The sequence below is a fragment of the Gordonia sp. Swx-4 genome (assembly GCF_030316175.1).
Taxonomy (GTDB): Bacteria; Actinomycetota; Actinomycetes; order Mycobacteriales; family Mycobacteriaceae; genus Gordonia; species Gordonia alkanivorans.
Genome location: NZ_CP128197.1, coordinates 1435524 through 1550866, shown reverse-complemented (window position 1 = coordinate 1550866; position 115343 = coordinate 1435524). Strand labels below are relative to the sequence as shown.

The window sequence follows — 115343 nt, the reverse complement described above, 5'->3', positions numbered from 1 at the left end:
CATGATCGCGGCGGCCTTGCGGGTGCCGTTCCAGGTGCCCTTGAGGTGGACCGAGATGACGAGGTCGAAGTCCTCTTCGGTCATGGTGCGCATGGTGGCGTCGCGGGTGATGCCGGCGTTGTTCACCAGCACATCCAGCGAACCGAAACCGTCGACGGCCTCGGCGAGCAGCGCGTCGACCTCGTCGCCGTCGACCACGTTGCACTTCACGGCGCGGGCGACGTCGCGGCCACCGAGCTTGTCGGCGGCGGCCTGCGCGGCGTCGAGGTTGAGATCACCCAGGACCACCTTGGCGCCCGCGTCCACAAAGGACCGGGCGATCTCGAAGCCGATGCCCTGGGCGCCACCGGTCACGACGGCGGTTCGTCCCTCGAGCAGCGGCTGGGCGGTGGTGGATGACATCTTCGGTCCTTCCGATGGGGTTCTGGTGCAGACACCAGCGGCGGCGTGAGGCGCCGGGTGATGCCAGTAATCTAACCCGCGAATCCGGCGTCGAACGCGTTCGTTTCATACGCAACGGCTATCGGAGCGATCCCGGTTTCGTATTGGACCCCTCACCGTGGACGCGCAAGAGTGGCACCATGACCGGAGTGACGCAACAACCGACCGCCACCTCTCAGGTGAGCGCGGAAGACTTCGCCGACATCCTGGCGGCGACTCGAGAATTCGTGCGTGAGGTCGTCGTGCCACGCGAACAGGAGATCCTCGACACCGACGCGATTCCCGAGGATATCCGCCAAACCGCCAAGGACATGGGCCTTTTCGGTTACGCGATCCCGCAGGAATGGGGCGGGCTCGGACTCGACCTGACCCAGGACGCCGAACTCGCCATGGAACTCGGCTACACCTCGCTCGCACTGCGCTCGATGTTCGGCACCAACAACGGCATCGCCGGCCAGGTGCTGGTGAACTTCGGCACCGACGAGCAGAAGGCCGCCTGGCTGGAGAGGATCGCCTCCGGTGAGGTCGTCGCCTCCTTCGCACTGACCGAACCGGGCGCCGGTTCGGACCCCGCGGGCCTCCGCACCAAGGCCGTTCGCGACGGCGACGACTGGGTCATCTCCGGCGAGAAGCGCTTCATCACCAACGCCCCGCTGGCCGATCTGTTCGTCGTGTTCGCCCGCACCCGCCCGGCAGACGAGAACGGCACCGGCATCGCGGTGTTCCTCGTCCCGGCCGACTCAGCCGGACTCACGGTCGGTGCCAAGGACCGCAAGATGGGACAGGAGGGCGCCTGGACCGCCGACGTCCACTTCGATGGCGTGCGTGTCCCGAACGCCGCGCTCATCGGCGGCAGCGAGGACGTCGGTTACAAGGCCGCGATGATGTCCCTCGCCCGCGGTCGCGTGCACATCGCCGCACTGTCGGTCGGCACCGCCCAGCGTGCGCTCGACGAATCGATCGCCTGGGCCGCGACCGCCACCCAGGGCGGCCGCCCGATCGGCGAGTTCCAGCTGGTCCAGGCCATGCTGGCCGACCAGCAGACCGGCGTGATGGCCGGCCGCGCCCTGGTGCGCGAGGCCGCCCGGGCCTGGGTCGACAACACCGACCGGCGCGTCGCCCCGTCGGCCGCGAAGCTGTACTGCACCGAGATGGTGGGCAAGGTCGCCGACCTTGCCGTCCAGATCCACGGCGGCAGCGGCTACATGCGCGACGTCCCAGTGGAGCGCATCTACCGCGAGGTCCGCCTGCTGCGTCTCTACGAGGGCACCAGCGAGATCCAGCGCCTCATCATCGGCCGCAACCTCTACAAGCAGGGCACCAAGAACGCCCAGCGCTGAGCTACGGAGAGATATAGCCCGAAACCGCGGTGAGCGCGGTTTCGGGCTATAAAACGGTCCGGGTCAGGCGTGCGTCAGACGCTCGCGCAGGGCGACCTTCTGGATCTTCCCGGCTGCCGAGGTCGGCAGTTCCTCCACGACGACGACGTCGCGGATCTTCTTGTAGGGCAACACCTGTTCGGCGACGAACGCGGTCACCGCGTCCTCGTCGATGACGTGGCCGCCCTTGGGGACCAGGAACGCGACCGGTTCCTGACCGATCGGTCCGGCCTCGCGTCCGACCACCGCGGCGGCCGCGACGTCGGGGTGGGTCACCAGGATCTCTTCCAGCTCACGCGGATACACGTTGTAGCCCTTGTAGATCAGCATGTCCTTGGCGCGGTCGCAGATGTAGATGTAGCCGTCGGCGTCGCGGAAGGCGATGTCGCCGGTGTCGAGCCAGCCGTCGACGAACTGTTCCGCGGTCTTCTCGGGATGTCCGAGATAACCGTCGGTGACCTGCGGCCCGCGGACCCAGAGCTGTCCCCGCTCCCCGGCCGGCAGGACGACGGCCGGGTCGTGGGCGGCACGGATCTCCACCTCGGTGTCGAAAGTCGGGAGTCCGACGCTGCCGAGCCGGTACTGGCCTTTCGCGGTGAGCGGCGCCGAGGAGACCAGGCACGTCGCCTCGGTGAGGCCGTAACCCTCGACGATCGCCGCCGCGGGAAACGCCTTCTCGAGCTGCTCGAGCGTCACCAGGTCGATCGGGGCGGCGCCCGAGGAGACCACCCGCACCGAGGTCAGATCGCGCGACTCGACGTCGGGGTGGACGGCCAGTGCATGCCACATCGCCGGGCTGCCGGTCACATACGACGCCCGGTGCTGCTCGATCAGCGCGAGCATCCGCCCGGGTTCGAATCGTCCGGCGAACACATGCGTTGCGCCGCACAGCAACAGGAACGTCATGTTGATCAGCGCGTGGGCGTGGAACAGCGGTGACACGACGACGGTCGCGGCATCACCCGGGACCACTCCGCGATCGGAGCCCGCACGCGGTGTCAATCGCAGCAGACCGTGGTCGCCGACCTCGATCGCGTGCCCGGCACGCCACCCGATCATCTGGGTGGCGTTGCCCAGAACGTTGCGATGAAGAACCCGAACGCCTTTCGAGACGCCGGTGGTCCCACCGGTGAACGCCAGATGCGCGACGTCCTCGGAGGTCACGGTGACGGCGGGAGCTTCAGCGTGCCCGGCGACGAACTCGTCGAGCGAGGTTACCCGCACGCCCTCGGCCCCCAGGCCCTCGACCGCCGCGGCCGAACCGTCGACGACCACCACGGTGGACAGCGGCGAGTCGGCGGCGGCCGACAGGAGCCGACCGGACTGTTCGAACTGCGTGAAGCCGGCCACCGCACCCGTTTCGACGATCTGACGATGCAAGCCGGGTACCGGCTGCAACGGGTTGACGAGGGTGACCGTGGCACCGGCGCGCAACGAACCGTAGTAGGAGACAACGAATTCGATGCTGTTGGTGAGGTAGATCAGCACCACGTCTCGTTCGGCGACACCCGCCGACCGGAGCGCCGACGCCACCGCCGCCGACCGCGCGTCGAGATCGGTGTAGGTCAGCGTCGTCTCGCCGTCGACCACCGCCGCACGGTCGCCGTACAGCGCGGCCATGCTGGCGGGGACGACCGCCATGCTCGTGTCCGGGTAGTTGAGCGTCGTCGGCGTGCCGCCGCTCATCGCGGTGCCATGCGGATCGCGCCGTCGAGTCGGATGGTCTCGCCGTTGAGGTACGCGTTCTCCAGGATGTTGGCCGCGAGCTGGCCGAACTCCTCGGGGCGGCCGAGACGCGACGGGTTGGGGATGCTCGCCGCGAGGGATTCGCGCACGTCGTCACGTAAGCGGGCCAGCAGCGGGGTGTCCATGGTGCCGGGCGCGATGGTGTTGACGCGGATCAGCTTGCTGGCCAGGTCGCGGGCGGCCACGAGGGTCATGCCGACGATGCCGGCCTTCGAGGCCGAGTAGTTGATCTGGCCGATCTGGCCCTCGAACGCGGCGACCGAGGCGGTCATGACGATGGCGCCACGCTCGCCGTCGATGGGTTCGAGGCGCGCGATGCGCTCGGCACCCAGCGACAGAGCGTGGAACGAGCCGACGAGGTTGAGCTTGATGACGAACTCGAAGTCCTCCGCCGATCCGGCCTTGCCCTCCTTGTCGAGGATGCGCATACGACGCCCCGCGCCTGCGCAGTGCACGAGTCCACGCAGTCCACCGCGCTCGTCGGCGACATCGAGTGCGGCCGCGAACTGTTCGGCGTCGGTGATGTCGGCGGCGGCGAAGGACGCCGCCGAACCCAGACCGTCGGCGACGGACTGGCCGTCGGAGGACGGGAGGTCGATCAGGGTGACCAGGCCGCCGGCGTCGACGACGCGCTTGGCGGTGGCGAGGCCCAGACCGGAGGCGCCACCGGTGATCGCGACCGAGAGTCCCTTGAGTTCCATTGTGCTGTTGTGCCTTTCGAAGTGGGGTGACCCGGATCAGGGGTGTAGGTCAGAGGAGTTCGAGGATGGTGGTGTTGGCCATGCCGCCGGCCTCACACATCGACTGGAGGCCGTAGCGGATCCCGTTGTCGCGCATGTGGTGCACGAGGCGGGTCATCAGGATGGCACCCGAACCGCCGAGCGGGTGGCCGACGGCGATCGCGCCGCCGAGCGGGTTGAGTCGCTCGATGTCGGCGCCGGTCTCGGCCTGCCAGGCCAGCGGCACCGGCGCGAAGGCCTCATTGATCTCGAAGGCCCCGATGTCGTCGATCGACAGACCGGAACGCTTGAGCGCCTTGGCCGTCGACGGGATGGGGCCGGTCAGCATGATGACCGGGTCGTCGGCGGCGACGACCGCGGTGTGGATTCGGGCGATCGGCGTCAGGCCATGCGATTTCGCCGTCTCCGACGACATGATCAGCAGTGCACCCGAGCCGTCGGAGATCTGCGAGGAGTTGCCGGCGTGGATGACGCCGTCCTCGGCGAACGCGGGCTTGAGCTTGCCGAGCGACTCCAGGGTGCCGCCGCGGCGGATGCCCTCGTCACCTTCGAGCACACCGGGGATCGGGGCGAGCTGACCGTCGAATGCACCGCGGTCGACGGCGGCGGCCGCGAGTTCGTGTGAGCGCAGGGAGTACTCGTCGAGGCGGGTGCGGTCGAAACCCCACTTCGAGGCGATGGTCTCCGCGCCCAGGCCCTGGCTGAACTTGTCGATGCCGTAGCGGTCGAGGACGGTGGCCGGCTGGTGCTCGCCGTTGGGGGCCGAGCTGCCCATCGCGACCCGGCTCATCGACTCCACGCCACCGGCGATGACGACGTCCTGCTGGCCCGAGATCACCGCGGCGGCGGCCTGGCTGACGGCCTGCTGACTCGATCCGCACGCACGAGTGACGGTGGTGCCGGGGACCGATTCCGGCCATCCGGCCGCGAGGATCGCGGTACGCGCGATGTTGCCGGCCTGCTCCGACGACTGGCTGACGCAACCCCACACGACGTCGTCGACGATCGCGGGTTCGACCCCGGTCCGCTCGACGAGAGCCTCGAGGACATGGGCGGACAGGTCGGCCGGGTGGATTCCGGACAGGGCTCCGCGGCGGCGTCCGATCGGGGCGCGGACGGCGTCGACGATCACTGCATCGCGCATGAGGTCTCCTAAGAATGTCGGGCAGTGGATGTGCGTTGTGGGTGGAACCGAGGACGTCCGTGAGCGGAAGTCACCCGTCCTATCGAGCCGACCACGAACGGGTCTGGCGGACAAGTCGATTCCCGCTCACGGACGATGAGGCGCTGCCTATGGGCGAGGTGCTTCCTCAGGCGGTCAGGACCGCATGCGGGCGCAGACGCTTGCGGTCGCGCACCGGGTTGGCGAAGACCAGCGTCAGCACGGCACAGACCGAGGCGACCAGTCCGAGCACCTGGAACGCGGTGGCATAGCCCTCGGCCGGGGTGGCCGCGGCGTCGACGATGACACCCGTGGCGTACGGCGCAACGAGGCCGCCGATGGCCATGATCGCCAGGAAGACACCGAGGGTGCCGGCGGTCTGGCGCGGCGGACAGATCTCCGCAACAGCTGCGTTGAACAGCGGGAACACCATGGCGGCGAACCCGTAGCCGACCGACAGGATCAGGACACAGATGATCGGGGTGCTGATCGACGGCAGCAGGAAAAGCATCACACCGGAGATCAGGACGCCCACCGACGGGACGACGATGCGGAGCACCCGCGGTGACGCGCCCTTGGTGATCATGCGGTCGCTGGTGACCGAGCTCAGCAGCATCAGGGCGAGGCCGACGATCGACGGGAACGCGAACATCGAACCGGACTGCAGCTGGCTGTATCCGAGGCCGTCCTCGAAGTACGACGGCAGCCAGGTCAGCACGACGGACACCAGTGCATAGACACTCATGACGAGCAGGGCTCCGGTGATGAAGGTCGGCGCGAGGAAGATCTTGATCTACGGGGTGGCCGGCTCGGCGTCGGCCGGGGAATCCTCACCCTTCTCACTGTCGTCGACCTTCTTGGTCTTGCCGCTCGCGATGTAGGGTCCAGGGCGCCAGACCGAGAGCCACACGACGGCCCAGACGACACCGGCGGCGGCCAGCGCGAACAGTGCCCAACGCCAGCCGAAGCTGACGGTGATCACGGTGAGCAGCGGCGCGATGGCGATCTTGGAGATCGACGCGGAACCGGCCAGGAGTGCACCGGGCAGCGCGCGGCGGGCGGGCGGGTGCCAGGCATAGGCGGCCGTGTGCAGCAACGCCGACGACGGCCCCTCGGCGAGGCCGAGGAACAGCCGGCTGATGAGGAGGACCGCAAAGCCCGCGACCGCGATCATCGGGAGCATCGCGGCGGCCCAGCACAGTCCGAGGAGGACCAGCGACCAGCGCAGCGTCATCCAGCGGTTGAGCAGGCCGGCGAAGAACCCGCCGATGGTGAAGGTGAGGAAGAACAGGCTGCCGACGAGGCCGATCTGCGAGGCGCTGAGGCCCAGTTCCTCACGCAGCGGCTTGGCGATGATGCCGAGCACGGCCTTGTCGGCATAGTTGATGACGTACAGGCTGACCAGCAAGGAGGTCAGGCTCCAGGCGGTGAGCCGGGATTCGCCGAGCGGGCCGACGCCGCCGCGCTGGGCGGCGAGCGTCTCGAAGTCGGAGGTGGTGGGAGCGTCGGCAGCGGCGGAGGCCGAGGGCTTCCTGCCGGGGCCGGATCCGGAGGCGGTCGTGACCGTCATAGGGGTGTACCTCTTCCAGGGGGAATGGAATCGGGGGTCTGGGGGACGATGCGAATCAAGTGTGGTGGATCACATCTGCACCCGATTGAACGGGGCGTGTTCCCATCGCCGCAACAGGCGCTCGATGAAGGCTCCGACTGTCGCAGCCTATGTGTCAGGGGTCACAACGCCGTGAACAGGCCGCATTGGTCAGCCCTATCGGAGGGTTAGGCGCGAACACTGTCCGATCCGCTTCCGGAGACGGTCGTGGGTCATTGGCCCGCGCTATCGCACCCTTAGCGCATCGCGTCTACTTCCGCCGGACGCCGGACGGCATGCTTGGGTATGTTGCGTCCCACATCCGCCCGTCGGTGCGACCCGCACCGCCCACTCACGGGAGAGAACTCACCACCATGACCCGTCTCGCGCAGACCCTGGGCCTCACCGAGATCCAGACGGAGATCGTCGCCAACGTGCGATCTTTCGTCGACAAACAGATCATCCCGAATGCGCAGGAACTCGAGCATGCGGACGAGTACCCGCAGGCCATCGTCGACGGCATGAGCGAGATGGGCCTGTTCGGCCTGATGATCCCCGAGGAGTACGGCGGCCTCGGCGAATCGCTGCTCACCTACGCACTGTGCGTCGAGGAACTGGCCCGCGGCTGGATGAGCGTCTCGGGCGTCATCAACACCCATTTCATCGTCGCGTACATGCTGCGCCAGCACGGAACCGACGAGCAGAAGCAGCGGTTCCTGCCGCGGATGGCCACCGGCGAGGTGCGCGGCGCGTTCTCCATGTCGGAACCCGAACTCGGCTCCGACGTCGCGGCGATCAAGACGACCGCCAAGCGCGACGGTGACGACAATTACGTGATCAACGGTCAGAAGATGTGGCTGACCAACGGCGGGTCGTCGACTCTGGTTGCGGCCCTTGTCCGTACCGAGGAGGGCGAGGAGCGCCCGCACAAGAACCTGACCACGTTCCTGGTGGAGAAGCCCGCCGGTTTCGGCGAGGTGGTCCCGGGCGTGACCATCCCCCGCAAGCTGGACAAGATGGGCTACAAGGGAATCGACACCACCGAACTCGTCTTCGACGGCTACCGCGCGCCGGCCACCGACATCCTCGGCGGCGTGCCCGGCAAGGGTTTCGCGCACATGATGGACGGGGTCGAGGTCGGCCGCGTGAACGTGTCCGCGCGGGCGTGCGGAATCGCCCAGCGCGCCTTTGAACTCGGCGTGAAGTACGCCCAGCAGCGCTCCACCTTCGGCAAGCCCATCGCCGAGCATCAGGCCATCGCCTTCTCGCTCGCCGAGATGGCGACCAAGGTCGAGGCCGCGCACCTGATGATGGTCAACGCTGCGCGGCTCAAAGACTCCGGCGAACGCAACGACGTCGCCGCCGGGATGGCCAAGTACCTGTGCAGCGAGTACTGCGCCGAGGTCACCCAGGCGTCGTTCCGCATCCACGGCGGCTACGGCTACTCCAAGGAGTTCGAGATCGAACGCCTGATGCGCGACGCCCCGTTCCTGCTCATCGGCGAGGGCACCAGCGAGATCCAGAAGCAGATCATCTCCAAGGGACTCCTGCGCGAGTACCGCGAGCAGTAATCAATCCCCCTCTTCCCCAACACCTTTAGGAACTGACCATGCAGCGTCGCATCTTCACCGAGGACCACGAGGCCTTCCGCAAGACGATCCGCGATTTCATCGCCAAGGAAGTCACGCCCGTCTACCACGACTGGGAGAAGCAGGGGCACCCCCCGCGCGAGTTCTACAACCGGCTCGGCGATCTCGGCGTCCTGGGCATCGAGGCCCCCGAGGAGTTCGGCGGCGGTGGCGTCAGCGACTTCACCTACTCACTGGTGATCGCCGAGGAGACCTCCGCGGCCGGCGTCACCTTCGGCAGCTATTCGGTGCACTCGAACCTGATCCTGCCCTACCTGATGGAGTACGGGACCCAGGAGCAGAAGGAGCGCTGGATCCCCGGATTCTGTTCCGGCGAACTCATGTTCGCGATCGCGATGACCGAGCCCGGCACCGGTTCGGACCTCGCGAACATCGCGACCACCGCGAAGCTGTCCGAGGACGGCTCGCACTACGTACTCGACGGCGCGAAGACCTTCATCACCGGCGGCGCCCTCGCCGACCGCATCCTCGTCGTCGCCCGCACCACGCCGTTCGATCCCGAGAACCGTCGTGCGGGACTGTCGATCCTGGTGGTGGACACCAAATCCGAGGGCTTCGCGGTGGGCCGCAAGATCGAGAAGATCGGGCTCAAGGCGTCCGACACCGCCGAGCTGTCCTTCGACTCGGTGAAGGTGCCGGTGGAGGATCTGCTCGGCGAGGAGGGCGCCGGCTTCACGTACCTGAGCCACAACCTCGCGCAGGAGCGTCTGACCATCGCGATCGGGGCGTCGGCCACCGCCGCCGCGGCCGTCCAGCACGCCATCGCCTACACCAAGGAACGCGAGGTCTTCGGCAGGCCGGTCGCGGCGTTCCAGAACACCAAGTTCGTGCTCGCCGAGTGCTCGGCCGAGGTCGAGGCCATCCGCGCCATCGTCGACCGTGCACTCGAGCTGCACAACGAGGGCGAACTGACCGTCCCCGATGCCGCGCGCGCCAAGCTGTTCGCGACCGAGACCGCGGGCAAGGTCATCGACAAGTGCCTGCAGCTGCACGGTGGTTACGGCTACGTCCTCGAGTACCCGATCGCCCGCCTGTACGCCGACACCCGCGTCACGCGCATCTACGGTGGCACCAGCGAGGTCATGAAGACGATCATCGCGAAGGATCTGGGGCTCTAGGTTCCCGCTCTCGCCCAGAGTGCGGGATGAGTGCTGGATTCCAGCACTCATCCCGCACTCTGTGTTTGGCGTAGAGCGTATTCGACCTGCGCCGCAACGTACCCCGGCTTCTCCAGCAGGTCCGCCCAGGTGAAGTTGAGAACCGTCCACCCGGCGGTGATCAGGACGTTGCGTCGGGTGCGGTCGGATTGGAAGACCTCAGTGTCGCGGTGGTAGGCCATCCCGTCGATCTCGACGGCCACCTTCTCGGCAAGGAAGGCAAAGTCGATGACGTAGCCTGCGGCGGGATGATTGGCGACCCACCCGGTGATGCGGTGCTCCTCGAACACGTCGACGGCGAGTCGCTCCGCAGCAGATCGGGCACCCGACCCGACCAGGACGAGCATCTTTCCCATCTCGGCAGCGCCCTGGCACTTGCGTCGACGTTGATACACCGCGACCAACGCCTCGACCGTCACCTTCTCGCGCTGGAGTGCCCGATCGATCACGTCCATGCTGTCTTCGACAGCGCCCTCGAGGACGGACAGTGGAAGCGCCGTCACGCGAAGGCCCTTGTGAACGACGACGTCCGCGCCGCTCAGGGTTCGCCGGATGACCTTTCTGCCCTTCACTGCCGTGCCCTTCCAACTCTTGGGACCGGTGACCGTGACGACGGCGGGCCGCTTGGTCGCCACACCGTGCCACCAGGCCGCTGCCAGCCCGCTGAGTACCGCGTCCTGAGACACCGACAACGTCGCGACCCGGGTTCGGGAGCGGTTGGTGACCGGATGATCAGCCAGGCGGTAGAGCCCGTGCGCCTCACGAACCCACTCCCCGGACTTCACCCGACGCGCGATCGCGCCGTTGCTCAGGCCGTGCTCGTGAGCCTCGTCGACGGTGACCAAGCCGTCATGGGCGAGGGCGAGGGTGCGGAGCGCCGTCGGTATCACCATGCTTCGTTGGACGCATATGGGCCGTTGCTGGTTCCGAAGTAACGCCGTCCCCACATAATGCGAAATCAGTGCCGAGAGGCAGCACCAATGACGCACTCTGCGTACGGGCGTGATCTGCTTGCCTTAATATTCGCTGAGCGAAGCAGTGGGTCGGGACGTGGGAAAGTGCGGGAAACAGTTGGTGCGGGAGTCTAAGCGCGGGGTACGTCTGCTGGCGGCGGTCTTGATCACCGCATTCGTGACAGCACTGGTGGCCGCAACGGCATCCCCCGCGCAGGCGGCGCCCGCCCGCTACACCGGCGGCCCGTACATCGCCATGGGCGACTCGCGCGCGTCGGGCGGGTTCTTCACACCGACTCCGGGCTACTTCGACGGCTGCAAACGGTCGGCGCTCAACTATCCGAAGTACGTGGCGGCGATGACGCTGCCGCGGCGCTTCGTCGACATCTCGTGTGCCGGGGCGCAGTCCGCGCATCTCTATCGCGCCGCGCAGCACACCCCGCGCGGGGCGAAGACGGCCCAGCTGAACCTGGTTCCCCGCGATGCGCAGCTCATCACCGTCAGCATCGGCGGCAACGACATGCAGTGGGCCGCGATCCTCTCGCAGTGCAAGATCCGCCAGCCGCTCACCGACCGACGCTGCCGGAACAATCCGCGCCTCGAGAACGAGGTCCGGTGGCGCGTGCAGCGCATGGAGGACCGCGTCACCCCGGCGCTGCGGGCGATCCGCAAGAAGGCACCCCGCGCACAGATCATCGTCGTCGGCCTCGGCGGGTTCATCGGCAACAGCGGTTGCTGGCCGCTGATCCCGCTCAGCGATCCCGACGCCCGGTGGATGCGGCAGGTGTTCCACCGCGCCAACGACGCCCTGCTGCGCGCGACGACCAAGGTCGAGGGCCGTTTCGTCGACGCCAATCGCGGGTCGCTCGGGCACGATCCGTGCAATCTGATCACGCCCTGGTACGAGAGCGCGCTGTCGAACCGGATCGCGATGCCCTATCACGTCAACCAGGCGGGAGCATTCGCGATCGCCATGATGATCAACGGCGCGATCCGCCGGTAGCTCGCACATGACCGGTCACTAACCTGGTCGGCGTGGCTCATCTTCTCGGCGCGGAAACCCTAGGTCTGGAATACCCGACGACCAAGGTCTTCGACTCGGTGTCCCTCGGCGTCAACGAGGGCGACCGGATCGGCATCGTCGGGCGCAACGGCGACGGCAAGTCGAGCCTGCTGGCGATGCTCGCGGGCCGCAAGCAACCCGACTCCGGCCGCGTCACGGTGCGCGGCGGGGTGCGCGTCGGCGTCCTGGACCAGGTCGACCGCTTCGACGACGACGAGACCGTCGGACACGCCGTCGTCGGCGACCGTCCCGAACACGAATGGGCAGGCGACGCGAAGGTCCGCGACGTGATCGGTGGACTGCTCGGCGACGTCGACTGGAATGCCACGACGGGTTCCCTGTCCGGCGGTCAGCGCCGCCGCGTGTCACTCGCCCGGCTCCTGGCCGGCGAACACGACGTCCTCGCGCTCGACGAGCCGACCAACCACCTCGACGTCGAGGCCATCACGTGGCTCGCCGACCACCTCAAGCGCCGCTGGCCCGCCAACGCCGGCGGACTGCTGGTCGTCACCCACGACCGCTGGTTCCTCGACGAGGTCTGCACGGTCACCTGGGAGGTGCACGACCGGATCGTCGAACCGTTCGAAGGCGGATACGCCGCCTACATCCTCCAGCGTGTGGAACGTGACCGGCAGGCCGCGACCATCGAGGCGCGGCGGCAGAACCTGGCACGGAAAGAACTCGCGTGGCTGCGCCGCGGCGCACCGGCCCGCACCTCCAAGCCGAAGTTCCGCATCGACGCGGCCAACGCCCTCATCGCCGACGTCCCGCCCGTCCGCGACAAGGTCGCCCTCCAGTCGCTGGCCACCGCACGCCTCGGCAAGGATGTCGTCGACCTCCTCGACGTGTCGGTCTCCTACGGCGACCGCGACGTCCTCGACGGAGTCGAATGGCGCCTCGCCCCGGGTGAACGGACCGGCATCCTCGGGGTGAACGGTGCAGGAAAGTCGACGCTGCTCGGGCTCATCGCGGGCACGGTCGAAGCGACCGGCGGAAAGGTCAAGCGCGGCAAGACCGTCAAGGTCGCCACCCTCACCCAGCGCCTCGACGACCTCGACCGCTTCCTCGACGACCCGGTCCGGAAGGTGATCGCCGACCTCCAGACCACCTACACCTTCGGCTCCGGCTCGAAGGCGCAGGAGCTCTCCCCCTCGCAGCTGCTCGAACGCCTCGGCTTCGACAGTGCCCAGCTGTCCACCCCGGTCAAGGACCTGTCCGGTGGTCAGAAGCGTCGTCTGCAGTTGCTGCTCATCCTGCTCGATGCCCCGAACGTGCTGATCCTCGACGAGCCGACCAACGACCTCGACACCGACATGTTGGCCGCCCTCGAGGATCTCCTGGACTCCTGGCCCGGCACCCTCATCGTCGTGTCGCACGACCGGTACTTCCTCGAGCGTGTCACCGATCAGCAGTTCGCCGTGATGCACGGCAAGCTGCGCCATCTCCCCGGCGGTGTCGACGAGTTCCTGAAACTCCGTGCAGCACAGCAGAAGGAATCTGCGTCCGCGACGCCGTCGGGCTCAAGCGGCTCGTCGAGCGAATCCACCTCTGCACTCAGCGGCGCGGAACTGCGGGCAGCGAACAAGGAGCTGGCGGCACTGGAGCGCCGGATCGACAAGCTGCACAGCAAGATCGACGAGGCCCGCACCGCTCTCGCCGACCACGACCAGTCCGACTATCAGGGTCTGGCCGCCGAGACCGAACGCATCCGGGAGATGGAGTCCGAACTCGCCGAGATCGAGGAACGCTGGATGGAGCTCGGCGAAGCCCTCGAGTGATCAGCCGAACCCGCCTAACGACCGAAGGCCTCTCGGACGGCCGCCATGACATCGGGCAGTGACCCGTCGACGACGCTGCTGTGGTCGGCGCGGGCATAGGTCTTCAGGTCGACGCTCGTGCCGTTGCGCTCCATCGCCGACCGCAGCGAACGGCTCAGCGGATACGGCAGGACCGGGTCGAGGATGCCGTGGGCGATGGTGACCTTGGCCGGGTAGCCGGCGGTCGGGACCTCGGCATAGGCACGCAGCGCGTCACGGAACCTCTGATCCTCGGTGAACGACGACGCGACAAGCGATCCCGGCGACACCGACCGCAGCGCGGCGACGACGTCACCGTTGCAGCGGGCGCGGGACCGGTCCAGGAACCGTTTGCCGCTGTCGGTGAGAAAGTCTTCGATCTTCAATTCCGGCTGCGAATGGTCGAGGCCCGCAAGGGTGTAGAGGAACGGCGCGCTCAGGACGTTGAGGGCACCGAGTCCTGGAATCCGGGGTCCGAAGAGACCGAACAGGTTCTCCAGAGACGACACCGGGGCGATCGCGACCGCACCCTTGACCGGGAGCTCCGGGGCATACGCCGGTTGACGGTGCGCCGCATGCAGAGCCGCGTGGCCACCCTGGGAATGTCCGACCGACACCCAGGAATCGCCGAGCGCGGCGTCGACCGACCGTGCAGCGCGGATCATGTCGATGACCGAGTACGCCGCGGCGGCACCGCCGAGATAGTCGGTCTCCCCGGCCGATCCGAGTCCGGCATAGTCGGTGGCGGTCACCGCGTAACCGGCGTCGAGCGCGGCCCGCACGGGTGCTTCGACCCCGTCCCCCAGCCGGTGCTTCGTGGGCGCACAATCGTCGGCGATACCGACGGTGCCGTGTGCCCAGGAGACCACCGGCCATCCCCCGGCCGGCGGTGTGCCGCGCGGGACCCAGAAGACACCGGTCGCCATCGCCGGACGTCCACGCTGATCCCGCGTCGCATAGGTCAGACGGGTGCCGGCAGCCGCTGCCGACGGGAGCTGATCGTCGGAGACGTCGGTGGTGGCGAAGACGAATCCGTTGTCGGGGGCCGCGGCCGACGACAGCGGCGTCGATACGAACGACCCGAGGCCGACGAGCACGGCGACGAAAAACGTCAACACGGCGGTCAGGAGTCTGCGGAGCACCCGCACTACTGTAGTGACTCGCCCGAGAAGACGAGGTCAGGGAGTTGTGCCGGTCTCAGTCCGTGCCGAGGACGCGGGTTCCCGGTGCGGGACCACTCGCGGTGCGGACCGCGCGCGCGACGCCCGCTCCCGACAGCTCGGCGGCGACGTTCACCGCGGATTGCTCGTCCGCACACAGGAACGCACACGTCGGGCCCGATCCCGACACGATCCCGTTGAGGGCACCCGCGTCCACCCCGGCACGCAGCGTGCGACGCAGCGTCGGCTGCAGACTCAGCGCGGCCGGTTGGAGGTCGTTGTGCAGCAACGGTGCCACCGCGCGGGGATCACCGGAGGCGAGCGCCTGCATCAGGTCGTCGGGGGAACGCAGGAAGTCGCCCTCCTCGTCGACGTCACCAGACCTGGTGTCGCGCAACCGGTCCAGCTCCTTGTACACCGCGGGCGTCGACAAACCCTCGCGCGCGAGGGCGAGCACCCAGTGGAACTCGCCGCGGGAGAGCACCTGCATCAGCTGCTCACCGCGGCCGGTGCCCAGCGCCGTGTTGCCGTGGAGGGCGAACGGGACGTCGCTCCCGAGACCGGCTGCGATCTCGGCGAGTTCGTCACGCGAGATGTCGAGCTTCCACAGATGCGCGAGCGCCACGAGAGCCCCGGCCGCATCCGCGCTGCCGCCCGCCATGCCCCCGGCGACCGGGATCGTCTTCTCGATCCCGATCGCGACGTACCCCGCACGGTCCGCCCACCCGGCCAGGGCCTGAGCCGCACGGGCCGCGAGGTTGGAGGCGTCGGCGGGCACCGAACCGGCGCCCTCACCACGAACTGTCACGGACAGCTCGTTGGCACGCGCGACCCGGATGTCGTCGTGCAACGAGAGCGCTTGGAACACGGTGACCAGATCGTGGTACCCGTCATCCCGGCGCGGGCCCACACCCAGGTGGAGGTTCACCTTCGACGGGGCGCGCGCGGTGACCGAGTCGGTAACCACCGACAGCGACGTTCGCGACACAGTGAGTCAGACTAGTCGGGCCGATACGGATACGCGCTCAGGGCTGCTCCGCGGCGATCTCAGGGCCGCCATCCGCGGCGCGCGAGTTCACCGACGTGGTCGACGACCAGGACGGCCCCGGCATCGCGGAGCTCGGCCTCGGCGAATCCCCCGGACCGGACCGCGACACACTCGGCGGGGAGCCGATGTGCGGAGGCGACATCCCACACCGTGTCCCCGACCACGATCGCCCGGCCGCCGCCGGCCTCCGTCAGCGCCACTTCGAGAATGTCGGGTGCGGGTTTCGAATCGTCCGCATCGTCCGACGAGGTGACCGCCGCCAGGTCGTCCCGCTCGAAGCCCATCACTTCCAGTGCGGCATCGGTGAATTCGGCCTTCCCCGACGATGCCAGCGCCACCCGATAACCGGCATCGAGCAGGCCCCGGACGAAGTCGACGGCACCGGGCAACGGTCGGACGTCGGGTACCAGCTTCCGATAGTGGCGCTCCCAGTCGTCGCGCAGCGTGTCGCCCAGCGACTCCTCGACCTCGTCGCCGCAGATCTCGCCGACGAGGCGGTCGCCACCCATTCCGATGGCGCGGTGGACCTCCCACCACTGCGGGGTGAGATCGTGCGCGGTGAAGGCCTGCATCCAGGCGAGCGCGTGGAGATACGTCGAGTCGATCAGTGTCCCGTCGACGTCGAGCAACACGGTGTCAACAGATCCGCTCTCGTTGGCCTGGGTCATCTGCACCTGCTTTCCGGGTCGGAGCACTGCGAGCCGTCCGTTTACCCGAACGGCTCGCTGGCTACACCGGAGCGACCGATCTCGACGAGAGACCCGCAGAGGAGATCTGATGACAACCCGATTCGGGTACACCCTGATGACCGAGCAGGCCGGCCCCAAGGACCTCGTCCGCTTTGCCATCGGCGCCGAGGGCGCCGGCTTCGATTTCGAGGTGTCCAGCGACCACTACTTCCCATGGCTGTCCTCGCAGGGGCACGCCCCGTACGCGTGGTCGGTCCTGGGCGCGGTGGCCCACGCGACCGAACGCGTCGAGCTGATGACCTACGTGACCTGCCCGACGATCCGCTACCACCCGGCCATCATCGCGCAGAAGGCCGCGACCCTGCAGATCCTCGCCGACGGCCGCTTCACCCTCGGCCTGGGTTCGGGCGAGAACCTCAACGAGCACGTCGTCGGTGCGGGCTGGCCCGCGGTCACCGACCGCCAGGACATGCTCGCCGAGGCCATCGAGATCATCCGCAAACTGCACACGGGCGACCTCGTCGACTTCCGTGGCGAGTTCTTCCAGGTCGATGCCGCGCGCATCTGGGATCTCCCCGAGCAGCCCGTGCCGATCGGCGTCGCGGTGGCCGGCGACGCCGGGATCGAGACCTTCGGTCCGCTGGCCGACCATCTGATCGCGGTCGAACCGAACGCCGACCTGGTCTCCTCCTGGAACGCGCAGGCGGCCACGGGGACGATCGACGGCAAGAGCACGCGTGCCATCGGGCAGATCCCGATCAGCTGGGACCCGGACCGCGATGCCGCCGTCGAACGGGCCCACGACCAGTTCCGGTGGTTCGCCGGCGGCTGGGATGTCAACGCCGACCTCCGCACCACCGCGGGCTTCGCGGCCGCGACCCAGTACGTCACCCCCGACGACGTGGCCGCCAACATCCCGTGCGGTCCCGACCTCGATCAGATCGTCGACGCCGTGAAGCCCTTCTGGGAGGCCGGGTTCACCGACGTCGCGCTCGTGCAGATCGGTGGCGAGACGCAGGACGATTTCCTGCGGGACGCCGCCCCGGAACTGCTGGAGAAGCTGCGCGCGGCGCCGAGCTGATAACTGCGCGCCGAGAGCTCAAGCGCTCCTCGCACCTCAGGCGGCTGGAGTGGGACCGGATTCCCTACTGCCGAACCTCATCTCGACCGACAGACGTCGATCGAAGTCTGGCGGTCGGGGTCGAAGTCGACCGGAGCGATCCGTCAGACGGTGCGGGCCAACCGCACGAAGTCGTCGACGTCGAGTTTCTCACCGCGGATGCCGGGATCGATGTCGGCGGCGCGCAACCGGCGCTCTGCCTCGGCCGGGGAGCCCGCCCAGCCGGCCAGTGCCGACCGCATCGTCTTGCGGCGCTGCGCGAATGCCGCGTCGATCACGGCGAACACCGTCTGCCGGAACACCGGGTCGATCGGATAGTCGTCGGTGCGCTCGATGCGCACGAGTCCGGACTCGACCTTGGGTTCGGGCCAGAACACGTTGCGCCCCACCGCGCCCGCGCGAGTCACACGGCCGTGGTAGCGGGCCTTCACACTCGGTACGCCGTAGGTGCGGCTGCCGGGCGGTGCGGCGAGCCGGTCGGCCACTTCCGCCTGGACCATCACCAGGGCGGTCGCGATCTCGGGGAACAGTCCGAGCAGGTGCAGCAGGACTGGGACCGAGACGTTGTAGGGGAGGTTGGCGACGAGAGCCGTCGGCACGACGGGCAGGTCGTCGCGGGTCACCTGCAGGGCGTCGGCGAGCACGACGTCGAAGTCGGCGCTCTGCGCCGGTGCGTACTCAGCGACGGTCTGCGGAATCCGTTGCGCCAGAATCGGATCGATTTCGATCGCGACGACCCGGCCGGCCGTGCCGAGAAGGGCGAGGGTCAGCGACCCGAGTCCGGGGCCGACCTCGAGGACGACGTCCTGGGAACCGACGCCGGAGGCCGTGACGATCCGGCGCACGGTGTTCGCGTCATGGACGAAGTTCTGGCCCAGTGTCTTGGTCGGCCGGACACCGACCTCGGCGGCGAGCTCGCGGATCTGCGCGGGTCCGAGCAGTCGCGGTGCGTCGCCTGGCGTGTCGTCGTTCAGCGCAGGCCCAACTTGGACGTGCACGACGGCCATGCGCCCCAGCCCTGCGCGGCCTGGGTCTTCTTGGCGATCGCGATCTGCTCTTCGCGGGTGGCGAGGTCGGCGCGCGGTGCGTACTCGAGACCGCCCCAGCGCTCCCAGGTGTTCTGGTCGAACTGGACGCCGCCGTAGAACCCGTTGCCGGTGTTGATGGCCCAGTTCCCGGTGGCCTCGCACTGCGCGAGGGCGTCCCAGACGGAGCCCGGCGGGACGAACGGCGCTCCCGGCTTGGTGCCGATGCGGACGGTGGCGGCGACGGGCTCGCTGAGCACCTCGCTCGTCAACTTGTCGCGCTTCACGACTCGTCCGTTCACCTTGGTGACCTTATACGTCACCCGCGCCTCACCGGGGGTGCCCTTCTTCTCGACGACCTTGCGGTCGCGGACGAGGGTGGGATCTTCCTTCTTGACCTCCGGCGGGGCGACCGGCTCGGTGACGGTGACGTCCTCGGTCTTGATGCGCGTGACGATGATCTTCAGGTCCGGGGTGACCTCGGTGTCGGCGGCCGGGACGACCTTGTCCTCGGCGCCGAGCGGCGTACCGAGTGCCTCCAGGAGGTCCTTGACGGTGTGGGCGGCGACCACCGGGCGCTTCTTGGCCGGACCGTCGACCAGTTGCACCGGCTTGGGGAGCGCGACGTCGATCTTGCCGCCGTCGACGGGCAGTTCCTCGGTGCCGAAGTCGGCTTCCTCGGCGGCGTGCTCCAGGCCCCGCTCCTCGAGCAGCTGGTCCACGGTGGAGGCGTTGGTGATGATGGTCTCGCGCTGGCCCTCGATGTCGAGGGTGAGCTTCTTCAGACGGTTGACCTTGATGGTCTGTCCCTCGCCGAAACCGGAGTCGAGCGACGGGCTCACCTTGTCACCGTCGGCCGGGGCGAGACCCTCGGATTCGAGCAGGCTTTCCACCGACATCGCCATCGTGGACACCTGGCGGGTCTGGCCGTCGACGTCGATGGTGACGGTCTTGTGCATCGCGACGCCCATGACGCCACCGGCGGCGACGGTGGCGCAGACGGCTCCCACCGCCAGGCGGGCACGCAGGGAATCGGTCCCGTTGATCTTGGAGAAGACCGACTTGGGCGACACTGAGGGAGGCAGAGAAGGCAAGGCACAACAATCTGGTCGGGAACAAGGCGCCGCGGCGACCGGAGGACCCATCCGAGCTGTCGGGATGCATGTGCATCACAAGCGGGAACCGCTGATAGCCGGATGTATCGCTCTGGCCGAGCGGATCACAGTACGATAACGAACCGGCCAGATTATGGCAAAGGGATGTTGTAGGCGCGCCGCGCATTGGCGCCTGACAGACGCGCGATCTCCTCCTCGGACACCCCTCTGACCTCGGCGATCGCCCGCGCCGTGTACGGCAGGCAGTACGACTGATTCGGCTGGCCACGGTAGGGATGCGGGGTGAGGAACGGCGCATCGGTCTCGACCAGGATCTGTTCGTCGGGCACGAGTTCGGCCGCGACGCGCAGCTCGTCGGCATTGGCGAAGCTCACAGTTCCGGCGAAGCTCAGGATGTACCCGCGGTCGACGCATTCGCGGGCAACGTTCCGGTCACCGGAGAAGCAATGCATGATCACGGTCTCGGGTGCGCCCTCGGCGGCCAGGATGTCGAGCAGAACCCGGTCGGCCTCGCGATTGTGGATCATCAACGGCTTGCCGACCCGCTTGGCGAGGTCGATGTGCCAGCGGAACGTCTCGTGCTGGACCTCCGGCGACGCGCAGTCGTCGGACTTACCGGGCCAGTAGTAGTCCAAACCCGTCTCACCCACCGCGACGACCCGTGGATGACGGACCATCTGCTCGAGTTCGGCGGCGGTCTCGTCGTCCAGATCACCCGCATGCATCGGATGCAGCGCGACGGCCGCATAGACCCGGTGGTCCCACTCCGCCGCCGCGACTGCCCAGCGGGCGTCGACCATGTCGTCGGCGACAGTCACCACCTGATCGACGCCGACCGCCTGCGCATGGTCGAGGATGGCGCGGACCGACTCGGCGTCCCGCCCACCACACGCCGCGAGGTGGGTGTGGGCGTCGACGAGGCCCGGCAACGGCGTCGGGTCCGGCGGCGGCTCGCGCCGGCGACGCTTCTTGGCCGCCTTGTTGCTCAGGGTCTCGGCAGGCGCGTCGGCTGAGGCGTCGCTGGCGTCGCTCATGGCAAACACCTTGGCACAGCCCGGCGACGCCGCGTGCCCGGCTACAGCGCGACTGTGCCCTCGATCACGGTGGCGGTGTCACCACCCACCCAGATGTCCTGGCCGTCGTCGTGGATGTGGACGCGTCCGGCGCGACCGATGGCCCCACCCTGCGCGGCGACATAACTCTCCGGTGCCTGTCCGGTGGACCGCAACCAGGTCGCGATCCCCGCGTTGAGGCTGCCGGTGACCGGGTCCTCGGGGACTCCGATCCCCGGGACGAAGGCCCGGACCTCGGCAAAGACGTCGCCCGCATCGTAGAGGCCGAGCAATCCGACCTTGTGGTCGCCGAGCGCGGCGATGTCGGGACGGACCTCGAGCACCCGCTCCCCCGAACCCAGCTGGATCACCATCCACTCGGGACCGTTGTCGACCCATTCGGCCGCGACCACCGCATCCCGATCGACGGCGAGTGCCGCGACGACCTCGTCGACGACATCGGGATCGACCGGACCCGACCGGCGCAACGGCGGCGCGGCGAAGGCCAGTCGAGGACCCGATCGGCGGATGTGGACGAGCCCGACGCCGCACTCCTGCACGACGTCCTCACCCTTCGGCCGTCCACCCGAGGTCAGCCACGCATGCGCGGACCCCAGCGTCGGGTGGCCGGCGAACGGCAGCTCCCCGCCCGGCGTGAAGATCCGCAGTTTGTAGTCGGCGGCCGGATCGGTCGGCGGCAGCACGAAGGTGGTCTCCGAGAGGTTGGTCCAACGCGCGAAGGCCGCCATCCGGTCCTCCGCGATGGGAGCACCGGGACCACCGCCATCGACGACCACCGCCACGGGATTGCCCTCGGTGCCGGTGGACGAGAACACATCGACCTGAGCGAAACGACGAGTCATGTCGCCATCGTCTCATCGGGGTTCACGCACCGGCCACGGGATTTCCGGCGAAGTGGACCGGCCAGTAGGGTCCCGCGCCGGTTAAGGTCGATTGAGCGACGCGAACGGACGGAACGATCGATGCCCCCCGGGACCACTACACAGGACACAGCTGGCCGTCGAGGTGGCCGACTACCTGCGCACGCGCATCATGACCGGTGTCCTGCGGCCGGGCGACTTCGTCCGGCTCGACGAGACCGCATCGGTACTCGGGTGCAGCGTCACCCCGGTCCGCGAGGCGCTCGCGACCCTCCGCGGCGAGGGACTCGTCAAGCAGTCCCTGCACCGCGGCTTCATCGTCGAGACGCTCACCCGTGGCGACATCGTCGACACCTTCTGGATGCAGGCCGAACTCTCCGCACGCCTCGCGAGTCATGCCGCCCAGAACCCGCATCTGGACGAACATCTTGGCGAACTGGCTGCGCTCGTCGACGACCTCGAGACTGCCGTCGACTCCGGGCGAGCCGACCAGGTGCTGTCCGCGGAGTTCGCCTTCCACCGCAAGGTGCACCTGATGGCCGAGAGCAAGAAACTCGCCTGGTTCCAGTACTCGGCCAGCAAATACAATCCGCTGCAGCTGTATTCGAGCGACACGGAGTGGGGCCTGTCCGCCGCGGCCAGCCACCGGCGACTCATCGAACTGCTGCGCGAGGGCGACACCGCCGGCATCAAGGCCGAGATCGTCTCCGCCTTCGAGGACGCACGCGACCGCCTGATCGCACAGCTGGAATCCATCGGTTTCTGGGACGACGGTCGTTCGCCGGCAACAGGAGCCCAGTCGGTCAGCTCCGCCTGACGCGCGCTATCGCGCTTCATCGCGCCTTACCCGACTCAGGCGGGTAGCGTTGCGGATCGTGTTGGGATTGCCAGAAGTGATCACTGTCGCGCTCTTCGATCTCGACGGGGTCCTCACCGAAACCGCGGTACTCCACCGCAAGGCTTGGAAGAAGACGTTCGACGCCTTCCTCGCCGATCGCGCGGGCGGCGTGGACGCGCCCGGCTTCGTGGAGTTCACCGACCAGGACTACCTCGACTATGTCGACGGGCGTCCCCGCGAGGACGGGGTACGGGCCTTCCTGGCGTCGCGCGGGATCACCGACGTCGACCCCGCGACCGTGGCCGCGATCGGGAACGGCAAGAACGACATGTTCCTCGTCAGCCTCGCCGAAGACGGAGGTCATGCCTACCCCGGTTCGGTGCGGTACCTCAACGCGGCACGCGATGCCGGTCTGCGCATCGCGGTCGTGACGTCGTCGAAGAATGGAGGACCAGTGCTCGAAGCTGCCGACCTGTCGGGATTCGTCGAGGTCCGCGTCGACGGTCTCGAGATCGCCGCGCGTGGCCTCAACGGCAAACCCGCTCCCGACTCCTATCTCCTGGGAGCCGAACTGATGGGCGTCGAACCCGCTGCGGCCGCGGTCTTCGAGGACGCCATCTCCGGCGTACGGGCCGGTAGCGCAGGCAAATTCGGCTACGTCGTGGGCATAGATCGTGTCGGCGGGGGTCAGGCCGAGGCGATGCGCGCCGCCGGCGCCGACATCGTCGTCAACGATCTCGACGAATTGCTGCCCGCATGAGCGCGGACAAGGCACACGGGTTCGAGATCCACCCGTGGCAGCTGAAGTGGAGCGGCGGAGTCGACCTCGACATGCTCGGCCGCACCGAAACGTTGTTCGCGTTGTCCAACGGGCACATCGGTTTACGCGGCACCTTCGAGGAGGGTGAACCGGTCGATCATCCGGGTACCTACCTCAACGGCTTCTACGAGTTGCGCGGTCTCCCCTACGCGGAGAGCGGTTACGGCTACCCGGAATCGGGCCAAACGGTCGTGAACGTGACCGACGGCAAAATCATCCGCCTGCTCGTCGAGGACGAGCCGATGGACCTCCGGTACGGCCGTACCGAAGAACACGAACGGACACTCGACTTCCGCACCGGCACACTGCGTCGCCACACCCTCTGGACGTCCCCGACCGGGCGCACCGTGCGCATCAAGTCCGAACGTCTCGTCTCGTTCACCAAGCGCACCATCGCGGCCATCCGCTACGAGGTGGAACCCGTCGACGAGGACATGAAACTCGTCCTGCAGTCCGACCTCCTGGCCAACGAGCCGGTCCCGGCCCCCGGGAACGACCCGCGTCTCGCCGCCGCACTCGACGCCCCGCTGGTGTCGGACCTCGCGACCTGCCGCAACTACTGGGGCATGCTGGTCCACCACACCAAGCAGTCCGGTCTGCACATCGCCGCCGGCATGGATCACGAGATCTACTTCCCGGACAAGGCCGACACCTTCATCCGCGCCGACGGCGACCTCGCCCGCCTCACCATCGCGGCGAACGTGCCGAAGGGCAAGAGCCTGACCCTCACCAAGTACATGGGTTACGGCTGGTCGGCCCGACGCTCGGTCCCGGCGCTGCGCGCACAGGTCGACGCGGCGCTGGCGATGGCGATGGAGACCGGCTGGGACTCGCTCAAGGCCGATCAGGTCCGCTACCTCGAGGACTTCTGGCGCGACGCCGACATCGAGCTCGACGGCGATCCCGAACTCCAGCAGGCGGTTCGGTTCGCCCTGTTCCACGTCCTGCAGGCCGGCGCCCGCGGGCAGTCCCGCGCGATCCCGGCCAAGGGACTCACCGGTCCCGGTTACGACGGCCACACCTTCTGGGACACCGAGAGTTTCATCCTGCCGATGCTCACCTACACGGTGCCCGCCGCGGCCGGCGAGGAGCTCCGCTGGCGTCACGCCACCATGGACAAGGCGAAGGCCCGCGCCGCCGAACTCGGCCAGCGCGGTGCGATGTTCCCGTGGCGGTCGATCAACGGCGACGAGTGTTCGGGTTACTGGCCCGCGGGCACGGCCGGTGTGCACGTGTCCGCCGACATCGCCAACGCCACCGCCCGCTACCTGCGCGCCACCGACGACGAACAGTTCGAAACCGAGTGCGGCGTCGAACTTCTCGTGGAGACCGCCCGGTTGTTCGCCGGCCTCGGACACCACGACGTCAACGGCAAGTTCCGGATCGACGGCGTGACCGGGCCGGACGAATACACGGCGGTGGTCAACAACAACGTCTTCACCAACCTCGCAGCGCAGCAGAACCTACGCGACGCGGTGGCGGCGGTCCACCGCCGCCCCGACCTCGCCGAACAGTTCGGGGTGACGACAGCCGAAGCAGCACACTGGGAATCGTGCGCGGACGACATGTCGATCCCCTATGACGAGGCACTCGGGGTGCATCAGCAGTGCGAGTCCTTCACGCTCCTCGGCGCTTGGGATTTCGAGTCCTCAGTCGGTCGCTACCCGTTGCTCTTGAACTATCCGTATTACGACCTCTACCGCAAACAGGTCGTCAAGCAGGCCGACCTGGTCTATGCGACCTACTTGTTCGGCGATTCGTTCACCGCCGAACAGAAGCTCCGCAACTTCGACTACTACTACCCGATCACCGTGCGCGACTCGTCGCTGTCGGCGTGCTGTGAGGCGGTCACCGCGGCCGAGGTCGGCTACCTCGACCTCGCCTACGACCTGTTGGCCGAGTCGGTGTTCACCGATCTTCACGACCTGCACAACAACGTCAACAGCGGCCTGCACATCGCCGCGCTCGCCGGCGCGTGGACCGACTGTGTCGCCGGTTTCGGCGGCATGCGTGACTTCGGCGGGCAGATCACCTTCGCACCGCGGTTGCCGAGCCGGTTGACGTACATGTCGTTCCGCATGATCGTGCGGGAGTCGAAGTTCGTGGTCGCGGTGGACAAGGAACACGCCACCTACCGTTTGCTGTCCGGACCGCCGATCGACCTCTCGCACCACGGCGAGAAGTTCACCCTCACGTCGGCACCGGTGAGCATGAAGATCCCCGACCTCGAGTATCGGGAACCGCCCAAAGCGCCTCCCGGTTGCGAGCCCTACCGCCGCGAGATCTGAGCAGACCTCGACACCTCGTCGTCACCCTTCTTGACCTTCACACTGTGACAGGGTCTGTAGTGGGTGCGAGGAGGTGTTGACGATGACCCAGACGATCACGGCCGCACTGTACGCACCCGACCCGTCGACGCGTCTGCGTGCGGCGCTGGCGGCGGGCACCCAGCCGGACCCGCTTCTGACCGGCGATCTGATCGCGCGCTGCGGCGTCGAAGAAGACTTCTTCGTCCGGGACATGCTGACATGGGCGCTGACCAGGCTTCCTGCGGAGGTGACGGTGCCGCGGCTCGTCGGCGAGCTGGTCTCGGACCTGCCGCAGGCCCGCAGCCAGGCGCTGCACACGCTGTCGAAGGTCGGCGACCGGTCCGCGTGGCCGGCCGTCACCACAGATCTGCTGCACGACGCCGATCCCGAGGTCGCCCGGACCGCATGGCGCGCCGCAGTGGCCCTCGTCCCGTCGGGCGAGGAGCCGGCACTCGCGGGCGAACTGGCCCGGGAACTCGGGCGAGGCCCGATCGAAATGCAGCGCAGCCTGAGTCGGGCGCTGGCCGCCCTGGGTGAGGCGTCCCTCGAGGCACTCACCACGGCTCGTCGCCATCGAGAGCCCAGGGTCCGTGCGCATGCCGAGGCCACCGCGCGACTCCTCGACGACCCGGACAGCGACTTCGCCGCTGCGCTCGAGCATGCCACGCGGATGACGAAAATCGGCGCGTCCGTGGAGGATTCGAGTCCGCCGTGCTGATCGGCGAGGTGGCGCGGCGTTCGGGTGTCAGCACCCGGATGCTGCGTCACTACGACGCGCTCGGCCTCGTCCGGCCGACCGGCCGCACGACGGGCGGTTACCGCGAGTACTCCGACGCCGACATCGAACGTCTGCTGCACGTGGAAAGCCTGCGGTCGCTGGGGTTGTCGCTGCGCGACGTCGGCCGCGCCCTCGACGATCCGTCCTTTGCGCCGGACGCGTTGATGGAGAAGCTGATCCAGGACACCAGGGATCGGATGGCCGCCGACGCCCGGTTGCTGAATCGACTGCAACAGATCCGGGTGACCGGCGCCGACGACTGGCCGGCCGTGCTCGACGTGGTCGGCCTGCTCCGTGCGGTGCACTCCGAACACCCCGCCCACCGCCAGCGCGCGGCGCTGCGAGCAGGCGAGGCCGGACTGTCCGCCGAGGCGCTGACCGACGCCCTGCTCGCCGAATCCGACGAGAACGTCGCCGGCGCGCTCCGCTGGGCGCTGGCGCAGACTCCGGGAGCGCTCGACCAGCTCGCCGCCCGGCTGACCGATGGCGACGCGACGGTGCGGCGACGCGTGACCACCGCACTCACCGCGATCGACGACGCTCGGGCCACCGCGGTGCTCGAGGCGTCGTTGACCGACCCCGACCCCGGGGTCCGGCGAACGGTCGCCCTCACCCTCGGCCGTCGCGGCGTCGACACCGCGGTGGACGTCCTCGTCGAACTCGTCGCCGCCGGGGACCGCGATGTCGAGGCCGCCGAGATCCTGGCGACGCAGGACGACAACGGCGGGATCGTCGCCCGGCTCGTGGACCGCCTCGGCACCGATCCGGACCCGTCGGTACGGCTGCGCCTGGTCCAGGCACTGGCGGAGATCACCGGCGATGCGGCGTCGAGGACCCTGACCGAGCTGGCCGACGATGCCGACGAGACGGTCGCCCGTACCGCGCGGGCGATCGGGCCGTTCCGATCCCGGTGAGCGGGGCCGACCCGCGATTGGCTGTCGGCGGCTGCCGGTCGGTACTCTGTGGAGCACTATGGCACCCGATCTGACCAGCCCTGATCTGTCCGGCCCGGCCGAGGACGGCACCTCGTACGGCGCGGGGCGGCCGTACTACCTCACCACCGCGATCGCGTATCCCAACGGCGCACCGCACATCGGGCACGCCTACGAGTACATCTCCGCCGATGCTCTCGCACGGTTCAAGCGACTCGACGGATTCGACGTCCGGTTCCTGACCGGCACGGACGTCCACGGGCAGAAGATGCAGCAGACCGCGCAGGCCGAGGGCATCCCCACCGCCGAGCTCGCCAACCGGAACTCCGACCGCTTCCAGTCGTTGCAGGAACGCCTGGGCTCGAGCTTCGACCGTTTCATCCGTACCTCCGACGAGGACCACAAGAGGGCGTCGGAGGAACTGTGGAAGCGGATGAGCGACCGCGGTGACATCTACCTCGACAAGTACTCCGGCTGGTACGACGTGCGCGACGAGACCTTCTACGCCGAGGCCGACACCGAGATCAACGACGCCGGCGAGCGCGTCGCCTCCGACACCGGACACGTGGTGACCTGGACCGAGGAGGAGACCTACTTCTTCCGGCTCTCGGCCTACCAGGACAAGCTCCTCGAGCTGTACGAGGCGCAGCCCGACTTCATCGGTCCCGACGTCCGCCGCAACGAGGTCATCAGCTTCGTCAAGGGCGGGCTGACCGACCTGTCGGTGTCGCGCACGACGTTCGACTGGGGTGTCCCGGTCCCCGACCATCCCGAGCACGTCATGTACGTGTGGGTGGACGCGCTGACCAACTACCTCACCGGTGTCGGCTTCCCCGACGACGCGGTGACCTTCGAGCGTTTCTGGCCCGCCGACCTGCACATCATCGGCAAGGACATCATCCGGTTCCACTGCGTGTACTGGCCGGCGTTCCTGATGAGCGCGGGCGTCGAACTGCCCAAGCGGGTGTTCGCGCACGGCTTCCTGTTCAACAAGGGTGAGAAGATGTCCAAGTCGGTCGGCAACGTCGTCGACCCGGAGAACCTCATCGACGAGTTCGGCCTCGACCCGGTGCGCTACTTCTTCCTGCGCGAGGTGTCCTACGGCCAGGACGGCTCGTACTCCGCCGAGGCGATCGTGTCGCGCATCAACGCCGACCTGTCCAACGAGTTCGGCAACCTCGCCCAGCGCACCCTGTCGATGATCGGCAAGTACTTCGACGGCGTGGTCCCAGCGGTCGCCGATCTGACCGACACCGACAAGGCCCTGCTGGACCGGGCCGACTCGCTGCTCGGCACCGTCCGCGAGCACTTCGACAACCAGGCCATCCACCTCGGGCTCGAGGCACTGTGGTCGACGCTGGCAGAGACCAACCGGTACATCTCCGCGCAGGAGCCGTGGAAGCTCGCGAAGACCGACCTCGACCGCACCGGCACCGTGCTCTACGTGTGCGCCGAGGTCGTGCGCATCGTCGCGGTGCTGAGTCAGCCGGTGATGCCGGAGTCGTCCAACAAGATCCTCGACCTGCTCGCGGTCGGCGACGACCGTCAGTTCAGCGCCGTCGCCACCCGCCTGGCGGCGGGAACCGCGCTGCCGAAGCCGTCACCCGTGTTCCCGCGTTACGAGAACTGACCGACCTCGCCACACATGGCCGCGTCCGCGCTCGATGCACTCCGGGCCCTCCACGCCGAGACCGTCAACCGGGGACTCCCGCCGCCCGCGGCGCTGATCGGCGACTGGCTCGGCGCCGACGCGGTGATCGCGCCGAGCGTCGAGATCGTCGCGGGCTGCACCCCGCCCGACGACCCGGACCGCTTCTGGTTCGGGCACATCGGCTTCCCGGTGCGCGCCGACGAGTCGGCGCTGCCGACGAATGCCGGCGGCCTCACCGACGGTGTTCTCGTCCTCCGCGACGGCGAGTGGTCCACACTCGGCACCGGCATACCCGACTGGGCGCACGCGGTGCTCGACGCCCCGCACCCGCAGGTCGAGCGCCCCACGACGACCGCCTGGAACCCGCCGGCACGCGAACCGCATCTGGCCGCGATCGGACACTGTCTCGACGCCATCCGCGCCGGCGAGGTGTATCAGGCGTGCGTGTGCACCCGGTTCACCGGCACGTTGTCTTCAGACCCGGTGGACTTCTTCGCCGACCTCGCCGGAGCCACGGCCCCTCCGAAAGCGGCTTTCCTGCAGGGTGTTTGGGGTGCGGTGGCAAGCCTGTCGCCGGAGACCTTCCTGCGTCGTACCGGCAACATCATCAGTTCCTCACCGATCAAGGGGACACTGCCCGCACACGCCGACCCCGACGCACTGTCCGCCTCCGCGAAAGACATCGCGGAGAACATCATGATCGTCGACCTCGTCCGCAACGACCTGGGGCGGATCGCGGTCACCGGCAGCGTCCGGGTGCCCGAACTCCTGTCGGTGGTGCCCGCGCCCGGCGTCTGGCACCTGGTCTCGCGAGTCGAGGCGATCGTGCGGCCCGGCACCGGCAACGACGCCGTGCTCGACGCGACCTTCCCGCCCGCGTCGGTCACCGGCACCCCCAAGCTGCGCGCGATGGAACTGCTCGCCGATTGGGAGCATGCCGCCCGCGGCGTCTACTGCGGGGCGATCGGCATCGCCGGACCCGACCGGGCCCTCGATCTGAACGTGGCCATCCGTACGGTCGAGATCGCGCCGGACGGCAGTCTCGGACTCGGCGTCGGCGGCGGCATCACGATCGACTCCGTCCCGGAGAGCGAGTGGCAGGAATGTCTCGACAAGGCTTCCAGCATCGTCGCTAACATTTGACCGCATACGCTGCAGCATCCTAAATTCCGGACTTGATCGTTGATTTCGGTAACATTCCGTCCATGACTCTGTCCATCCAGGCGACAACCGACCTCACGGAGCTCGTCCGGGAGATCAATCGCGACCGCGAGGCCATCATGTCCGGCGCGACACCGCCTCCCGGATTCGCGGGTGAGGTGGTCGAGTCCTGGAGCCGCGTGCAGGCCGCGGACCATCCCTCGACGGTCGACGATCACCATCGCGGACGCATCAGCCGCGACGAGCTCGAAGCCCGCCGGGCCGCCCATCCGCTCCGCCACGCGGTGGACTCCCTCAAGCGGGTGTTCGCCCAGTCGACCGACGACCCGCTGATGGCCCTGGGCATCTTCGACGCCGACGGCGTGATGCTGTGGCGCGGCGGCTCGCCCGCGGTGTTCCCCGAGGCGAACCGCCTCGGTCTCGTGGAGGGCAGCCGGTGGGACGAGGATTCCGCCGCGACCACCGCCGTGGGTTTGGCGATCCGCAACCGCCGACCCAGCCGTCTCTTCGGCCCGGAGCACTACAGCCGATCGCTGCACGGGTTGTACTGCACCGCGACACCGGTTCACGACCCGCGCACCGGCGAGATGATCGCGGTCGCCGGGCTCGCCGGCCCGGCGATGCAGATGCAGCCGGCGGTCTCGGCGTTCACGGCCGCCCTGGCCACGCTGGGCGAGCACGAGGTGACGCTCGCCCATCAGCGCGCACTCGCCGACCTCCGCTACCACGGCGCGGCCCAGCTGGCCGGCCTGCACGGGCCCGGACTCCTCATCGACGACGACGGCTGGGTCGCCGAAGGTCGTGGGTGCACGCCACCGGTCCGGGTGGCCGCGCCGACCGAGGACATGCGTCAGTTCGTACCCGGACTCGGGATGTGCGTCGTCGAACGACTCGGGACGGGCTGGCTGGTGCGTCCGGCGGGCCCCTCGGGCCCGGTCATCGCCGAACTCGACCTCGACGGAGAGCCGACGATCACGGTCTCCGGCGACGACGACCCGTGGCGCACGGTCCTCACCCGTCGCCACGCGCAGATCCTGCTGCTGCTGGCCGATGCGGGCGACCAGGGACTGACCTCACAACAGTTGAGCCAGTTGCTCTTCGGCGACCAGAATCACACCGTCAGCGTGCGCGCCGAGCTGTCGCGACTGCGCCGCGTCGTGGGTGCGCTCGTCTCGAGCCGGCCCTACCGGCTGGCGCCGCGCGTCGAGCTGCGGGTCAGCTCGGATCAGCTCGACGCCTATCGAGAACCGACTGGTAGACGTCGCGCCGCGAGGCACCCGAGCCCTGCGTGACCTCTGCGCAGGCGTCTTTGAGCCGCATCCCGCCGGCCACCAGTTCCTCGGCGCGGTCGGCCAGTTCCTCGACGTCGGGTTCGGTGGGCACCGCGCCGGCGATCACCACCGTGATCTCGCCCCTGACGCCGCCCGCCGCCCAGTCGGCCAGTTCGGCCAGACCGCCGCGGCGGACCTCCTCGTAGGTCTTCGTCATCTCCCGGCACACCGCGGCGCGCCGGTCGGGTCCGAGGATCTCGGCCGCCGCGGCCAGGGTGTCGGCCAGCCGGTGCGGCGACTCGAAGAAGACGGCCGTGCGCGGCTGGGTGACGAGTTCCCGCAGCCAGTCCGCGCGGGCCCCCGGCTTGCGTGGCGCGAATCCCTCGAAGCAGAACCGCTCCGACGGCAACGCCGACACCGCGAGTGCCGTCGTCACCGCCGACGGGCCGGGCAGTGCCGTCACGGGCAGGCCGGCCTCGGCGCAGGCCACCACGATCCGGTAACCGGGGTCGCTGACCGACGGCATCCCCGCGTCGGTGACGAGCAGGACCGTCTCGCCACCGGCGATCGCTTCGACGAGTCCGGGTGTCCGGGCCGCCTCCACCTGGTCGTAGTAGCTGACGACGCGTCCGCCGATCTCGACGCCGAGCGCGGTGGCCAGCGCACGGGTGCGGCGGGTGTCCTCGGCGGCGACGATGTCGGCCGTCTGCAGGGCCGACCGCAACCTGGGCGAGGCGTCGCCGACCTGCCCCATGGGTGTGGCGGCCAGCACCAGCCGGCCCGTCGTCCCGGTGTCGGGTGCGGGGTCGTCGGTGGAGTGCGTGTCGGGCTCGGCGGCATTCATCGTCAGCCAGCTTACGAGGGCCCACTAGGATCGAGCGGGTGACCATCACCGCCGCGCGTGACACCTCTGTGCCCGCCGGTGTCCCGGTCCCCGCCGCGGTCCCGCCGCCCCGCCTCGGACCGGAGGTCCCGGCCCCGCTGTTCGGTGCGCCGGATCGCGGTCGCGGCCTGGTGGTCGGCGTCGTCATCACGCTCGTCGCCGTCCTGACCCGGTTCTGGAATCTGAGTCACCCCACGGACAAGGGCACCCCGGTCTTCGACGAGAAGCACTACGTGCCGCAGGGCTGGCAGGTGCTCACCGGCGGCAACTGGATCGAGGACAACCCGGCGTACGGGCTCGTGGTGCATCCACCGATCGGCAAGTGGATGCTCGCAGCATCAGAAGCCGTGTTCGGATACGGCCCGCTCGGCTGGCGGGTCGCGCCGGCGATCTCCGGCGTCCTCATCGTCGTCCTCGTCTACTGCGTCGTGCGCCGGCTGACCCGGTCCACACTCGTCGGTGCGATCGCCGGGATCTTCGCGATCTGCGACGGCGTGTTGTTCGTGCAGTCCCGGATGGGGATGCTCGACATCTTCCAGGCCCTGTTCATCGTCGCCGCCTTCGCCGCGCTCGTCGCCGACCGCGACCAGGTCCGCGAACGGATGTATCGCGTCTACCTCGAGGGCCGGGTGGGCGACAGTCCGTTCGGACCGCGCCTCGGTTTCCGCTGGTACCGCTTCACCGCCGGCGTCATGCTCGGTCTCACCTGCGGGACCAAGTGGTCCGGCGTCTACTACGTCCTCTTCTTCATGGCGCTCGCGATCGGTTTCGACGTCGCGGCCCGCCGCGCGTATCACGTGCAGCGCCCGTGGGTCGGCACGCTCGTCCGCGACGTCGTGCCCGCCGGTGCGAGCCTCGCGGTGATGCCGGTGGCCATCTACTTCCTGACCTACATCCCGTGGTTCAACAGCGAGACCGCCGTCTACCGCTACTCCGAGGGCAACTCCATCGGTACCGGCGGCACCTTCTCCTGGGTGCCCGGGGCGTGGCGTTCGCTCTGGTACTACGAGTCCGGCATCCTCGAGTTCCATTCCGGGCTGACCAACTCGGCAGGCAACCAGCATCCGTGGGAGTCCAAGCCCTGGACCTGGCCGATGAGCCTGCGCCCCATGCTCTACGCCCTCGAGAACGGGCCCGACCAGTGCGGCACGGGTGAGTGCGTCCGTGCGCAGATGCTGATCGGTTCGCCCGCGCTGTGGTGGCTCGCACTGCCCATGCTGCTGTGGGGTCTGTGGTCGTGGATCGTCCGCCGCGACTGGCGTTACGCCGCGGTCGTCGTCGGCTACTGTGCCGGCATCCTGCCGTGGTTCGTGTCCCTCGACCGGCAGATGTACTTCTTCTACGCGACGGCGCTGGCCCCGTTCCTCGTGATGGGTCTCGCGCTCTGTTGCGGTGACCTGCTGCGCGCGACGGCGACCACGGCCCGCGCGCGGCCGGAACGCCGGGTGCTGTCGATCATCGTGGTCGCCGTCTACGTGGCGCTGGTCGTCACCAACTTCGTGTGGCTGTGGCCGATTCTCACCGCGTCCCCGATCTCACCGGGACTGTGGCGGCAGCAGATCTGGCTGCCCAGCTGGGGCTGAGTACTGCCGCCACAGTGCATCGGCCGTGCCGTCAGGCCGGGGTACCGTCCTTCTTGGCGGCCGGGACCGTCCCGTCGCCGTTGAGTCCGGCCTGCTCGACGATCTCGGGTTCGATGATCTCGAGGTGCCGCACGGCGTCGGCGTGGATGGAGTCGAGTTCTCCGGTGGCGATCGCCTCGGCTTGTTCTCGGACATGCTCGTCGACGCGTGCGGACAACACGGTGCGGGACACGATGAGCGGATCGTGCCGGAGGTCCGAGTACAGCGACAGGCACATGCCGATCATCACCAGGACGAACGGCAGGGCTGCGATGATGGCCATCGTCTTGATGCCGTCGAGGGCGTCGTCCCCGCTGATCGCCAGGAGCAGAGCGGCCACCACGCCGGTGAGCACACCCCAGAACACCGTGATCAGACGTGAGGGTTCCTCCGCGCCGCGCTGTGACAGCGTCCCCATCACCAGCGAGGCGGAATCGGCGCCCGAGACGAAGAAGATCGCCACCAGGATCATCACCAACGCCGACGCGACGCCGGCCCACGGCAGGTTCGCCAGCACGTCGAACAGGGTGTCCTCGCTGGCGTCGTTGGCCGCGTCGAAGTCGAGCACCCCGGTCATCTGTTCCCGGATCGCGGTACCGCCGAACACGCAGAACCAGACCAGCGACACCGTCGTCGGGACCACCATGACGCCGATCACGAACTCGCGGATGGTCCGCCCGCGACTGATCTTGGCCAGGAACAGGCCGACGAACGGGGTCCACGAGACCCACCACGCCCAGTAGAAGATGGTCCAGTCGGAAAGCCACTGCTGGCCTGCCTCGGACGGCACGGTCGCATCCGAACGGGCGGCGAAGGTCGTCAGGTCGGTGAAGTAGGCACCGAGTGTGGTCGGCAGCAGGTTGAGGATGAAGATCGTCGGGCCGACGACGAAGACGAAGGCCGCGAGCACGACCGCGAGCACCATGTTGATGTTCGAGAGCCATTGGATGCCGCGGGCGATGCCCGAGACCGCGGAGGCGACGAATGCGGCGGTGAGGATCGCGATGATCCCGACCAGGAGGAGCTTCGTGGGTTCATGAACCCAACCGATCTTGTCCAGGCCCGAACCGATCTGCAGTGCACCGAGACCCAGCGACGCGACCGTGCCGAACAGCGTCGCGAAGATCGCGAGGATGTCGATGACCTTGCCGGCCGGACCGTTGGACACCTTCGGACCGAACAGTCGCTCGAACACCGAGCTGATCAGCTGCGTGCGCCCCAGCCGGAATGTGCTGTACGCCAGGGCCAGTCCGACGACCGCGTACATCGCCCAGGGATGGAATCCCCAGTGGAACATCGTGGTGGCCATCGCGGCGCGCACGTCCTCGGCGCCGATCTCCGGTGGCGGACTGACGAAGTGGAAGAGCGGTTCGTAGGCACCGAAGAACATCAGGCCGATACCCATTCCGGCGCTGAACATCATCGCGATCCAGCTGATGGTACGGAACTGCGGTTCCTCGTCGTCACGGCCGAGTGGGATCCGTCCGTACTTGGACACCGCGAGGAACACCGCGAAGATGACGAAACCGGTCGCGGACAGGATGAACAACCAGCCGAGGTTGGTGGTGATCCACCCCAGGACGTCGGCACTGGTCGAGTTGAGGCCGTCCTTGTCCGCGAGGCCCCAGGCGACGAAGGCGATGACGATGAGGGCAGTGACCGAGAAGACCACCGGATCCAACCGTGGTCGTGAGAGCCGGCTCCCCCCACCACGTCCGCGCGAGGAGTCCTGCGCACGGCCAGACGGCACGTTCTGTTCACTTGTCATGAGTCCACCAAAGCAACGTCGGTGCTGCCATTTCAAGTCGCGCGCAGCGCCCGCTCCACCAGAGCGACGATCGTTTTGTCGTCAAGACCCAGGTCACGGGCGGTCTCGACGTAGGTCGTCGCCGCCGCGAACCCGGCATCGTGGGCATCGTGCCGACCGGCCCTGATGAACGAGCCCGAGCGTCCGCGGGTCTCGATCACACCGGCCGCCTCGAGTTCGCGGTAGGTCTTCGCCACGGTGTTGGGGGCGAGGTCGAGATGCGCGGCGAGTGCCCGGACGGTCGGCAGGCGTTCACCGGTGAGCAGCGTGCCGTCGGCGATCAGTTCGATGATGCGGAGCCGCACCTGCTCGAAGGGTGGCCGGTCCGAAGCCGGGTCCACCGTCAGATTGTCCAACAGCGATGTGCTCATGGTCGGTCCCTCACAACAGATCCCGCGCCAGCGGACACGACATGCACCGGGGCCCACCACGACCCGAGCCGAGTTCACGGCCCTCGATCTCGATGACCTCGATACCCGAATCACGCAGGCGGCGATTGGTTTCCACGTTCCGGTTGTAGGACACGACGACGCCCGGGGACAGGGCGAGGGTGTTGTTGCCGTCGTCCCACTGCTCGCGCTCGGCGGTCACCGGGTCGAGGCCGGTGTCGATCACCCTGAGCTTGCCGATACCCATCGCCTCGGCGGCCGCTTCGACGAAAGGCCGCTCCCCCGTGACGTGTACGGCGTCGGTGGCCGGGTCGTGGGCGAGGGTGAACGCCGACATGTGGTCGCGGATGTTGGGATACATCACCACCGCATCGGTGTCGACCATGGTGCAGACGGTGTCGAGGTGCATGAACGCCCGCGCCTGTTCGATGGGCACCGCGAGCACGGTGTGCGCGAGATGATCGTCGAAGAGACTGCGCGCCAGCGCTTCCGCACCGGCCGGCGTGGTGCGCTCCCCGACCCCGACGGCTACGACACCCGGGGCGAGGAGCAGCACGTCTCCGCCCTCGACCGGCGCGACCTGCGACTCGTAGGCGCGTCGGGCACCGGTGAAACGAGGGTGATGCGCGTAGATGAGGTCGGTCAGCGATGTCTCGCGTGCCCGCGCGGGAAGTGCCAGGGAGGTGATCGCGAACCGCGAACCGATCCAGAACGAGCTGTCGCGGGTGAACAGCAGGTTCGGCAGCGGTTCGATGGCGAACTCGGGGCCGTGATGCATCCGGCGGACCAGCGACGAACGCTCCGCCGACGGCGTGATCGGGAGCTCGTCGAAGGTCATCCCGGCGGTCAGGACGTGTGACAGCTCCGCGGGCGCGAGTCCGCGCAGGTGCCTCGCGAGATCCTCGGCGAGATGCGTCCCCAGACGGCGTGCGCTGACGGCGGCCGCGATGCCCTGGATGCGGGCGGCCCCGCTGTGCGCGATCGTCTCGGTGAGCAGGTCGCCGAGCAGATAGACGTCGACGCCGCGATCCCGCAGCACCGCGGCGAATGCGTCGTGTTCCTCCTGCGCACGGTCGACCCAGGGCAGCCCGTCGAACAGCAGTTGATCGTTGTTGCGCGGCGTCAGGCGCCGCAGCTCGTCACCGGGACGGTGCAGCATCACCGCACGCAACGTGCCGACCTCGGAATCGGCCCCCAGGGCGTAGTCCCACCCGGTCGCGGCACTCCCGTTCGCAGCGTCCTGCTGCCCGTCACGCGTCATCGCTCAACCGTAATTCGTTCCGTCACGATCGGCCGCCTCATCGTGGGTGAACGTCGGACCCTGACCGACGATCGCCGGTGCGGTCTCGCGGGCGAACAGCCACGTGACCAGGGCGATCGACGCGACCACGCCGGTCAGCACGAACGCGGGGCCGAAGCCGACACGGTCGGCCACGAACCCGACGATCACCGGCCCGGTCACCGCACCGAGGTCGGAGGACATGCCGAACGCCGCGAGTGCCGACCCACCCTGCTGGCGGTTGCCCAGGACATCGGCCAGCGCGGCCTGATGAGTGGGGGCGAACAGCCCGGACCCGACGCCGGCGAGCACCGACAGCGCCAGCGCGACGGGCACGTTCGGCGAGAACCCGAGTGCGATGGTGGCGACGACGGTGATCGTCAGCCCCGGCAGCATGATCGGCCGACGACCGAACCGGTCGGAGAGCCTGCCCGCGACGAGGATCGCGAGGACGTTGCCGGCCGCGTAGACCGCCAGCACGATCCCGGCCATCCCCGCCCCCGCACCGAGCCCCTCGGTGATGAACAGCGGGACGACCGCGACGCGCACGCCCATCGATGCCCAGCCCTGCGTGAAGTTCGACGCGAGGATGGCCCGATAGGCGCTGTCGCGCAGGGCGGTCCGGAAACCGATGAGGCCGGCCGTCGGGCCCTCGGCCTGATCGGGGGCGATCACCTCGCGCAGCTGGGTGGCCACGACCGCCGATGCGACCAGCAGCGCGACGGCGTACACGACGAACGGCACGCGCAGGCCGAAACCCACCAGGGCGGCACCGATCAACGGTCCGGTGATGCTGCCGATCAGGAACCCCGCGGAGAACAGGCCCGACACCCGACCCCGAATGTCGCTGGGCGACATCCGGATCAACAGTGCCATCGCCGAGATGCTGAACATCGTCGACCCGATGCCGCCCAGACCGCGGAAGACCAGGAGCTGCCAATACGACTGTGCGAAGGCACAAGCCAGGGTGCTGGCCGCGACGATGAGGAGCCCGGTGAGGTAGATGCGTCGTTCGCCGAACATCGTCACGAGACGTCCGCCCGTCGGGGCGAACAACAGGCGCATGATCGCGAAGGCGGACACCACCGCGGTGGCCGCGGTGAACGAGACGTTGAACGCGCGAGCAAAACTCGGCAGGGCGGGCGCGATGAAGCCATAACCGAGTGCGATGACGACGTTGGCCGACAGCAGCACCCAGATGCCGCGAGGGATCTGCCTCATGGCAGCTCGGGCAGATCGTCGAGAGCCTTCGCGGTGAGTTCGCGTCCGAGATCGATCATCTCGGTGGCCTTGTGGAAGTCGAGGGTGCGCACCGCACGACGCGGCACGCGGATCAGGACGTCCGGCGGATAGCCGGCGACCTGATAGCGGGTCAGGGCCTCCTGCATGATGTCGAGCGACCGGCTGAGCACCTCGACGCGACCCATCCGCTGAGGCTCGTCGGCGGTGTCCGGGGACACCGCGGCGGTATCGACCACGACCGCGCCCTCCTCGTCGGGGACGGCAGCCGGCGCGACCTCGTCCGCGCCGTCGGTCGCGACCTCGGTATCCGCGAGGTCGCCGGTCTCCGAACCGAAGCGGTCACGCACCGAGCGCACGAACTCGTTGTCGAGGATGGGCGCGACGTTGCGTCGGAGTAGGCCCTTCGCCTTGGGCTGCCGGCTGGCACCCGTCTCGGGCCCGCCGTCGGAGCCGAGGATCACGCCGATCGTGACGTCGCTGGGGACGCCCGAGGTCGGCGCGACGGGAAGCGGGTCGAGGATGCCGCCGTCGGCGAGCAGTCGCCCCTTGTGTTCGTGCGGGCTGATCACGCCCGGGATCGCGATCGAGGCACGGAGCGCGTCGGCGAGGTTGCCGCGCTGGAACCACACCGCACGACCGGCGGACAGGTCGGTGGCGATGGCCGTGAACGGGATCGGCAGATCCTCGATCGCGGTGTCGCCGAGGATCTCCCGCACGCGGGTGAGGATGCGTTCGGCACCGATGACGCCGGGTTTGGTGAGGGAGACGTCGAGGAGCCGCACGACGTCGAGCTGGGACAGGCCCGAGGTCCAGTCGACGTAGTCGTCGAGCTTGCCCGCGCAGTACAGTCCCCCGACCAGCGCACCCATCGATGATCCGGCGACGGTGACGATCTCGAATCCACGTGCCTCGAGCTCGGCGATCACGCCGATGTGCGCGTACCCGCGAGCGCCGCCACTTCCCAGAGCCAGCGCCACGCGCGAGGGTCGAGCCATGCCGCAACCCTACCGCCGCAGGTCTGCCCGCCGAGATCGCGGGACGTGATCACTCGGTCATGAGGCGGCGGGGGCCGGGACCGAGTTTGTTCAGTTCGTCTCCCGGGTTGAGCAGGTGGCATTCGCCGAGCGACAGGCATCCACACCCGACGCATGAACCGATCATGTCGCGCATGCTCTCGAGCAGGGAGATGCGGTGGTTGATGTCGTCCATCCAGCGTTTCGACGCCGCCTCCCACATCGACTTCGACGGGGATTCGTGGTCACCGAGTTCGGCGAGCACCTCGCCGATCACCGACAGCGGGATGCCGGCGACCTGCGAGGCCCGGATGAACGCGACCCGGCGCAGCATCGCCCGGTGGTAGCGCCGCTGGTTGCCGGCGGTCCGCCGGCTGAAGATCAGCCCCTGCTCCTCGTAGAACCGGACCGCCGACGGCGCGATGCCCGCCCGCTGCGCGAGCTCCCCGACCGAGAGCTCGAGTCTCTTCAGCGTCATGCGTCGATGGTAGGCACCGCCCCGGTCAGTTGCGCACCACCATGACCGGGCATTCGGCGTTGTGCATGACCTTCTGGCTGGTCGAGCCGAGCATCAGTCCGCGGAATCCGCCGCGTCCGCGGCTGCCCACGACGACGAGCTGGGCGTCGGTCCCGGCCGCGTCGAGCAGCGCCTTCGCCGGTTCCTCGGGCAACACGCGTCGTTCCACCCGGACGTCCGGGTAGTCCTGCGCGTACCCGGCCAGTCGCTCGGCGAGCACCTCGACCGCGTCCTGGGTCATCCGCTCGACCTCTTCGGGGCCGATCCCGTACCCGTGCAGGGCGTCGGCGTCGAGCGGGGTCCAGGTGTGGACCGCGACCAGCGGGGCGTTGCGCAGCGACGCCTGCCGGAACGCCTCGGCCACGGCCACATCGCTGATCGGCGAGCCGTCCACGCCGACCACCACCGGACCGGTGTCGGAGCCCTCCGCGGCGACGACGGCCACGCGGCCGTGCGCGTGGGCTGCGACGTTGATGCTCACCGAGCCGAGGAACAGGCCCTTCACGCTGCCCAGCCGCCGGGTGCCGACCACGATCATCGCGGCGTCCTTGCCCAGCTCGAGGAGGACGCGCGCCGCGTCCCCGTCGACGATCGACGTCGTGACACTGACGTTCGGCGCTGCCGTCTTGGCGACGTCGTTCGCAGCATGCACGGCGTCCGATGCGTCCTGCCGGATGGCGTCGACGACATCCTGCGGGATGATCAGGCCGGGCGCGTAGTCGCTGGTGCTCGCGTCGTAGGCGCCGACGATCTTGAGATCGAGACCTTCCGCCGCCGCAGCCTTGGCCGCCCATCGCACCGCGCCGGTGGCCGCCTCCGAACCGTCCACGCCAACGAGTATCGCGTTCATGTCGGTGATCTCCTCTGGGCTCATCTCGTCTCGTCACGACCCCCTCGTGGAAGCCGAGTCCTCGACCTCCATCCTGCTCCGGAGAACTGCCGGCATCAATGAGCACTAAGTCCTTCCGACCGGCGTGTCGGGGCCGTGTAGCGTGGTGTTCACCATGACCTCCCCGACTCCGCAGAACTCCAACGACTTTCGCGCAATCGTGATCCACGTCGCCATCACCGTCGTGTTGGGACTGGGCCTCCTCCTCATCGGACTCGCCGCGTCGGAGTCGGTGCAGAACGTGCTCGTCATCGCCTCACCCGTGGTGGTGATGATCGGTGCGATCGCGATGCTGGTTCGTGCCTACCGGGTCTGGAAATCCGGTGGACGCTGGCAGATGTGGCAGGGCGGGGCATGGTTCCTGCTGGTGTTCTTCATCGTGATGCTGTTCAATTCGGCACCCGTGCTGTTCGAGTCGAACACCGAATAGCGCCTCCGGCGGCCGGTAGAATTCGAGCTCTCACACCACAGGGAGCCAAGCGTGTCCTTCGACCTCACCCGCGGCGCGTCACCCGCCCACGGCTCGGTCGTTCCCGGATCGGTGGTCGCCGGGCATCGCATCGAGCGGGTGCTCCGTGAGTACGAGGTCGGCACGACCTGTCGCGCGATCCCGGTGCCGCCGGTTCCTCCTCCCGCGGGCCGACCGGAACCCGACCCGGTCGTCCTCACCGTCATCGACCGCGCACGTTCGACGGATGCGCGGTTCCGCAACTGGTTCGCCCACTCCAATGAATTGGTCTCGGGCATCAGGCATCCCGCGATCGCCCGGATCGCCGGGCACGGTCTCACCGACGGCCGGCTGTGGGTCGCCACCGCGCCGATACCCACCACCGACGCCGCGGATCTGATCCGACGCCACGCGAACGGTGTCGACATCGACCTGGCCGTACGGATCGTCGCCGCGGTCGGCGAGGCACTCGACGCCGCCCACCGTCGAAGGCTCGTGCACGGCGGAGTCACCACCGCCGACATCCTGATCACGACCCGCAGAGACCCCGCCGCCGAGATCACCGCATCCGACCTCACCGACCCCGGTGCGGTCACACTCCGCGGCTTCGGCCTGACACCACCCGCGCCCGGGGAGACCACCCCGCACCCGGACTCCGACGTGGCCGCCCTCGGCCGCACGCTCGTCGAACTCCTGACCGGGACCACATCGGTTGCCCGGCACCGGATCTCCGGCGCGGTGTCCCCCGCCTTCCATTCCGTCCTGGCGCGGGCCCTCGATCCCCGGCCCGACCACCGTTATCGAACCTGCGCCGAGTTCGTCCGGGCCGCCGACCTCGCCCTCCACCTCACCCACACCGACGGGGAGCCACCGACCGAGAAGATCGACTCGCCACCGCGCGTCTTCCAACCCGCCGGCAATGCCGACCGGCTGACCGAGCTCGTCGCCGGCCGCCCCGAGGATCGTCGCCTGGATGTCGAGTCACGTCCTGTCCGGCCGCCAACCCGGTCTGCCGCCGCGCGACGACACCGGAATCTCACACCGATCCTGGTGGCGCTCGTCGTGGTCTCGGTCTGTGTGGGCGCCGTGATCGTCCTCGGCGCGCGCAACGCGCCACCACCGTGGCCGGCGTCGGTCGGACCGATCGCCGACGCGTTCCCGCGACTGCTGCCCGACTCCCCCGATCAGCAGGGCTGGCGGGATGCGTCCTGCCAGGCCACGTTCCGCGACGGCCTCGACGCCATCTCCTGCTCCGACGCCGAGCAGGTCACCTACGTCGTCTGGCACACGGCCACCCCCGGCGCACGGAACAGCGTCACCGCACCGCTCAAGGGTTATCCGGGTGACGAGATCCAGTGGCGGGACGGTCCCGCGTCGTCGAGCCGCGACAGCCTCGCCGACGGCTGGGTGGTCACCAACTTCGTCGAGCCGGTGCGCGAGCCGTACACGGTGATCACCACGTGGCCGGGCCATTCCGGCCGGCAGATCCTCGACGCCTGGTGGCGATCCGCACCACTCGGGTGACCGGCGCCCGGTTCGGCAACGATCCTCAACGACCCCGCAGGGCGTCGATCCGTTCGGCCACCTGCAGCGCGGTCGACGGCCGGCTCCCGGCCAGCGCCAGACAGTTGGCGATCAGTGTGCGCTCGTCACGATCGAGCTTCTCCGACAGCGCAGGTGGGGTCGACAGGGCGGCTCGGATCGCCAGCAGCGGCTGGGCGTCGGGCACCTCGCCATACACCCCTTCGTCGGTGAGAGCACGGTGCAGACACGCACCGAGAGACCAGATGTCGGTCGCGCGGGACGGCACGTCACCGGCCAGAAGTGCCGGGTCCATGTACTGCACGGCGCCCGGCTGGGCGAAACTGGTGATCGGCTCCTCGGCCGCGAGCACCCGGGCGAGACCGAGATCGGAGATCTTCCCGCCGGTCTCGGTCACCATGATGCTCGACGGGGTGATGTTGGCGTGGGCGATCCCGGCCTCGTGCAGGGCGTCGACGCCGCGCGCCGCGTCGGCGACCGCGGCCAGGCGTTCGTCCCGGCTGAGGGGACGCGCCGGCGTTCCGAGCGAGCCCATCGGGAAGTACTCCATCGCATACATGAACTGGCCCTGGAGGACCGCGTCGTACAGACCGGCCAGATAGGGCGAGGCGACCGCGGCGAACGCCCGGAGTTCGCGCACGCCGCGACGGTAGGCGTCGTCGCTGCACACCCCGCTGAAGACCTTGACCACCACGCGATCGGCCGCCAGGCCGAGACGTGCAGGAGGCACCGCGAGGTAGAAGGTTCCGTTGCCGCCGACTCCGAGCTTCTGGAGCACGGTGAAATCCGCAAGCTGTTGCGGGATCTCGACAGTGGCCATGTCAGTGCCTCTCTGGTGATGACGTGGTGTGAGTGGTACCGGCGTTCGGCGTGGGATCGGTCGATGCCGTCGCCTCGGCGTACAGCGTGGTCATCCGGTCCCCCAGTGCTTCTTCGCTGGTCTCGGTGTGGTCGACGACGATCACGGGCGTGTCCGGACCACGCCCGTGGGTGGGGTCGTCGGCGGCGGCAACGGTGAAGGCGGCGTCCTCGCCGCGGTGACGCTTCGGCTCGACCAGGGAGACCCGGACACCGCGATCGATCACGGGCCGCAGGTCGGCGAGCCAGCGCCGCCGTGAACCGGTGGACACGATCGTGAGGGACCTCGACCCGAACAACGCCAGACCGGCTCCCACCACGGCGGCGGTCCGACCGCTGCGGCTGTCGGCGACCACGCAGGTGATGACGCTGCGGCTGGGTGCCGCACCGGCCGCGGCGTTCTCGTCGACGATCGCCACCGGCGCAGCGCGCAACATCTCGCCGAGTTCGCGGTCGGCGGCGTCGATGACGATCACGTCGGCGTTGGCGTTGCGGGTCATCGCGTCGAGGTCGCTGGCCGGGTCGGAGCCGAAGCGGCACAGGACCGACACCGATCCGGCTCCGCTCAGCGAGGCACCGAGCAGGTTCAGCTTCTCCACGGCCGAGGCCATGGCCGCGAAGTCGGGCACCACCGGCACGCCGACCTCGAGGCGTTTGGCCGGGTTGTCCGTCGTGGTGAGCAGGCCGGCCAGCACGACGTCGTAACCCGTTGTGCAGTCGAACAATCGACGGTGTCGAGCGCGCAGGTCCTCGACCGTGCCATCGGGGTCGCGCAACACCACCAGCACCCGCGGGGCGGTCGCCGCGGCCAGCGCCCGACGTTCGGCCGCGGCGATGTCGTTGGCCACCACCGTGTCCGGGTAGACGAGCCGCAGCAGTGGTTCGGTCAGCACCGTCGTCACCAGCGCCATCACCACGAGCATCGCGAAGAGGTCGTCACTGAGGACACCGAGATCGCGTCCGGCCGAGAGGATCACCAGCTCGGTGAGTCCGCGGGTGTTCATGAGAACGGCGATGGCCGCGCTCTGCCGTGTGGGGATCGCCGAGACCCGGGCGCCCGCATAGGCGCCGAGGAACTTGCCGGCGATCGCGACGACGAGCACCAGGCCCAGCTGCCACAGCCCCGACAGTCCGATCCCGGCGAGATCGACGCTCAGGCCGGTGACGACGAAGAACATCGGCAGCAACAGCAGCACGCTGACCTGTTCGAGCCGTTCCAGGATCTCGCGATGCAGCTGCTCGGCACCGACCTTCGGCATCACCGCGCCGAACATGAAGGCACCGAAGATCTGGTGGATGCCGATGACGTCGGTCGCCGCCGAGGACAGGAACACGCCGATGAGGATGACCGCCAGGATGTCCGGGGTCAGGCGTCCCGCCGAGTCGCGCCACTCGACCAGCTTGGCCAGCAGCGGGCGCACGATCCCGAACATGATCGCGGCGTACACCAGGGTCATCCCGACGATCTTGGCCACTTCCAGCGGACTGCCGCCCTCGATGATCGCGATGATGAACGCGAGCAGGGTCCAGGCGAGGATGTCGTCGACCGCGGCGGCGGCCAGGCTGAACACCCCGGGGACGGTCCGCATCATCCCGCGGTCGGCGAGGATGCGGGCCAGCACGGGAAACGCGGTGATCGACATCGCGACGCCCATGAACAGGACCATGCCGAGCCGTTCGATCTCGACTCCCCCGACGGTGTCATGCGACGGGTACAGCAGAAGTCCCAGTGCGGCACCGAGTCCGAACGGCAGCACGATCGAGCACGCCGAGATGCTCGCCGCCGCACGCTCACGCCCGCGGGTCAGTCGCATGTCGAGTTCGAGTCCGACGATGAACATGAAGAGCACGAGCCCGATCTGGGCGAGTCCGCCGAGGAGTGGCCGCACCTCTTCGGGGAACAGCCACTGGTCGGGGTTTCCCGGGAGGAGCCCCAGAAGACTCGGCCCAAGGGCGATCCCGGCCGCGATCTCGCCGACGACGGCCGGCTGCCGCACCGCGCGCGCGATCATCCCGCCGATGCGGGCGACCGCGATGATGACCGCGACATCCAGGAGGAGGAACGCGACCGTGTGCTTGTCCATCTCAGATCCCGGCTGTCTCAGATGCGCGCATGATGCGACTCGAAGATGAAGTGGCGTCCTCCGATTCGTACGTGCGACCCCGGGACCAGGACATGCGGACGGTGCGGGAGCAGGCGCACCTCCCGGTTACCGCTGCTCGGGTCGGCGACGAACGTGCCGTTCGCCGAGCCGAGGTCGACGAGCTGAACGGTCCACTCGACCAAGCGGATCTCGACGTGGCGACGCGAGAGCTGTCCCGTCTCGTCCTGCACGCGAATCGGTTTCGGGGAACCTACCCGTCCTCCGCCGGAGGATCCGGGTTCACGACCGATGACCAGGTCCTCGTCGAGCAGGAAGGTGAAACCGTTGTCGAGCAACAGCCAACCCAGCGGCGGGCGCTCCCCCTCGACCAGGAATGTCGTCAGCTGATCCATCCGGATGCCGCAGACACCGCACAACCAGGATTGCGGGTGGTTGAGATGTCCGCGCGAGCATCGGATGCCGTGCACCTTCGCCCGCGACGCCTCGATCTTCACGACCTCGGTCGCGGGACGCTGATGTTCTTCCTTCGGCAGCGGGGCGCGCGGTTCGAGGGGTTCGGCGAGCGGGTTCGGTCGAGCAGCGGGTGCGACCGGCATCGGGTCCGTCGGGAGCGGCTCACCCGGCTCCGGCTGTTCTACCGGCGTCCCACCGAGGGGGGTCGACGTGAACGGCAGGGGTTCGGCGACGTCCGGTCGCATCCGCTCGGTCGTACCCATCGGGTCGGGTTCGGGAACAGCCGGTTCAGACGGGGCCGGCGCAGGCGGGGTGGGCGGCGCGGACCGAGACGGGAAGTCGGCGAACGAGTCAGATGCCGGCTCGGGCTCCGGCTCGGGCTCGGGCTCGGGCCCGGGTTCCGGCGCCGCGGTCTGCGTAGCCGCGGGCAGCGGGTGGAATTCGGTGCCGCGCAATCCGAGCGGCGTGTGCAGCAACGTCCCGGAGGCGGGCACGACACCGTCGACGAGGTCGAACCGTTCCTCCCCGACCTCGGCCGGGACGGAGCCCTCGAGGTACAGGCCGAGCCCCTCGAAGGGCCACGGGATCGCCTTGTCGTAGGCGTCGCCGGGTGGCGGTTCGATCCGTTTGCCGTCGGTCTCGCCGTAGACCCTCCCCGACATGAAGATCGCGATCCCCACGTTGTCCGGCGCGGCGAAGGCGATGTCGATCTGCTCATCGGCCGTTAGCACGAGCTGCGCCAGTGCGCGGACGAGATGGCGGCCGCGCCGGGGTGCCGAATCCGGTACGGACACTGCGGATTCGATGTCGAGCAGGTCCGTGATGAACGCGGCGGGCACCGTGTCGGAGATCAGGCAGAGGAACGCCGGCTTGCGGATCACGATCCCGGCGCCGGGGATCAGCGTCACCGTCGGGGTCACGCTCGGGATGTCACCCGGAATGGTCACAGGAACCGGCCTCCTCGGAATCGCCAGTGCGGGAAGACCGCTCGCAACGGGCCGTTGACCGCGACCCACACCAGCAGCCAGGTGGTGAGGAACTGGACCGTGAACACGAACGGCGACGGCCGCAGTTCCTCCGGCAGCAGACCCGTCCCGTCCACGACGAGCCACACCACGACGCCCTCGTTGATCGCGGTGAGCAGACCGAACAGGGTGGGCCAGTCCTTCTCCCAGCGGAACTGCTGCAGGAAGTGGTAGACGAACTCCCAGGCGACGCCGAGCACGATGACGGTGAACAACACCGTGAACGCGACGCGGTAGACCTCGACGACGGTGGGGTCACCCGACGAGATCAACCACAGGAACGGCACCAGGACGATGGTCCACGCCCCACCGAGGATGCCGAGCACCAGCACGCGGGTCTGGATCCGCCCCCACAGGGTGGGCAGCATCAGTCGACTCCCTTGTTGTTCATCCACCGCCACCACTGGGCGGTCGAGCGCCACGGTGTGAGTCGTTTGCAGAAACCCTGCCGCGCGAGGTCGTCGACGATCTCGAGAGCGGCGATCTGCAGACCGAGGAAGGTGTCGACACCCGGGAAGTACCCGCCGAGCGTCGCGCTGCCCGATGCGTACAGCTTCCCGTCGCCGTTGCGGGTGCCCTTCAGCTCGAAGTCGCGTTCGACGTCCATCCGGCCGACCGGGTTGATCCCCGCCCCGGTGTGGTCGAGAAGGTCGCGCAGCAAGCGGTGTTCGCGCACGTCGGCCTCGAGTCCGGTGCAGTCGATGACGTAGTCGGCGTACAGCTCGAAGGTGCCGTCCGGCCGGTGCTCCTGCCTGATGGGGGCGTGCGGGTCGACGCGAACCGTCGTCACCACCCCCTGGCCGCCCGGCCCGGGTACCAGGCGCTCGGCCTTGCCGACCGCGGCGCGGTACCACCCTTCGCGGCGGCCGCGCGCGAGCTGTTCCTGCCAGTCGTCGCGGACCGGGGTGTTGGTACCGCCCATCTGTTTGTACGCCTCGGCACGGTCGTGGCCCTCGAGTTTGCGGATGCGCGCTTTGAGCTGACCGCCCCACACCGATTTCGGGTAGTTGAATCCCTGGTAGGCCCAGCCGTCTTTGCCCTTGCGCCGCATGAAGATGTGCGGGCCGTGCGGTTTGTCGTAGTACGTGCGGAACAGGTGCACGATCTGCGTCTGCAGGCCGAGCGCGTCGCGGTCGTCGATGAGGCGTTGCAGCACACGGGATGCGACGATCCCGGCGCCGCGGATCAGGACGGTGCCCGGCTTGCGCTGCAGCGACTGGTAGACGTGTTCGTGGGATTCGTAGGCGTTGACGACCTTGCTGGCATCGCGATAGGTCTCGCGGAAAGCCTGCAGGTCCGGCAGCAGTTTGATCCCCGGATACCCGATGGCCACGTGCACCCAGCGACTGCGGAACGCCACCCGTTTGGTCGGCGAACTCCCCTGTGGCGGTGTGAGGATCGTGAAGTAACCGCCGCCCGCGCGGCGTCGGATCATGCGCACCTGCCCGCGGCGCAGGCAGTTCAGGTAGCCGATGCGGTGGCACTCCTTCTCCATCGACTCGAACGCCTGCCCCGCCTTCGGGGTGTAGTAGTTCGCGAAGATGGGTTCCACCAGGACGTTCCAGAGCGGTTTGAACTTCCTGTCGGCCCACGCCTCACGGACCGCATAGGACGGAAACCCCCAGATGTTGTCCGGTGTCGACGCCGAGTCCGACCGGAGCCGTTCGCCGCGCGGGATCTGCGACACCCGGGTCAGGTACTCGTAGCTGTGCCACGGCACGTCCTGCGGACCGAGGACCGCGATCTGCTCGAGCGGGACACCACAGATCCGCAGATAGTCGACGGTCACGAAGGAACCGATCCCCGAGCCGACGGTGACGAACGGGACGTCGACGATCGGGATGCCCGCCGCCTCCACCATCGCCTCGGTCCAGACGTCGGTGTCGACGAGTTCCGGGGTGAGATCACCGAGGCCGCCGGGGACGGGCCGCGCGGCGCGCCGGGGCGGGACCGTTCCCGGCATCCGGGGCGGATCGGGTACGCGGGGGCCCGGCGGGAACTGACCCGGGGCGGGGAATCGCGTCGGTCCCTGCGGGGGTCGGCTCACCGGCGTCCCCGGACGGATGCGCGCGCACCGGGACCCGGTTTGCTCGGCGCGTACGGGACACGACGGGACATCGCTGGTTCCTCCGATGAGGTCGGGTGGCACGGGATCGTGCGGTAACTCTAGCGCGCGAAGCGGTCCGGAACGGTGTGAAACCAACCGATCGAATTACGGCCGTCTCGGCTGGTCAGCGGGTGAACCGGACATGGTCCGGCGCGCCCCGCGAACCCGCCCCGACCACGGAACGTGACATTGAGTGTTGACAAATAGCGGAGCGTCGAAATACGTTCGGATCATCCGCTGTGGCCGCCCTCACGCGGCCCGGCCCACCTCGAAGGACGCGACGATGACCAAAGCATTGACGAATCCGAACTCCGTTCACACCGCCGGCGACGGCCCGGCACGCTACGTTCCCGAACACGACAAAACGGGCAGCGAGCAGGACTACGGACAGGTGCTCGACGACCTGTCCTCGGCCTCGGTCCACCGGAATTTCGATCCCTACGTGGACATCGACTGGGACGCGCCGCACATGGCGATCACGGAGAACGATCCGCGCTGGATACTCTCCTACGAGGTCGACCCGATCGGGCGACATCCCTGGTACCAGCAACTCCCGGAGAGCAAGCAGATCGAGATCGGCATGTGGCGTCAGGCCAACGTCGCCAAGGTCGGCCTGCAGTTCGAGTCCGTGCTCATCCGCGGCCTGATGCAGTACAGCTTCAAGCTCCCCAACGGCGCACGCGAATTCCGGTACACCACGCACGAATCCAAGGAGGAGTGCAACCACACCCTGATGTTCCAGGAGTTCGTGAACCGCGTGGGCATGGACGTTCCCGGCGCGAAGGTCGGGTACCGACTGATCTCGCCGTTCGTCCCACTGGTCTCGACGGTCTTCCCGATCGTGTTCTTCTTCGGCGTACTCGGCGGCGAAGAGCCGATCGACCACATCCAGAAGGACTTCCTGCGGACCCGCGCCCGCCTGCACCCGACGATGGCCGCGGTGATGCAGCTGCACGTCGCCGAGGAAGCACGGCACATCTCGTTCGCCCACCACTTCATCCGCGAACAGGTCCCACAGCGCAACCGCTTCCAGCGTTTCCTGCTGTCGCTCATGCTGCCGCTGACCATGCGCACCCTGTGCAGCGCGATCGTGGTTCCGCCGCGTTCCTTCGCCAAGGAATTCGACGTCCCGCGCGAGGTCATGAAGGACATCTTCTGGCGATCCGAGGAGTCGAAGCGCTTCCTGCGCAACGTCTTCGGCGACGTCCGTATGCTCGCCGACCAGAGCGGGCTGATGAACCCGGTGTCGCGCCTGCTGTGGCGCGTGCTCGGGATCAGCGGCCGCCCTTCGCGTTTCCGTAGCGAGCCGACCTACACGGCCGCCTGACCCGCCGGCGGAGATCCGCCCCTCACACACAGGTAGCGAACCGACCTCATGCCTCACGTCGTCACTCAGGCGTGCTGCGGCGACGCGTCGTGCGTCTACGCATGCCCCGTCAACTGCATCCACCCCACCCCGGAAGAGCCGGATTTCGGCATCGCCGAGATGCTCTACATCGACCCGGCGACCTGCGTCGACTGTGGTGCGTGCGTCAGCGCCTGCCCCGTCGGCGCCATCGTTCCCGGTCACCGCCTGCCCGCGGGGCAGGAGCGATTCGCCGAGGTCAACGCCTCGCAGTACCGCGAAACCGTCGACGGTGCAGCACGTTTCCCCGTCGATCCCGCACGCCGGCTCCCGCTCGCCCCGATCGACCGGCCGCGTCAGCTGGCAGTCGAGGAGAAGGTGTCGATCGGCATCGTCGGATCGGGCCCGTCGGCGATGTACGCCGCGGACGAACTGCTGCGGCATCCCCAGGTCTCGGTGACGATGTACGAGCGTCTCGACCGGCCCTTCGGCCTCGCGCGCTTCGGCGTCGCCCCGGACCATCTGCACACCCGCAAGGTGATGCGCCTGTTCGACGACATCGCACGCAACCCGAACCTGGAGATCCTCCTCGACACCGAGGTGGGTCGCGACATCACGCTCGACGACCTGCGGTCCCGCCACCAGGGCGTCATCTGGGCCGGCGGCGCCCCCACCGACAAGACACTGGACCTGCCGGGGATCGGCCAGGCAGGAGTCACCAGCGCCACGTCTTTCGTCGGCTGGTACAACGGCCATCCGGATTTCACCGACCTCGACGTCGACCTGTCCACCGACCGCGTGGTGGTCGTCGGCAACGGCAACGTCGCTCTCGACGTCGCACGCATCCTCGTCGCCGACCCGGCTGCACTCGTCGACACGTCCATCTCGCCGGCCGCGCTGGCCGCCCTGAAGGAGTCGTCGGTGCGCGAGGTGGTCGTGCTGGGACGACGCGGACCCGCCCATGCCGCGTTCACACTGCCCGAACTGATCGGCCTGGTGGATTCGGGCGTGGCGGTGACCGTCGATCCCGCCGATCTCCGATCCGCCCAGGTGGACGGCGAACTCGACGCCACCATTCGCGCCAAGCTCGACATCCTCGCCGAATGCGCCGCCGCCGGCGAACCCGAGGGTCGTCGTATCCGGTTGGCGTTCTTCTGTTCTCCGCTCGAAGTGTCCGGCGAGGACGGACGCGCGACCGGCGTCGTCGTGGGCCGAAACCGGCTGACGGTCGACGATGCGGGTGTCGTCACCGGAATCGAACCCACCGGTGAGATCACCACCCTCGACGCCGGCCTCGTGCTGACCTCGGTCGGTTACCGCGGCGTCGCCGTGCCGGGTTTGCCCTTCGACGACGCCACAGGTGTCATCCCGCACCGCGCCGGCCGGGTGATGGACGGCGAGCAGCCGGTGCCCGGCGTGTACGTGACCGGCTGGATCAAGCGCGGACCGTCCGGCTTCATCGGGACCAACAAGACCGACTCCGCGGAAACCGTGGCGTCGTTGCTCGCCGATCTCGAAACCGGTGCGCTCTCGGATAGATTGATCGACCATGGGGCCCGCGTACCAGCGCACCACCGTGCGCGCCGATTTGTCCGCTCTTCCGGCCGACCTCGCGGCGGCGTTGCGTGATCATGCCGAGTCGCGCCAACTGACCATCACCGACGATCTGCCCGCCTGGAGCACCCGGAGCATCAACCCACCTGCCTCGTCCACGATCGGCAGACTGCTCGGCCGGCGCGCGAACCCCGTCGACCCCGACTCGGAGAACCAGACGCTCGTTGTCCTGCATCCGACGCACCTGCTGATCGTCAACTCCGGGGCGAAGCGCGGGATCTCGGCACTGTCGGTACCGCTGGGGATCGCCTCGATCGGGACGCCGGAATCCCCGGACGGGTTCGCGGTGACCGGCTTCGCCGGCGAGAGCGGTCGTCCGGGCAGCTACTACCTGGGCGTCGGCGAACCGCAGGGCGAGGAATGCCGGGAAGCGGTGCGTGCGGCGATCGTGGCCGCGAAGAACCCGTGAGCAGCCCTGTTCAGACCCGTGGCCGCTCCCGGCCGTCCATCGGAATCGCATTGGCGCTGTTCTCGTCGGCGTGCTTCGCCATCTCCGGGGTCCTGGCGCGGGCGATGATCGAATCCGGGTGGTCGGCGGGAGCGACCGTGACCGTGCGCATCGCGGTGGGCGCCGCCGTGCTGGCGATTCCCGGGTTGGTGGCCTTCCGTGACCGGCAGCCACTCTTGCCGCCGCCACCGCAACCCGGCCACCGATCCGGGTGGGTCGTGATCGCCTACGGACTGCTCGCCGTCGCGGGGTGCCAGCTGGCCTACTTCTATGCCGTGACCTACCTGCAGGTCGGGGTGGCGCTGCTGATCGAGTACACCGCACCGGTCGCGGTGCTGGTGTGGATGTGGTTGCGGCACGCTCAGCGACCCACCCGCGTCACCGTGTTCGGCGCCGCTCTCGCGCTCGCCGGCCTCGCCCTGGTCCTCGACCTGACCGGGGAGGTCTCGATCAGCGTGGTGGGCGTCCTGTGGGCTCTGGCCGCCATGGTGGGCGCCGCCGCCTACTTCGTGATCTCCGCCGACGAACGAACCGGCCTGCCGCCTCTCGCACTCGCGGCCGGCGGCCTCGTGATCGGTGCGATCACGCTCGCCACGGCCGGGCTCGTCGGAGCGCTGCCGATGACGGCGTCGACCTCGGCGGTCCGCATCGGCGACCTCTCGCTGCCCTGGTGGGCTCCCCTGCTGATGCTGGGTGTCGTGTCGGCCGCGATGGCGTACGCCTTCGGGATCGCGGCCGGCCGGATACTCGGCGCCCGGGTGATGTCGTTCGTCGCCCTGTCCGAGGTGTTGTTCGCGGTGCTGTTCGCCTTGCTCGCCCTCGACGAACTCCCGGCACCGATCCAGCTGCTCGGCGGTCTGCTGATCGTCGCCGGTGTCGTGTTCGTCCGATTGGGCGAGGCACCCTGAACCCGGACTCCAGACCTTGGATCACCGCGGCTCGATATCGGATGACGTTGTGCGCGTTCCGCATAGGCGCCGTGAACCGACCCCGTTCCGAAGGATGTGTCGCACGTCGCATCACGCACGAGTAGTCTTGCGGCCCATGTGGGGGAGGAACCACGCGTGACGGGGATGTTCTCGAGGTTTGACTACACCGACGCCGCGCTGACCACCGGGGAACGCTTTCTGGACCTCGTCGAGGGGGTCGACGAGCCGGAGACGCGTGTGCCGCACACACCGGGCTGGACGCTGGTCGACTGTCTGGGTCACGTCGCCCTGGCACCGACGCGATTTCTGGCGCTCGCGCGCGGTGAGGGGGAATGGTGTCGTCAGGCGATCGACGTCCCGGACTTCAACGCGAAACAGATCGCGAATCTGCCGACCCGTGAGGTCTCGGCTCTCGCCCGCCAGCTGAGAGAAGACCTCGACACGCTGGTCGACGCCGTCTCGCACTTCAACGCGCAGGTCCCGAAGATGCGATTCGACGGTGACCGGCACATCCGGGCCGACGCCGCGCTGGGCATCCTCATCGGCGAGTTCGTGGTGCACGGCTACGACGTCGCGCGTGCGGTGGGTGCCCGCTGGTGGGTCGAGCCCGAGGTGGTGCTGATGATCATCCGCGGACGACAGCAGATACTGCCCAGCTGGGTGGACACGACGGCGGCGGTCGGACACCAGGCCACCTACGACATCCGGCTGCGGGGATGTTCGGAACGCTATGTCTACGAGTTCACCGACGGTGAACTGATCATCAACCCCGACCAGCCCCGACGCCCCGACGTCCACATCAGCGTCGACCCGACTGCCGCACTGCTGACCGGCTACGGCCGAATCTCACCCACCTGGGCCGCGCTGACCGGCCGGGCCTTCGCATGGGGAAGCAAGCCGTGGCTTGCGCCACGGCTTGCTCAGAAGTTCTTACCCGCCTGACTCAGCGGCTGGTCGGCGAACCGGCCGGACGGCTGGAGGAACGACGCCCGCCCTGTGCACGTCCACCGGCACGATGCTGGTCACCGGTGCGGGGCTGACCCGCCGAGCGACCCTGCCCTGCCGAGCGCGACTGTCCTGCCGAACGGGACTGACCGGCCGAGCGACCGTCGGTGGAACGCTGTCCACCCGAGCGGTGCGACGATCCGGTGCCACCGGTACGCGACTCGCCGCCCTGACCGCGTGCGCCGCCACGGCTCTCACCGCGACCAGCACTGTTGCCACGGCCTTCGCCGCGAGCGCGTCCCGGGCGTCCGCCGCCACGGCGACCACCCTGGGAACGACCACCCTGCGAACCACCGCGCTGGCCGCCACGAGCGGCTTCGGCAGCCGCACGCTCGGCAGCGGAGACGCGGGGTGCACGCTCGCCGACGAGCTCGTCGACGGCGCCGGCCTTGGCGTCGACCTGCTTCGGGGTGACCTTGATCTTGGCCTTGCGCAGCAGCTGCGAGACCTCACGACGCTGCTCCGGCAGGCACACTGTGACGACGTCACCGGAGCTGCCCGCACGCGCGGTGCGGCCCGAGCGGTGCAGGTATGCCTTGTGCTCGGCGGGCGGATCCACGTGGACGACCAGCTCGATGCCGTCGACGTGCACACCGCGGGCGGCGACGTCGGTGGCCACCAGCACGCGGACGTCTCCCTCACCGAAGGCGGCGAGGTTGCGGTCGCGCTGGGCCTGGCTGAGGTTGCCGTGCAGATCGACTGCCGGGATGCCCTGTTCGCTCAGCTTCTTGGCGAGCTTCTTGGCCTGATGCTTGGTGCGCATGAACAGGATTCGACGACCGGCGCCGGACGCGAGTTCGGCGACGAGGTCGGCCTTGCCCGCGGACGACACCTCGAAGACGTGGTGGGTCATGGCGGCGACCGGCGACTCGGCGGAGTCGACCGAGTGCAGGACCGGATTGTCGAGGAAGCGCTTGGCCAGCTTGTCGACGCCGTTGTCCAGGGTTGCCGAGAACAGCATCCGCTGGCCCTCCGCCGGGGTGGCGGCGAGGAGCTTGGTGACGACCGGGAGGAAGCCGAGGTCGGCCATGTGGTCGGCCTCGTCGATGACGGTGATCTCCACCTCGTCGAGCTTCACGATGCCCTGGCGCATCAGGTCTTCGAGGCGTCCCGGGCAGGCGACGACGATGTCGACGCCGCGGCGGAATGCCTGTTCCTGACGGGCCTGCTTGACGCCACCGAAGACGGTGGTGACGGTGAGGCCGACCGCAGCGGCGAGCGGCTCGACGACGGCGGCGATCTGGGTGGCCAGTTCGCGGGTCGGAGCCAGGATGAGGCCGGTCGGTGCACCGACGTAACGCTTGACCTCCATCTCGGCCAGTCCGGCGACCAGCGGGATGGAGAAGGCGAGGGTCTTGCCCGAGCCGGTCTTGCCGCGGCCGAGGACGTCCTTGCCGTCGAGGGTGTCGGGCAGGGTGTCGGCCTGGATCGGGAAGGCGTCGGCCTTGCCCTGCGATGCCAGGACCTCGACCAGTTTGCTTGGCACGCCGAGGGATTCGAAGGAAACCTGGGGGGCGGTGGTGTCGGCGGGAATGGTCTCGACGATCTGGGTTGCAGTTGCCGAGGGGGTCTCGAGGACAGCAGTCATTATGTGAGCGGAGCTCTTCCTGTGCGTGGCACGCGAGCAGGACGGCAGATCACTGCCGAAGGTCGGTGCCGATGGCGAACACGCGGGTACGCGGGCTCGTTCGCCGTATGAAGTCAATGGCAGGCGGTGGACATCTCGAGTGTCCGACCTCGGCGACCACGTTCAGTGGGCCCCGACCTGCGAGAGAAGCGTTCTACGACGCGTTGATGCAACCAATCAGGGTGCAACACTGCGATCGACACTACGCGCCGGTAACGAAAGAAGCGAACCGGTGTGACCGACGTCGCGGTCACCCGCCCCCGCAGACCGGTCAGAACGCCTCACTCAACATGACCGCGACTGTGCCGGGTTCCAGGGCGTCGAAGACATGCTCGACATCGCCGGGGTAACAGATGTAGTCACCGGGACCGAGGACCTCGGCGGCATCGCTGGGCCCGAGGCGGGCGCGACCTGCACTGATGACGACATGTTCGAGGACTCCGCGGGCATGCGGCGCGGACACCCGCGGCTTACCCGGTTCCGCCCGGATGACGTACATGTCGCGTCGAGAACCGGGCGCGGCAGTCGACAGAAGCGTGGCCGAGTAGTCGGCATCGGCGGCCGGGATGACCGGCCCCTCTCCGAAGCGGATCACCTCGACGGTCGGCGCCGGCGAGTCCAGCAGCGCCGAGAACTGCACGCCCAGGGCGGTGGAGAGTGCCCACAACGTCTCTACGCTGGGGTTTCCTTCTCCGGATTCAAGCTGGGACAGCGTCGACTTACCGATTCCTGCACGTCGCGCCAGCTCCGTGAGGGAAAGGCCCGCACGGGTGCGTTCGCGCTTCAGCGACGCGGCGACCAGCTCTTTCGGATTCACCTGCCCGGCATTGTTCATCTAACCGTCCGATCGTCCATCTTGACGAACACTTGTCTCGTGTTCACTATGATAGTCATGCGTTCGGCATGGAGAACACTCGATTCGGCGACTCTGCGCGCCGTGGTCGTGATGTGCCTGTCGGTGCTCGTGATCGGCGCGTCGTACGGCGTTGCCGCGCACAGCGCCGGGCTCGCACTGTGGCAGATCGTGCTCATCGCGACCGTCGTACTCGCCGGGTCGTCGGAATTCGTGTTCGTCGGCGTACTCGCCGCCGGTGGCGTCCCTGTCGTTGCAGCCCTCGCCGGACTTCTGGTCAACACAAGGAACTTCGGATACGGCCTCGCGGTGGGTAAGCACCTGCGCGGACTGCCGGAAATGGTTCTCGGGGCGCATCTCATCAACGACGAGACGGCGGCGATGACCACCGCGGAATCCGAGCCGCGTCGCGCCCGGGCCGCATTCCTGCTGTGCGGATCGGGAATTCTCGTCTGCTGGCCCGTCGGCGCCGGACTGGGCGCTCTACTCGGAAGCAGCGTCGCCCGCCCCGAGACGCTGGGGCTCGACGCCGCGTTCCCCGCCCTGCTTGCCGCACTTGCCGTTCCGGCGCTGCGCACGCGCACCACCTGGGCCGCGGTCGCCGTCGGCGGTGCCGTCGCGATCGCCTCGACACCGTTCCTGCCCGCCGGACTGCCGATCCTTTGTGCGCTGGCCGGATTCGCCGCCGTCGAAGCCGTCCGGAGTCTGCTACCGCGCCCGGCCCCTACCCCGCCCCGAACTCTCGTCGGCAGCGACGCGCCCCGATGACCTCCGGACTGTCCCTCGGCATCGGAATCGCGGTTCTCGCCGTCGGCACCTACCTGATCCGACTGGCCGGACCACTCCTCCGCAACCGTCTCACCGTGTCGGCGAACACGGAGGAGCTGATGGACCGGGCCACCGTGGTGTTGCTGGTTGCGGTGGCGCTGACCGGCGCCTTCTTCGTCGACCACGACTTCGCCGGATGGGCACGGCCGGCTGGTGTTGCCGTCGGCATCCTCGCGGCCGTCCTGCGCGCCCCGCTCGCGGTCGTGGTGATCCTCGCCGCGGCGACCGCCGCCGGTCTACGCGCGGTCGGAATCGCCTGACCGACAGATACACTCACCCTTTTTCCGTATTCCCGCCCTCCATCGGGGTGGTGGGAATACGGAAAAGCGGAGGGTTTGCGGGAGTACTTAACGCACAACCGCCGGCTCGGCACAGCTGTCCGGGACATCCACCAGCGAGCACGGGACCGGCAGCCGCGTCGGGCGATACCCGGGCGGGACTCCCCCGGCCCGCGTGATGTCTCGGTACGCGGCGACAGCGTCGGTGGGTCGCCGCGCCAGCGACGGGTCACGTTGCGCGTCAACGGTGTACAGACCGAAGCGAGAGTCGAAGTCGCCCCACTCGTAGTTGTCGGTGAGACTCCAGTAGTTGTACGACTTCACGTCGATGCCGTCCTGCTTGGCCCGCTGCAGCCAGTACACGGTGTCGCGCAGATGGTCTGCGCGCCGGTAGCCGTCGGGGCGCCGACCGTCCGGGCCGGTGGCCAGCCCGTTCTCGACGATGCGGATCGGCTTGCCCGGGAACTGCCGCGCGACGTGACGGAGCACGTAATAGATGCTCTCGGGTGCCTGCGAGCTCTTCCAGAACTCGCCGAGTGCACCGTAGGCAACCGAGGCGTCGGTGACCGAGAACGAGTAGTAGTGGTCGACGCCGACGAAGTCCAGGGAGTCGCGCATCCGTTGCGGGAAGATCGATTCCAGCCATGGCTGGAGACCCGCGATCGGGTAGTACGCAAAGTTCGACGACACGTGCGCACCCTTCTGCACGCGATGGATGTGCCGGTAGATGGCTCGATGGGCGGCGACGATCCCGTCGGCCATCCGGCCCACGTGGTGCGGGGCCACGCCGCCGTACTGGGCTTCGCGCCGAACGTATTCGGTCGGTTCGTTGAACGTGATCCACAGCGGGTCGGCCCAGGCATACCGGTCGACGACCCTGGACGCGAACGCCACCATGTCGTCGGTCATCCCGGGCCGGTTCCAGCCACCGAGATCCACCGCCCACCCGGGATGCACCCAGTGATTCAGGGTGATCATCGGCCGCATACCGGCGTCGACGACCTCGCGGATCACGCGATCGTAGAACGCCCAGCCCGCCGGATCATCGTGCCCGCGTGCGGGTTCGACACGAGACCATTCCACCGAGGTGCGGTAGATGCCCACCCCCAGCGACGCGGCCCGATCGATGTCCTCGGCGTAGCGATGGAAGAAGTCGACGGCGTTGCCGACAGGCTGATCCACTTTGCTCTGTTTGCCGTATCGCAGCCAGTTCGAATCCCGGTTGAATCCCTCCGACTGGAAACCGGATTGGGCGACGCCGAAGTCGAAGTCAGGACCCAGTGGCGGAACCCCGGCTCGGGCAGGCGAGCTGACGCCGACGAGCAGCAGCACCGCCGCCACCGCGATCACGAGGTGAAGAGCGCGGTGAGGAGCGCGGCGCAGAACTCTGTGCACGACGCTCAGAACGGGCTGCCGGTGAACGGCGCAGCGCGGTCACAGGGCACGCGTCGTGGATGTTCGGGATCGAGCGCGTTCAGCACGAGGTACGCCGTGCGACGCGAGCCCGCCATCCCCGCGTGTTCGGTGTAGTCGACCGAACAACCGTCCTGCACAACGATGTTGCGGACGTTCTTCCCGCCCGGCGGGAGGCCGTACCAGTACGGGACCACCAGTTCGTCGTAGCGGGTGGCGATGTTGGTGTACTCGATGCCCGGCTCGTAGTAGCCGCCGTCGGCGACCTTGCGCAGGAACGCAGCGCCCGGGTCGAGGTCAAAACACGCCTGACACAACGGAACCTGCTCGGGTCGCACGCCGAGGCCGCGGACGAACGGGCCGATGGCATCGGCGGCGGCGACGGTCGTCCCGCGCCACACGGGAGCCAGCGAGACATATTTGTCGACGCTGTCCTTACCGCCGAGATACTTGACGTAGTACGCCGGGACCACGGTCCCCTGCGAGTGACCGATGATGTCGACCTTCGATGCGCCGGTCGTGCGCCGAACCTTGGTGACGAAGTCGCCCAGTTCGCGTGCACTCTCGGACATGAGTCCCATCCCGCCGATCGCACTGATCGGCCACGGGGCGCCCTTGATCGCGCCGTACGTCGGGGTGAAGACGCAGTACCCTTCGTTCTTCAACAGCGGGACGTAGGTTCCCCAGTTCGTCTGCTGTGAGCCCCCTGTCCCGTGCACCAGGATGACCGGGTTGGGGTGGCGTGCCGACGGCTTGCAGTTCCAGTCGTTCGCCCCGGGCAGCGATCCACCCGGGTCGGTGAGTTCTCCGGGGATACCGGAGAGGAAGTTGTAGGTCACAGGTAGGTCGGCCCGCGCGGGCGCGGCGGTGGCGACGAGCACTCCGGCCAACGCCGCCACGACCAGCCCCAACAGCAGCTTCGAGGTCCTCATGGCTGGAAGCTAACAAACCGATTCGCACCAGGTGGTGCGTTTGACGCAGACCGGTCAGGTCGGCTCTCCTCCCGGTGCCGGAGGTCGCGGATGCCGCGAATGGCCTGGCCGAGGCCTCGCGATCACCCGGCGGGAGAAGACAACGACCGCGCGGCCAGCTCCAGAATCCGTTCTGCGCGGCGGAATTCCAGCGAATGCAGCTGACTGTCCGGTGCCACGGTGTTGCTCGCCTGGCGAAGCAGGATCGCAGCCAGCGACGACGCGGTTCGCGGCGGGATGACGAGAAGCGTCACGACGATCCCGCCGGCCGTCAGTGTCATCAGCGGCGGTGTCATGGGTGAATCCGGCGAGTCCAGTCCGGGGATGCGGCGAAAGCTCTGCCAGTTGACGTCGATGCCGGTGACATCGCCGATCTGGGCGCGTGCTGCGGCGAGGACGCCGGGCAACTCGTCGGCGAGCTGGACGGTATACGGATACCAGGCCCCACCGACCGCAGCGGACGGGTCGATGCCGAACCGCACGCGGGGCGGCCCCAGGAGCGGCGGGGCGCTCATCGACGGACCGTCTCGACGGTGGCGATGGTGCGGGGCTCGGAGGTCACATTTCCACCTGACGTGGTCACCAGACGGAGAGTGCGCTGTCTACTGTCTGACACCGGAGACGCCGACAGCAGTCTGTCGGGTGTTCGATCCGGATGACTCAACACTACCCCGGCGGCGCCACGAGGACTGGCCCGGCCTGCCGCCGCAGTCCTCGATCTGTGGTGGAGCTAAGGGGAATCGAACCCCTGACCTACTCGATGCGAACGAGTCGCGCTACCAACTGCGCCATAGCCCCGGAGGGTCGCATTGCGACCAGCCGGGAGCCACTTTAGCAGCCCCACCGCGCGGGATCCCAAACGCCTGGACCCATGGCTAGGCTGGGTCGGTGTCTCAGATGTCTGATCAGCAGTTGGCCGGTGTTCTCAACAATGTCGTGGGGGTGATCAACCCGGTCCTCGACGTGCTCGCCGAACGGGACCCGCTCGACCTCAAGGAACACACCTTCCACGACGACGACCACCCGGATTCCCGCCTCCAGCAGGCCCGGCACGCCGCGGCGAAGCTCCTCGACGTCGCCGACTGGCCCGGCACCAAGGGCTGGGGCGAACGGCCGATGCACAAGCGCGCGAGCTGGTGGGTGACCCGCATCGGCACGCTGAACACCGGTGCGGTCGCCTTCCCCGGTGTCTTCGGCGTCTGGGCGAAGCGCCTGCCGGTCACGCCTTATCTGGGGTTCGCCAACCAGGCGATGGTGCTCGTCGCGATCGCCCGCGAGTACGGGGTCACCGAGCGCGGTCGCCAGGTCGCGCTCCTGGCGTCGGTGCTGTGCGGACGGGACATCTCCACGCCTGACGTCGACGCGGAATCCGGTGCCGCACTACCCACCGACCCGGACGAGCGCAAGAAGTCGCTGTTCCGCGGTATCTGGGACGCCGCGAAGCTGCTCCGAGCGGTCGATGACGAGTTCGAGAAGCGTCCCCAGCCGATGGTGCTGTTCCGGATGCTCGGGTACATCCCGGTGATCGGCGCACCGGCGACCTATGTCGGTGAGCGGTTTGCCCTCTCGACGGCCGCCAGACGCGGCCAGGCCTGGCTGGAGTCGCACGGCAGGGCGTCGCTGACCAAAGGCAGCTGAAAGGTCAGCCGACCCGGCGGTACTCCACGTCCTCGCGGTCCATGCGGCGACGCTGGAACGGGGGCAGGTGATCGAAGACGGGGTCCTCGTCGTCGATCTCGAGAACCACTGCGCCACCGGGACGTCGCAGGCGCGGGGGCGGCGGTGCGGCGGCGAACTCGGGCACCGCGGCGGCGCGTCGACGACGCTCCTCCTCAGCGCGCTGCGCACGCTTGGCACGGGCAAGCCGCTGGGCCCGGATCTGCTGCTCCACCTTCACGGCCCGACGCAGGTATGCGAGGTAGCCGACCAGCATCAGCCCGATCACACCGGTGGCGACCCAACCAGTCGTCCCGATGAGGAACCCGGACACCACTGCCAGGATCAGCAGCGCGAACAGGCCGAGAGTGACCCGCTGACGCTCGCGATACTTCAGCTCGCGTTCCTTCTCCGAGGAGTAGACGCTGCGGCGACCCCGCCCGGACTGTGCGGTGTGCGCAGCCGGACGCTCGTCCTCCAGCTCGTCGACGACCGTTTCCGGCTCGTCCTCGGTGTGCCGGGACGCACGGGCGTAGTCGTCGTATTCGTCCTCGTCGAGATCGTCGGTCGCGTCCTCGTACTCGGCGGCCTCTGAATCGTCCTCGTACTCGGCCTCTTCGGAATCCTCGTACTCGGCTTCGTCGTCTGTGTCGTCGGCCTCGACGTCGTCGGCGGCGTCGGCGTGGGCGTCGTCGGCGGCGTCGGCGTCGGCGTGGGCGTCGTCGGCGGCGTCGGCGTGGGCGTCGTCGGCGGCGTCGGCGTGGGCGTGGGCGTCGGCGGTCAGATCGTCGTCGGCGGCGTCGTCGGCGTTATCGGAGGCCTCGACCGTCGGCTTCTCGACCTCGACGTCCCCGACGCTCTGGACCTTCGTCGTGTCGTCGGCATCGTCGGTCTGGGTGTCGTCCTCGGTCTCGTCGACGACGGCGGTGGCGGTCGCGGCCGTCTTACGCGTCGACTTCCAGGACGGGTCGTGCGGATGGCGAGCCGACGAGCGGCGTCGCGCGGTCGACGGTGCCGTCGCTCGCGCTCCACCACGGTGGAGCAGTCGCGTCTTCTTCGCGGCCTCAGTGGACTTGAGGATCTGGGGACGACCCTTGATCACCATGGGGACCAGCACGAAGAGCCAGACCGCGACGAGACAAACCCACAGTACGGAGTTGGGCATGCGACTCTCCCTTCATTCACTCTGGTCACACGAGGCCACTCCACAATCTAGGGCCCGAAAGTCCCAGTTCCACGCCGACGCGCCGTAGCGCGGTCATGTCGACGCGGATTCACACGCCACTCTCAGTCACTCAGCGCGGAACCGCGCGTCGACCGCGACGTCGATCTCGATGTCGTCGGCCCGCAGTTCCAGACTCGGCGCCGAACCCGCGACGGCGGCACCCATCAATCGCGCACGCGGCGACGCGACGTGGTCGACCATGTCGGGGTCGGACAGGAGTGTCGGTGTCACCGGTCCGCGGCCCACGGCGTCGGAGTAGGCCTGCGCCTTGGCAATTGCGTCCTCGACCGCCTCCCGGCGCAGTTCACGTTCGTGTGCGCGACGGCTGGCCTCGTGCACGTCCCAACGGACGCCGTCGATCGTCACCCCCTCCTCGCCCGACCAGGTGTCGATGAACTCCGACAGCTTCTCGAAGTCGCCGAACTCGGCATCGAGACGAATACGGGTGTTGTACATCGGTTCCCGTGACTCGCCCTCGTTGGTGTAGGGCCGGTACGAGTACACCCGTACCGATTCGGCGGTCCACCGGTTGACCGCGCCGGCCGCTTCGAGTTCGCCGAGGGCGTCGGTGATCCTGGAATGCAGCGTCACCGCAGACTCGTACACCGCAGACTTCACCGGGCCTTCGAGATGGACGGCGATGTCGATGACGCCACGTTCTGGGGCGTAGCGGCCGCGCGCGTTGCCGCGAACCACGATTTCCAGCTCGCTCACGGCGCATAGCCTTTCTACTGGAATGTCGCCCGGCCCGAACGGACCAGCGCCTCGGCCGCGGAGCCGACGACCTCCTCGGCCGTCAACGCGAACAACATGTGGTCGCGCCAGCGCTTGTTGACGTCCATGTACCGGACCAGCAGGCCCTCCTGCCGAAAACCGATGTTCTTCAACACCTTCTGCGAGGCGTCGTTGGCCGGCTGCACGGTCGCGTCGAGCCGGTGCAGGCCGACCGGACCGAAGCAGTGATCCACGCCCAGAGCGACAGCTGCCGTCGCGATGCCCTTCCCGGAATGCGTGTCGTCGACCCAGTAGCCGATCCACGCGCTGCGCACGGCTCCGCGCTGAATGTTGCCGACGGTCAGCTGCCCCACGTACTGGCCGTCGAGTTCGATCACGAACGGCAGGATCGTGCCGCGCTTGGCCTCGGATTTCAGCACCGCGAACAACGGCGGCCACGAACCGGGCTGATGCCGGTCGGCCCAGCTCCCGACGCCGGTCGGTTCCCAGGGCAACAACGAATTCTGATTACGGATGCGCAGTTCGCTCCAGGTCTTGCCGTCCCGCATCTTCACCGGGCGCAGCGTGACCGTTCCGGCCCTGGTGCGCAGCGGTCCCAGGGACGCCGGCCAGCCCGGACTCCCCTCACCGCCACTCAACCACCTGAACACGAGATGACAGTTTAGGCGCAATCACAGGATCCCCCGCATGAGACCTGCGTCTCGCGGAGAGTCGCGCTCCGCGGTCAGCCGCGCTGGGCGAGGAAGGCGACCTCGACCTCGTCGCCGGTGCTCATCTCTTCGACGTCGGGGTCGACCATGATGAGGCAGTTCGCCTCGGCGAGTTCGGCCAGCAGATGCGACGAGCCGGTCGGCGACGCACCGAGCACCTGAACCAGGTAGTCCCCGGTCCGCTCGTCCCGCATGAGCTGTCCGCGGAGGTACCCTTTGCGGCCGCGCACCGACGCGATCGGCCCGATGGTGCGGGCCTTGATGACCCGGCGCATCGGCTGCCGCTTGCCCAGCGCGATACGGATCAGCGGCCGCACCATCACCTCGAAGGTCACCAGCGCGCTCACCGGGTTCGCCGGCAGCAGGAAGGTCGGCACCTCGTCGCGACCGAGCCGGCCGAAGCCCTGCACCGATCCCGGATGCATGGCCACCCGGACGATCTCGAGCTCACCGAGATCGGCGAGGGCGTCGGCGATGGCCTTCGACGCGCTACCGCCGACCGCGCCGCAGATCACCACGATCTCGGAGCGGATGAGCTGCGCCTCGACCACCTCTCGCATGCGGGAGGCGTCGCGCTCGGCGATGCCGACCCGGTTGACGTCGGCGCCGGCGTCGCGCGCCGCCGCGGCGAGCGCATAGCTGTTGACGTCGTAGATCTGCCCTGGCCCGGGAGTGCGATCGATGTCGACGAGCTCACTGCCGACCGAGATCACCGACAGCCGCGGGCGCGGGTGGACCATCACGCGCGCCTGCCCCACCGCAGCCAGCAGACCCACCTGGGCGGGACCGATGATCGCGCCGGCACGGACCGCGACGTCACCGGGCTGGACGTCGTCCCCGACCCGTCGGACATAGTTGCCGCTCTCGACGCCGTGCCCGATCTTCACCTTCTGGTCGCCGCCGTCGGTCCAGCGCAGCGGCACTACCGCGTCCGCGAGAGTCGGCATCGGCGCACCGGTCTCGACCCGGACGGCCTGTCGCGGCTGCAGCCGAGTGGGGGTCCGCGACCCCGGACCCACCTCTCCGACCACGGGCAGCGAGACGATCATCGGTTCGCCTGCCTCGAGGTCGACGAGTTCGGCGCCGTTCGCATCGAAATCCTCGAGATCCTCCGGCGCGACGACACCGGCGAGCGCCACATCGACGGCACGCACCGCGTAACCGTCGATGGCGGCCTGGTCGAAACCCGGCATCGGATGCTCGGTGACCACTTCCTCCGCGCACATCAGACCCTGCGCCTCGGAGATCGCGACGCGCACCGGCCGCGGCGCCACCGCGGCGGCGGTCACGAGCGTCAGATGATCTTCGACGGACCGCATCTCACCGCTCTTCCCGCACTGCTCGATACAACACAGGGAAACGTTACCGGGCGTGCGCGCCGGAACGGTCGAGGCGCGCGGAGGCCGCCGGCGATCAGCTCTCGGCCAGCCGCTTCTCCAGCCACTCACGCAGATCAGGCCCGTAATCGTCACGGTCGAGCGCGAAGTCGACCGCGGCCTTGAGGTAGCCACCCGGGTTGCCCAGGTCGTGGCGGGTGCCGCGGTGCACGACGACGTGCACCGGTTCGCCCTCTTCGATGAGCAGCGCGATCGCGTCGGTGAGCTGGAGTTCACCACCGGCACCCGGCTTGATCCGGCGCAGCGCGTCGAAGATCTTGCGGTCGAGGATGTAGCGTCCAGCGGCCGCGAGGTTCGACGGTGCGTCCTGCGGCTCGGGCTTCTCGACCATGCCCTTGAGCTTCATCACATTGGGATTGTTCGCATCCGGCAGCGGCTCGACGTCGAAGACGCCGTATGCGCTGATGCGGTCCTCGGGAACCTCGATCGCGCACAGTACCGAACCGCCCCGGCGCTGACGGGTACGTGCCATGACCTCCAGCACTCCACCGGGCAGGACGAGGTCGTCCGGCAACAGGACCGCGATGGCGTCCTCGTCGTCGTCGAGGAGGTTCTCGACGCAACCGACCGCATGACCGAGACCCAGAGGCTTCTCCTGGATCACCGAGGCGACCTCGAGGAGGTTCGGGGCCTTGCGGACCTTGGCGAGCATGGCCTCCTTGCCGCGCTTGGCGAGGGTGCTCTCCAGCACGAGGTCCTTGACGAAGTGGGCGACCACCCCGTCCTTGCCCGGGGAGGTGATGATCAGGAGCCGTTCGGCGCCGGCGGACTTGGCCTCCTCGGCGACCAGCTCGATGCCCGGGGTGTCGACCACCGGCAGCAACTCCTTGGGCACCGTCTTGGTGGCGGGGAGGAACCGCGTCCCCAGCCCGGCAGCCGGGACCACCGCGGTACGGGGGATCGGCGGAGTGTTGGGTACCGCCTCGTACTCACTGAAGCCTTCTTTGGACGCAGTCATGAATCCACCCTAGGACAGGTGTCCCCGGCCGGCCGGACGGACGGCAGTGACCCGGACCTCACCCGGATCGAGACCGTGGTCGGATACAGTTCGGTCGTCGGCGAGCCACCACGGGATGAAGGACGGACGCGTCGTGCGAACCCTGAAGGACCAACGGCGCGAGGAAGCCGCGAAACGCCGGTCGGCCATACCGAAGGCCGCGCGCGAGCGGGCTGCGGCAGACCTCGCCGAGTGGATACACACCTGCCCGTTCCGGCTCGAGTACGACGTCACGGTGGCCGCGTATGTGCCGGTCGGCGACGAGCCGGGATCGACGGCGATGCTCGACGCACTGCTCGATCGCGGCGTCACGGTGCTGCTCCCGGTGGTTCCCGCCGGCGAACCCGCACCGCTCGACTGGGCGCGATACACCGGTCCGGGATCGTTGTCGCCGGGGAGATGGGGCCTACTCGAACCCACCACCGACCGCCTCGGTGTCGCCGCGATCCGCGCGGCGTCGGTGATCCTGATCCCCGCCCTGTCCGTCGACAAGACCGGCGTCCGCCTCGGCCGTGGTGCCGGGTACTACGACCGCACGCTCGTGGGGCTGTCCGCAGAACTCGTCGCGGTGGTCTACGACGAGGAGTTCGTCGACTCCCTGCCGGCCGGCGATCACGATGTGGCCGTGGGCTGGGCGCTGACCCCCGGCGGCGGGTTCCAGGAACTCGGCTGAGACGACAGAACCCGGGCGGTGCGTCCGTCGCGTGACGGGTGAGCTCCTGCCCAGGTTCTGGTCTGAAGTTGTGCGCCCCGCGTGTCAGGCGGGCGTGGCGGCCTTGCTGTCGCTCTTGGTGGCGCTGCTCGAGCTCGACGAATCCGACGAGGTCGAGGAACTGCCGGACGTGGAGCTGCTCGACGACGAACTGTCCGACGACGAGGACGACGCGGCGTCCGAGGAGGACGAACCCGACCGCGAGTCGGTGCGGTAGAAGCCGCTCCCCTTGAACACGATGCCGACCGAGTTGAACAGCTTGCGCAGGCGACCTGTGCACTGCGGGCATTCGGTCAACGAATCGTCGGAGAACGACTGGACGATGTCGAACTTGTTGTCGCACTCCGTGCAGGCATACGAGTAGGTGGGCACCTGAACCTCCGAAAGTCAGTAAACGCTGACAAGTGTAACCGATTTTGGCACTCCCACATTCCGAGTGCTAACGCGGGTCCACCCAGCCCGCCCGGCGACCACTCCCGACCTCTATCCGCCGATCACGTCGCGGTTGACGTCGGGGATGTTGTCGCGGTTCATGTCGGCGTCGCGCGCCTGGTGCGCATCCCAGCGCAACAGGACCGCGGCGAGCACCGCGGAGATGAGCGAACCGGCCAGGATGGCCGCCTTGGCAGCCGCGGCGTGGTCGTCGGAGCCGCCCTCGAAGCTGAGTTCGGCGATGAGAAGCGCCACGGTGAAGCCGACGCCGGTGAGCATGCCGATCGGCAGCAGGTCCCGGATTCCGATGGCATCGGGCAGCCGTAACGGCGTGAACCTCGTCATCAGCCACGTCGATCCGAGGACGCCGACGAGTTTGCCGGCCACGAGTCCGAGCACGATGCCGATCGACACGGGCTGCACGATCGAGCCCTCACCGCCGATCACCGTCACGCCGGCGGCGGCGAAGGCGAAGACCGGGAGCGCGATCGCCGCGGAGTAGGGACGGACCGCCTCGTCGAGCCGTTCGGTGCGGGGGATCTTCTCGCCGCGGATGGCGACCGCGGGCACGGCGAAGCCGAGCAGCACACCCGCGACGGTGGCGTGCACGCCGGACGCGTGCATGAGGCCCCAGGCGACGAGGCCGACCGGGATCAGGAGCGGCCAGAGTTGCCACGACCGACGCACCAGCACGGCGAACACCGCGACCACCGCGATCGCGCCGCCGAGCATGACGAAGTCGATCTCGTCGGTGTAGAAGGTCGCGATCACGACGATGCCGAGCAGGTCGTCGACGACGGCCAGCGTGAGCAGGAACGTCCGCAACGGCAGTGGGAGGCCGCGACCGAAGATCGCGAGGACGGCGAGCGCGAAGGCGATGTCGGTGGCCGTCGGGATGGCCCATCCCCGAAGCCCCTCGGGGTCCCCCGCCGCGACGACGACCACGTAACAGAGCGCGGGCGTGACCATGCCGCCCACGGCGGCCGCGATCGGCACCCCGGCGAGCTTCACGTCGCGGAGGCTGCCGGCGACGAACTCGTGTTTGAGCTCCACACCGACCACGAAGAAGAAGATCGCCAGCAGTCCGTCGGACGCCCAGTGCGCCAGCGAGAGATGCAGATTCAGGGCTTCGGGACCGATCTCGGTGTGCAGCAGCGACGAGTAGCTCTCCCGCCACGGCGAATTGGCCCACACGACTGCGATGGCCGCCGCGATGAGCAGCAGCACGCCGCTGGTGGTGTCGAGAGCGGCCCACTGCCGCAGTCGGTCGCGTGTCATGGAACTCCTCTGTCCGCGGGGCACACGTACACGTGCCCTCTTCACGCCACCCTTCACCGGGCGGCGGCCGACCAGACTTCCCGGCACACCATGATTTGTTTCCGACGTCACCCTAGCGGAGGCCGACCCGGCGGTCGCTTGTGCACAGCACGACGCCGGACTCCACGACTGTCCACAACGAGTCCGCGGCACCATTTCCCGGGTGGTCGACGCCTATCGTCCAGCCATGCCACTGACTCGGATGTCGTTGCCGCGCGAGCGGCTCGGCCCACGCCTGGGCGACCGGATTGCTCACGCAGTGCGTCCCGGATGGACGCGCAGTCTCGCGGTCCGACGACTGGTCGCGGTAGCGCTGATCGTCGCGGCCGCCGTCGTCGCAGTGGTGGGGGCCCGCGCCGACGGGGAGTTCGAGGTGCTCGTCGCGGCACACGATCTGATACCCGGCCAGATGGTCGACGCCGGTGATCTCACCCCTCGGCTCGTCATGGGGAGCACGGTCCCCGCCGGGGCGATCTCCGATGCCGCACTCGCGACCGGCCGTACCGTCACCGGTCGCGTACGGACCGGGGAGATACTCACCGACACCCGGCTGTTGTCCTCGCGTCTGCCGGCCGAGCTGACCGGGGTCGACGACGCCCGTCTCGTACCGGTCCGGTTGTCCGACGAGGCGGTCACCTCGTTGCTCCGGCCCGGGGATGTGGTTGATGTCCTGACCGATTCGGCCGATGTCCTCGCACGACGCGCCGTCGTGGCGATGCGCACCGGTCAGTCCTCCTCGGGCGGGATCGCCTCCGGTCGAAACTCGGTGGCACCGGTTCTCCTGGCGATGGATGCCGCAGCCGCCCATCGCGTCGCCGCCGCGGGTCTGGAGTCTTCGCTCGCGGTCGTCCTGCACTGAACCCGCGACACTCCGGACGATTCAAGGCAAATGGATCGCGCGGTTCACGATCGTGGATAGGGTAGTACGAGTTCGCACAGCACATGTCGGATTTGCACCGACCGAAACCGAATCGCCGGAAACAAGAGCGGGATTACCAAGGAGAGGCCGCACACCGTGCTCAAGGGATTCAAGGACTTCATACTCAAGGGCAACGTCGTCGAGCTGGCTACCGCAGTCATCATCGGTGCGGCCTTCACCGCCATCGTGACCGCGTTCACCGACGGCATCGTCCAACCGATCATCAACTCGATCCCGATCGGTACGGACGCCGCACAGGGACTCGGCTTCCAGATCACCGACAACGCCTCGACATTCGTCGACCTCGGCGGCGTGATCACCGCCGTCATCAACTTCCTGATCATCGCGGCGGTGGTGTACTTCATCATCATCCTGCCCTACAACAGGCTCGCGGAGCTGGGCGGCTTCGGCAAGAAGTCCGAGGTCACCGAGGTAGCTCTGCTCACCGAGATCCGCGACCTGCTCGATCCGGAGGGAAAGTCGAAGGCCAAGGCCGAGGCGGAGAGCGATCTGCCGCCACATCTGGCCGAGCCATCCGCGCCGGCCGGTGACGTCTACACGCCCCAGTCGGGCCCCCTCGCACCGTACGAGTCGCCGTCCGGTGCCGGTACCACACAACGGATTTCGACTCCCCCGTCGTCGGGTCAGCCGTTCCAGCACGGACCGTCGCAGTCGGGACCGCAGTCGTCGCCGCTGTTCAACTCGCCGCAGGGTCAGCCCGCCGGCCCGGGAGGCCAGCCGTATCCGACGCCGCAGCCGGCTCCGGGTAACTACCCACCGCCCGGAAACTATCCGCCTCCCGGCAACTACCCGCCCCCCGGCTCCCAGTACCCCGGTGAGCAGCCGTACCCGGGCGAGCAGTACCCAGGTGAGCAGTACCCGAGCGAACAGTTCCCCGGTGACGGTCCGGACGCGCCGGGACGCCACTCGCGCTGAGAGTTTCACCCTTTTTCGGCCCTCGCCCACCAGGCGGGGCCGAAATCGTCGGTGACATCGACAGCCACCCCAGGAGGCTCCGAGTTCGCCGGATTCAGTCGCATTCGTCAGTTGGATTCGACCGCTACGGGTCGAGCCGCTGAACCCACACCGTCGGACCGTCGGTGAGGGTGAACTCCGCGCGCACCAGACAATTCCACTTGCGGGCGTAGAGCTCCGACAACCGCGGGTCCGACGTGCTCGCCGTGACGGGCATTCCGAGGCGCCGTGCCCGCTCGACCACCGGGTCCACCAGTGCCGCGAGCGTCCCGCCGCCGCGTCGCTCCGGGTGGACCAGAGCGAAGATGACGCGGATCGCTTCGTCGGCGACCTTGGCTTCGTCTGTCTTGCTCTGCAACTCCCGGAAACGGTCCACGAACCCGTCGATCCTCTGGACCCACCGACGGGTGCGGTCCTTGAGTTCGCCGTCGACGACACCGGCTTCTTCGGAGGACTCGGACACCGCGATCACAGCAGTCAGATTGCCTGTGTCGTCGAAGATTCCCTGGAGACCATTCATGCACTCGACCAACAGGACCTCGCCGTACCACCGGTACGCATCCGCCGGTGCGTCGTCACCGATCAGCCACCGGTAGACCGGAACCTCCCGCAGTCCGTTCTCGAGCAGGTCGAGCGCGCCGTCGCGGTCGGAGACGACCAACGGACGTGCTGCCTGATTGCGATAAGCCGCGTGCTGGGTCACCACTTAATATCAGCACACCAACGACGGCCGGGGCGAGTATGGCGGTTCACGGCTGCTTCGGAGCACCGAGACATGTTGCCGCCACGTAAGATATTCGTCACCGAGAATTCAGCATTCGCCCGCCACGACAGCCGGGACCGGGTGCGGTATTGTCGACCGCGAGGCCGTCTGAGACGGACTTCCGTACTTCACAACGAAGTGGCAATGAGTAGGAGATTCACGTGTCCGACGCGATCAGCATTTCCTGGATCCGCCTCTACATCGAAGAATTGGTCACCGGGTCCACCGAAGGCGAAACCAACGAGTAGAACAAACGGCGGCTGTCCGCCGATCGAATTCTGAACAACACAACGTTCAGTACGACGAAAACGCTCAGTACGACGAAGGAGAATTCTCATGGGCCAAGTTGTCGGTGGCGGAATCGAAGATGCCATCAAAGACCTGATGACCGGGTCTCTTGACAGCGACGGCGTTCCCATCGATCCCGAGGACTGACAGGCACCTTCCCAGGCGCCTGATCCCGTACAGCACAAAGGAGGAGACCACATGGCCACCGGAATCGACATCAACATCTCCGAACTCTTGAGGGACCTGCAGAGCGGTTCGATGGAGTCGGAGCCGGAGACGACCGCTTAGGCCGTCCGAGCTTCACACCGCCTTCTGGCCTCGTGCCGGGAGGCGGTGTTTTCTTGTGTGTGCCGAGTTTCTACCTCAGGGGAGACAACCGAGGAGCGTGAGGAATGAAATGTGCCGAACAGTTGATTTGTGCCGATTCGTCCACTGATGGCCATTCTCTGGTTGTCGATATTTCACTTCCACGTCCACTTCGGACCGCGAGATACTGTAGTCTTGGTGTCACGGCTGTTCGGCGCCTCTGTGGACCGACAGTCAGAACATTTTCCGACGAGGGAGGCACAACATGGCGGAGATCATTCAAGGCGCAATCACCGACGCGATCGTCGAACTGGTGACCGGCTCGCTCGAGGCGGGCTCCGACAGTATCGCCGAGTAGACCCGATTCATCGGTCAGCCGTCCTGCCGTGAATGGCAGGGCGGCTTTTCCATGTCCCACTCCGGACTGGCGACCCACGCTCGGATGACTGCCTTTTCGGCGCCAGAGTGCTGAATCGCCCATTGCTCAGCTCGACCGGTGCGCGGGGTCAATGACCCCGGGTGACGTGTGATCAGCCCCCCCGCATCGCTGACGACGGCGCTCATGTCCAAGGTCAGGTCGTGGTTGTGGCTTCCGGGTGGTGCTGCTGGGCGGAGCCGGCCTCGACCGCTCGTCGCTGCCACGTAGGAAAGCACTTGAGATCTGTTCCCGTACAACCCAACCGACGCGTCGAATACCTGCGCTACGCGTTCGGCGCCGGGTGTCGCCGAAATGCCCTTGACCGCCAGTCCGTACAGAGCCTGCCTGGCGTGTCTGTAACCACAGATCCAGACTCGGTCACTGCGTCACGAATACGGCTGCGTCCTAGACGATCGGGCTCACGACGGCGGCGGTGACCACGCTCGACGGCAGCGGGCCGTCGGCCGCCTCCACGTCGGAGGTGTTGCGCGACGCGAGATCTCCCGTACCGAAGCGGTGCCGCGCATGCGGCACGAGCCGTTGCGTGTGCTGGTACAGCCGGACGCCTCACTCGAGTGTCGTCTTCCGCCCACTCCTCGAGGTCACGCAACGCCACACTCTGCCGGCGACGGCTCCCTCACCGCCGCGATCGACATCAGCGCACGATCCCGATGAAAGCCGTTGTCCGCGCGCGGATCACAGCAGATCACAGGACTTCATCAGCACCTCCGCAGCAAAACGCCGCGGGGCGGGGATCCATGATGGATCCCCGCCCCGCGGTGCTGCTGAGGGTCAGCGAGTCGATCAGCCGAGGCTGAACGGCTTGCCGTTGAGCGCGACGACGCCCTTGACGGCGTCCGTGCTGACCGTCACCTGGATGAAGGCGCGAGCAGCGGCGTAGCCGGCGCAGCTCTCCACCTTGAACTGCTCCTGGCTGTAGGCCACGCCACCGGCCTTGCCCTTGAAGGTGTAGCCGTTGAGCTCGTAGTCGGTGTAAGCGGTGTTGTCGCCCGAGGTCTCGTTGATGAGCCACTTGCGCTTGACCTCACCCGGGCCGAGGCTGAAGCCGCCGCCGACCTCTTGGCCGTCGAGTCCACCACCGGCAGTGACGTTCAACGGATCGCTGTAGTCGATACCGGCCTTGAGACCGGGGAGGCCGACCTCGCCGCCACCGAAGTTCACCTGGCAGCCGACGTCGTAGCCGACCTTGACCGCGCCGCCCTTGGCCTTACCACCGACGGTGACGCGGACCTTGCCCGACAGCCACACCTCACGGGTGGTCGGGACGTTGCTGATCGGACGCTGCACGTTGACGTACTCGTCGAACAGCTGAACCGTGACCGGCGTGCCGTCGACCAGGGTCTTGGTGATCGTGCCACCGGCCAGCGGGCCGGCGGTGGCGCCACCGGCGCCGAGGCTGGTGAGGCCCATCGCGACGGCACCGGCGAGACCGGCCGCCGCAACCACGCGACGCGTGATGTTCTTCTTCATGATTCCCCTTCGTGGAATATCAATCTGCACAGGGCAGATAAGTCAGGAAGTGCTAGTTATCTGCCCGGTCAGTTGATGGTGAAGGGCTTGCCGTACAGGGTGGACTGGATCAGGGTGCCCTCGCCGCTCAGCTTGCCGTCGTCGGTGCTGTATCCCTTGGCACCGATGACCTTGGCCGCGGAGCGTGCCGAGGCGTAGCCACCGCACTGGTTGAGGTTGAACGTGAGCTGCGACAGCTGGACGGCGGCGATGCCACTGTCCGAGAAGTCCTTGTCGGTGATGTCGACGACCGCGACCTGACCCGGCTTCAGCGGGAGGCCGAGCGAACCGGACAGCGTGGTCGCGGTGAGGCTGATGGCGCCACCCAGATCCAGCGAGATGCCACTGACGTCGACCTGGCAACCGATGATGTACTTGACGGCGAGCTTGCCGCCGACACCGGTCGAAGCCTTCGCGGTGTAGGTGCCGGAGATCGCGAAGCCACGCGATGCCGGGTTGTTCGCCACAGTCGAAACCGGGTACGCACTCTCACCGGTGCGCCACGTCTGGATGGACTCCCCGTCGATGCCGGCGGCCTTCTTGTAACCATTCGGCAGACCGGCAGCCGCGGCATCGCCGACGCCCATGCCTGCCAGGCCCACGACCGCGGCCGAGGCGATCGCGACCGCGCCCGCGGCGCGGCGCAGCCCAAGCTTGCTGAACTTGCTCATTCGTTCCCTCTCACAGGATTCGGCTGTTACCCCCGCGGAATGCATTCACATCCGCAAGTCATGACCTCGACGTTCGATGTGCTCCCCACGGTGGTGCTCAGCATGCTCTGACGCACTACTTAGCTTCCGTTGAGGATTCATCGAATTCCTGGTCACTGCTGCGTCGTCACTCGCGACAGATCGCAGGACACTGCTCATGTCCCCTTTACGGGGGCACCGAGCGTTGTCGAGCCGAACGTTATCGGAGGGGTCTCAGAACAGGCAACAGCTGGACTCAGCCGTGTCACGAACTGGAGACGCAGCATCACAAATATCGAATACGTGATCCATCAACGGACCAAAGTTAACGGTAGATAAACACGCTGATGCGGCTATGTAGAAGAAGTCGCATTTCACTCGTAATGAGGCGGGCGCTGCGCTTCGAACCAATCCTGAGAGTGGGCTTTGTGATCTTCGCCATACTCGTCTGTGGTGAGATCCGGGAGGTCGTCACCGAACACGGAATCGAGCTTCGCCCGCCGTGCAGCACGACGAGCAGCAGCGTCATCGCTACTGCTCATCGGTCGTTTTCCGGGGTGCTCACGGTCAGCCGCCGGCGGACGGGACGCCCCGTTTCCGGTCGGTCGATCGTCCCTGTGTTCCGGGAGATCCTTAGCCTTGCTCAACAGTACTCGAGACGAGTAATCGCGGCCATAATCAGAATTCACTTATGGACTCGATCACATATTTGGCGAGTGGTGCCGCGGTCGCCATTCCGTCGCGCACCGCGGCGCGGGAATTGGCCAGATTGACGACTAACGTCTGCCCGGAGATTCCGGCCAGCCCGCGCGAAAGTCCGCCGTCCGTCGCGCCGGCGGCGAGACCGGAACTGCGGACCGCCTCCTCGATGCCGCGGAGCCGGCGATCGAGCAGGGGCTCGGTGGCCTCCGGGGTGACGTCGCGGGCGCCGACACCCACCCCGCCGACCGACACCACCAGATCGACGCCACCGATCACCGCGGTGTTCAGTGCGTTGCGGATCTCCACCTCGTCGCCGGATACGACAACGGCCGCATCGACATGGAACCCCGCCTCGGCGAGCAGTTCGCCGACGAGCGGCCCGAGCAGACGCTGGTCCTCTCCGTGCGCCGCCTCGTCGTCGACGACGACGACGAGTGCCCGGCCGATCTCCTCGCCCTGCGGCCGGTGGGTGGCCTGCTCGTGGCGCGCGACGAACTCCCGCGCGGCGGCGTCGGCGGCCACCACGTCGGCCGGATCGACCTGACCCGTATCACCAGCGAGACGGACGTCCAGGGACTGCCCTTCGTCGGTGTCGCCGGAGATGGCGGGGTTTCCGGGAACGGGGGATCCGGCGTAAGTCATGGCAGGCCCTTTCTCTAGCTTCTCGGACCGTCCGATGGACGGTCGTGGTGCGCTCTGTAGTTGTGCGATTCGTACTCGCGGGCGGACGCGCAGCGCGTCACTTCACCTCGAGCGTGCCCAGCTTGACCTGCGCGGTCTTGCTGTTCCCGCCATCGGAGTAGGTCACGGTGACCGTGTCCCCCGGCGCGTGCGACCGGATGGCCGCCACCAGAGCGTCTCCCGACGCGATCGGACGGTCGTCGACCTTCGTGATGACCGCATTCTTCGGGATACCCGCGGTCGCTGCCGGACCTCCCGGGGTCACATCGGTGACGACGGCGCCGGGCGTGTCGGAGTCGCCACTCGGGCGCACGGACACACCGATGTTGGCGTGGCTGGCCCTACCCGTGGACTCGAGCTGTTTGGCCACGCGGATCGCCTGATCGATGGGGATCGCGAACCCGAGTCCGATGCTGCCACCGGCCTGTTCCTCGCCTCCACCGAGGGTGGCGATGGCAGTGTTGATGCCGATCAGCGCTCCCCTGGCGTTGACGAGCGCACCGCCCGAGTTGCCGGGATTGATCGCGGCGTCGGTCTGGATGGCGTCGATCACCGAGGTGGTGTTCGTGCCCGGATCGCGCGAGGTCAGGACCGGTCGGTTCAAGGCGCTGATGATGCCCGTGGTGACAGTCCCGGCCAGGCCGAGCGGGGAACCGATCGCGATGACGTCCTGCCCCACCGCCAGGTTGTTCGAGTTACCGACCGTGACCGGGGTCAGGTCGTTCCGGTCGGCCTTGATCACCGCGATGTCGGAGATCGGGTCGGCGCCCAGCACCCGGGCCTGCGCACGCGAACCGTCGGAGAAGTTGACCGCGACCCTGGCCGCGGGGCCGTTGCCGCCGGCGCTCACGACGTGGTTGTTGGTCATGATGACGCCGTCCTCGGTCAGGACGACTCCCGATCCCGAGCCCAGCGCGCCGCCCGAGGCGACCTCGATGGAGACCACCGACGGGAGCACGCGGGCGGCCACCTCCTGGACCGATCCGGCCGGCGCCTCGACGGGCGCGGTGTTCCCATTCGCCCCGGGGTCGCCGCCGAGCGGACCGCTGCTCGTGCTGCTCGACGACCCGTTGGAACCGTCGGCCAGGGTGTAACCGATCGCACCGCCGGCACCACCGGCGACGAGAGCGACCACCAGCGCACCGGCGCCGAGTGCGGCCAGGCGTCCGCCGCCCTTGTTCTTCGGAGTCCGGGGCGGCGGGTTGCCCCCCGACCCGCCGAACGCGGACTGCGAGTAGGCACCGCCGCCGGGCCCGCCATACGAGGCCTGTGGGGGAAACGGGCTGGTCCCGGGGTTGCCGTAGACAGACGTGGGTGCGTTGTTTCCCCCGTAGCCGGGTCGACCGCCCTGCGCGGGGAATGCTCCGGAGGCCGGACCCGGGTAGCCGTGGCCGCCATGGGACTGCGTCGGTGACTCGGAGCCCGGGGGTGTGGAGGGAGCGCCGCCCCCGGTAAACGGGCCGGCCTCGTGCTGACCGTGCTGGCCACCCCCGTACGGACCGCCACCCTGCGAACCGCCAGTCGTCATCTTCGTCTCTTCCTCGTCGTCTGACCGGCACAGTGCCGGCTGTGGTCGCCACCGGCTGCTGCCGGGTCGGTTCGGTCGGGGTCATCGGTCAAACCACTCGACCGGCGTACCCGAACAACGCCTTCGGTCAACCCTATGGGATCGATGACCAGGTCACACCGGGTAACCACTCGGCTGTCGATGATGTGGACGACGGCCGTCGTGACCCGCCGATGCACGGCGCTTCATCCTTATTGACGAATCACTTGCGGAGATGGTTCCGCAGGAGTTGCCCGGCCGGGCAGAGTCATCCGGATGAGCGCACCGCCGCGTGGCGAGGTGTCGGCCGTGACGGTGCCGCCGTGACGTTCGACGACCTGCCGCACGATCGCCAGGCCCAGCCCCGATCCCGGCATCGACCGCGATTGCGTCGAACGATAGAACCGCTCGAAGACGAGACCGCGGTCCTCCTCGGGGATTCCGGGACCGGCGTCGGCGACGGTGAGCTGCGCTGTCGACATCCCGGTCTGTGTCAAGCCGACGGTCACCGACGTGCCCGGCGGACTCCATTTCGCCGCGTTGTCCAGCACATTCAGTACCGCACGGGAGAGGCCGTGCTGTTCGCCGAAGATGTACCAGGGGGCGAGGTCGAGCTCGAAGTCGATGTCGTTGCGGCGCCGCCGGACGCGTTCGAGGGCCTGCTCGACGATCTCCGCGAGATCGACTTCCTCGTAGACCACCTCGGGCGCGTCCTCGCGGGCGAGGTCGACGAGATCGCCGACCAGCGTGGACAATTCCTCGATCTGAGCCATCACGTCGGCGCGCAGGTCGACCATGTCCTGTTCGGGGACCGCCGGTGCGCCCGGTCGGCTCGCCGCGATCAGCAGTTCCAGGTTGGTGCGCAGCGAGGTCAACGGCGTTCGCAGTTCATGTCCGGCGTCGGCGACGAGACGCGCCTGACGGTCCCGGGATTCGGCGAGCGCCCGCAGCATCGCGTTGAAACTGGCTGTGAGCTTGGCCAATTCGTCGTTGCCGGTCACCGGTATGGGTGTCAGGTCGTTCGTTCGCGCGACCCGTTCGACGGCCCGGTTCAACCGGGCCACCGGTCTCAGTCCGGCACGTCCGACCGTCGTACCGGCGAGAGCCGCCAAAGCCACTCCGCCACAACCGACCACGAGAAGCACCCAAGCCAGGCGTTTGAGAACGCGGTCGGTCTGGATGAGACTCTGCGCCAGGACGAGGGTGTTGCCGTCGTCGAGTTTGCGCGTCAGCACGCGCTGATTCCGGGTGGTGCGCAGGCTCTGCGGATTGGTCCCGGCGATTGCCGGCGCCCGCACGATCTCGCGTTCGGGGTCCTCGAAGGGGACCTGCCCGATGAGATATGTCTGACCGCTCGGGGTCACGAGCGCGACCGAGATGTTCGTGGAGAACACAGTTCCCGCCACCAGCTGCTCGGGCTGGTTGCGCAGCACACCGGCCCGCGCCAAGGCCGCCATCCCGTCGGCACGGCTTTCCAGCTGCTGGTCGACCTCGTTGTACATCGCCCGGTACACCACGAAGTACGCGGCCGCGGCCATCAGGCTCACTGACACCAGCACGACGGTCGCCGAGAGGATCGTGACACGCGAACGCAGCGACACCGCTCGCGTCAACGGCATCGGTGCCCGCATCTCCTTCTCCCCGGACGGGCAGTTCTCCCTGGAGGAGCCAGGTCCGTTGGCGAGCACGTGGGTCAGGCGGTCACGCATCCGCGAGGACGACGACACTAGGGCGGGGTCTCCCGCAGTACGTATCCGACACCGCGCACGGTGTGGATGAGTCGCGACTCCCCGTCCGCCTCGGTCTTGCGGCGCAGGTAGCCGACGTAGACCTCGAGAGCGTTGCCCGAGGTCGGGAAGTCGTATCCCCACACCTCTTCGAGGATGCGGCTGCGGGACAGCACGCGCCGCGGGTTTGCCATCAACATCTCCAGCAGCGCGAATTCGGTGCGTGTGAGGCTGATCGACCGCTCGCCACGGGTCACGTCACGCGTCACCGGGTCGAGCGACAGGTCCGCGAAGGTGAGGGTCTCCGAGTCCGCGTCGGCGTCGGGTGCCGCACGACGCAGCAGCGCCCGCAACCGGGCGAGTAGTTCTTCGAGTGCGAACGGCTTCGGCAGATAGTCGTCGGCGCCGGCGTCGAGCCCCGAGACCCGCTCGGAGACTGAATCACGGGCGGTCAGGACCAGGATCGGCAGGTCGTCACCGGCGGAACGGAGTCGGCGGCACACCTCGAGGCCGTCGAGGCGTGGCATCATCACGTCGAGGATGACGACGTCGGGACGATCGGCGAGGATCTTCTCGAGTGCCTCGATGCCGTCGCCCGCGGTCTCGACGGTGTATCCGTTGAAGTTGAGCGACCGTCGCAACGACTCCCGGACCGCCCGGTCGTCATCAACCACGAGGATGCGCATGGCATACAGTCTTATCCGCCTCGGCTGAGATCCGCCTGAGCAACGCCGCAACTCCGGCTATCCGGTCTCGGAATTGCGTGCGACCTGCAGTTCTTTTCCCTTCACAGCCATGGCCGTCGACTGTGAGGTCAAGTTGATGGCTGTGTAACCCCGGCCTTCGGGTTGCGAAACATCCGACTTCGACGCTGGAGACCGTGACCGCCTCCCCCACCACGCACCCCGTCATGTCCCGGTCGGTCATGTCCCTGTGCGCCTACTGCGGCGTCGGCTGTGGCCTGGAGATGCGGCTCGGCGACGCCGGCGAGCTCGTCAGGACCGTCGGGCGCGCCGACCACCCCACGAACTTCGGCCGGCTGTGCACCAAGGGATCGACCACCGTCGACATGCTCGCCGCCGGCGGACGCCTCGACGCCCCGCTCGTCCGGGACGACCGCGGCGGTGAGCTCCGCCGAAGCGGCCTCGATGCCGTCATCACCGACACCGCGCGCCGGTTGCGCGCCATCGTCGACGAACACGGTCCCGACGCCGTGGCGCTGTACGTCTCCGGCCAGATGTCGCTCGAGGCGCAGTACCTGTCCAACAAACTGGCCAAGGGTTTCATCGGCACCAACCAGATCGAGTCGAACTCGCGCCTGTGCATGGCCAGCGCCGGCACGGGATACAAGCTGTCGCTGGGCTCCGACGGTCCGCCCGGGTCGTATCAGGACTTCGACCACGCCGACGTCTTCCTGGTCATCGGATCGAACATGGCCGACTGTCACCCCATCCTCTTCCTCCGGATGATGGACCGGGTCAAGGCGGGCGCCAAGCTGATCGTCGTCGACCCGCGGCGCACCGCGACCGCCGACAAGGCCGACCTGTTCCTGCAGATCGAGTCCGGTACCGACCTCGCCTTCCTGAACGGCCTGCTGCACCTGCTGATCTCCGGCGGTCACACCGACGACGAGTTCATCGCGTCGTTCACCGACGGTTTCGAGCAGATGCCCGAGTTCGCGGCGCAGTATCCGCCGGAGGTCGTCGAATCCATCACCGGCATCGCCGCCGACGACCTGCGCACCGCGGCCACGATGATCGGCGAGGCCGGCGACTGGATGAGTTGCTGGACAATGGGTCTCAACCAGTCGACGCACGGCACCTGGAACACCAATGCTCTGGTCAACCTGCACCTCGCGACGGGCGCCATCTGCCGCCTCGGCAGCGGACCCTTCTCCCTGACCGGCCAGCCGAACGCGATGGGTGGCCGCGAGATGGGTTATATGGGGCCGGGATTGCCGGGCCAGCGTTCGGTGCTGTCCGAGGCGGACCGCACGTTCGTGGAGACCGCGTGGGGCATCCCGTCCGGCACGCTGCGCACGGACGTCGGGGGCGGCACCATCGACATGTTCCGCAGGATGGCCGACGGCGACATCAAGGCCTGCTGGATCATCTGCACCAATCCTGTTGCCTCGGTGGGCAACCGGAAGACCGTGATCGAAGGCCTGGAACGAGCCGATCTCGTGATCACCCAGGACGCCTTTGCCGAGACGGAGACCAACCAGTACGCCGACGTCGTACTGCCGGCGACGCTGTGGTCGGAATCGACCGGGATCATGGTGAATTCGGAGCGAAACCTCACCCTGTTCGAGCCTGCTCTCGCCGCACCCGGGCAGGCGATCCCGGACTGGGAGATCATCACGCGCATCGCGTCGGAGATGGGGTACGCCGAGGCGTTCTCCTATTCGAGTGCCGAGGAGGTCTTCGACGAGATCAAACAGTTCGCCAATCCGAACACCGGCTACGACCTGCGGGGCGTCACCTACGACGGTCTGCGCCGGACTCCGATGCAATGGCCGTGTCCGCCGTCGTCCGACGGAGCCGACCTCCTCGCCGACGGTGCGCGCAATCCGATCCGGTACCTGAACGACGGCCGGAGTCAGACCCTGCATCGTCTCGACGACGGGACGGTGCCTCGGCTGGCATTCGCCACACCGACGCGCCGCGCCCAGTTCTTCGCACGGCCGCACCTCGACCCCGCCGAGCTCCCGGACGACGACTATCCGTTCCTGCTCAACACCGGCCGTCTGCCGCACCAATGGCACACGATGACCAAGACCGGCCGGGTTGCCAAGCTGAACAAACTCAACCCCGAACCGTTCGTCGAACTCCATCCGGAGGATGCCGCACGCCTGGACCTCGGAGCGAAGGACAAGGTCGAGGTGGCGTCGCGTCGCGGACGAGCGGTGTTGCCCGCCCGGATCTCCGACCGGGTGCGCCCCGGGAACTGCTTCGTGCCGTTCCATTGGAACGACGCCTTCGGCGAACACCTCTCCATCAACGCGGTCACCTCCGATGCCGTGGATCCCCTGTCGCAGCAGCCGGAACTCAAGGTGTGCGCCGTGACACTGACCAAGGTCGCGGGGTCGCCGTCAGCGGTGCCACCGGTCACCGGTTCGTCCGAGTTGGCTGATGCACTGGGCGTTTCGGAGGTCGCCGTTCCGGAGCTGTCACCGGCGGAACAGCTGTATCTGGCCGGGTTGGCCGCAGGAGTCTCGGCTTTTGGTGCTTCCGGAACTCCACCGGGTGTTCCCTCGATCCCGGCCGACGCGCCGCTGAGCGCGGAGGTCCGACTCTGGGCGTCCGGCCTGCTGGCCGGGATGTACTCGCGCGCCGACGCCGCCACGCCGCCTGCGCCGACACCGGATTCGAATGATCCCACCAGCACGATCACCGTGCTGTGGGCGTCGCAGATGGGCAATGCGGAGGAGCTGGCCGCCGAGACCGCTGAACGCATGACGGCGAACGGTCTCCGGGCCGACGCGAAGTCGATGGACGAGGTCGAGGTCGGCGAACTACGGGGTACCGCACTCTTCGTCACGTCCACCACCGGCGACGGCGATCCGCCGGACAACGGCGCAGCGTTCTGGGAGGCGCTGAACGGTGCTGAGGCACCGGACCTTTCCGAGGTCGACTATGCGGTGCTCGCCCTCGGCGACTCGAACTATGACGACTTCTGCGGCCACGGACGCAAACTCGACGAACGGATCGGCGAGCTCGGCGGTCGTCGGATCGTCGACCGGGTCGATTGCGAACCCGACTTCGAGGAGACGGCCGGGAGCTGGCTCAACGACGTGATCCGTGCGATCAGCATCGGCAACCGTGCGCCGGTCTCCGGCGTGACCGACGATCGGGTCACCGTGGTCAGCGAGCCCGCGGACTCCGCGGCCGCCCCGTCGGTTCGGACCGCGCCTGCCTACTCCCGCAAGAAACCGCTGGTCACCTCGCTGGTTCGGAACGTGAAGCTGAATGCCGAGGGCTCGCAGAAGGATGTGCGCAACTTCGGGTTCCGGCTGCCGGCGGACACCCTGACCTACCAGGCCGGCGATGCGCTCGGCGTGTGGCCGTTGAACAATCCGGCCCTCGTGGAGGAGTTCCTCGACCGGACCGGACTCGACGGCGGACACACGGTGACGGTCGGTGGCGACGACATGCCGCTGTACCAGGCGCTACGCGAACGGCTCGAGTTCGCGCGGGTCACACCCGACCTCGTCCGATTCGTCGGTGAGCGTTCGGGTTCCGACGACCTGAAAGCCCTGGCCACTGCGGGCAACAAGTCGGAGTTCAATGACTGGTCCTGGGGACGACAGTCGGTGGATGTCCTCGCCGAGCGCCCGATCCACGCCGACGTCGACGAATGGCTCGCGGTCCTCAAACCGCTGGCCCCACGGTCGTATTCGATCTCGTCGAGTCCGCTGGAAAGCCCCGACGAGGTGCAGCTGACCGTGAATGCGGTGCGCTACAACCGATGCGGCATCCAGCGCGGCGGCGTGTGCTCGACCTTCCTCGCCGACCACGCCGAGGACACCGAGGTCGGGGTCTTCGTCACCTCGACCACGCACTTCCGCCCGCCCGCCGATCCCGACACCCCGATGATCATGATCGGGCCCGGCACCGGCATCGCCCCGTTCCGCGGCTTCCTCCGCGAGCGGGAGGCGTTGGGCCACAACGGCAAGAACTGGTTGTTCTTCGGCGAACAGTACTCGGCCACCGACTTCTACTATCGTGACGAGCTGACGACGATGCTCGGCGACGGCCTGCTGACCCGCCTCGACGTCGCCTTCTCCCGCGACCAGGACCGCAAGATCTACGTCCAGGACCGCATGGTCGAGCACGGCGAAGAGCTCTACCGGTGGCTGCACGACGGCGCCCACGTCTACGTCTGCGGTGACGCGTCCCGGATGGCCAAGGACGTCGACGCGACACTGAAAGGCATTGTCGCGCAGCATGGTCGCCGCTCCCCCGCGAGCGCCGAGGCCTACGTCAAGGCCCTGGCCGCCGACAAGCGGTACGTGCGGGACGTCTACTGACGCTCTCGCTTCTGAGATGCAGAAAGCCCACCCACCCCGCTCCATGAAGTGCGAGGAGCGCAAGCGACGACCCCCACCCCGCTCCCTGACGTGCGAGGAGCGTAAGCGACCGACCCCGCTTCTGAGGTGCGAGGAGCGTAAGCGACCGACCCCGCTCCCTGAGGTGCGAGGAGCGTAAGCGACCGACCCCGCTCCCTGAGGTGCGAGGAGCGTAAGCGACGAGCCACGAAGGGCTCGCAACCCAAGAATGCACAGTGACAACACCGTCGCGACAACCGTCCACAGCGTCCGTTCAGCGCGCCGATCGGAACAGTTCGGTACCGCATGATCGCCCCATGGCATGGGTCTACCTCCTCGAGTGCTCTGACGGCTCGTACTACGTGGGCAGCACCCGCGATCTCGCGAAACGACTTCGCGAGCACAGCACCACTCAGACCGGATACACGTCCCAACGACGACCGGTTCGTCTGGCGTGGTCCGCGGAACTCGATCTCGCCGACGCCTACCGAATCGAGCGGCGGATTCACGGCTGGTCCAGAGCCAAGAAGAAGGCGTTGATCGACGGAGAGATCGATCACCTGAAGATGCTGGCGAAGCGACCAAGCGCTGCGAAAGACCCGCGACCCCGTCAGTGACGACGCAGTGTGGTGGTGCACACGTTGAGGAATCAGGTCACCAGGCCTTCGTGGCTCGTCGCTAACGCTCCTCACACCTCAGGCAGCAGACGGTAGGCACCAACGCTCCCCACACCTCGGGCAACAGACGGTAGTGTCAACGGCCAGTTTGATGTCCCCGCTGGTGGCCAGGTAAAAGTCCCCACCCTGTGCGGGATGTTCTAGGTGGGTGGTACCTCCGTTCGGTGTGTCATGCGGTAGGAGTCGCCGTCGGTGATGACGATGGTGGCGTGGTGTAGGAGCCGGTCGAGGATGCTGGCGGCGGTGGTGTGTTCGGGCAGGAATCGTCCCCATTGTTCGAAGGGCCAGTGGCTGGCGATCGCGAGAGAGCGGCGTTCGTAGGCGCCGGCGACGAGCCGGAACAGTAGTTGGGTGCCGGTGTCGTCGAGTGGTGCGAATCCGATCTCGTCGAGGATGAGCAGATCTTGGCGTAGCAGGGTGTCGATGGTTTTGCCGACGGTGTTGTCGGCCAGTCCGCGATACAGGGTCTCCACGAGGTCGGCGGCGGTGAAGTACCGCACTTTGTGTCCGGCGTGTACTGCGGCGATCCCCAGCCCGATCAGGGTGTGACTCTTGCCAGTCCCGGCTGGGCCGATCAAGGCCAGATTGTGTTGGGCTCGAACCCATTCCAGTGAGGATAGGTATTCGAAGGTGTTGGCCGGGATGGAGGATGCGGCCACGTCGAACGATTCCAGGGTTTTGGTGACCGGGAACCCGGCAGCTTTGAGTCGGTTGCGGATGTTGGAGGCATCACGAGCGGCGATCTCGGCTTCGACCAGGGTCCGCAGCACTTCTTCGGGTGTCCATCGCTGGGTTTTCGCGGTGAGCAGTACCTCGGGTGCGGTGCGGCGGATCGAGGCGAGCTTCAATCGGCGTAGCGCTTGGTCGAGGTCGGCCGGTAGTGGCGGCACTGTTGGTGCAACTGATGTCGATGTTGTGGTGGTCATGACACCTCCTTGTCGCCGGCGCCGAGCTTGTAGGCATCCAGCGAGCGGGTGGGCGCGGTAGGCAGGTGCCCGAGCAGTGCTGTGCCGGCCGGTCGCGGGTTGGGGGTGCCGGCTCCGGCATCGAGGATCGAACGCACATCGGCGGCCTTGAACCGTCGGAATGCCACCGCCCTGGTCAGGGCGGTGAGCACCTGTTCGTGGCCGTGGGAGGTGACGAGCCCGAGGATGTCGTCGAGTTCACCGCTTAGGCGGGTGTTACCGATCGCGGCGGCACCGACCAGGAACTGCTCAGCAACCTCACCGAGAGCGCAGAACTGCTTCTCTGCTGCGGTTTTGGGTCGTGGTGCACGACTGGGCGGTGTGCGTGGCCCGCCGTAGTGGTCATCGTTGAGGACGACCTCTCCGGGTGCGGCCAGCAGATGTTCGGCGATCACCTCGCCTGAGGCGGGTTCGGCGATCAGGAGCCGTTCACCGTCCTGGATGAGGGTCACGGTGGTGCCGATGAGCCGGTTGGGTACCGAGTAGCGGGCCGAGGCGTACCGGATACATGAGAGGCGATCGACCTTTCGGGTGACCGGCGGTGGGCCGACTTGGGCCCGCAGAGATGGCAACGTCGACAGCACTTCTCGTTCCACATCGAGTTGCTCAGCAGGCACGCACAGTGTGTCGCTGTGGCGGCGGGTGTTGACCTCGACACACCAGTCCCGCGCGGCCCGGTTCGCTGCGTGCACATCCAGCTGCACGTCGTCACGACCAGCGGCGATCTTGGCTTCGGTCCACAACGGTTGCGCCAGATCTGACTGCGCGTACCCGCAGAGGTTCTCCACGATCCCTTTCGATTCCGGATCGGCGCCGTGACAGAAATCCGGGGCGAACCCGTAGTGGGTGGCAAACCGCACATACGAGGGGGTGGGTACGACGACGTTGGCGACGACTCCACCTTTGAGGCAGCCCATCCGATCAGCGAGTACCTTGTTGGGTACTCCACCGATCTCCTCAAAGGCTTCAGCGATGAATCCGAGTGTGGTGGTGGATGTTTCATTGGTGGCGAACCGAACGAACCGCCAGCGTGAGAACGCCAACACCGCGCAGAACATGTGCAGGCCGCCGATCACGGCCCAATCGATGACCAGGTAGTCACCCGGAGCCCACACTGCCGGGCGACGCCCACGATGGTGATCACGGCGCCACTGTGTTTTCTCCTGGGCGACGAGACGACGGAAGTTGCGGGCCGAGCCTGCATAGCCCGCCGCTCGCGCTACTGGTAGCAGACGTTTGGCGGTGATCCGGCCGTGTGACCGCTCGACTCGCTCGGCGACCAGCTCGGCGACGGTGTCGTAGTTGCGGGCCCGTTCCTTGCGATCGGGTGGTTGATCGTCGGCCTCGAACCGGTCGACCACACGTTTGACGGTCTTGTGGGTGGTGCCGCACACCTCGGCTGCGGCGCGATAGCTTCCGAGTTCTCGGTAAGCAGAAATGATGTCCATACGGTCCTTCGCAGACTTCAATGGAACTCCCAGGCGGTGATGGTGATCGGTTGGCACCTTCACCGTCATCGCCTGGGCCCTCAGTTCCGGGTCGACACGACGAACACAGGGTGGGGACTTTTATCTGGCCACCAGCGGGGACCTCGACCTGGCCACCAGTGGGGACTTTCTCATGGCCATGGACACGGTAGGCACCACCGCTCCCCACACATCAGGCAGCAGACGGTAGGCACCAACGCTCCTCACACCTCACGCAGCGAAGGATCGCATCACTTCTTTCGCATCAGGTAGCTCGTAAGCGACTACAGCCAGACGATGATGTCCCCGTCGCGCTCTTCGACGCGGTACACGGCAATCGAGCCGATCCCCTCCGACGTACACCCACCATCAGCGAACGTGAAGGCGTACTGGTGCAACGGACAGACGATCTTGGCTTCGTCGAACTGACCGTCGGCCAACGGCCCTCCCCGATGCGGGCACACCGCTTCGGTGGCGCGTAGTGTGCCGTCGGTCATGCGGAACACCGCGATCTGCCTGCCGTGCACCGCATATGCCCGACTCTCCCCGAACTCGAGGTCGCCCACCGACCCCACGACCACACCCGGTTCGGCGACGCTGGTCATCGGACCGGCACCTGAGGGAGCGGCAACAGAGGCAGAGCAGGGGTGAACTGAGCAGGCGACTTGGGTTCGGTCCGATCGAGCCAGGGGTCGACGTACGCGGCGACCGCCTCGTCGATGCGCTCCTGCAGCCCCGCCACCAAGCCGTCACGGTCGGCGACAATGATCGCGCGCAACTCTTCGATGCCGATGCGCGGCACGAAGGCATAGGTCCGCTCGAGCCACTTGCCCTGTTCGCGGTAGTACTGGATGAAGATGCCGCACAACCGGACCACCTCGTCGGGCGAATCAACGGTGGCGAGCAGGTCGCCCTTGCGGATGTGGGCACCGGCAGCACCGCCGACGTAGATCTCCCACTTGCCGTCGCCGATGGCTACCACACCGAAGTCCTTGCACAGCGCCTCGGCACAGTTGCGCGGGCAACCGGTCACGGCGAGTTTGAGTTTCGCCGGCGATTCCAGGCCCTGATAGCGGGTCTCGATGTCGATGCCGAGCTGCGTCGAGTCGCCGAGACCGAAACGGCAATAATCGGTTCCGACACAGGTCTTCACGGTCCGGAAGGACTTGCCGTAGGCGTAACCCGACGGCATGCCGAGGTCCTCCCACACCTTTGGGAGGTCTTCCTTCTTGACGCCGAGCAGGTCGAGTCGCTGACCCCCGGTCGCCTTGATCATCGGGATCGAATACTTCTCCGCAACGTCGGCGATCCTGCGCAACTGCTCGGGCGAGGTGACCCCGCCCTTCATCTGCGGGACCACCGAGAACGTGCCGTCCCGCTGGATGTTCGCGTGCACACGGTCGTTGACGAACAGTGCACCCGGCTCACGTTTCCAGTCCGATCCCCAGATGATCCGAAGCAGCGAGGCGAGTGGCATCTTCGCGGTCGCGTCCTCCCCCGCCGGTGCCAGCTTCTCGAAGACCTCACTGACCGACCGCAGGTTCTGCCGCCGGATCGCGCCGATGAGCTCGGGTTTGGTGAGCGGAATCGCCGGAACGTACCAGTCCGCCGAGGCATCCGCCGTCAGGGCGTCCCCGGCAGCGTATTCGACGATGTCGGCGACGAGCCCCTTGCACGACCCACATCCCTTGCCGGCGCGCGTCTTCGCGCACACCTCGCCGACGCTCGTGCAACCCGACGCCACGCAACTCACGATGTCGCCCTTGGTGACCCCGTTGCAGTTACAGACCTGTACGTCGTCGGCGAGTTCGGCCGCACCGGTCGCCGCGCTCGGCGTCCCCAGGTCGAACAGCATCGAGATGCGCTCGTCCGGCAGCGGCACCTTCTCGTCGAAGGCCTGGGTGAGGAAGTTCGCCTTGGAGATGTCGCCGAGGAGCATGGCGCCGATCAGCTTGTTGTCCCGGACCACGACACTCTTGTAGACACCGCTGCGCGGTTCGTAGAACTGGACGAACTCGTCGTCGTCCCGCTCCGGACCCTTGACACCCATCGCCGCGACGTCGACGCCGGCGACCTTGAGCTTCGTGGTCAGGCGCGAACCGTGGTACTCGGCTCGGGGATTCGCGCCGGTCAGCACGTCGGCGAGAACCACCGCCTGTTCCCACAGCGGGGCGACGAGTCCGTACACCTCACTGCGATGCTGCGCACACTCCCCGACCGCATAGATGAATGCCTCGTCCTCACAACGCATCTGATCGTCGACGACGATCCCGCGTTCGACGACGAGTCCGGCTCCGCGCGCGATCCCGACGTTCGGCCGGATACCGGCGGTCACCACGATCATGTCGGCGGGCAGCGACTCACCGTCGGTGAAGCCGACTCCCGCGACCGTCCCGTCGTCGTTGCGCAGCACCGACGTCGTGCGCTTGCCGGTGTGGACACCCACGCCCAGAGACTCGATCTTGTTGCGCAGCACGCGCCCACCGCGCTCGTCGAGCTGCTGGTTCATCAGGTGCCCGGGCGAGTGCACGACGTCGACGGCCACTCCCTGCGTCTGCAGGCCGTAAGCGGCCTCGAGACCGAGCAGGCCGCCGCCGATCACGACGGCGCGCATGTGATCACGCGAGGTCGCCATCTGCAGCATGCCGTTGGTGTCCTCGATGGTCCGGAAGCCGAACACACCGCGGGCGAGCTTGCCGTCGGGTTCGCGCAGGCCGTCCATGTTGGGGAAGAACGTGTGGGAGCCGGTCGCGATGACGAGGACGTCGAAGTCGATGGCCCGGCCCGACGCGCATGTCACCGTCTTGGCGAACCGGTCGATGGATTCGGCGCGGTCGCCGGCGTACAGGGTGACGCCGTGCTCGCGGTACCAGGCCATCGGGTTCAGCATCAGGTCGTCGTCGTCGACCGTGGCCTCACCGGCCAGCACATGGCTGAGCATGATGCGGTTGTAGTTGCCGTACGGCTCGTCGCCGACCATCGTGACGTCGAACTGGTCACCGCCACCGCGTTCGAGGATCTCCTCGACCGTGCGCGCGCCGGCCATACCGTTTCCGACGACAACCAGGCGTCGTCGTTCCTGCAGGTCCTGAGAGCCCGCCATCAGAAGACGACCATCCCGAAGTCGACCACGACCTCGCCGCTCGCGCCCTCGGGGGCCGCGATCACGAGTTCGAGTGTCGTGTCGGGGTCGACGTCCTCGACCACCCGCAGCGGTACGTTGACCGCCGACCGCGCCCCCATCGGGAACATCCGCATCGGCGTCCCGTCGCGCATCAGCGTCACGCAGACCAACTCGCCGGAACTGTTACCCCCGCGAAAGTACAACGGCTGGGCCGTCATTCCCGACGGCACCACGAACGTCAACGACGGGTCGATGGGCCCGGACTTGGTCAGGCCCGCTCCCGCGAACGGGAAGACACCCTGCAGGAAGTGCGGAGTACTCGACATGCCGCCACTATCCGCGCGCCGCGTGAAATGCGACTTGCCTCGGTGTTACGTCGGCGTTGTCTGGTCCTCACGCCGCATCCGCAGCCACGAGAGCAGTGCGGATCTGGGAGTTCAGCGTCGCAGAGCGCGTTCGCGGGCGAGGAAGAAGAACGGGATCGCCGTCGCGATACCGACCCCGAAGGTGAGGACCACCGACGCGAACCACCAGGGCATGATGCGCAATCGCCTGGCCTCGCCGAACGCCCACAGATGGAAGGCGATCACCACGAAGAGCAGGTCGACCATCGCGAAGCGGCCCGGGGTGGTCTTCATGATGTCGCCGACGAAGAAGTCCTTCACCGACTCCGGCCCGTTCCGCTGAACGTACGGGATCGCGATCGCGTTCTGGGTGACCAGCGCGGTCACGAACACGGCGAACAGCGAACGCTCCCGCCACTTCTGGTTCATACCCTCGTACGCCATTGCGCCTCCTCCGAATGTGTGTCGTATGCCCTGATGGTGACACGAAGAGGGAACGGCGCTCAGGCCTTTCGCCAGCCGGCAGCACCGACCATGTCGGCGACCTGGGTGAACTTCACGCGAGGACGCCCCTGCTCGACGCCGCGCCGGCGTTCACGGCGGTCGATGGCGCGCATGCCGCGGTAACCGATGACGGTCCGCACGCGCTTGCGCACCAAGGCGGTGAACTCACCCGTGCTGCGCTGGGTGCGCTGCAGACGACCCGACGCGGCGTCGGCGATGAAGTCCTCCACGGTTTCGGTGGCGCACTTCTTGTTTGCGCCGATCCCGCCACTCGGTCCGCGCTTGGCCCAGCCCAGCACGTAACCACCGGGGACGACCTCGCCCGACTCGTCGACGAGTCGTCCGTCGGCGTTGCGGAAGATGCCGCGCTCGTCGTCGAAGGCCAGACCCGGGATCGCGGTCGAGCGGTAACCGATGGAGCGCACGACGAGGTCGGCGGCGACGTGGTGCCGGCCCTCGCCGGTCCGGACGGTCACCGCCTGCACCTGCGGGTTGCCGACGATCTCCTCCGGTGTGCTGTGGAACAGGAAAACGATTCGACGTCGCGACCGGTCGGCGGGTTCACCCAACGACGGAACCTGTCCGTCGGCGCCGTCGAACACCTCGACCTCGACACCCGGGATCTCCGACAGCGCACGGTATTCCGCTGCGGTGTACGCCGCGGCGGCCTGGTCGCGACGACCGAGCAGCACCACCTCGTGGACGTTCTGTTCGCGCAAGATCTCGAGCGCACGATCGGCGATGTCGGTGGTGGCCAGCAACTCCGGCGGCGACACGAGGATGCGTGCGACGTCGAGCGCGACATTACCCGTGCCGACGACGACCGCGCGCCCGGTTGCCGGATCGTCGGCGGTTCCCCGGCGCAACGGCGGCCCCTCGTCGACACCGGGCACGCCGTTGTACCAGGCCACCAGATCAGTGGCCGACGTCGAACCAGGCAGATCCTCGCCCGGAATACCCAGGCGACGAGACTCGCTGGCGCCCACGGCGTAGAACACGGCGTCGAAATGCTCGGCCAGTTCGGCCGGGGTGATCTCGTCCGGGCCGTCACCGACCGACACATTGGTCAGCATGGTGACGCGTGGGTCGCGGTAGAGGAGGTCGAATCCGCGGAGCACACCCTTGGTGCCGGGGTGATCCGGTGCCACACCGGCGCGGACCAGTCCGCCCGGAGTCGGCAGCTTGTCGATGACGGTGACGGTCGCCTCGGTCCGGTCGAGCAGTGTCCGTAGCGCGTAGCCGCCCGACGGCCCGGTCCCGACCAGCGCAACCCGTAGGCCGGCAGGCAGTTTCGGGATGTGCGGGTAGGTGACGCCCGCCGACTCGTCGTCGGTCGGTGGGACCCATCCGGACCGGACGTCGGGGTTGCGCTTGTAGTAGTCGGCGTTGATGTCGATGAACACCTTGTCGCGCGTGCCGAGCTTGTCCGCGGGATAGATCGCGTCGACAGGACACGCATCGGCGCAGGCGCCGCAGTCGACGCAGGCCTCCGGATCGATGTGCAGGATGTCGGAGCTGCCGAAGCCGCGTTCCTCAGGGGTGGGGTGGATGCAGTTCACCGGGCACACGGACACGCATGCCGCGTCGCTGCAACATGATTGGGTGATGACGAACATCAGAGCATGTGCGCTTTCCGGTAGTACCGCATGGCGGGCTTGGTGAGCAGTCCGACCTCGTCGAGGAACTCCATGAGGTGGACGCAGCTCGAGCGGATCATCGAGTGGAAGTGCGAGTTCGAGCGCATCTCGCGGACCGCACGGTCGGCGTCGAGGCCGGCGTCGGCAAAGGCCTTGCGCTGAACCAGACTCGTGACGATGTAGTACGCGCCGATGGAGACCGCCAGAGCGCTGAACTGGCGTCGTGCCCAGCTCACGCCCTCCAGCGAGTCCCTCACCTCTTCACGCGCGAACTTCATGTGGCGCGATTCCTCGAGGACGTGGATCTCGTTGACCGTGCGGATGAAGTCGAGCACGCGGTCGTCGCGCATGCAGCCGCGCTGGAAGACGTCCAGGACTTCTTCGGCGACAAGGATTCCGGCGTAGGAGACCTCGTTCTTCGCGGTCTGCATGAAGATCTTGCCGAGGCGGGCGACCTTCTTCGACGGCCGGTAGGAGGTACCGACCATCTTCTCCGAGGCCTTGGCGAACATCAGCGAGTGCCGGCATTCGTCGGCGACCTCGGTGAGTGCGAACTGGAACTCGGAGCCGTGGTAGTCGCCGAGGTACTGATCGCGGATGACCATTTCCTGCAGGATCATCTCGAACCAGATCCCGATGTTCATGATCGAGGCGAACTCGTGGCGGGTGACCGAGATCCGCTGCTCCTCGGTCAGTTCGTCCCAGTAGTCGGTGCCGTACAGCGACGACCACTCGGGGCTGCACCCGTACTTCGTCGGGTCCATCGGCTGGGACCAGTCGATCTCGGTCATCGCATTCCGGGACAGACGGGCAGCCGACGCCAGGAGACGTGCGGAAACCTCCTCGGTGCCCTGGTCACGCATGCTGATGACGTTCTCGGTTCGTTCCATCGCGGCAGTCATGCGAACTCGCCTTCCGGTCGTCGACCATGACAATGATCGATGTAATGACAATGTGTGTTGTCAAGATAGCACCGCGGCGTGACCCAGTAAACGAATCGATGAATATACTGACGAGTAAGTTCGGCGCCTGAAACGGTTGTCGCAGGTCAGCGCCGTCGATGCCGTCACGATCAACCATGGGGGTTCGCATGTCATCCATCTTCATCACCGGCGGGGCGGCCGGGATCGGCCTCGCCACCGCCGAACGCTTCGACCGCGAGGGCTGGACGGTCGGCGTATACGACGTCGATGTCGACGCCCTCGCGAAGGTGAAGGCCGACCACCCCGACTGGATCACCGGCACCCTCGACGTCCGCGAACCGGAACAGTGGGCCGACGCTCTCGCTGAGTTCACCTCCCACACCGGTGGCAAGCTCGACGTCCTCGACAACAACGCCGGAATCCTGCACGAGGGCAAGATCGACGCCATCACGCCCGAGCAGATCAAGCGCCAGATCGACATCGACGCACTCGGCGTCGCCTCGGCGCGCAGGCCGCCTACCCGTACCTGAAGAAGACCCCGGGTGCACACCTGGTGAACATCGCATCGGCGTCGGCGATCTACGGCCAGCCGGGCATCGCCGTCTACTCGGCCACCAAGTTCTTCGTCGGCGGATTCACCGAGGCCCTGGAACTCGAGTGGGAGCACGACGACATCCGCGCCGTCAGCATCTGGCCTCTGTGGGCCAAGACCGCCCTGGCCACCGGCGGCTCCAAGTCCAACAAACCCTTGGCATCCGTATCACCCCCGAGCAGGTCGCCGACAAGGTCTGGGAGTCCGTGCACCCCACCCGCCAGGACAAGCTCCTGCACCGCACCAGCTACTCCGTCGGCGCGCAGACCCTCTTCCTCGGCAACGCCGCGAAGTTCATCCCGAACTTCCTGAACCGAACCGTCAACAAGTTCATCGCGCAGTAGCCTCCTCCGCAAACCCACCCCTTTTCGCCAAACCCAGCACCCCCGTCGGCGGTGGGTTTGGCGATCGGTGGTGGGTTTGTGGGGCCTCAGGCGACGTCGGCCCCGCGGAGTGCCTTGAGCAGCGTCGCGTGGAAACGGGCCTCGTCGCGCAAGTCCTGCCACGTCCAGCGGACGACCGTATAACCCTGCGCGCGGAGCTTGTCCTCGCGAATCTTCTCGTCGACGACGGTCTGCCAGGCAGGTTTCCCGTCGAAGGTTCCTTTGTACTTGACCAGGCCGTCGAACTCACCGATCACCTTGTCCGCCAGCAAGAAGTCGACGCGTGCGATGAACTCGCCGCGATCGTCGACGATGCGCACTTGCTGTTGCGGAACGGGCAGATCCGAGAAGTCGAGCATGACTGCGCGACTGAGGGATTCGCCGACGCTCTCGGACAGCACGTTTGCATGCGGCAGCATGCGGCGCAGCATCTCGACGCCTTTGAAGCGGCGGCAGGACTCGAGGATCGCCTGCATTCGTTCGGCGTCGGCCTTCATACGGAGTGCGGCATCGAGTACGACGAGTGCTTGACGGCTGGTCCCGAGACGCGCGACATCACAAGCAGTTCGTTCGATCGACGTGACGGTCACGCCGTCGACGACTTCGACATCCTCGGGATCCACCGCACCCTGGTGTCGGACGACGCGCGCACTCAGCTTGCCGACCTTCGGCGACGCCACGTGGACGCGGGTCAGGTCGGGCCACAGCAGGGGCAATCGGTGCATCGCGGCCGCCGACACATGGCTGAAGATGCGATTCGGGTCGCCGGCCTTCGCCGCCGCGATGACCGTGAGCCGATGCTTCTCCACGTCGTCGAGTTGCTCGACGGCCGCGAAGTCGGCCATTGCGCCCGGCCACAGCCGGTGCAGTTCTTTCGATGCGACCTTTCCCCGAAGCACCTTGTCCGAGGTGTGGGTGCCGACGATGCTCGCGCGGCGTGCCAGTCCGAACTTATCGGTGGGTATCTCCATACGTATTCAGACGCACGGCGAGTTCGTCTGGACCCACTCTCCGCAAACCCACCAGAGATGGGCAAACCCAGCACCCTGGCGGGTGCTGGGTTTGGCGAAAAGGGGAGGGTTTGTGGCGGGTCAGTTCCGGGCGGTCGGGAGGCGCCAGCCGAACTTGAGGCCGAGCAGGCGCAACCCGGTGGCGAGGATCGATCCGACGATCAGCCAGACCCACTGAGGCACGGGGGTGTGGTACGAGCCGACCGCGACGACCGTGGCACCGATCAGTGCCGGGATCGCGTAGAGGTCGGCGGGCTGGAGGAGCAGCGGGATCTCGTTGGAGATCACGTCACGCAGCACGCCTCCACCGATGGCGGTCATGAGCCCGACGGCGGTGGCGGCGAAAGAACTCACGCCGACGTCGACCGCGATCGACGCGCCGGTCGCGGCGAACAGGCCCATACCGAAGGCGTCGAGAACGAGGATCGACTTGCGGAGTTTGGTGAACGCAGGGTGGAAGGCGAAGACGAGCAGGCTCGCGATCGTGGCGGTCAGCGCGTTGCCGTAGTCCTCGACCGAGGTCGGCGGGTTGATGCCGAGCAGCACGTCACGCAGGACACCACCACCGACACCGGTGAGCACTCCGACCGTGACGATGCCCCACATGTCGAAGTCCTTGCGAACACCGACCATCGCACCCGAGGCCGCGAACACCGCGACACCCGCGAAGTTCAGGACATCGAGAAGCACCTTCCACTCCTCTCAGGGCCCGGGCGCCCTGGACCCGCGGACCACACACGAATGGCCGCCCCCGGTTACCGGGGACGGCCGTCCATGTGAAAATTCGCGGTGCCGAGGCGGCAACCGGAAAGGCTAGCGACGATCCAGATCGATGATGCCCGCGCGAGCGGCCTTCACGAGTCGACGCGGAATCCGCACGGGGACGCCGTTGACCTTTTCTTCCTGCAGTGCGGGGTTTTCCGCCTTCCACTGCGAACGACGGCTACGGGTGTTCGCCCGCGACATCCGGCGCTTCGGTACAGCCATGGTTGAGCCCTTCTCCTACTGTGGTCTGCGTGGCCGTTGGCAACGCAGAGCGCCACCGATCGACCCGAGTCAGTGCGCCAATCGGCCCCCGCGGGCGCGGCACACAACCCGACCAGACTACCTGGCGAGACCGCCCAGCTCCAAAATGGCGGTCGACCGCCACGGTTCGCAGGCCTGCGTCAGAAGTATGACCAGGGACTTTCGACGCCGGTGAACAGTACGACCAGCCAATACGCCACCCACATGACGATGATGAACAGGCCGATGATGATGGCGGTCAGCGCGAGGCCGTCGCCGGTCTCCCTGCCGCCCGACGCCGCGATCTGCTTGCGTGCGACGACGCCCAGTACGAGCCCGATCAGGCCGCCGACGCCGATGCACACGAGACCGAGCAGCGAGGCGACCAGCGCAGCCACCGCGAGAGTGTTGGTCTTCGGGGTCCCGTCGGCCTGATTCTCACCGTAGGGACCATCGCCGGCGTGCTTCTCCCCCGCCGGCGACTGGCCGTGCGACTGCTGCCCGTACGGCTGATGCCCCGGCGGCGGGCCGTAGCCCGGCCGGCCCTGCGGCCCGGGCCCTGGCTGCCCATAGCCCGACGATCCGGGCCCGCCGTACCCGGGCGGCGGCCCTGGGTGCCCGGGACCCGGCTGTCCGTAACCCTGCTGCCCATATCCCGGCGGCGGGCCACCCGGTCCGGCAGGTCCACCGGGTCCGGCGGGCCCACCCGGCGGCCGCGTCGAGATGACGCGGGTCGAGTCGTACCCCGACGGCGCCGGACCAGGCGGTGCGGCGGACGCGGGCGGAACCGGAGGCGTCTGGCCCGGTGCGCCGGCGGTGCTGATGACGCGGGTGACACCGTCGGCCGGGCTGTGCGACGGCGCCACCTCGGTGCCCTCCGGACCGGCGCCCGGCGTGGAGGTCAGAGGTGTGGCCGTGCCCGGGGTCGACCGCACCGGCTCGGTGGTCTCCTCCGAACCGGCTTCGTCGGACTGGCCGAGGAGTTCCGCCCGCGACACCTTCTGCGTCGGCTCGTACGGAGACCGGGTCGGTTCGGGCGCCGAACCCGGCGACACCTGATCCGACGGGGACTGGGGTGTGGAGGACGGATCTCGTGGATCCCCGCCTCCGGTCGGGTTCGACATCAGATGCCTTTCACAAGCCGTGCGTCGTCGCGGCGCGAGGATCGTTCGTGCGCGGCGCGTTGGCTGCGCAGGTCACAGAGTAGTGAGAGAACGCCTCGAACTGGGCAGAAGTCGACGATCGCAGGCTCAGATCGGCCCGAAATTCGTTCAGTAGTAGTAGACGGAGTCCATCGAGTTGCCGGCGGCGATCAGGATGACGAAGAGCACGATCCACACGATCGCACCCAGGATTCCCAACCCGCCGGTGATGATCCCGGCCAGTCCCATACCCGTGCCGGTCTGGGTTCCTGCCGACTGCTCGACCTCGCGTCGAGCCATGAATCCGAGGACCACGCCTGCGATGCCGAGCGGCAACGCCAGCGGGAAGCAGGCAGCGAGCATCACCAAGGCGACGATGCCGCAGATCAGTGCGCCGATCGCCTTGCCGTTGGTGGACGTCTGCGGGGCGCCATAGCCGTAACCGCCATAAGGCGCAGCGCCGTAAGGATTCTGGGCGCCGTAGGCGGCCGACCCGTACGCGGGCGCCGAACCGGCTTGATACGGATCGCCGTACTGGCCGTAGTTCGCACCCGGCGGCTGGCCGTATGCATTCGGGTTGTACGGGTCCTGGCCCTGAGGCTGACCGTACGGGTTCTGCCCGTAGGGATTCTGTCCGTATGGGTTCTGACCGAACGGATTCTGGCCCTGCGGATCCGACGAAGGGCCCGGTTGGTAGGTCTGCGCGAACTCGGTCGGCGCATGGTCCGGGGAGCTCTGCCCCTGATCGCCCTTGCTGAGGTTCGGACCCGATGCCCCGGACTGCGGTCCAGAGGACCCGGAACTCGGCACCGTCCCCCAGTCGTCCTGGCCCTGGCCCGATCCCTGCCCTGGTGGATATGACACCCGCAACCCCCTCGTTCGATCCGATAAATCCGCTTCTCACCCTGATGAATACACTCGAGCGGTGTCTGGCGTCATCTCCGGCTTCACGGTGATCTTCATAGTAGTCGGGGTCGGTTATCTACTCGGCCGGACACACGTGCTCGGCGACCACGCGCATGAGGTCCTGTCCCGCCTGGTGTTCTTCGTCTTCACTCCGGCACTGCTGTTCCATTCGCTGGTCACCTCGGATCTGTCGGTGATCTTCTCCTCGACTCTGGTCATCGCCGGCGGCAGCGCGTTTCTCATCGCCGGCATCTATCTCGTCATCGCCAAGCTGTGGCTACGACGACCCGTGCCGGAACTGGTCATCGGATCACTCGCGTCGTCGTATGTGAACAGCGTCAACCTCGGCCTGCCGATCGCGATCTTCGTCCTCGACGACGCGTCGTTCATCGCGCCGCTGCTGATGTTCCAGATCCTCATCCTGTCGCCGATCGCATTGGTGACACTCGACCTCACCGCCCTCGAGCCCACTGCCGGCCGTTCCCTCGTCCGCAATTCCCTGATCGCTCCGATGACCAACCCGATCGTCGTCGGCGGGATCGCCGGACTGATCGTGTCGGTGCTCGGGCTGATGCCACCGGCGGCCGTGATGTCGCCGCTGAAGATGCTCGGCGACGCGTCGGTGCCGGCGGCGCTGCTGGCCTTCGGTATGTCGCTCACCGGCGTCCAGGTGTTCAAGAAGGGCGAGAGTCCGCGCCGCGACATCGCGCTCGCCGCGGTGTTGAAGATGGTCGCGATGCCGCTGACCGTGTACGTGATCGCGCGCTGGGGGTTCGGTCAGACCGGTCAGGCGCTGTTCGCCCAGGTCGTGATCGCCGCGCTTCCCACGGCCCAGAACGTCCTCGTCTACGCCACCCGCTACCGGCGGGGACAGATCATCGCCCGGGACACCGCTCTGATCACCACGCTCGCCTCGATCCCGACGATCGCCGTCATCGCACTGCTGCTGGCCTGAGCCCGGCGGCGCGCCGGCCGGGCACCGTCACTCGTCCGGGTGCTCGCGCGGAACGACCTTCACCTCGACGCCGCCCATCAGTGCGAACCCGGTCACGCGCACGACAGGTGCGCCCGGGCGCGGCGACTTCTGCGACTTGCCGCCGAAACCGCCCATGATCCCCAGTCCGCCGACCTCGACGGTCACCCCCTCGGGCACCTTGATCTCGACGCCACCCATGATCACGACGCACTCGACGGTGAGAACGGGTGCGGTGAACTCGACCTCGCGCAGGTCGATCTCGACACCGCCCATGATCGCGGTGGCGGTGAGGGCGTCGGCGACCACCGCCGTCCCCGACAGCTCGCTGCCGGACATGATCGCCAGTCGATGTCGCACCGCGGCGTCGGAGCTCCCGCCGGTCACCCGCGGGCCGGGTGACATCGTCGCCGCCGGCATCGCCACGCCGAGCTGCGCGACCGGGAGGTCGTCTGTCAACTCGTCCAGGTCACCGAAAGTCTTGGCCCTCACCGCTTTTCCCGCACGCTCCTCGTACTCGACGAGCGAGAGGCTGCCGTGGGCCATGGCTGCGGACAGGATTTCGTGTACCAGTTCCCGATCGGCGTCGGCGGCACGCAGACGCGCCCGTCGATCGTCGGGTACGGGCAGATCGCCGGAGGAGGTCACATCTGGAAACCCTAGTGGCCACTCCGCAGTCCGACCACCCTGATTTCCACCCTGAGTCGACCCCGACGATCAGCCCACCGACCGACGCGCGGAGGGGCATAATCCATTCACCCCTACCCCCTGGAGGCGACCCATGGGCCAGCCCTACGATCCCGGCCAGTACGGCCCTGGCAACCCCTATCAGTCGGGCCCATACGGCGCGCCCGGCGGCTATCCACCGCCCACACCGCCCAAGGACCGCAGCGGAATGCGGCTCTGGGGCAAGATCCTCACCGCCGTCGGCATCGTCGTCCTCGTGGCCTCGCTGGCGATCGGCATCGCACTCGCCGTCGGCGGGATCAGCCAGGTGGTCGACCAGGCGGAACAGGCCTTCGTCGTCGACCCGACCGGCGAGCAGAACTACGCCGCCGGAGACACCTTCGCGCTCTTCACCCCGGAGTCGTCGGCCGGCGACCCCTCCTGCGAGATCACCGGTCCCGCGGCCCTGGAGCGCGAATCGGGGGTGACCACCGAGTTCACCTACGACGGCACCCAGGTGAGGTCCTTCGAGTCCTTCGGGGTGAAGGAGTCCGGGACATACTCCTTCACCTGCAGCGACCGCGTGGTGGTCGCATCCATCGACCTCGGCGGGATCTTCAGCGGCGTAGGCGGAGTTCTCCTCGCCGTCTTCGGCGGCGGCTTCGGCGCAGTCCTGCTGTTGATCGGAATCGTGTTGTGGGCCATCGCCGGACGGAAGCCGCGCACCGTCTGATCCGGCGCTCGACTCTTCAGCCGCGTCGACGACTCTTCCGCGACTTCAGGTAGTCACCGACCACCGCGGCACCGAGGCCGTCGACATCGGGGGCGACCACGCGACCACCGATCCGGCGGGCGATCTGATCCATGAAGTGGGCCAGGCCGGGGTCCTCACCGAGACGGAAGAAGGTGACCTGTGCGCCGAGCCGGGCCACATGGTCGAGTTCGCGCACCGTCAAAGCGATCGTCTGCGGGTGCGGCGGATAGAAGAAGAACGGTTCGCCGCTGGGGTCGAGGTGGGCGGTGGGTTCGCCGTCGGTGACCACCAAGACCACCGGCTGTGCGTTCGGGAAGCGACGCAGGTGTCGCTGTGCGAGCAGCAGCGCGTGGTGCAGGTTGGTGCCCTGCTCCATGCGCGGTTGCAGTCCGGTCAGTTCGGCGATGTCGATGGACCGCGCGTAGCGACCGAAGGCGATGAGATGGAGTTCGTCGCTGCGGAACCGGGTGGAGATCAGGTGGTTCAACGCGATCGCAGTGCGTTTCATCGGCGTCCAGCGACCCTCCATCTCCATGGAGAACGACGTGTCGACGAGGAGTACGACCGCCGCCTGGGTGCGGCTCTCCGTCTCGGCCACCTCGACGTCGCGCACATCGATGCGCACGCCTGAACGTGCCATCTCCGACGTCGCGAGCGACGGTTCGGTGGTTTCGGAGACGGTCCGCAACACCGCATTCGACACCGTCCGGGTGACGTCCCAGGGGTCGGTGTCGCCGAACTCCCATTCGCGGCTGGCACCGGTGGGTTCACCGAGCAGACCGGTACGCCGGGTCTGACGATCACCGCGACGGCCCGACAACTGCTCGGCGATGTCCCGGAAGATCGACTGGCCGAGCTGACGCATCGCCTTGGGGCTCAACCGGAGTTGGCCGTCGGCGGTTCGGTCGAAGAACCCTTCCTCCGACAGCGCCTTCTCGAGTTCGGCCAGCATCCGCGCATCGACGGCCGCCTCGTCACCGAGCTGCCGGGCGAGCGCGTCGAGGTCGATGTCGTCCATCTGGGCACCGGCGTACTGCTGGGACAGCTGCTCGGACAGCTGCTCCAGTTCGGAGATGTCACGCAGTGCGGCAGCACCCTCCCCCAGTCCCATCGGCTGGTCTCCCGAGAACGACTGCGCGTTGTCCCAGTCGAGCCCGGGCCGCGCCGCACGCAACTGCGAATCCATTTGGGAGAGTTGGCTCATCAGGTCCGGCGAACCGAATGCCTGCTGCGCCAGCTGATCCAGCTCGGCCTGCTGCTCCGGGGTCAGCGAGTTGTAGAACTGCTGAGCAGCCGCGGCGCGCTGTGCCAGCGAGTCGATGAGTTCCTCGGTGTTGCGCGGGTTCTCCGGGAAGAAATCCCCGTGGGAGTCCATGAACTCGTCGAACTTCTCCGAGGTGTCCTCGCCGCGGTTGTGCGCCTCGAGCAGCTCGTTGAGATCTTTGAGCATGTCCGAGACCCGTTGCCGGTCGGCCTCGGTGGCGCCCTCGAGGGCCTCCTTCATGCCGGCGAACCGCTGGTCGAGCAGCTCGCGGCCGAGGAGGTCCTTGATCTTCTCGTAGTCCTCGCGGGCTCGCGGGCTGCGCCAGTTGTACTCCGACAACTCTTCGACGGCCTGCGCGGTCGACGGCGGCAGGCTGCCGATCTGCATCTCCGCGAAGCGCGCGTCGTCGTCGAGGTCGCGGGCGAGTTGCTTGCGCTCTTCGAGGACGGCGCGGTCGAGCAGTTCGCGGATCTCGGCGAACGTACCGTCGAGGTTGCGCTTCTTCAGCAGTTCCTGCCGACGCCGGTTGACCTGTTCCCGGAGCTTGTCGAGGCCGCGCATGTTCGGGGTGCCACGACGCAGCAACTCCCGGAGGGCACGCTGCGGCGACGCACCGGCCATGACGTCGTCGCCGATCGTCTCCAGCGCCTCACGCAGATCCACCGGCGGGGCGAGCGGATCGGGACCGCCGGTGTACCGCTGGTAGCGCGAACGATGGAAGCTCTTGCGCGCCAATGTGTTCTCCCTCAGCCGTAGATGGTCTGGCCGGCCTCGTCGGCTTCCTTGCCGATCCGACGCGCCAGGAACAGACCCTCGAGTGCCAGTTCGACGGCACTCGCGCGCTCGCCCTCGATGTCGGCGTCGAGACGCTCGGCGATCGCGTCGAGCACGGTGCGGGTGGTCTCCGGGGACGGAATCGAACCCAGGAAGTCGCCGGCCCGGACACGGTCGCCGGTCACGACCGGTTCACCGTTCTCGAGCGCGTCGACGAGCGCTGCCATGTCGATGCCGCCGAGATGGGCTCGCACGGTGTCGGCGACGGACTTGCGCATGAGGTGCTCGAGGATCTCCAGCTCGCGCCCCTCCTCGCCGGACTCGAACTCGATCTTGCCGCGCAGCACCTCGACCACCGACTCGAGATCGACGACGCGCGCGACCGCCTGCTCCTCACCGGTGACCGCTGCGCGGTGAAGTGCCGCGGCGGCAACGGTTTCCGCAGCCGCGATGGAGAAGCGTGCGGAAACACCCGAACGCTGGTCGATGGACGGATGGTCGCGGGCGTAGCGGGTGAAGCGCGCCAGGATCTCGGTGATGAAGGTCGGGACGCTCGCGGTGAGGTCGGCCTCCTGCTCGATGACGGCGACCTCGTCGTCGAGTTCGAGCGGGTAGTGCGTGCGGATCTCGGCGCCGAAGCGGTCCTTCAGCGGGGTGATGATGCGACCGCGGTTGGTGTAGTCCTCCGGGTTGGCGCTCGCCATCACGAGCACGTCGAGCGGAAGCCGCAGCGTGTAGCCGCGGACCTGGATGTCGCGCTCCTCCATCACGTTGAGCATCGACACCTGGATGCGCTCGGCGAGATCCGGGAGCTCGTTGATCGCGACGATACCGCGATGTGCGCGCGGGATGAGTCCGAAGTGAATGGTCTCCGGGTCACCCAGACTGCGACCCTCGGCCACCTTCATGGGGTCGATGTCGCCGACGAGGTCGGCCACCGACGTGTCGGGGGTGGCCAGCTTCTCGCTGTACCGCTGCGAACGGTGACGCCACTCGATGGGCAGATCGTCGAGCAGGTTGGCGGCCTTGCGGATCGACGCCGGGGTGATCGGCTCGTACGGGTGCTCGCCCAGCTCGGATCCGGCGATCACCGGCGTCCACTCGTCGAGGAGTCCGACGAGGGTCCGCAGGATGCGGGTCTTGCCCTGGCCTCGCTCGCCGAGCATCACGACGTCGTGGCCGGCGATGAGTGCGCGTTCGAGCTGCGGGATGACGGTGGCCTCGAAGCCGACGATCCCCGGCCAGGGGTCGCGGCCCTCGCGGAGAGCGGTCAGCAGGTTGTGGCGGATCTCGTCGCGCACGCTGCGCTGCACGTGGCCGCTGGCACGCAGTTCACCCAGGGTGCGGGGTGACGGGTGGCGGGTTTCGGTCGACTGAGAACCATGGGTGGTGAAGTTGTCCTCTGGCACGTGATCCACGCTACTCCGAGTTGTGATGTGCGTGCGTGCGGTCGAGCTCAGGCAGCTCCCGGCGACCAGGCCGGGTCGCGGCCGACGAAGCCCATCAGGCGGCTGACGGCGTCGGCGTCGGCGGGCACCTCTACCGCGGGTCCGTACTGTCCCGAGCCCCGCAGGAGTTCGTCGATGGGGATCATCCCGTCGAGGAGCATCCTGGCGTAGTCGGGGTCGAGGTCCGGGGTGACGCCCTGCGACCGGGCGAGGTCCCAGGAGTGCATGAACACGTCCGCGGTGTAGAACCGGTCGACCGCGTCGGCGAGGCGGTGCTCCCCCGCCATCGGGTGGGTGAACGTCTCCTGCGCCGACGGGCCGTCGAGCAATTGCTGGACGGCCGCCGCATGCGCCGACCATGCTCCCGCGGGGTCGTCGGCGACGTCGGGTCCACCCGGCAATCGCACGCCGCCGGCGTCGAGGAATCCGGTGAACCAGTCGACGAGGTGGGCGACGACATCCCGTGCCACCCAGCCGTCGACCGGCGTCGGTGCATCCCAGTCGGAGACGCCGGCGATCGCGTCGGCGAATCCGCCCGCGACCTCTCGATGCCGAGCGGCGGGGTCGAGTTCGGTGAGGCCCATCGGCCTACAGCTCCCCGGATGCGAGCAGCTTGTCGATCCCGGCGTACCCCTCGTTGACGCCGACCTCCATGCCCGACGACAACCAGCCGTCGCGTGCTTCGAAGCTGTCGCACAGGGATTGGGCGTGCAGGCGCGTCGTTCCGTCACCCAGGTCCTCGAACCATAGTGTCTCCAGCGACACCTGGTCGGGCATTCCCAGCCAGGTGAAGGTCTGCACGATCTTGTCCTCGCCCACGGTGTGGAAGCAGCCGCGGAATCCGTGCTCCTGCCCCTCATGCGTGGAGATGTAGTGCCAGCTGCCGCCGTCGCGGACGTCCCATTCGACGATGCGGTTGGCGACAGAGTCCGGACCGTTCCAGCGAACGAACAGTTCGGGATCGGTGTGCGCCTTCATGAGCTGAGCCGGCGTACCGCGGAAGTCGCGGGTGATCCGGATGATCGGCACCTCCTTGTCGGCTTCGATCGCGGCCTCGGGGTAGCGGGTTCCGGTGGTGCTCATGACGCCTTTCCTTTCCTGATTGTCTTCTCGTCCTCAACCTCGGGACGTTCCGCCTCGGGTCCGTCGTTCATCTCCGCGAGCAGGACGTCGAGGCGCTGGTAGCGCTCCTCCGCCCGCTGCCGGTACCGCTCGATCCACCTGGTCATGAGGTCGAACACCTCTGCTTCCAGATGGACCGGACGTTTCTGGGCCTCCCGGGTTCGGGTCACCAGACCGGCGTCCTCGAGCACCTTCAGATGCTTGGAGACCGCCTGGATGCTGACGTCGTACGGCTCGGCGAGCTGGGAGACCGTCGCGTCGGACACCGCCAGCCGCGCGACCATGTCGCGCCGGGTGGGGTCCGCGAGTGCGGCGAACACCTTGGACAGCTCGTCGGCCATTCGCCCTCCTCAACCGTTCGGTTGAATACGACGATGCGCCTGTCCGCGCGCCTTGTCAACCCCTTGGTTGAATACGCGGGGCAAAAGAAGATCCGTATGACGTTGCGCCCGACTACCGGGCACAACGTCATACGGACCTCGGGTAGGGGGCGGCTCAGGCAGGTCCGACAGGCGCGTCACCGCGCAGCGTGATGCGGTGCATGACCCGACGGTTGTCGCCGTAGTCGCGGTTGGCGTAGTGCAGGGTGTTGCGGTTGTCCCACAGCACCAGGTCGCCGAGACGCCAGCGGTGGCGGACGATGTGCTCGGGCTTGGTGATGTGCGCGTAGAGGAGGTCGAGGATGCCGCGACTCTCGGCTTCCGAGACGCCCTCGATGTGCGAGGTGAAGCCCGGGTTGACGAACAGCGATCTGCGGCCGGTTTCGGGATGCACACGCACCACCGGATGGCTGACCGGCGCGAGTTCGGTGACTTCTTTTCCGTCCCAGGTATTTCCGCGCCCGTTGCGGCGCTGCTTGAGGTAGTAGCCGAATTCGCGGCTGCCGTCGTGCACGGCGGTCAGCCCGTCGACGAGGCGTCGGATCGGCTCGGACAGTGACAGATACGGGAGTTCGGCGTCGGCCCAGTTGGTGTCACCGCCGGTGCGCGGCAAGACGACCGGGCGCAGGATCGAACCCATCGGCGGACGCGGCATGAACGTCACGTCGGTGTGCCACACGTCGGCGAATCCGTTGTCGGCGCTGTCGAGTTCATAGACCTCGTCCGGCACGTCCCCGCTGTCCCACACCGGATGCCCGAAGGTGAGGTCGCCCAGCCGATTTCCGAACTCGATGTGCGACGCGTCGTCGAGCTGCTGATTCCGCAGCACGATGACCTTGTAGTCGATCAGCGCCTGACGGACGGCCCGCACCTCGTCGTCCGACGCCGTGGCGACGTCGAGGCCGCGGATCTCGGCTCCGAAGCTGGGCCCGAACTCGTCGACGTCGAGTTCGACGCCCGAGGAGACGATGCCGGCCGCGGGAGCGGCGGTCCGAGCAGCAGAGGTGCGGACGTCAGAAACGGGATGGGAGATGGTCATGAGGGTTCCTTCTCGAGGATGACTGGTGGGGGCGAGGAGCGACAGCCGCCGGCGGGGACCCATGGTGGGATCCGTCGGACCAGTTCATCGAGTGGACCGTCATCAGACGCATCGACTCCGTTCCGTCCGCCGGCCCGGTACACGACTTGCTCGACGAGCAGTCGTGGTGCGGGGCGGACAGTACGAAAACAGACACCCGTACTTTCTAATCCCCCGTCACCCGCTCGGACAGGGTTCGGCCCAGGGTGAGGAAAACACGGCCTCGGCTCCTGTTTCTCCCCTAGACCGCCGCCTCCTTGACCGCGGCGCCGATCTCCGCGCGCAGTGCGGCGTACTCGGGGGATCCACGCAACTCGTCGGGCGACGCCCCAGTCCGCGGCAGCGGCGACGCGAGGTCGAGGGCAACCCGCCCCGGACGCCGGCTGAGCACCACGATCCGGCTGCCGAGGAAGGCGGCCTCGTCGGCACTGTGGGTGACGAACACGTTGGTTCGTCCCGAATCCGTGCTCACCGCCCGCAGATCCTCCTGCAGCCGTTCGCGCGTCAAGGCGTCGAGCGCGGCGAACGGTTCGTCCAGCAACAGCAGCGATGTCTCGGCGGCCAGTGCCCGCGCGATGGCGACACGTTGCTGCTGCCCACCCGAGATCTCCCAGATCTTGCGGTTCGCGGTGTCGTCGAGCCCCACACGATGCAGCAGTTCGTCACGACGCGCCGCGCGCTCCGCCTTGGGAACCCGCGCGTACTTGAGTGCGAGATCGACGTTGCCGCCGACGGTCCGCCACGGGAACAGACGGGGTTGCTGGAAGACGACGCCCGCGGTGACGCCCGGGACGGGCGCTCCCCCGGACACCTCGACCTGCCCCGAGGTCGCGGGCTCGAAGCCCGCGATCAACCGGAGCAGCGTCGACTTCCCGCATCCCGACGCCCCGACCAGGACGAGGAACTCGCCCGGTGGCACCTCGAGGTCGACCGGACCGACGGCGGTGACCGCGTCGGCCCCGAAGCCGTAGGTCTGCGTGACGTCGCGCAGACTGATCGATCCGGTCTCCCCGCCGGCCGGCGCCGCGACCTGGTCGGCGTCGACGACCTGGCTACTGCTGTTCGACGACACCCGGCAGGCCCTTGGTGTAGATGGCGTCCTGAAAGGTCTTCAGCGGCGGCGCCGACGGGATCTGCTGCTGCTCGGCGAGGAACTCGGCGGCACTGTGCAGGTTCTCGGCGAGGTTGCCCGGATTGCCCTCGGTGCCGAGCCAGGTCGGCGAGGTGAGTTCGGCGACCGTCAGGTAGGTGCCCTGCTTCAGCTGGTTGGCCGCATCCTCGGGTGTCGTGTTGAGCTGCGTCGCAACCGCTTCGGCAGCAGCCCGCGGGTCGTCCTTGATCAGGGTCAGGGCGCGCGCCTGGACCTTGCGCCAGGTGTCGACAACCTCCGGATGGGCGTCGGCGAACTCGGTCGAGACGACACCGAGGTCGAGCGTCGGCTTGCCCGCGGTGGCGAGCTGGCGACTGGCGATGATCGTCGTGCCGTCCTTGCGCAGTTCGTCGAGTGTGGGCAGCCAGGTGTAAACCGCGTCGACGTCGCCGCGCTGCCAGGCGGCCAGCGAGGCCTGCGGCTGCAGGTCGATCAGGTCGACGTCCTTGGGGTTCACGCCGGCCTGGTTCAGCGCGGCGAGCAGGCTGTAGTGCGCGGTCGATGCGAAGGCCGTGGCGACGCGCTTGCCCTTCAGATCGGCGACGGTGGCGATGCCGGTGCCGTTGCGGGCCACGAGCGCCTCGTTGTCGCCGGCGACGTCGAGCACGAAGACGACCTGGTACGGGATGTTCAGCGGAGCGGACAGGCCGCGGGCCACCGGGCTCGAACCGATCGCGCCGAAGTCGAGCTCCTTGGCGACGAAGGCGGTGTTGATGTCGGCGCCGGAGTCGAACTTGGTCCACTTGATGTTGTATTCCGGCAGTGCTTCTTCGAGCCAGCCGTTGTTCTTGACGATCAGGTCGCCGCTAGGGAACGACTGGTAGGCGAGACGGATCGTCGGCTTGCTGCTGTCCTCGGAGTTGTCCACCGAGCACCCGGCGAGCACGAGCATCACGGCCACCACCATGCCGAGGAGTGCGCTCACCGAGCGCGCTCCCCTACGGTTGCGCGCCTTCTTGGAGTTGATTGTCATTGCGTGTCAGACCTTTCCGCGCCACGGCACCACTCGGTGCTCGATTGTTCGAAGGAGCCCGTCGATGATCAGTCCGGACAGACCGATGGCGATGATGCCGACCAGGACGACGGGGGTGTTGTTGTAGTTGCTGGCGTCTTTGACCACGCCACCGATTCCGGGGATGCCGTTGAACAGTTCGGCGGCCACCACCGACGAATAGGCGATTCCGACGGAAAGCCTTATGCCGGTGAAGGTCTCGGGAAGCGCCGACGGGACGACGACGTCGCGGATCACCTCGGCCCGGGAGGCACCCAGCGCACGTGCGGCCTCGATCAGTGCCACGGGTGCGGCGGAGACCGCGGTGGTCGTCGCGACCGCCGCGGGCGGCAGCGCGGCGAGTGCGAGCAGAGTGATCTTGGGCGCCTCGTCGATGCCGAGCCAGATGACGAGCAGGAAGAAGTAGGCCAGTGGCGGCAAGGCGCGCAGGAACGTCAGCCACGGCTCGAGAAGGCGCCGCAGCCAGCCGACTGTCCCCATGGCCAACCCGAGCAGGACGCCGAGGAGGACTCCGATCACCACACCCGCGAACACTCGGCGCAGTGTCATGTACAGGTGTTCCCACCAGTAGTAGTCGGCGTATCCCCGAAGCCCGTTGTGCGTCGTCGACATGTCGACGAACGCCTGCCACACGGTCCCCAGACGCGGGACGAAGGTCTCGCTCCAGACGCCGCTCACGGCCACGAGCTGCCAGACGATCCCGAACACGACCACCGACAGCAACGGCAGTCCGACACGGGTGGCGATCGAGCGCAGACGCGACGATCCACCGGCTGATCTCGATTCCGAACGGCCCCCTGGCGCGTCGTCGGGAACGATGTCCACGAACAAAGTCACCGTGCATGTCTAGACGTCCGGGGCACCCGGAGCCAGAGTTATTGTCGCGGCGAGGAAAAAGGCTTCCGGATGGGTGACTTACGGTCTCGGTGTGCTTTCATCCCACGTACCGGACCGGCAGGGAACCGCTGACGAGGACGCTCAGCCGACCGCGAGCCACACCGCGAGGCCGAGACCACACAACCCGACGACGATCCGCAGCGGGCCGGCGGGCAGGCGTTTGACGACCGGCGGGCCGCACCAGCCGCCGAGCAGGCACCCGATCGCCATCGCGAGGGCCGCCCACCAGTCGACGGGGCCGAAGATCATGAAGCCGACCGCGGCGACCGCGTTGGCGACTCCGAGGAACACCGACTTCGACAGTGCAGCGCGCCAGAGCGGCTCGCTGGTGACCACCAGCATCAGAGCCAGGATCATGATGCCTGCGCCGGCGCCGAAATAGCCGCCGTAGATGCAGATCAGCGTCAGGCCGACGACGAAGATCCAGGGACGCTCGGCATGCGAGGTCGCCCATCGTCGCAGAACCGGTTGTACGAGAAGCGCTATGGCCGCGATGGCCACCAGGAACGGGACCAACGCCTCGAAGGCCTCGGCGGGCGTCAGGAGAAGCAGTACCGCACCGAGGGTCCCGCCGATCAGGGCGGCGATCAGCCCGATGACGAGGCGACGACGGTCGCCGTCGAGCAAGGCCTTCCCCGACTGGGCGGTGCTGCCCACCCCGACCGCGACGAGTGCGACCGTGTTGGTCACGTTCGCCGCGATCGGGGTGAGACCGACCGCGAGAAGTGCGGGATAGCTGACGATGGACGCCAGCCCGGTGATGTATCCGATCAGGCCCGCGCCGAAACCGGCGACGACCAGTAGTGCGAGATCAGTGAGCGAAATGGCGTGCCCCGGTGAGGTAGAGCGTCACGCCCGCCTCGTCGGCCGCCTCGATGACCTCGTTGTCGCGGATCGAACCGCCCGGCTGCACGACCGCCTTGACGCCCGCGGACAGCAGCACCTGCAGACCGTCCGGGAACGGGAAGAAGGCATCCGACGCCCCGACGGACCCGGCCGCGCGATCGCCGGCACGCTGGACGGCGAGGTGAGCGGAGTCGACACGGTTGACCTGGCCCATGCCGACGCCGACCGAGGCGCCGTCGGAGGCGAGCAGGATGGCGTTCGACTTCACCGAACGGCAGGCGCGCCAGGCGAATTCGAGGTCCGCGAGGGTCTGGGCGTCGGCCGGCGGGCCGGCGACGAGATTCCAGTTGTCCGGGTTGTCGCCCTCGGCGTCGATGACGTCGCGCTGCTGGATCAGCAGACCACCCGAGACCGGCTTGGTCTCGACCCCGGTGGCCGACGGCGGTGTCGCGACCAGCACGCGGATGTTCTTCTTGCGGGTGAGGACCGAGAGGGCGCCGTCGGCGAAGCCCGGCGCGACGACGACCTCGGTGAAGATCTCGGCGACCTGCTCGGCCATCTCGACGGTGAGCTCGCGGTTCGCGGCGATCACGCCACCGTAGGCGCTGACCGGGTCGCAGGCGTGGGCCTTGCGGTGCGCCTCGGCGATGTCGGCGCCGACCGCGATGCCACACGGGTTGGCGTGCTTGATGATCGCGACCGCCGGGGCCTCGAAGTCGTAGGCGGCGCGCCAGGCGGCGTCGGCATCGGTGTAGTTGTTGTAGCTCATCTCCTTGCCGTGCAACTGCTCGGCGGTGGCGAGGCCACCTTCCCCGGCGTTGCCGACGTAGAGAGCGGCCGCCTGGTGCGGGTTCTCGCCGTAACGCAGGACGGCCGAACGGTTCCAGGTGGCACCGGCCCAGATCGGGAACTGCGAATCGTCCTCGGGTGCGACGACACTCGACATCCACGAGGCGACGGCCACGTCGTAGTCGGCGGTGTGGCGGAATGCCTTGGCGGCCAGCTTCTTCCGGTCGGCGAGGGTGAACCCGCCGGCCGAGATCGCCTCGGTCACCTGTCCGTAGTCACCGGGGCTCGTCACGACGGCCACCGACGGGTGGTTCTTCGCCGCGCCGCGCACCATCGACGGGCCACCGATGTCGATCTGCTCGATGCACTCGTCGGGGGTCGCGCCCGAGGCGACGGTCGCGGTGAACGGGTAGAGGTTCACGACGACGAGATCGAATGCGGCGACGCCCAATTCGGCGAGCTGCGCGACATGGTCGTCCTTGCGGGTGTCGGCGAGGATCCCGGCGTGCACCTTGGGGTGGAGGGTCTTGACCCGGCCGTCGAGGCACTCGGGGAAGCCGGTCAGCGTCGACACCTCCACGACCGGGACACCGGCGTCGGCGATGGTCTTGGCGGTCGATCCCGTCGAGACGATCTCCACACCGGCGGCCTGGAGTGCGGTCGCGAGATCGGCCAGGCCGCTCTTGTCGTAGACACTCACCAGCGCGCGCCGGATGGGTCGGCGGGCGCTGTCAGCGGGCTGTGCGTTCACGGGATGCGGGCCTTTCGTCCATCGATGACTACTCCACGGGTGACCAGTGCGGTCACCACTTCGGCGAGCAACACGCACTCGACCGTCTTGATGCGTTCGTGCAAGGTGTCGACGGTGTCTTCGTCGTCGACCGTGACCACCTGCTGCGCCAGGATCGGCCCGGTGTCGACGCCTTCGTCCACGAGGTGGACGGTCGCACCGGTGACCTTGACGCCGTAGTCGAGTGCCTCGGGCACACCGTGCGCGCCGGGGAATGCCGGCAGCAGCGCGGGGTGGCTGTTGACGATCCGTCCACCGAAGCGTTCGAGGAATGCGGGACCCAGGATCTTCATGAAGCCCGCGGTGACCACCCAGCCGGGATCGACGGCGGCGACCGCCTCGGTGAGCGCGGAGTCCCACGCGGCACGATCGGCGTGGTCGGCGACGCGGCAGGTGATCAGCGGGATCTCGTTGCGATTCGCGATCTCCTGGGCCCGGCAGACGCGATCGACCACGATGGCCGCGACCGCGAACGGGGCGTCGTCGGCGGCGGCGCGGGCGAGCAGCGACTCGAGCAGAGAACCGGTACCCGACGCCATCACCACGACGGGTGTTCGTACGGGCGCGGTCTCCGATGTCACGCTTGGGAGCCTAATAGCAGCACGTCGAGCGGGAATCGGCGGGTCTCAGCGCCGACGGCCGGCACCGGGTGTTCCCGGGTAGAGGTCGTAGTCGGCGTCGTCGACGAGATCGCTGTCGTCGACGTCCTCGGCCGGGATCCGGTTGGCCGAGGGCACGGTGTCGTCGCCGGCGGCAGGCACGAACCCGTCGGCCTCGTACCCCGCGTCTTCGTACCCCGAGTCTTCGTGGTCGGCTTTCTCGTAGACGGTCTCTTCGTACTCGCCGTCCTCGTAGGCCGCGTCGTCGTACGCGCCCTCGTATTCACCCTCCGCGTCCGTGTACTCGACGTACTCGTCGTCCTCGTCGAGGTCGGCG

At 67.8% G+C, this 115343-nt stretch carries 104 protein-coding genes, 1 tRNA gene and 2 pseudogenes (2 of these 107 cut by a window edge); 33 read left to right on the top strand and 74 right to left on the bottom strand.

What is annotated here, in order from left to right:
* A protein-coding gene (gene fabG, locus PWF70_RS07090; protein ID WP_035750374.1) for a 3-oxoacyl-ACP reductase FabG crosses the window boundary here: on the bottom strand, positions 1-402 show its 5' portion. It extends 357 nt beyond the left edge of the window; the window shows 402 of its 759 coding nt (coding positions 1-402); the start codon lies at positions 400-402; its stop codon lies beyond the left edge, outside the window.
* Positions 403-581: 179 nt separating this feature from the next.
* Here fabG and PWF70_RS07085 point away from each other — a divergent pair, with 179 nt between their 5' ends.
* Complete coding sequence (locus tag PWF70_RS07085; RefSeq protein WP_042375935.1) at positions 582-1781, top strand: acyl-CoA dehydrogenase family protein; 1200 nt, start codon at positions 582-584, stop codon at positions 1779-1781.
* 63 nt (positions 1782-1844) lie between these two features.
* On the opposite strand, the gene PWF70_RS07080 is transcribed toward PWF70_RS07085, so the two are convergent.
* The 4 genes and pseudogenes from PWF70_RS07080 to PWF70_RS07065 form a co-directional block, all read right to left on the bottom strand.
* Positions 1845-3506, bottom strand: coding sequence for a class I adenylate-forming enzyme family protein (locus tag PWF70_RS07080; protein WP_006357878.1), 1662 nt, complete (start codon positions 3504-3506; stop codon positions 1845-1847).
* The gene (locus PWF70_RS07075) at positions 3503-4267 is read right to left on the bottom strand and encodes an SDR family NAD(P)-dependent oxidoreductase (RefSeq protein WP_006357877.1); all 765 of its coding nucleotides are present in this window, start codon (positions 4265-4267) and stop codon (positions 3503-3505) included. The genes PWF70_RS07080 and PWF70_RS07075 overlap by 4 nt, the downstream gene beginning before the upstream one ends.
* A 49-nt stretch (positions 4268-4316) precedes the next feature.
* Positions 4317-5450, bottom strand: coding sequence for a thiolase family protein (locus PWF70_RS07070; RefSeq protein WP_006357876.1), 1134 nt, complete (start codon positions 5448-5450; stop codon positions 4317-4319).
* A 166-nt stretch (positions 5451-5616) separates the two neighbouring features.
* Positions 5617-7038: pseudogene (locus PWF70_RS07065) on the bottom strand (MFS transporter).
* Between the two features lie 392 nt (positions 7039-7430).
* Between PWF70_RS07065 and PWF70_RS07060 the strand changes: the two are divergent.
* Complete coding sequence (locus PWF70_RS07060; protein ID WP_040004029.1) at positions 7431-8627, top strand: acyl-CoA dehydrogenase family protein; 1197 nt, start codon at positions 7431-7433, stop codon at positions 8625-8627.
* Positions 8628-8665: 38 nt separating this feature from the next.
* Entirely contained in the window at positions 8666-9823 is a 1158-nt protein-coding gene (locus PWF70_RS07055) for an acyl-CoA dehydrogenase family protein (protein ID WP_006357873.1), read from the top strand.
* Positions 9824-9870: 47 nt separating this feature from the next.
* Here PWF70_RS07055 and PWF70_RS07050 read toward each other — a convergent pair whose 3' ends face one another.
* Entirely contained in the window at positions 9871-10755 is an 885-nt protein-coding gene (locus tag PWF70_RS07050; RefSeq protein WP_006357872.1) for a type IV toxin-antitoxin system AbiEi family antitoxin domain-containing protein, read from the bottom strand.
* Positions 10756-10933: 178 nt separating this feature from the next.
* Between PWF70_RS07050 and PWF70_RS07045 the strand changes: the two genes are divergently transcribed.
* Positions 10934-11818: an SGNH/GDSL hydrolase family protein gene (locus tag PWF70_RS07045; protein WP_006357871.1), complete on the top strand. Its 885-nt coding sequence runs from the start codon at positions 10934-10936 to the stop codon at positions 11816-11818.
* Positions 11819-11850: 32 nt separating this feature from the next.
* Positions 11851-13656, top strand: a complete 1806-nt coding sequence (locus tag PWF70_RS07040) for an ABC-F family ATP-binding cassette domain-containing protein (protein WP_006357870.1) — start codon at positions 11851-11853, stop codon at positions 13654-13656.
* Between the two features lie 14 nt (positions 13657-13670).
* Here the strand turns inward: PWF70_RS07040 and PWF70_RS07035 are convergent, their stop codons facing one another.
* Genes PWF70_RS07035 through PWF70_RS07025 form a run of 3 tightly spaced genes read right to left on the bottom strand, consistent with a single transcriptional unit; the run spans position 13671 to position 16550 of the window.
* Positions 13671-14816, bottom strand: a complete 1146-nt coding sequence (locus tag PWF70_RS07035; protein WP_414538642.1) for an alpha/beta fold hydrolase — start codon at positions 14814-14816, stop codon at positions 13671-13673.
* Positions 14817-14871: 55 nt separating this feature from the next.
* The gene (locus PWF70_RS07030) at positions 14872-15822 is read right to left on the bottom strand and encodes a 4-(cytidine 5'-diphospho)-2-C-methyl-D-erythritol kinase (protein WP_006357868.1); all 951 of its coding nucleotides are present in this window, start codon (positions 15820-15822) and stop codon (positions 14872-14874) included.
* Between the two features lie 59 nt (positions 15823-15881).
* Positions 15882-16550: an HAD family hydrolase gene (locus PWF70_RS07025; protein ID WP_035750868.1), complete on the bottom strand. Its 669-nt coding sequence runs from the start codon at positions 16548-16550 to the stop codon at positions 15882-15884.
* Positions 16551-16659: 109 nt separating this feature from the next.
* On the opposite strand from PWF70_RS07025, the gene PWF70_RS07020 reads away from it, so the two are divergent.
* Positions 16660-17652, top strand: a complete 993-nt coding sequence (locus PWF70_RS07020; protein ID WP_035750361.1) for an LLM class F420-dependent oxidoreductase — start codon at positions 16660-16662, stop codon at positions 17650-17652.
* Positions 17653-17795: 143 nt separating this feature from the next.
* Here PWF70_RS07020 and rsmA read toward each other — a convergent pair whose 3' ends face one another.
* From rsmA to PWF70_RS07000, 4 genes are all read right to left on the bottom strand, one after another.
* Complete coding sequence (gene rsmA, locus PWF70_RS07015; protein WP_035750359.1) at positions 17796-18698, bottom strand: 16S rRNA (adenine(1518)-N(6)/adenine(1519)-N(6))-dimethyltransferase RsmA; 903 nt, start codon at positions 18696-18698, stop codon at positions 17796-17798.
* On the bottom strand, positions 18662-19789 hold the full coding sequence (locus PWF70_RS07010; protein ID WP_286352913.1) for a resuscitation-promoting factor: 1128 nt from the start codon (positions 19787-19789) through the stop codon (positions 18662-18664). Before PWF70_RS07010 ends, rsmA begins: the two co-directional genes overlap by 37 nt.
* Before the next feature lie 173 nt (positions 19790-19962).
* Positions 19963-20865 carry a TatD family hydrolase gene (locus tag PWF70_RS07005; protein ID WP_286352912.1) on the bottom strand — a complete coding sequence of 301 codons (903 nt, stop codon included), beginning with the start codon at positions 20863-20865 and terminating at the stop codon, positions 19963-19965.
* A 41-nt stretch (positions 20866-20906) separates the two neighbouring features.
* Positions 20907-21746 (bottom strand): PhzF family phenazine biosynthesis protein, encoded by an 840-nt coding sequence (locus PWF70_RS07000; RefSeq protein ID WP_286352911.1) that lies wholly within the window; start codon positions 21744-21746, stop codon positions 20907-20909.
* 163 nt (positions 21747-21909) lie between these two features.
* Here PWF70_RS07000 and PWF70_RS06995 point away from each other — a divergent pair, with 163 nt between their 5' ends.
* The 8 genes from PWF70_RS06995 to PWF70_RS06960 all read left to right on the top strand — a co-directional run bounded on the left by PWF70_RS06995 (position 21910) and on the right by PWF70_RS06960 (position 31545).
* On the top strand, positions 21910-22581 hold the full coding sequence (locus PWF70_RS06995) for a GntR family transcriptional regulator (RefSeq protein WP_262338886.1): 672 nt from the start codon (positions 21910-21912) through the stop codon (positions 22579-22581).
* A 58-nt stretch (positions 22582-22639) separates the two neighbouring features.
* Positions 22640-23362 (top strand): HAD family hydrolase, encoded by a 723-nt coding sequence (locus PWF70_RS06990; RefSeq protein ID WP_035750865.1) that lies wholly within the window; start codon positions 22640-22642, stop codon positions 23360-23362.
* Positions 23359-25710 (top strand): glycoside hydrolase family 65 protein, encoded by a 2352-nt coding sequence (locus PWF70_RS06985; protein WP_035750352.1) that lies wholly within the window; start codon positions 23359-23361, stop codon positions 25708-25710. Before PWF70_RS06990 ends, PWF70_RS06985 begins: the two co-directional genes overlap by 4 nt.
* Before the next feature lie 82 nt (positions 25711-25792).
* Positions 25793-26449, top strand: a complete 657-nt coding sequence (locus PWF70_RS06980) for a HEAT repeat domain-containing protein (RefSeq protein ID WP_035750348.1) — start codon at positions 25793-25795, stop codon at positions 26447-26449.
* On the top strand, positions 26443-27423 hold the full coding sequence (locus PWF70_RS06975; protein WP_035750346.1) for a HEAT repeat domain-containing protein: 981 nt from the start codon (positions 26443-26445) through the stop codon (positions 27421-27423). Before PWF70_RS06980 ends, PWF70_RS06975 begins: the two co-directional genes overlap by 7 nt.
* Positions 27424-27481: 58 nt before the next feature.
* Positions 27482-29071, top strand: coding sequence for a methionine--tRNA ligase (gene metG, locus PWF70_RS06970; protein ID WP_035750344.1), 1590 nt, complete (start codon positions 27482-27484; stop codon positions 29069-29071).
* Positions 29072-29086: 15 nt separating this feature from the next.
* Positions 29087-30235, top strand: a complete 1149-nt coding sequence (locus PWF70_RS06965) for an aminodeoxychorismate synthase component I (RefSeq protein WP_035750342.1) — start codon at positions 29087-29089, stop codon at positions 30233-30235.
* A 62-nt stretch (positions 30236-30297) separates the two neighbouring features.
* Entirely contained in the window at positions 30298-31545 is a 1248-nt protein-coding gene (locus PWF70_RS06960; RefSeq protein ID WP_006357854.1) for a helix-turn-helix domain-containing protein, read from the top strand.
* On the opposite strand, the gene rsmI is transcribed toward PWF70_RS06960, so the two are convergent.
* Positions 31469-32368 carry a 16S rRNA (cytidine(1402)-2'-O)-methyltransferase gene (rsmI, locus tag PWF70_RS06955; protein ID WP_006357853.1) on the bottom strand — a complete coding sequence of 300 codons (900 nt, stop codon included), beginning with the start codon at positions 32366-32368 and terminating at the stop codon, positions 31469-31471. The genes PWF70_RS06960 and rsmI overlap by 77 nt on opposite strands.
* A 38-nt stretch (positions 32369-32406) precedes the next feature.
* Here rsmI and PWF70_RS06950 point away from each other — a divergent pair, with 38 nt between their 5' ends.
* Positions 32407-33990 carry a dolichyl-phosphate-mannose--protein mannosyltransferase gene (locus tag PWF70_RS06950; RefSeq protein ID WP_006357852.1) on the top strand — a complete coding sequence of 528 codons (1584 nt, stop codon included), beginning with the start codon at positions 32407-32409 and terminating at the stop codon, positions 33988-33990.
* Positions 33991-34021: 31 nt separating this feature from the next.
* Here the strand turns inward: PWF70_RS06950 and PWF70_RS06945 are convergent, their stop codons facing one another.
* From PWF70_RS06945 to PWF70_RS06915, 7 genes are read right to left on the bottom strand one after another with little or no spacing between them, the layout of a single operon-like run.
* On the bottom strand, positions 34022-35797 hold the full coding sequence (locus tag PWF70_RS06945) for a BCCT family transporter (protein ID WP_241549039.1): 1776 nt from the start codon (positions 35795-35797) through the stop codon (positions 34022-34024).
* Between the two features lie 32 nt (positions 35798-35829).
* Positions 35830-36207 (bottom strand): GntR family transcriptional regulator, encoded by a 378-nt coding sequence (locus tag PWF70_RS06940; protein WP_241549040.1) that lies wholly within the window; start codon positions 36205-36207, stop codon positions 35830-35832.
* A gap of 10 nt (positions 36208-36217) precedes the next feature.
* Positions 36218-37486, bottom strand: coding sequence for an arginine deiminase (locus PWF70_RS06935; protein WP_006357848.1), 1269 nt, complete (start codon positions 37484-37486; stop codon positions 36218-36220).
* A gap of 3 nt (positions 37487-37489) precedes the next feature.
* Positions 37490-38725 (bottom strand): MFS transporter, encoded by a 1236-nt coding sequence (locus tag PWF70_RS06930; protein ID WP_035750334.1) that lies wholly within the window; start codon positions 38723-38725, stop codon positions 37490-37492.
* On the bottom strand, positions 38722-39741 hold the full coding sequence (locus tag PWF70_RS06925; RefSeq protein ID WP_127963507.1) for a patatin-like phospholipase family protein: 1020 nt from the start codon (positions 39739-39741) through the stop codon (positions 38722-38724). Before PWF70_RS06925 ends, PWF70_RS06930 begins: the two co-directional genes overlap by 4 nt.
* 49 nt (positions 39742-39790) lie before the next feature.
* Positions 39791-40237, bottom strand: coding sequence for a redox-sensitive transcriptional activator SoxR (gene soxR, locus PWF70_RS06920; RefSeq protein WP_006357845.1), 447 nt, complete (start codon positions 40235-40237; stop codon positions 39791-39793).
* A gap of 25 nt (positions 40238-40262) precedes the next feature.
* Complete coding sequence (locus tag PWF70_RS06915; RefSeq protein ID WP_035750863.1) at positions 40263-41126, bottom strand: universal stress protein; 864 nt, start codon at positions 41124-41126, stop codon at positions 40263-40265.
* Between the two features lie 154 nt (positions 41127-41280).
* Between PWF70_RS06915 and PWF70_RS06910 the strand changes: the two genes are divergently transcribed.
* Together PWF70_RS06910 and PWF70_RS06905 are read left to right on the top strand one after the other, a co-directional pair.
* Entirely contained in the window at positions 41281-41595 is a 315-nt protein-coding gene (locus PWF70_RS06910; protein WP_006357843.1) for a hypothetical protein, read from the top strand.
* 51 nt (positions 41596-41646) lie between these two features.
* A complete protein-coding gene (locus PWF70_RS06905; protein ID WP_006357842.1) occupies positions 41647-43137 on the top strand; it encodes a serine/threonine protein kinase in 1491 nt (496 codons plus the stop codon).
* A gap of 25 nt (positions 43138-43162) precedes the next feature.
* Here the strand turns inward: PWF70_RS06905 and PWF70_RS06900 are convergent, their stop codons facing one another.
* The 5 genes from PWF70_RS06900 to PWF70_RS06880 are packed head-to-tail and all read right to left on the bottom strand — an operon-like array spanning position 43163 to position 49559.
* Positions 43163-43975, bottom strand: a complete 813-nt coding sequence (locus PWF70_RS06900) for a protein kinase domain-containing protein (RefSeq protein WP_006357841.1) — start codon at positions 43973-43975, stop codon at positions 43163-43165.
* A 1-nt stretch (position 43976) separates the two neighbouring features.
* A complete protein-coding gene (locus PWF70_RS06895) occupies positions 43977-46097 on the bottom strand; it encodes a cation:proton antiporter (RefSeq protein WP_006357840.1) in 2121 nt (706 codons plus the stop codon).
* 17 nt (positions 46098-46114) lie between these two features.
* Positions 46115-47518: an FHA domain-containing protein gene (locus PWF70_RS06890; protein ID WP_006357839.1), complete on the bottom strand. Its 1404-nt coding sequence runs from the start codon at positions 47516-47518 to the stop codon at positions 46115-46117.
* Positions 47515-47964: a hypothetical protein gene (locus PWF70_RS06885; RefSeq protein WP_006357838.1), complete on the bottom strand. Its 450-nt coding sequence runs from the start codon at positions 47962-47964 to the stop codon at positions 47515-47517. The genes PWF70_RS06890 and PWF70_RS06885 overlap by 4 nt, the downstream gene beginning before the upstream one ends.
* Entirely contained in the window at positions 47964-49559 is a 1596-nt protein-coding gene (locus tag PWF70_RS06880) for an FAD/NAD(P)-binding protein (protein ID WP_006357837.1), read from the bottom strand. The genes PWF70_RS06885 and PWF70_RS06880 overlap by 1 nt, the downstream gene beginning before the upstream one ends.
* Before the next feature lie 427 nt (positions 49560-49986).
* On the opposite strand from PWF70_RS06880, the gene PWF70_RS06875 reads away from it, so the two are divergent.
* The 5 genes from PWF70_RS06875 to PWF70_RS06855 all read left to right on the top strand — a co-directional run bounded on the left by PWF70_RS06875 (position 49987) and on the right by PWF70_RS06855 (position 54981).
* Positions 49987-51030, top strand: a complete 1044-nt coding sequence (locus PWF70_RS06875; RefSeq protein WP_006357836.1) for an AurF N-oxygenase family protein — start codon at positions 49987-49989, stop codon at positions 51028-51030.
* Between the two features lie 48 nt (positions 51031-51078).
* Positions 51079-52677: a 4Fe-4S binding protein gene (locus PWF70_RS06870; RefSeq protein WP_006357835.1), complete on the top strand. Its 1599-nt coding sequence runs from the start codon at positions 51079-51081 to the stop codon at positions 52675-52677.
* Positions 52598-53071, top strand: coding sequence for a hypothetical protein (locus tag PWF70_RS06865; RefSeq protein WP_042375924.1), 474 nt, complete (start codon positions 52598-52600; stop codon positions 53069-53071). Before PWF70_RS06870 ends, PWF70_RS06865 begins: the two co-directional genes overlap by 80 nt.
* Complete coding sequence (locus PWF70_RS06860) at positions 53068-54018, top strand: EamA family transporter (RefSeq protein ID WP_155225150.1); 951 nt, start codon at positions 53068-53070, stop codon at positions 54016-54018. Before PWF70_RS06865 ends, PWF70_RS06860 begins: the two co-directional genes overlap by 4 nt.
* 156 nt (positions 54019-54174) lie before the next feature.
* Positions 54175-54981 carry a maleylpyruvate isomerase family mycothiol-dependent enzyme gene (locus PWF70_RS06855; protein ID WP_155225149.1) on the top strand — a complete coding sequence of 269 codons (807 nt, stop codon included), beginning with the start codon at positions 54175-54177 and terminating at the stop codon, positions 54979-54981.
* A 1-nt stretch (position 54982) separates the two neighbouring features.
* Here PWF70_RS06855 and PWF70_RS06850 read toward each other — a convergent pair whose 3' ends face one another.
* On the bottom strand, positions 54983-56632 hold the full coding sequence (locus tag PWF70_RS06850; protein WP_052362819.1) for a DEAD/DEAH box helicase: 1650 nt from the start codon (positions 56630-56632) through the stop codon (positions 54983-54985).
* A gap of 310 nt (positions 56633-56942) precedes the next feature.
* Positions 56943-57506: a helix-turn-helix domain-containing protein gene (locus PWF70_RS06845; RefSeq protein WP_006357830.1), complete on the bottom strand. Its 564-nt coding sequence runs from the start codon at positions 57504-57506 to the stop codon at positions 56943-56945.
* A gap of 57 nt (positions 57507-57563) precedes the next feature.
* On the opposite strand from PWF70_RS06845, the gene PWF70_RS06840 reads away from it, so the two are divergent.
* Both PWF70_RS06840 and PWF70_RS06835 read left to right on the top strand, forming a co-directional pair.
* A complete protein-coding gene (locus tag PWF70_RS06840; RefSeq protein WP_155225148.1) occupies positions 57564-58292 on the top strand; it encodes an AzlC family ABC transporter permease in 729 nt (242 codons plus the stop codon).
* Positions 58289-58612 carry an AzlD domain-containing protein gene (locus PWF70_RS06835; RefSeq protein ID WP_040004026.1) on the top strand — a complete coding sequence of 108 codons (324 nt, stop codon included), beginning with the start codon at positions 58289-58291 and terminating at the stop codon, positions 58610-58612. Before PWF70_RS06840 ends, PWF70_RS06835 begins: the two co-directional genes overlap by 4 nt.
* Positions 58613-58699: 87 nt before the next feature.
* Here PWF70_RS06835 and PWF70_RS06830 read toward each other — a convergent pair whose 3' ends face one another.
* The 4 genes from PWF70_RS06830 to PWF70_RS06815 all read right to left on the bottom strand — a co-directional run bounded on the left by PWF70_RS06830 (position 58700) and on the right by PWF70_RS06815 (position 61812).
* The gene (locus PWF70_RS06830; RefSeq protein WP_279958156.1) at positions 58700-59971 is read right to left on the bottom strand and encodes a family 1 glycosylhydrolase; all 1272 of its coding nucleotides are present in this window, start codon (positions 59969-59971) and stop codon (positions 58700-58702) included.
* Positions 59972-60030: 59 nt separating this feature from the next.
* Positions 60031-60975: an esterase/lipase family protein gene (locus PWF70_RS06825; RefSeq protein ID WP_040004024.1), complete on the bottom strand. Its 945-nt coding sequence runs from the start codon at positions 60973-60975 to the stop codon at positions 60031-60033.
* 122 nt (positions 60976-61097) lie between these two features.
* The gene (locus tag PWF70_RS06820) at positions 61098-61529 is read right to left on the bottom strand and encodes a DUF5994 family protein (protein ID WP_006357825.1); all 432 of its coding nucleotides are present in this window, start codon (positions 61527-61529) and stop codon (positions 61098-61100) included.
* A gap of 207 nt (positions 61530-61736) precedes the next feature.
* Positions 61737-61812: transfer RNA gene (locus PWF70_RS06815), tRNA-Ala, on the bottom strand.
* A gap of 90 nt (positions 61813-61902) precedes the next feature.
* On the opposite strand from PWF70_RS06815, the gene PWF70_RS06810 reads away from it, so the two are divergent.
* Positions 61903-62652, top strand: coding sequence for a hypothetical protein (locus PWF70_RS06810; RefSeq protein WP_096273495.1), 750 nt, complete (start codon positions 61903-61905; stop codon positions 62650-62652).
* Between the two features lie 4 nt (positions 62653-62656).
* On the opposite strand, the gene sepX is transcribed toward PWF70_RS06810, so the two are convergent.
* The 5 genes from sepX to PWF70_RS06785 form a co-directional block, all read right to left on the bottom strand.
* Positions 62657-63835 carry a divisome protein SepX/GlpR gene (gene sepX / locus PWF70_RS06805; protein WP_286352910.1) on the bottom strand — a complete coding sequence of 393 codons (1179 nt, stop codon included), beginning with the start codon at positions 63833-63835 and terminating at the stop codon, positions 62657-62659.
* Between the two features lie 126 nt (positions 63836-63961).
* Positions 63962-64609: an SIMPL domain-containing protein gene (locus PWF70_RS06800; protein WP_096273491.1), complete on the bottom strand. Its 648-nt coding sequence runs from the start codon at positions 64607-64609 to the stop codon at positions 63962-63964.
* 14 nt (positions 64610-64623) lie between these two features.
* Positions 64624-65280: a GNAT family N-acetyltransferase gene (locus tag PWF70_RS06795; RefSeq protein ID WP_096273489.1), complete on the bottom strand. Its 657-nt coding sequence runs from the start codon at positions 65278-65280 to the stop codon at positions 64624-64626.
* Positions 65281-65354: 74 nt separating this feature from the next.
* Entirely contained in the window at positions 65355-66659 is a 1305-nt protein-coding gene (gene glp / locus PWF70_RS06790; RefSeq protein WP_006436216.1) for a molybdotransferase-like divisome protein Glp, read from the bottom strand.
* 94 nt (positions 66660-66753) lie between these two features.
* Positions 66754-67695, bottom strand: coding sequence for a UTP--glucose-1-phosphate uridylyltransferase (locus tag PWF70_RS06785; protein ID WP_006436215.1), 942 nt, complete (start codon positions 67693-67695; stop codon positions 66754-66756).
* A gap of 133 nt (positions 67696-67828) precedes the next feature.
* Here PWF70_RS06785 and PWF70_RS06780 point away from each other — a divergent pair, with 133 nt between their 5' ends.
* Positions 67829-68407, top strand: a complete 579-nt coding sequence (locus tag PWF70_RS06780) for a 5-formyltetrahydrofolate cyclo-ligase (RefSeq protein ID WP_174324720.1) — start codon at positions 67829-67831, stop codon at positions 68405-68407.
* Positions 68408-68491: 84 nt separating this feature from the next.
* On the opposite strand, the gene PWF70_RS06775 is transcribed toward PWF70_RS06780, so the two are convergent.
* Together PWF70_RS06775 and nhaA are read right to left on the bottom strand one after the other, a co-directional pair.
* Positions 68492-68818 (bottom strand): FmdB family zinc ribbon protein, encoded by a 327-nt coding sequence (locus PWF70_RS06775; protein ID WP_081474318.1) that lies wholly within the window; start codon positions 68816-68818, stop codon positions 68492-68494.
* A 111-nt stretch (positions 68819-68929) separates the two neighbouring features.
* Positions 68930-70156 (bottom strand): Na+/H+ antiporter NhaA, encoded by a 1227-nt coding sequence (gene nhaA / locus PWF70_RS06770; RefSeq protein WP_006357816.1) that lies wholly within the window; start codon positions 70154-70156, stop codon positions 68930-68932.
* Between the two features lie 226 nt (positions 70157-70382).
* Between nhaA and PWF70_RS06765 the strand changes: the two genes are divergently transcribed.
* Positions 70383-71054 carry an SAF domain-containing protein gene (locus PWF70_RS06765; RefSeq protein ID WP_050918656.1) on the top strand — a complete coding sequence of 224 codons (672 nt, stop codon included), beginning with the start codon at positions 70383-70385 and terminating at the stop codon, positions 71052-71054.
* 156 nt (positions 71055-71210) lie between these two features.
* Complete coding sequence (mscL, locus tag PWF70_RS06760; RefSeq protein ID WP_006357814.1) at positions 71211-72050, top strand: large conductance mechanosensitive channel protein MscL; 840 nt, start codon at positions 71211-71213, stop codon at positions 72048-72050.
* A 124-nt stretch (positions 72051-72174) separates the two neighbouring features.
* On the opposite strand, the gene PWF70_RS06755 is transcribed toward mscL, so the two are convergent.
* The 8 genes from PWF70_RS06755 to PWF70_RS06720 form a co-directional block, all read right to left on the bottom strand.
* Entirely contained in the window at positions 72175-72795 is a 621-nt protein-coding gene (locus PWF70_RS06755) for a GNAT family N-acetyltransferase (RefSeq protein ID WP_006357813.1), read from the bottom strand.
* 1474 nt (positions 72796-74269) lie between these two features.
* Positions 74270-74398 carry a hypothetical protein gene (locus PWF70_RS06750; protein WP_255219188.1) on the bottom strand — a complete coding sequence of 43 codons (129 nt, stop codon included), beginning with the start codon at positions 74396-74398 and terminating at the stop codon, positions 74270-74272.
* A gap of 270 nt (positions 74399-74668) precedes the next feature.
* Positions 74669-75355, bottom strand: a complete 687-nt coding sequence (locus PWF70_RS06745) for an MspA family porin (RefSeq protein ID WP_006357811.1) — start codon at positions 75353-75355, stop codon at positions 74669-74671.
* A gap of 68 nt (positions 75356-75423) precedes the next feature.
* Positions 75424-76065 (bottom strand): MspA family porin, encoded by a 642-nt coding sequence (locus PWF70_RS06740; protein WP_286352909.1) that lies wholly within the window; start codon positions 76063-76065, stop codon positions 75424-75426.
* A 696-nt stretch (positions 76066-76761) separates the two neighbouring features.
* Positions 76762-77427 (bottom strand): MogA/MoaB family molybdenum cofactor biosynthesis protein, encoded by a 666-nt coding sequence (locus PWF70_RS06735; RefSeq protein ID WP_268897248.1) that lies wholly within the window; start codon positions 77425-77427, stop codon positions 76762-76764.
* A 97-nt stretch (positions 77428-77524) separates the two neighbouring features.
* Complete coding sequence (locus PWF70_RS06730) at positions 77525-78994, bottom strand: trypsin-like peptidase domain-containing protein (RefSeq protein ID WP_279938838.1); 1470 nt, start codon at positions 78992-78994, stop codon at positions 77525-77527.
* Between the two features lie 230 nt (positions 78995-79224).
* On the bottom strand, positions 79225-80721 hold the full coding sequence (locus PWF70_RS06725; protein WP_396246694.1) for a HAMP domain-containing sensor histidine kinase: 1497 nt from the start codon (positions 80719-80721) through the stop codon (positions 79225-79227).
* Positions 80722-80738: 17 nt separating this feature from the next.
* Positions 80739-81425, bottom strand: coding sequence for a response regulator transcription factor (locus PWF70_RS06720; RefSeq protein WP_155225131.1), 687 nt, complete (start codon positions 81423-81425; stop codon positions 80739-80741).
* Between the two features lie 239 nt (positions 81426-81664).
* On the opposite strand from PWF70_RS06720, the gene PWF70_RS06715 reads away from it, so the two are divergent.
* Both PWF70_RS06715 and PWF70_RS06710 read left to right on the top strand, forming a co-directional pair.
* Positions 81665-85768: a bifunctional nitrate reductase/sulfite reductase flavoprotein subunit alpha gene (locus PWF70_RS06715; RefSeq protein ID WP_279938869.1), complete on the top strand. Its 4104-nt coding sequence runs from the start codon at positions 81665-81667 to the stop codon at positions 85766-85768.
* Positions 85769-86103: 335 nt separating this feature from the next.
* Positions 86104-86403 carry a GIY-YIG nuclease family protein gene (locus PWF70_RS06710; RefSeq protein WP_035755639.1) on the top strand — a complete coding sequence of 100 codons (300 nt, stop codon included), beginning with the start codon at positions 86104-86106 and terminating at the stop codon, positions 86401-86403.
* Positions 86404-86603: 200 nt separating this feature from the next.
* Here PWF70_RS06710 and istB read toward each other — a convergent pair whose 3' ends face one another.
* The 8 genes from istB to PWF70_RS06670 all read right to left on the bottom strand — a co-directional run bounded on the left by istB (position 86604) and on the right by PWF70_RS06670 (position 95405).
* Positions 86604-87389 (bottom strand): IS21-like element helper ATPase IstB, encoded by a 786-nt coding sequence (istB, locus tag PWF70_RS06705; RefSeq protein WP_006361228.1) that lies wholly within the window; start codon positions 87387-87389, stop codon positions 86604-86606.
* Positions 87386-88897, bottom strand: coding sequence for an IS21 family transposase (gene istA, locus PWF70_RS06700; RefSeq protein ID WP_075863973.1), 1512 nt, complete (start codon positions 88895-88897; stop codon positions 87386-87388). Before istA ends, istB begins: the two co-directional genes overlap by 4 nt.
* Before the next feature lie 281 nt (positions 88898-89178).
* Complete coding sequence (locus PWF70_RS06695; protein ID WP_035755637.1) at positions 89179-89499, bottom strand: Rieske (2Fe-2S) protein; 321 nt, start codon at positions 89497-89499, stop codon at positions 89179-89181.
* Positions 89496-91997: a nitrite reductase large subunit NirB gene (nirB, locus tag PWF70_RS06690; protein ID WP_035755635.1), complete on the bottom strand. Its 2502-nt coding sequence runs from the start codon at positions 91995-91997 to the stop codon at positions 89496-89498. The genes PWF70_RS06695 and nirB overlap by 4 nt, the downstream gene beginning before the upstream one ends.
* Entirely contained in the window at positions 91997-92344 is a 348-nt protein-coding gene (locus PWF70_RS06685) for a hypothetical protein (RefSeq protein ID WP_035755633.1), read from the bottom strand. The genes nirB and PWF70_RS06685 overlap by 1 nt, the downstream gene beginning before the upstream one ends.
* A gap of 111 nt (positions 92345-92455) precedes the next feature.
* Complete coding sequence (locus PWF70_RS06680; RefSeq protein ID WP_035755631.1) at positions 92456-92806, bottom strand: DUF2834 domain-containing protein; 351 nt, start codon at positions 92804-92806, stop codon at positions 92456-92458.
* A gap of 59 nt (positions 92807-92865) precedes the next feature.
* Positions 92866-94482, bottom strand: coding sequence for an FAD-dependent oxidoreductase (locus tag PWF70_RS06675; RefSeq protein WP_035755629.1), 1617 nt, complete (start codon positions 94480-94482; stop codon positions 92866-92868).
* A complete protein-coding gene (locus tag PWF70_RS06670; protein WP_005193878.1) occupies positions 94482-95405 on the bottom strand; it encodes an AurF N-oxygenase family protein in 924 nt (307 codons plus the stop codon). Before PWF70_RS06670 ends, PWF70_RS06675 begins: the two co-directional genes overlap by 1 nt.
* A 188-nt stretch (positions 95406-95593) precedes the next feature.
* Between PWF70_RS06670 and PWF70_RS06665 the strand changes: the two are divergent.
* A pseudogene (locus PWF70_RS06665) lies at positions 95594-96362 on the top strand (SDR family oxidoreductase).
* 86 nt (positions 96363-96448) lie between these two features.
* On the opposite strand, the gene PWF70_RS06660 reads toward PWF70_RS06665, so the two are convergent.
* The 5 genes from PWF70_RS06660 to PWF70_RS06640 form a co-directional block, all read right to left on the bottom strand.
* Positions 96449-97372 (bottom strand): type IV toxin-antitoxin system AbiEi family antitoxin domain-containing protein, encoded by a 924-nt coding sequence (locus tag PWF70_RS06660; RefSeq protein WP_035755627.1) that lies wholly within the window; start codon positions 97370-97372, stop codon positions 96449-96451.
* A gap of 120 nt (positions 97373-97492) precedes the next feature.
* Positions 97493-98101: a trimeric intracellular cation channel family protein gene (locus tag PWF70_RS06655; RefSeq protein ID WP_035755624.1), complete on the bottom strand. Its 609-nt coding sequence runs from the start codon at positions 98099-98101 to the stop codon at positions 97493-97495.
* Between the two features lie 123 nt (positions 98102-98224).
* On the bottom strand, positions 98225-98398 hold the full coding sequence (gene rpmF / locus PWF70_RS06650; protein ID WP_005193867.1) for a 50S ribosomal protein L32: 174 nt from the start codon (positions 98396-98398) through the stop codon (positions 98225-98227).
* A gap of 179 nt (positions 98399-98577) precedes the next feature.
* The gene (locus tag PWF70_RS06645; RefSeq protein ID WP_286352908.1) at positions 98578-99540 is read right to left on the bottom strand and encodes a DUF4190 domain-containing protein; all 963 of its coding nucleotides are present in this window, start codon (positions 99538-99540) and stop codon (positions 98578-98580) included.
* Between the two features lie 147 nt (positions 99541-99687).
* Positions 99688-100422, bottom strand: a complete 735-nt coding sequence (locus PWF70_RS06640) for a DUF4190 domain-containing protein (protein ID WP_075863468.1) — start codon at positions 100420-100422, stop codon at positions 99688-99690.
* Positions 100423-100483: 61 nt separating this feature from the next.
* Here PWF70_RS06640 and PWF70_RS06635 point away from each other — a divergent pair, with 61 nt between their 5' ends.
* Positions 100484-101419 carry an AEC family transporter gene (locus PWF70_RS06635; RefSeq protein ID WP_075863469.1) on the top strand — a complete coding sequence of 312 codons (936 nt, stop codon included), beginning with the start codon at positions 100484-100486 and terminating at the stop codon, positions 101417-101419.
* A 27-nt stretch (positions 101420-101446) separates the two neighbouring features.
* Here the strand turns inward: PWF70_RS06635 and PWF70_RS06630 are convergent, their stop codons facing one another.
* Positions 101447-102085 carry a DUF1707 SHOCT-like domain-containing protein gene (locus tag PWF70_RS06630; RefSeq protein ID WP_006359675.1) on the bottom strand — a complete coding sequence of 213 codons (639 nt, stop codon included), beginning with the start codon at positions 102083-102085 and terminating at the stop codon, positions 101447-101449.
* A 133-nt stretch (positions 102086-102218) separates the two neighbouring features.
* Here PWF70_RS06630 and PWF70_RS06625 point away from each other — a divergent pair, with 133 nt between their 5' ends.
* Positions 102219-102836 (top strand): hypothetical protein, encoded by a 618-nt coding sequence (locus PWF70_RS06625; RefSeq protein WP_006359676.1) that lies wholly within the window; start codon positions 102219-102221, stop codon positions 102834-102836.
* Between the two features lie 16 nt (positions 102837-102852).
* Here the strand turns inward: PWF70_RS06625 and PWF70_RS06620 are convergent, their stop codons facing one another.
* The 13 genes from PWF70_RS06620 to PWF70_RS06560 form a co-directional block, all read right to left on the bottom strand.
* Positions 102853-104856 carry a vWA domain-containing protein gene (locus PWF70_RS06620; RefSeq protein ID WP_279938843.1) on the bottom strand — a complete coding sequence of 668 codons (2004 nt, stop codon included), beginning with the start codon at positions 104854-104856 and terminating at the stop codon, positions 102853-102855.
* A gap of 11 nt (positions 104857-104867) precedes the next feature.
* Positions 104868-106313, bottom strand: coding sequence for a sigma 54-interacting transcriptional regulator (locus tag PWF70_RS06615; RefSeq protein WP_042376656.1), 1446 nt, complete (start codon positions 106311-106313; stop codon positions 104868-104870).
* Between the two features lie 38 nt (positions 106314-106351).
* Complete coding sequence (locus PWF70_RS06610; protein ID WP_042376654.1) at positions 106352-106927, bottom strand: maleylpyruvate isomerase N-terminal domain-containing protein; 576 nt, start codon at positions 106925-106927, stop codon at positions 106352-106354.
* A 4-nt stretch (positions 106928-106931) separates the two neighbouring features.
* Positions 106932-107426 (bottom strand): SRPBCC domain-containing protein, encoded by a 495-nt coding sequence (locus PWF70_RS06605; RefSeq protein ID WP_042376653.1) that lies wholly within the window; start codon positions 107424-107426, stop codon positions 106932-106934.
* The gene (locus PWF70_RS06600; RefSeq protein ID WP_075863470.1) at positions 107423-107806 is read right to left on the bottom strand and encodes an ArsR/SmtB family transcription factor; all 384 of its coding nucleotides are present in this window, start codon (positions 107804-107806) and stop codon (positions 107423-107425) included. Before PWF70_RS06600 ends, PWF70_RS06605 begins: the two co-directional genes overlap by 4 nt.
* Before the next feature lie 154 nt (positions 107807-107960).
* Positions 107961-108884, bottom strand: a complete 924-nt coding sequence (locus PWF70_RS06595; protein ID WP_075863471.1) for a TauD/TfdA dioxygenase family protein — start codon at positions 108882-108884, stop codon at positions 107961-107963.
* Positions 108885-109164: 280 nt separating this feature from the next.
* The gene (locus tag PWF70_RS06590; protein ID WP_042376648.1) at positions 109165-109995 is read right to left on the bottom strand and encodes an ABC transporter ATP-binding protein; all 831 of its coding nucleotides are present in this window, start codon (positions 109993-109995) and stop codon (positions 109165-109167) included.
* Entirely contained in the window at positions 109976-111046 is a 1071-nt protein-coding gene (locus PWF70_RS06585) for a taurine ABC transporter substrate-binding protein (RefSeq protein WP_042376646.1), read from the bottom strand. The genes PWF70_RS06590 and PWF70_RS06585 overlap by 20 nt, the downstream gene beginning before the upstream one ends.
* Before the next feature lie 6 nt (positions 111047-111052).
* Positions 111053-111922, bottom strand: coding sequence for an ABC transporter permease (locus PWF70_RS06580; protein WP_042376644.1), 870 nt, complete (start codon positions 111920-111922; stop codon positions 111053-111055).
* A 141-nt stretch (positions 111923-112063) separates the two neighbouring features.
* Complete coding sequence (locus PWF70_RS06575) at positions 112064-112807, bottom strand: sulfite exporter TauE/SafE family protein (protein ID WP_081474351.1); 744 nt, start codon at positions 112805-112807, stop codon at positions 112064-112066.
* Positions 112794-114368 (bottom strand): bifunctional phosphoribosylaminoimidazolecarboxamide formyltransferase/IMP cyclohydrolase, encoded by a 1575-nt coding sequence (gene purH / locus PWF70_RS06570; protein ID WP_035755609.1) that lies wholly within the window; start codon positions 114366-114368, stop codon positions 112794-112796. The genes PWF70_RS06575 and purH overlap by 14 nt, the downstream gene beginning before the upstream one ends.
* Entirely contained in the window at positions 114365-114988 is a 624-nt protein-coding gene (gene purN / locus PWF70_RS06565; protein ID WP_035755607.1) for a phosphoribosylglycinamide formyltransferase, read from the bottom strand. Before purN ends, purH begins: the two co-directional genes overlap by 4 nt.
* Before the next feature lie 45 nt (positions 114989-115033).
* On the bottom strand, positions 115034-115343 hold the end of the coding sequence (locus PWF70_RS06560) for a cell division protein PerM (protein ID WP_051406017.1). Its footprint extends 1286 nt past the window's final position; the window shows 310 of its 1596 coding nt (coding positions 1287-1596); its start codon lies off the right edge, out of view; it ends in the stop codon at positions 115034-115036.

Excerpts from the sequence above, each read along its gene's own strand:
- PWF70_RS06930 (WP_035750334.1), bottom strand. The coding sequence starts at position 38,725 with ATGAGGCAGATCCCTCGCGGCATCTGGGTGCTGCTGTCGGCCAACGTC.
- PWF70_RS06820 (WP_006357825.1), bottom strand. The coding sequence starts at position 61,529 with ATGAGCGCCCCGCCGCTCCTGGGGCCGCCCCGCGTGCGGTTCGGCATC.
- PWF70_RS06895 (WP_006357840.1), bottom strand. The coding sequence starts at position 46,097 with ATGGACAAGCACACGGTCGCGTTCCTCCTCCTGGATGTCGCGGTCATC.
- PWF70_RS06710 (WP_035755639.1), top strand. The coding sequence starts at position 86,104 with ATGGCATGGGTCTACCTCCTCGAGTGCTCTGACGGCTCGTACTACGTG.
- PWF70_RS06980 (WP_035750348.1), top strand. The coding sequence starts at position 25,793 with ATGACCCAGACGATCACGGCCGCACTGTACGCACCCGACCCGTCGACG.
- PWF70_RS06660 (WP_035755627.1), bottom strand. The coding sequence starts at position 97,372 with ATGGAGATACCCACCGATAAGTTCGGACTGGCACGCCGCGCGAGCATC.
- PWF70_RS06865 (WP_042375924.1), top strand. The coding sequence starts at position 52,598 with ATGGGGCCCGCGTACCAGCGCACCACCGTGCGCGCCGATTTGTCCGCT.
- PWF70_RS06925 (WP_127963507.1), bottom strand. The coding sequence starts at position 39,741 with ATGGCTCGACCCTCGCGCGTGGCGCTGGCTCTGGGAAGTGGCGGCGCT.
- PWF70_RS06880 (WP_006357837.1), bottom strand. The coding sequence starts at position 49,559 with ATGCCGGGAACGGTCCCGCCCCGGCGCGCCGCGCGGCCCGTCCCCGGC.
- PWF70_RS06960 (WP_006357854.1), top strand. The coding sequence starts at position 30,298 with ATGACTCTGTCCATCCAGGCGACAACCGACCTCACGGAGCTCGTCCGG.
- PWF70_RS07020 (WP_035750361.1), top strand. The coding sequence starts at position 16,660 with ATGACAACCCGATTCGGGTACACCCTGATGACCGAGCAGGCCGGCCCC.
- PWF70_RS06940 (WP_241549040.1), bottom strand. The coding sequence starts at position 36,207 with ATGAGCACATCGCTGTTGGACAATCTGACGGTGGACCCGGCTTCGGAC.
- PWF70_RS06625 (WP_006359676.1), top strand. The coding sequence starts at position 102,219 with ATGGGCCAGCCCTACGATCCCGGCCAGTACGGCCCTGGCAACCCCTAT.
- PWF70_RS06585 (WP_042376646.1), bottom strand. The coding sequence starts at position 111,046 with ATGACAATCAACTCCAAGAAGGCGCGCAACCGTAGGGGAGCGCGCTCG.
- istB (WP_006361228.1), bottom strand. The coding sequence starts at position 87,389 with ATGACCACCACAACATCGACATCAGTTGCACCAACAGTGCCGCCACTA.
- PWF70_RS06725 (WP_396246694.1), bottom strand. The coding sequence starts at position 80,721 with ATGCGTGACCGCCTGACCCACGTGCTCGCCAACGGACCTGGCTCCTCC.
- PWF70_RS06745 (WP_006357811.1), bottom strand. The coding sequence starts at position 75,355 with ATGAAGAAGAACATCACGCGTCGCGTGGTTGCGGCGGCCGGTCTCGCC.
- PWF70_RS06875 (WP_006357836.1), top strand. The coding sequence starts at position 49,987 with ATGACCAAAGCATTGACGAATCCGAACTCCGTTCACACCGCCGGCGAC.
- PWF70_RS06985 (WP_035750352.1), top strand. The coding sequence starts at position 23,359 with ATGAGCGCGGACAAGGCACACGGGTTCGAGATCCACCCGTGGCAGCTG.
- PWF70_RS06785 (WP_006436215.1), bottom strand. The coding sequence starts at position 67,695 with ATGACTGCGTCCAAAGAAGGCTTCAGTGAGTACGAGGCGGTACCCAAC.
- glp (WP_006436216.1), bottom strand. The coding sequence starts at position 66,659 with ATGCGGTCCGTCGAAGATCATCTGACGCTCGTGACCGCCGCCGCGGTG.
- rpmF (WP_005193867.1), bottom strand. The coding sequence starts at position 98,398 with ATGGCTGTACCGAAGCGCCGGATGTCGCGGGCGAACACCCGTAGCCGT.
- PWF70_RS06680 (WP_035755631.1), bottom strand. The coding sequence starts at position 92,806 with ATGGCGTACGAGGGTATGAACCAGAAGTGGCGGGAGCGTTCGCTGTTC.
- PWF70_RS06885 (WP_006357838.1), bottom strand. The coding sequence starts at position 47,964 with ATGCTGCCCACCCTGTGGGGGCGGATCCAGACCCGCGTGCTGGTGCTC.
- PWF70_RS07005 (WP_286352912.1), bottom strand. The coding sequence starts at position 20,865 with ATGAGCGACGCCAGCGACGCCTCAGCCGACGCGCCTGCCGAGACCCTG.
- PWF70_RS06900 (WP_006357841.1), bottom strand. The coding sequence starts at position 43,975 with ATGGCCACTGTCGAGATCCCGCAACAGCTTGCGGATTTCACCGTGCTC.
- PWF70_RS07085 (WP_042375935.1), top strand. The coding sequence starts at position 582 with ATGACCGGAGTGACGCAACAACCGACCGCCACCTCTCAGGTGAGCGCG.
- PWF70_RS06965 (WP_035750342.1), top strand. The coding sequence starts at position 29,087 with ATGGCCGCGTCCGCGCTCGATGCACTCCGGGCCCTCCACGCCGAGACC.
- PWF70_RS06670 (WP_005193878.1), bottom strand. The coding sequence starts at position 95,405 with ATGACTGCCGCGATGGAACGAACCGAGAACGTCATCAGCATGCGTGAC.
- PWF70_RS06740 (WP_286352909.1), bottom strand. The coding sequence starts at position 76,065 with ATGAGCAAGTTCAGCAAGCTTGGGCTGCGCCGCGCCGCGGGCGCGGTC.
- PWF70_RS06915 (WP_035750863.1), bottom strand. The coding sequence starts at position 41,126 with ATGAACGCGATACTCGTTGGCGTGGACGGTTCGGAGGCGGCCACCGGC.
- PWF70_RS07075 (WP_006357877.1), bottom strand. The coding sequence starts at position 4,267 with ATGGAACTCAAGGGACTCTCGGTCGCGATCACCGGTGGCGCCTCCGGT.
- PWF70_RS06850 (WP_052362819.1), bottom strand. The coding sequence starts at position 56,632 with ATGACTGCTGTCCTCGAGACCCCCTCGGCAACTGCAACCCAGATCGTC.
- PWF70_RS07070 (WP_006357876.1), bottom strand. The coding sequence starts at position 5,450 with ATGCGCGATGCAGTGATCGTCGACGCCGTCCGCGCCCCGATCGGACGC.
- PWF70_RS06910 (WP_006357843.1), top strand. The coding sequence starts at position 41,281 with ATGACCTCCCCGACTCCGCAGAACTCCAACGACTTTCGCGCAATCGTG.
- nirB (WP_035755635.1), bottom strand. The coding sequence starts at position 91,997 with ATGGCGGGCTCTCAGGACCTGCAGGAACGACGACGCCTGGTTGTCGTC.
- sepX (WP_286352910.1), bottom strand. The coding sequence starts at position 63,835 with ATGCCCAACTCCGTACTGTGGGTTTGTCTCGTCGCGGTCTGGCTCTTC.
- PWF70_RS07025 (WP_035750868.1), bottom strand. The coding sequence starts at position 16,550 with ATGACCCAGGCCAACGAGAGCGGATCTGTTGACACCGTGTTGCTCGAC.
- rsmI (WP_006357853.1), bottom strand. The coding sequence starts at position 32,368 with ATGAATGCCGCCGAGCCCGACACGCACTCCACCGACGACCCCGCACCC.
- nhaA (WP_006357816.1), bottom strand. The coding sequence starts at position 70,156 with ATGACACGCGACCGACTGCGGCAGTGGGCCGCTCTCGACACCACCAGC.
- PWF70_RS07000 (WP_286352911.1), bottom strand. The coding sequence starts at position 21,746 with ATGACTCGTCGTTTCGCTCAGGTCGATGTGTTCTCGTCCACCGGCACC.
- rsmA (WP_035750359.1), bottom strand. The coding sequence starts at position 18,698 with ATGGCCGTCGTGCACGTCCAAGTTGGGCCTGCGCTGAACGACGACACG.
- PWF70_RS06685 (WP_035755633.1), bottom strand. The coding sequence starts at position 92,344 with ATGTCGAGTACTCCGCACTTCCTGCAGGGTGTCTTCCCGTTCGCGGGA.
- PWF70_RS06695 (WP_035755637.1), bottom strand. The coding sequence starts at position 89,499 with ATGACCAGCGTCGCCGAACCGGGTGTGGTCGTGGGGTCGGTGGGCGAC.
- PWF70_RS06845 (WP_006357830.1), bottom strand. The coding sequence starts at position 57,506 with ATGAACAATGCCGGGCAGGTGAATCCGAAAGAGCTGGTCGCCGCGTCG.
- PWF70_RS06720 (WP_155225131.1), bottom strand. The coding sequence starts at position 81,425 with ATGCGCATCCTCGTGGTTGATGACGACCGGGCGGTCCGGGAGTCGTTG.
- soxR (WP_006357845.1), bottom strand. The coding sequence starts at position 40,237 with ATGACGCTGAAGAGACTCGAGCTCTCGGTCGGGGAGCTCGCGCAGCGG.
- PWF70_RS06595 (WP_075863471.1), bottom strand. The coding sequence starts at position 108,884 with ATGACCATCTCCCATCCCGTTTCTGACGTCCGCACCTCTGCTGCTCGG.
- PWF70_RS06605 (WP_042376653.1), bottom strand. The coding sequence starts at position 107,426 with ATGAGCACCACCGGAACCCGCTACCCCGAGGCCGCGATCGAAGCCGAC.
- PWF70_RS06765 (WP_050918656.1), top strand. The coding sequence starts at position 70,383 with ATGCCACTGACTCGGATGTCGTTGCCGCGCGAGCGGCTCGGCCCACGC.
- PWF70_RS06715 (WP_279938869.1), top strand. The coding sequence starts at position 81,665 with ATGTCCCTGTGCGCCTACTGCGGCGTCGGCTGTGGCCTGGAGATGCGG.
- metG (WP_035750344.1), top strand. The coding sequence starts at position 27,482 with ATGGCACCCGATCTGACCAGCCCTGATCTGTCCGGCCCGGCCGAGGAC.
- PWF70_RS06735 (WP_268897248.1), bottom strand. The coding sequence starts at position 77,427 with ATGACTTACGCCGGATCCCCCGTTCCCGGAAACCCCGCCATCTCCGGC.
- PWF70_RS06840 (WP_155225148.1), top strand. The coding sequence starts at position 57,564 with ATGCGTTCGGCATGGAGAACACTCGATTCGGCGACTCTGCGCGCCGTG.
- PWF70_RS07080 (WP_006357878.1), bottom strand. The coding sequence starts at position 3,506 with ATGAGCGGCGGCACGCCGACGACGCTCAACTACCCGGACACGAGCATG.
- PWF70_RS06645 (WP_286352908.1), bottom strand. The coding sequence starts at position 99,540 with ATGTCGAACCCGACCGGAGGCGGGGATCCACGAGATCCGTCCTCCACA.
- PWF70_RS06600 (WP_075863470.1), bottom strand. The coding sequence starts at position 107,806 with ATGGCCGACGAGCTGTCCAAGGTGTTCGCCGCACTCGCGGACCCCACC.
- PWF70_RS06610 (WP_042376654.1), bottom strand. The coding sequence starts at position 106,927 with ATGGGCCTCACCGAACTCGACCCCGCCGCTCGGCATCGAGAGGTCGCG.
- PWF70_RS06945 (WP_241549039.1), bottom strand. The coding sequence starts at position 35,797 with ATGACAAGTGAACAGAACGTGCCGTCTGGCCGTGCGCAGGACTCCTCG.
- PWF70_RS06825 (WP_040004024.1), bottom strand. The coding sequence starts at position 60,975 with ATGAGGACCTCGAAGCTGCTGTTGGGGCTGGTCGTGGCGGCGTTGGCC.
- PWF70_RS06730 (WP_279938838.1), bottom strand. The coding sequence starts at position 78,994 with ATGACGACTGGCGGTTCGCAGGGTGGCGGTCCGTACGGGGGTGGCCAG.
- PWF70_RS07060 (WP_040004029.1), top strand. The coding sequence starts at position 7,431 with ATGACCCGTCTCGCGCAGACCCTGGGCCTCACCGAGATCCAGACGGAG.
- PWF70_RS06675 (WP_035755629.1), bottom strand. The coding sequence starts at position 94,482 with ATGTTCGTCATCACCCAATCATGTTGCAGCGACGCGGCATGCGTGTCC.
- PWF70_RS07055 (WP_006357873.1), top strand. The coding sequence starts at position 8,666 with ATGCAGCGTCGCATCTTCACCGAGGACCACGAGGCCTTCCGCAAGACG.
- PWF70_RS07050 (WP_006357872.1), bottom strand. The coding sequence starts at position 10,755 with ATGGTGATACCGACGGCGCTCCGCACCCTCGCCCTCGCCCATGACGGC.
- PWF70_RS06835 (WP_040004026.1), top strand. The coding sequence starts at position 58,289 with ATGACCTCCGGACTGTCCCTCGGCATCGGAATCGCGGTTCTCGCCGTC.
- PWF70_RS06870 (WP_006357835.1), top strand. The coding sequence starts at position 51,079 with ATGCCTCACGTCGTCACTCAGGCGTGCTGCGGCGACGCGTCGTGCGTC.
- PWF70_RS06935 (WP_006357848.1), bottom strand. The coding sequence starts at position 37,486 with ATGACGCGTGACGGGCAGCAGGACGCTGCGAACGGGAGTGCCGCGACC.